The 115,343-nt window shown below is 38.4% G+C and carries 99 protein-coding genes (1 of these 99 running past the window's edge); 53 read left to right on the top strand and 46 right to left on the bottom strand.

What is annotated here, in order from left to right; translation table 11 throughout:
- Window positions 1-868 carry the 5' portion of a hypothetical protein gene (locus UXI14_RS04060; RefSeq protein ID WP_335964973.1) on the bottom strand. 710 nt of this gene lie to the left of the window's left edge, so only the first 868 of its 1,578 coding nucleotides appear in the window; the start codon lies at window positions 866-868; the stop codon falls past the left edge of the window.
- Window positions 869-995: 127 nt separating this feature from the next.
- Window positions 996-1,232, bottom strand: coding sequence for a hypothetical protein (locus UXI14_RS04055; protein ID WP_335964972.1), 237 nt, complete (start codon window positions 1,230-1,232; stop codon window positions 996-998).
- Between the two features lie 309 nt (window positions 1,233-1,541).
- On the opposite strand from UXI14_RS04055, the gene UXI14_RS04050 reads away from it, so the two are divergent.
- From UXI14_RS04050 to UXI14_RS04035, 4 genes are all read left to right on the top strand, one after another.
- Window positions 1,542-2,327 carry a DUF3050 domain-containing protein gene (locus tag UXI14_RS04050; protein ID WP_335965057.1) on the top strand — a complete coding sequence of 262 codons (786 nt, stop codon included), beginning with the start codon at window positions 1,542-1,544 and terminating at the stop codon, window positions 2,325-2,327.
- A gap of 98 nt (window positions 2,328-2,425) precedes the next feature.
- Window positions 2,426-3,322, top strand: a complete 897-nt coding sequence (locus UXI14_RS04045; protein ID WP_335964971.1) for a serine/threonine protein phosphatase — start codon at window positions 2,426-2,428, stop codon at window positions 3,320-3,322.
- Between the two features lie 2 nt (window positions 3,323-3,324).
- On the top strand, window positions 3,325-5,421 hold the full coding sequence (locus tag UXI14_RS04040; RefSeq protein WP_335964970.1) for a pyrroloquinoline quinone-dependent dehydrogenase: 2,097 nt from the start codon (window positions 3,325-3,327) through the stop codon (window positions 5,419-5,421).
- Window position 5,422: 1 nt separating this feature from the next.
- Window positions 5,423-6,127, top strand: coding sequence for an SGNH/GDSL hydrolase family protein (locus tag UXI14_RS04035; RefSeq protein WP_335964968.1), 705 nt, complete (start codon window positions 5,423-5,425; stop codon window positions 6,125-6,127).
- A 2-nt stretch (window positions 6,128-6,129) separates the two neighbouring features.
- Here the strand turns inward: UXI14_RS04035 and UXI14_RS04030 are convergent, their stop codons facing one another.
- From UXI14_RS04030 to trmB, 7 genes are all read right to left on the bottom strand, one after another.
- Window positions 6,130-6,459: a 2Fe-2S iron-sulfur cluster-binding protein gene (locus UXI14_RS04030; RefSeq protein WP_335964967.1), complete on the bottom strand. Its 330-nt coding sequence runs from the start codon at window positions 6,457-6,459 to the stop codon at window positions 6,130-6,132.
- Window positions 6,460-6,644: 185 nt separating this feature from the next.
- Complete coding sequence (locus UXI14_RS04025) at window positions 6,645-7,697, bottom strand: NAD(P)/FAD-dependent oxidoreductase (RefSeq protein ID WP_335964965.1); 1,053 nt, start codon at window positions 7,695-7,697, stop codon at window positions 6,645-6,647.
- Window positions 7,698-7,863: 166 nt separating this feature from the next.
- A complete protein-coding gene (locus UXI14_RS04020) occupies window positions 7,864-8,103 on the bottom strand; it encodes a NifU family protein (protein WP_277901176.1) in 240 nt (79 codons plus the stop codon).
- Between the two features lie 12 nt (window positions 8,104-8,115).
- Window positions 8,116-9,243, bottom strand: coding sequence for an Mrp/NBP35 family ATP-binding protein (locus tag UXI14_RS04015; protein WP_335964964.1), 1,128 nt, complete (start codon window positions 9,241-9,243; stop codon window positions 8,116-8,118).
- 225 nt (window positions 9,244-9,468) lie between these two features.
- Window positions 9,469-9,798: an MGMT family protein gene (locus UXI14_RS04010; protein WP_277901180.1), complete on the bottom strand. Its 330-nt coding sequence runs from the start codon at window positions 9,796-9,798 to the stop codon at window positions 9,469-9,471.
- Between the two features lie 90 nt (window positions 9,799-9,888).
- Window positions 9,889-10,533, bottom strand: coding sequence for a LysE family transporter (locus UXI14_RS04005; RefSeq protein ID WP_277901181.1), 645 nt, complete (start codon window positions 10,531-10,533; stop codon window positions 9,889-9,891).
- A complete protein-coding gene (trmB, locus tag UXI14_RS04000; RefSeq protein WP_335964962.1) occupies window positions 10,533-11,207 on the bottom strand; it encodes a tRNA (guanosine(46)-N7)-methyltransferase TrmB in 675 nt (224 codons plus the stop codon). The genes UXI14_RS04005 and trmB overlap by 1 nt, the downstream gene beginning before the upstream one ends.
- A gap of 70 nt (window positions 11,208-11,277) precedes the next feature.
- Between trmB and UXI14_RS03995 the strand changes: the two genes are divergently transcribed.
- Window positions 11,278-12,429, top strand: coding sequence for a glycosyltransferase (locus UXI14_RS03995; protein WP_335964961.1), 1,152 nt, complete (start codon window positions 11,278-11,280; stop codon window positions 12,427-12,429).
- On the opposite strand, the gene UXI14_RS03990 is transcribed toward UXI14_RS03995, so the two are convergent.
- Together UXI14_RS03990 and UXI14_RS03985 are read right to left on the bottom strand one after the other, a co-directional pair.
- Window positions 12,382-13,443: an ATP-binding protein gene (locus UXI14_RS03990; RefSeq protein WP_335964960.1), complete on the bottom strand. Its 1,062-nt coding sequence runs from the start codon at window positions 13,441-13,443 to the stop codon at window positions 12,382-12,384. The genes UXI14_RS03995 and UXI14_RS03990 overlap by 48 nt on opposite strands.
- Window positions 13,444-13,520: 77 nt before the next feature.
- Complete coding sequence (locus UXI14_RS03985; RefSeq protein WP_335964959.1) at window positions 13,521-14,207, bottom strand: response regulator transcription factor; 687 nt, start codon at window positions 14,205-14,207, stop codon at window positions 13,521-13,523.
- 272 nt (window positions 14,208-14,479) lie between these two features.
- On the opposite strand from UXI14_RS03985, the gene UXI14_RS03980 reads away from it, so the two are divergent.
- The 4 genes from UXI14_RS03980 (at window position 14,480) to UXI14_RS03965 (ending at window position 20,907) form a co-directional block, all read left to right on the top strand.
- On the top strand, window positions 14,480-17,266 hold the full coding sequence (locus UXI14_RS03980) for a TonB-dependent receptor (RefSeq protein WP_335964958.1): 2,787 nt from the start codon (window positions 14,480-14,482) through the stop codon (window positions 17,264-17,266).
- Between the two features lie 41 nt (window positions 17,267-17,307).
- Entirely contained in the window at window positions 17,308-19,266 is a 1,959-nt protein-coding gene (locus tag UXI14_RS03975; protein WP_335964957.1) for a hypothetical protein, read from the top strand.
- A 156-nt stretch (window positions 19,267-19,422) separates the two neighbouring features.
- The gene (locus UXI14_RS03970; RefSeq protein WP_335964956.1) at window positions 19,423-20,397 is read left to right on the top strand and encodes an acyl transferase; all 975 of its coding nucleotides are present in this window, start codon (window positions 19,423-19,425) and stop codon (window positions 20,395-20,397) included.
- Window positions 20,398-20,460: 63 nt separating this feature from the next.
- A complete protein-coding gene (locus UXI14_RS03965; protein WP_335964955.1) occupies window positions 20,461-20,907 on the top strand; it encodes a YHS domain-containing (seleno)protein in 447 nt (148 codons plus the stop codon).
- Between the two features lie 9 nt (window positions 20,908-20,916).
- Here UXI14_RS03965 and UXI14_RS03960 read toward each other — a convergent pair whose 3' ends face one another.
- On the bottom strand, window positions 20,917-21,777 hold the full coding sequence (locus tag UXI14_RS03960) for a hypothetical protein (protein ID WP_335964953.1): 861 nt from the start codon (window positions 21,775-21,777) through the stop codon (window positions 20,917-20,919).
- A 198-nt stretch (window positions 21,778-21,975) separates the two neighbouring features.
- On the opposite strand from UXI14_RS03960, the gene UXI14_RS03955 reads away from it, so the two are divergent.
- A complete protein-coding gene (locus UXI14_RS03955) occupies window positions 21,976-22,995 on the top strand; it encodes a LacI family DNA-binding transcriptional regulator (RefSeq protein ID WP_335965056.1) in 1,020 nt (339 codons plus the stop codon).
- Window positions 22,996-23,036: 41 nt separating this feature from the next.
- Here UXI14_RS03955 and UXI14_RS03950 read toward each other — a convergent pair whose 3' ends face one another.
- From UXI14_RS03950 to UXI14_RS03930, 5 genes are read right to left on the bottom strand one after another with little or no spacing between them, the layout of a single operon-like run.
- A complete protein-coding gene (locus UXI14_RS03950; RefSeq protein WP_335964952.1) occupies window positions 23,037-23,936 on the bottom strand; it encodes a GyrI-like domain-containing protein in 900 nt (299 codons plus the stop codon).
- 15 nt (window positions 23,937-23,951) lie between these two features.
- Entirely contained in the window at window positions 23,952-25,310 is a 1,359-nt protein-coding gene (locus UXI14_RS03945; protein WP_335964951.1) for a vanadium-dependent haloperoxidase, read from the bottom strand.
- 4 nt (window positions 25,311-25,314) lie between these two features.
- On the bottom strand, window positions 25,315-28,575 hold the full coding sequence (locus UXI14_RS03940; RefSeq protein WP_335964950.1) for a VCBS repeat-containing protein: 3,261 nt from the start codon (window positions 28,573-28,575) through the stop codon (window positions 25,315-25,317).
- Entirely contained in the window at window positions 28,568-31,921 is a 3,354-nt protein-coding gene (locus UXI14_RS03935) for an FG-GAP-like repeat-containing protein (protein WP_335964949.1), read from the bottom strand. Before UXI14_RS03935 ends, UXI14_RS03940 begins: the two co-directional genes overlap by 8 nt.
- Window positions 31,918-35,139 (bottom strand): VCBS repeat-containing protein, encoded by a 3,222-nt coding sequence (locus UXI14_RS03930; RefSeq protein WP_335964948.1) that lies wholly within the window; start codon window positions 35,137-35,139, stop codon window positions 31,918-31,920. The genes UXI14_RS03935 and UXI14_RS03930 overlap by 4 nt, the downstream gene beginning before the upstream one ends.
- Before the next feature lie 348 nt (window positions 35,140-35,487).
- Between UXI14_RS03930 and UXI14_RS03925 the strand changes: the two genes are divergently transcribed.
- Together UXI14_RS03925 and UXI14_RS03920 are read left to right on the top strand one after the other, a co-directional pair.
- Window positions 35,488-36,771 (top strand): HAMP domain-containing sensor histidine kinase, encoded by a 1,284-nt coding sequence (locus tag UXI14_RS03925; protein WP_335964947.1) that lies wholly within the window; start codon window positions 35,488-35,490, stop codon window positions 36,769-36,771.
- The gene (locus UXI14_RS03920) at window positions 36,768-37,454 is read left to right on the top strand and encodes a response regulator transcription factor (protein WP_335964946.1); all 687 of its coding nucleotides are present in this window, start codon (window positions 36,768-36,770) and stop codon (window positions 37,452-37,454) included. Before UXI14_RS03925 ends, UXI14_RS03920 begins: the two co-directional genes overlap by 4 nt.
- A 53-nt stretch (window positions 37,455-37,507) precedes the next feature.
- On the opposite strand, the gene UXI14_RS03915 is transcribed toward UXI14_RS03920, so the two are convergent.
- From UXI14_RS03915 to UXI14_RS03885, 7 genes are all read right to left on the bottom strand, one after another.
- Window positions 37,508-39,112, bottom strand: coding sequence for a RagB/SusD family nutrient uptake outer membrane protein (locus UXI14_RS03915; RefSeq protein ID WP_277901198.1), 1,605 nt, complete (start codon window positions 39,110-39,112; stop codon window positions 37,508-37,510).
- 11 nt (window positions 39,113-39,123) lie between these two features.
- Window positions 39,124-40,239: a TonB-dependent receptor gene (locus UXI14_RS03910; RefSeq protein WP_335964945.1), complete on the bottom strand. Its 1,116-nt coding sequence runs from the start codon at window positions 40,237-40,239 to the stop codon at window positions 39,124-39,126.
- Window positions 40,203-42,215, bottom strand: a complete 2,013-nt coding sequence (locus UXI14_RS03905) for a SusC/RagA family TonB-linked outer membrane protein (RefSeq protein ID WP_335964943.1) — start codon at window positions 42,213-42,215, stop codon at window positions 40,203-40,205. Before UXI14_RS03905 ends, UXI14_RS03910 begins: the two co-directional genes overlap by 37 nt.
- A 240-nt stretch (window positions 42,216-42,455) precedes the next feature.
- A complete protein-coding gene (locus tag UXI14_RS03900; protein WP_335964942.1) occupies window positions 42,456-43,892 on the bottom strand; it encodes an alpha-amylase in 1,437 nt (478 codons plus the stop codon).
- 214 nt (window positions 43,893-44,106) lie between these two features.
- Window positions 44,107-45,177: a SusE domain-containing protein gene (locus UXI14_RS03895; RefSeq protein ID WP_335964941.1), complete on the bottom strand. Its 1,071-nt coding sequence runs from the start codon at window positions 45,175-45,177 to the stop codon at window positions 44,107-44,109.
- 16 nt (window positions 45,178-45,193) lie between these two features.
- A complete protein-coding gene (locus tag UXI14_RS03890) occupies window positions 45,194-46,822 on the bottom strand; it encodes a RagB/SusD family nutrient uptake outer membrane protein (RefSeq protein WP_335964940.1) in 1,629 nt (542 codons plus the stop codon).
- Between the two features lie 11 nt (window positions 46,823-46,833).
- On the bottom strand, window positions 46,834-49,746 hold the full coding sequence (locus UXI14_RS03885) for a TonB-dependent receptor (protein ID WP_335964939.1): 2,913 nt from the start codon (window positions 49,744-49,746) through the stop codon (window positions 46,834-46,836).
- A gap of 299 nt (window positions 49,747-50,045) precedes the next feature.
- On the opposite strand from UXI14_RS03885, the gene UXI14_RS03880 reads away from it, so the two are divergent.
- The 8 genes from UXI14_RS03880 to UXI14_RS03845 all read left to right on the top strand — a co-directional run bounded on the left by UXI14_RS03880 (window position 50,046) and on the right by UXI14_RS03845 (window position 61,612).
- The gene (locus tag UXI14_RS03880) at window positions 50,046-51,068 is read left to right on the top strand and encodes a LacI family DNA-binding transcriptional regulator (RefSeq protein ID WP_277901204.1); all 1,023 of its coding nucleotides are present in this window, start codon (window positions 50,046-50,048) and stop codon (window positions 51,066-51,068) included.
- 208 nt (window positions 51,069-51,276) lie between these two features.
- The gene (locus UXI14_RS03875) at window positions 51,277-52,650 is read left to right on the top strand and encodes an MFS transporter (protein ID WP_277901205.1); all 1,374 of its coding nucleotides are present in this window, start codon (window positions 51,277-51,279) and stop codon (window positions 52,648-52,650) included.
- 10 nt (window positions 52,651-52,660) lie between these two features.
- Window positions 52,661-53,320 (top strand): beta-phosphoglucomutase, encoded by a 660-nt coding sequence (gene pgmB / locus UXI14_RS03870; RefSeq protein ID WP_335964937.1) that lies wholly within the window; start codon window positions 52,661-52,663, stop codon window positions 53,318-53,320.
- 1 nt (window position 53,321) lies between these two features.
- Window positions 53,322-55,616 carry a glycoside hydrolase family 65 protein gene (locus tag UXI14_RS03865; RefSeq protein ID WP_335964936.1) on the top strand — a complete coding sequence of 765 codons (2,295 nt, stop codon included), beginning with the start codon at window positions 53,322-53,324 and terminating at the stop codon, window positions 55,614-55,616.
- Between the two features lie 107 nt (window positions 55,617-55,723).
- The gene (locus tag UXI14_RS03860; protein WP_335964935.1) at window positions 55,724-57,568 is read left to right on the top strand and encodes a glycoside hydrolase family 13 protein; all 1,845 of its coding nucleotides are present in this window, start codon (window positions 55,724-55,726) and stop codon (window positions 57,566-57,568) included.
- Between the two features lie 76 nt (window positions 57,569-57,644).
- Window positions 57,645-59,444, top strand: a complete 1,800-nt coding sequence (locus UXI14_RS03855) for an alpha-amylase family protein (protein WP_335964934.1) — start codon at window positions 57,645-57,647, stop codon at window positions 59,442-59,444.
- Between the two features lie 174 nt (window positions 59,445-59,618).
- Window positions 59,619-60,311 (top strand): glycerophosphodiester phosphodiesterase family protein, encoded by a 693-nt coding sequence (locus UXI14_RS03850; protein WP_335964933.1) that lies wholly within the window; start codon window positions 59,619-59,621, stop codon window positions 60,309-60,311.
- Window positions 60,312-60,349: 38 nt separating this feature from the next.
- Window positions 60,350-61,612, top strand: a complete 1,263-nt coding sequence (locus UXI14_RS03845) for an NAD(P)/FAD-dependent oxidoreductase (protein WP_335964932.1) — start codon at window positions 60,350-60,352, stop codon at window positions 61,610-61,612.
- Between the two features lie 50 nt (window positions 61,613-61,662).
- On the opposite strand, the gene UXI14_RS03840 is transcribed toward UXI14_RS03845, so the two are convergent.
- Entirely contained in the window at window positions 61,663-62,136 is a 474-nt protein-coding gene (locus UXI14_RS03840; protein WP_335965055.1) for a TspO/MBR family protein, read from the bottom strand.
- A 148-nt stretch (window positions 62,137-62,284) separates the two neighbouring features.
- Between UXI14_RS03840 and UXI14_RS03835 the strand changes: the two genes are divergently transcribed.
- Genes UXI14_RS03835 through UXI14_RS03825 form a run of 3 tightly spaced genes read left to right on the top strand, consistent with a single transcriptional unit; the run spans window position 62,285 to window position 65,259 of the window.
- Window positions 62,285-63,367, top strand: a complete 1,083-nt coding sequence (locus UXI14_RS03835) for a diphosphomevalonate decarboxylase (protein ID WP_335964931.1) — start codon at window positions 62,285-62,287, stop codon at window positions 63,365-63,367.
- Window positions 63,368-63,398: 31 nt separating this feature from the next.
- Window positions 63,399-64,337 carry a mevalonate kinase gene (locus tag UXI14_RS03830; RefSeq protein ID WP_335964930.1) on the top strand — a complete coding sequence of 313 codons (939 nt, stop codon included), beginning with the start codon at window positions 63,399-63,401 and terminating at the stop codon, window positions 64,335-64,337.
- Window positions 64,338-64,350: 13 nt separating this feature from the next.
- A complete protein-coding gene (locus UXI14_RS03825) occupies window positions 64,351-65,259 on the top strand; it encodes a geranylgeranylglycerol-phosphate geranylgeranyltransferase (RefSeq protein WP_335965054.1) in 909 nt (302 codons plus the stop codon).
- A 43-nt stretch (window positions 65,260-65,302) separates the two neighbouring features.
- Here the strand turns inward: UXI14_RS03825 and UXI14_RS03820 are convergent, their stop codons facing one another.
- The 3 genes from UXI14_RS03820 to UXI14_RS03810 are packed head-to-tail and all read right to left on the bottom strand — an operon-like array spanning window position 65,303 to window position 72,879.
- Window positions 65,303-67,255, bottom strand: a complete 1,953-nt coding sequence (locus UXI14_RS03820) for an OmpA family protein (protein ID WP_335964929.1) — start codon at window positions 67,253-67,255, stop codon at window positions 65,303-65,305.
- Window positions 67,256-67,267: 12 nt separating this feature from the next.
- Window positions 67,268-68,194 (bottom strand): type IX secretion system membrane protein PorP/SprF, encoded by a 927-nt coding sequence (locus tag UXI14_RS03815; protein ID WP_335964928.1) that lies wholly within the window; start codon window positions 68,192-68,194, stop codon window positions 67,268-67,270.
- A gap of 53 nt (window positions 68,195-68,247) precedes the next feature.
- Entirely contained in the window at window positions 68,248-72,879 is a 4,632-nt protein-coding gene (locus UXI14_RS03810) for an Ig-like domain-containing protein (RefSeq protein ID WP_335964927.1), read from the bottom strand.
- 432 nt (window positions 72,880-73,311) lie between these two features.
- On the opposite strand from UXI14_RS03810, the gene UXI14_RS03805 reads away from it, so the two are divergent.
- Window positions 73,312-74,181: a pseudouridine synthase gene (locus UXI14_RS03805; protein WP_335964926.1), complete on the top strand. Its 870-nt coding sequence runs from the start codon at window positions 73,312-73,314 to the stop codon at window positions 74,179-74,181.
- On the opposite strand, the gene UXI14_RS03800 is transcribed toward UXI14_RS03805, so the two are convergent.
- From UXI14_RS03800 to UXI14_RS03780, 5 genes are all read right to left on the bottom strand, one after another.
- Window positions 74,167-75,528, bottom strand: coding sequence for a mannosyltransferase (locus UXI14_RS03800; protein WP_335964925.1), 1,362 nt, complete (start codon window positions 75,526-75,528; stop codon window positions 74,167-74,169). The two genes, UXI14_RS03805 and UXI14_RS03800, sit on opposite strands and share 15 nt — an antisense overlap.
- A 76-nt stretch (window positions 75,529-75,604) precedes the next feature.
- The gene (locus UXI14_RS03795; protein WP_335964924.1) at window positions 75,605-77,092 is read right to left on the bottom strand and encodes a cellulose synthase family protein; all 1,488 of its coding nucleotides are present in this window, start codon (window positions 77,090-77,092) and stop codon (window positions 75,605-75,607) included.
- Window positions 77,093-77,782 (bottom strand): glycosyltransferase family 2 protein, encoded by a 690-nt coding sequence (locus UXI14_RS03790; RefSeq protein WP_335964923.1) that lies wholly within the window; start codon window positions 77,780-77,782, stop codon window positions 77,093-77,095.
- Between the two features lie 79 nt (window positions 77,783-77,861).
- Window positions 77,862-79,460, bottom strand: a complete 1,599-nt coding sequence (locus tag UXI14_RS03785) for a 4Fe-4S dicluster domain-containing protein (protein WP_335964922.1) — start codon at window positions 79,458-79,460, stop codon at window positions 77,862-77,864.
- A 12-nt stretch (window positions 79,461-79,472) separates the two neighbouring features.
- Window positions 79,473-80,768 (bottom strand): FAD/NAD(P)-binding oxidoreductase, encoded by a 1,296-nt coding sequence (locus tag UXI14_RS03780; RefSeq protein ID WP_335964921.1) that lies wholly within the window; start codon window positions 80,766-80,768, stop codon window positions 79,473-79,475.
- Window positions 80,769-80,890: 122 nt separating this feature from the next.
- Between UXI14_RS03780 and UXI14_RS03775 the strand changes: the two genes are divergently transcribed.
- The gene (locus UXI14_RS03775) at window positions 80,891-81,907 is read left to right on the top strand and encodes a glycoside hydrolase (RefSeq protein WP_335964920.1); all 1,017 of its coding nucleotides are present in this window, start codon (window positions 80,891-80,893) and stop codon (window positions 81,905-81,907) included.
- Between the two features lie 4 nt (window positions 81,908-81,911).
- Here UXI14_RS03775 and UXI14_RS03770 read toward each other — a convergent pair whose 3' ends face one another.
- The 8 genes from UXI14_RS03770 to UXI14_RS03735 form a co-directional block, all read right to left on the bottom strand.
- Window positions 81,912-83,543 (bottom strand): sulfatase, encoded by a 1,632-nt coding sequence (locus UXI14_RS03770; protein WP_335964919.1) that lies wholly within the window; start codon window positions 83,541-83,543, stop codon window positions 81,912-81,914.
- Between the two features lie 108 nt (window positions 83,544-83,651).
- Window positions 83,652-84,194 carry an ATP-dependent Clp protease proteolytic subunit gene (locus UXI14_RS03765; RefSeq protein WP_335964918.1) on the bottom strand — a complete coding sequence of 181 codons (543 nt, stop codon included), beginning with the start codon at window positions 84,192-84,194 and terminating at the stop codon, window positions 83,652-83,654.
- 98 nt (window positions 84,195-84,292) lie between these two features.
- Complete coding sequence (locus UXI14_RS03760) at window positions 84,293-85,177, bottom strand: sterol desaturase family protein (RefSeq protein WP_335964917.1); 885 nt, start codon at window positions 85,175-85,177, stop codon at window positions 84,293-84,295.
- Between the two features lie 175 nt (window positions 85,178-85,352).
- Window positions 85,353-86,321, bottom strand: a complete 969-nt coding sequence (gene arsM / locus UXI14_RS03755) for an arsenosugar biosynthesis arsenite methyltransferase ArsM (RefSeq protein ID WP_335964916.1) — start codon at window positions 86,319-86,321, stop codon at window positions 85,353-85,355.
- Window positions 86,318-87,133, bottom strand: coding sequence for a purine-nucleoside phosphorylase (locus tag UXI14_RS03750; RefSeq protein WP_335964915.1), 816 nt, complete (start codon window positions 87,131-87,133; stop codon window positions 86,318-86,320). The genes arsM and UXI14_RS03750 overlap by 4 nt, the downstream gene beginning before the upstream one ends.
- 4 nt (window positions 87,134-87,137) lie before the next feature.
- Window positions 87,138-87,746, bottom strand: a complete 609-nt coding sequence (locus UXI14_RS03745; protein WP_335964914.1) for a TIGR04282 family arsenosugar biosynthesis glycosyltransferase — start codon at window positions 87,744-87,746, stop codon at window positions 87,138-87,140.
- A 16-nt stretch (window positions 87,747-87,762) separates the two neighbouring features.
- The gene (arsS, locus tag UXI14_RS03740) at window positions 87,763-88,818 is read right to left on the bottom strand and encodes an arsenosugar biosynthesis radical SAM (seleno)protein ArsS (protein ID WP_335964913.1); all 1,056 of its coding nucleotides are present in this window, start codon (window positions 88,816-88,818) and stop codon (window positions 87,763-87,765) included.
- 34 nt (window positions 88,819-88,852) lie between these two features.
- On the bottom strand, window positions 88,853-89,188 hold the full coding sequence (locus UXI14_RS03735) for an arsenosugar biosynthesis-associated peroxidase-like protein (RefSeq protein ID WP_277901230.1): 336 nt from the start codon (window positions 89,186-89,188) through the stop codon (window positions 88,853-88,855).
- Window positions 89,189-89,366: 178 nt separating this feature from the next.
- Between UXI14_RS03735 and UXI14_RS03730 the strand changes: the two genes are divergently transcribed.
- From UXI14_RS03730 to UXI14_RS03680, 11 genes are all read left to right on the top strand, one after another.
- The gene (locus UXI14_RS03730) at window positions 89,367-90,146 is read left to right on the top strand and encodes an HAD-IIA family hydrolase (RefSeq protein ID WP_277901231.1); all 780 of its coding nucleotides are present in this window, start codon (window positions 89,367-89,369) and stop codon (window positions 90,144-90,146) included.
- Between the two features lie 62 nt (window positions 90,147-90,208).
- Window positions 90,209-91,534: a sugar porter family MFS transporter gene (locus tag UXI14_RS03725; RefSeq protein WP_335964912.1), complete on the top strand. Its 1,326-nt coding sequence runs from the start codon at window positions 90,209-90,211 to the stop codon at window positions 91,532-91,534.
- A 134-nt stretch (window positions 91,535-91,668) separates the two neighbouring features.
- The gene (locus UXI14_RS03720; protein ID WP_335964911.1) at window positions 91,669-91,908 is read left to right on the top strand and encodes a MoaD/ThiS family protein; all 240 of its coding nucleotides are present in this window, start codon (window positions 91,669-91,671) and stop codon (window positions 91,906-91,908) included.
- Window positions 91,909-91,982: 74 nt separating this feature from the next.
- Window positions 91,983-92,966, top strand: coding sequence for a GTP 3',8-cyclase MoaA (moaA, locus tag UXI14_RS03715; RefSeq protein ID WP_335964910.1), 984 nt, complete (start codon window positions 91,983-91,985; stop codon window positions 92,964-92,966).
- Between the two features lie 104 nt (window positions 92,967-93,070).
- On the top strand, window positions 93,071-93,541 hold the full coding sequence (gene moaC / locus UXI14_RS03710; RefSeq protein WP_335964909.1) for a cyclic pyranopterin monophosphate synthase MoaC: 471 nt from the start codon (window positions 93,071-93,073) through the stop codon (window positions 93,539-93,541).
- A complete protein-coding gene (locus UXI14_RS03705) occupies window positions 93,516-94,121 on the top strand; it encodes an NTP transferase domain-containing protein (RefSeq protein ID WP_335964908.1) in 606 nt (201 codons plus the stop codon). The genes moaC and UXI14_RS03705 overlap by 26 nt, the downstream gene beginning before the upstream one ends.
- Complete coding sequence (locus UXI14_RS03700) at window positions 94,118-95,191, top strand: HesA/MoeB/ThiF family protein (RefSeq protein ID WP_335964907.1); 1,074 nt, start codon at window positions 94,118-94,120, stop codon at window positions 95,189-95,191. Before UXI14_RS03705 ends, UXI14_RS03700 begins: the two co-directional genes overlap by 4 nt.
- Complete coding sequence (locus UXI14_RS03695) at window positions 95,175-95,963, top strand: sulfite exporter TauE/SafE family protein (RefSeq protein WP_335964905.1); 789 nt, start codon at window positions 95,175-95,177, stop codon at window positions 95,961-95,963. The genes UXI14_RS03700 and UXI14_RS03695 overlap by 17 nt, the downstream gene beginning before the upstream one ends.
- A gap of 85 nt (window positions 95,964-96,048) precedes the next feature.
- Window positions 96,049-97,272 (top strand): molybdopterin molybdotransferase MoeA, encoded by a 1,224-nt coding sequence (locus UXI14_RS03690; RefSeq protein WP_335964904.1) that lies wholly within the window; start codon window positions 96,049-96,051, stop codon window positions 97,270-97,272.
- Window positions 97,273-97,284: 12 nt separating this feature from the next.
- The gene (locus UXI14_RS03685) at window positions 97,285-98,304 is read left to right on the top strand and encodes an XdhC family protein (protein ID WP_335964903.1); all 1,020 of its coding nucleotides are present in this window, start codon (window positions 97,285-97,287) and stop codon (window positions 98,302-98,304) included.
- 63 nt (window positions 98,305-98,367) lie between these two features.
- The gene (locus tag UXI14_RS03680; RefSeq protein WP_335964902.1) at window positions 98,368-98,967 is read left to right on the top strand and encodes a nucleotidyltransferase family protein; all 600 of its coding nucleotides are present in this window, start codon (window positions 98,368-98,370) and stop codon (window positions 98,965-98,967) included.
- Window positions 98,968-99,079: 112 nt separating this feature from the next.
- Here the strand turns inward: UXI14_RS03680 and UXI14_RS03675 are convergent, their stop codons facing one another.
- The gene (locus tag UXI14_RS03675; RefSeq protein WP_335964901.1) at window positions 99,080-99,514 is read right to left on the bottom strand and encodes a hypothetical protein; all 435 of its coding nucleotides are present in this window, start codon (window positions 99,512-99,514) and stop codon (window positions 99,080-99,082) included.
- Window positions 99,515-99,649: 135 nt separating this feature from the next.
- Here UXI14_RS03675 and UXI14_RS03670 point away from each other — a divergent pair, with 135 nt between their 5' ends.
- From UXI14_RS03670 to UXI14_RS03635, 8 genes are all read left to right on the top strand, one after another.
- Window positions 99,650-100,432: a phage integrase N-terminal SAM-like domain-containing protein gene (locus tag UXI14_RS03670; protein ID WP_335964900.1), complete on the top strand. Its 783-nt coding sequence runs from the start codon at window positions 99,650-99,652 to the stop codon at window positions 100,430-100,432.
- A complete protein-coding gene (locus UXI14_RS03665; protein ID WP_335964899.1) occupies window positions 100,338-100,712 on the top strand; it encodes a tyrosine-type recombinase/integrase in 375 nt (124 codons plus the stop codon). The genes UXI14_RS03670 and UXI14_RS03665 overlap by 95 nt, the downstream gene beginning before the upstream one ends.
- Before the next feature lie 202 nt (window positions 100,713-100,914).
- Complete coding sequence (locus UXI14_RS03660; protein WP_335964898.1) at window positions 100,915-101,823, top strand: J domain-containing protein; 909 nt, start codon at window positions 100,915-100,917, stop codon at window positions 101,821-101,823.
- Window positions 101,824-101,833: 10 nt separating this feature from the next.
- Window positions 101,834-102,124, top strand: a complete 291-nt coding sequence (locus tag UXI14_RS03655) for a chaperone modulator CbpM (RefSeq protein ID WP_335964897.1) — start codon at window positions 101,834-101,836, stop codon at window positions 102,122-102,124.
- Window positions 102,125-102,310: 186 nt separating this feature from the next.
- Window positions 102,311-103,111 carry a hypothetical protein gene (locus UXI14_RS03650; RefSeq protein WP_335964896.1) on the top strand — a complete coding sequence of 267 codons (801 nt, stop codon included), beginning with the start codon at window positions 102,311-102,313 and terminating at the stop codon, window positions 103,109-103,111.
- A gap of 44 nt (window positions 103,112-103,155) precedes the next feature.
- Window positions 103,156-103,788, top strand: coding sequence for a hypothetical protein (locus UXI14_RS03645; RefSeq protein ID WP_335964895.1), 633 nt, complete (start codon window positions 103,156-103,158; stop codon window positions 103,786-103,788).
- Between the two features lie 65 nt (window positions 103,789-103,853).
- Entirely contained in the window at window positions 103,854-104,897 is a 1,044-nt protein-coding gene (locus tag UXI14_RS03640) for a hypothetical protein (protein ID WP_335964894.1), read from the top strand.
- A 54-nt stretch (window positions 104,898-104,951) separates the two neighbouring features.
- On the top strand, window positions 104,952-105,599 hold the full coding sequence (locus tag UXI14_RS03635) for a hypothetical protein (protein ID WP_335964893.1): 648 nt from the start codon (window positions 104,952-104,954) through the stop codon (window positions 105,597-105,599).
- A 50-nt stretch (window positions 105,600-105,649) separates the two neighbouring features.
- On the opposite strand, the gene UXI14_RS03630 is transcribed toward UXI14_RS03635, so the two are convergent.
- Together UXI14_RS03630 and glpK are read right to left on the bottom strand one after the other, a co-directional pair.
- Window positions 105,650-106,381 (bottom strand): MIP/aquaporin family protein, encoded by a 732-nt coding sequence (locus UXI14_RS03630; protein ID WP_335964892.1) that lies wholly within the window; start codon window positions 106,379-106,381, stop codon window positions 105,650-105,652.
- A gap of 5 nt (window positions 106,382-106,386) precedes the next feature.
- Window positions 106,387-107,880: a glycerol kinase GlpK gene (glpK, locus tag UXI14_RS03625; protein WP_335964891.1), complete on the bottom strand. Its 1,494-nt coding sequence runs from the start codon at window positions 107,878-107,880 to the stop codon at window positions 106,387-106,389.
- Between the two features lie 320 nt (window positions 107,881-108,200).
- Between glpK and UXI14_RS03620 the strand changes: the two genes are divergently transcribed.
- The 5 genes from UXI14_RS03620 (at window position 108,201) to UXI14_RS03600 (ending at window position 111,227) form a co-directional block, all read left to right on the top strand.
- Entirely contained in the window at window positions 108,201-109,262 is a 1,062-nt protein-coding gene (locus tag UXI14_RS03620; RefSeq protein WP_335964890.1) for an HAD family hydrolase, read from the top strand.
- Window positions 109,263-109,291: 29 nt separating this feature from the next.
- Window positions 109,292-110,128, top strand: a complete 837-nt coding sequence (locus UXI14_RS03615; RefSeq protein WP_335964889.1) for a hypothetical protein — start codon at window positions 109,292-109,294, stop codon at window positions 110,126-110,128.
- Window positions 110,129-110,177: 49 nt separating this feature from the next.
- Window positions 110,178-110,489: a hypothetical protein gene (locus UXI14_RS03610; protein WP_335964888.1), complete on the top strand. Its 312-nt coding sequence runs from the start codon at window positions 110,178-110,180 to the stop codon at window positions 110,487-110,489.
- A 25-nt stretch (window positions 110,490-110,514) separates the two neighbouring features.
- Window positions 110,515-110,763 carry a hypothetical protein gene (locus UXI14_RS03605; protein WP_335964887.1) on the top strand — a complete coding sequence of 83 codons (249 nt, stop codon included), beginning with the start codon at window positions 110,515-110,517 and terminating at the stop codon, window positions 110,761-110,763.
- 71 nt (window positions 110,764-110,834) lie between these two features.
- A complete protein-coding gene (locus UXI14_RS03600) occupies window positions 110,835-111,227 on the top strand; it encodes a sulfatase-like hydrolase/transferase (RefSeq protein WP_335965053.1) in 393 nt (130 codons plus the stop codon).
- A gap of 134 nt (window positions 111,228-111,361) precedes the next feature.
- Here UXI14_RS03600 and UXI14_RS03595 read toward each other — a convergent pair whose 3' ends face one another.
- Both UXI14_RS03595 and UXI14_RS03590 read right to left on the bottom strand, forming a co-directional pair.
- The gene (locus UXI14_RS03595) at window positions 111,362-111,493 is read right to left on the bottom strand and encodes a hypothetical protein (RefSeq protein ID WP_335964886.1); all 132 of its coding nucleotides are present in this window, start codon (window positions 111,491-111,493) and stop codon (window positions 111,362-111,364) included.
- 36 nt (window positions 111,494-111,529) lie between these two features.
- Window positions 111,530-111,769, bottom strand: a complete 240-nt coding sequence (locus UXI14_RS03590; RefSeq protein WP_335964884.1) for a hypothetical protein — start codon at window positions 111,767-111,769, stop codon at window positions 111,530-111,532.
- A 206-nt stretch (window positions 111,770-111,975) separates the two neighbouring features.
- On the opposite strand from UXI14_RS03590, the gene UXI14_RS03585 reads away from it, so the two are divergent.
- The 4 genes from UXI14_RS03585 (at window position 111,976) to UXI14_RS03570 (ending at window position 115,013) form a co-directional block, all read left to right on the top strand.
- Window positions 111,976-112,569: a hypothetical protein gene (locus UXI14_RS03585; protein ID WP_335964883.1), complete on the top strand. Its 594-nt coding sequence runs from the start codon at window positions 111,976-111,978 to the stop codon at window positions 112,567-112,569.
- Complete coding sequence (locus tag UXI14_RS03580; RefSeq protein WP_335964882.1) at window positions 112,551-113,315, top strand: hypothetical protein; 765 nt, start codon at window positions 112,551-112,553, stop codon at window positions 113,313-113,315. The genes UXI14_RS03585 and UXI14_RS03580 overlap by 19 nt, the downstream gene beginning before the upstream one ends.
- 142 nt (window positions 113,316-113,457) lie before the next feature.
- A complete protein-coding gene (locus UXI14_RS03575; protein ID WP_335964881.1) occupies window positions 113,458-114,504 on the top strand; it encodes an XRE family transcriptional regulator in 1,047 nt (348 codons plus the stop codon).
- Window positions 114,501-115,013: a hypothetical protein gene (locus UXI14_RS03570; protein ID WP_335964880.1), complete on the top strand. Its 513-nt coding sequence runs from the start codon at window positions 114,501-114,503 to the stop codon at window positions 115,011-115,013. The genes UXI14_RS03575 and UXI14_RS03570 overlap by 4 nt, the downstream gene beginning before the upstream one ends.
- Window positions 115,014-115,343 lie beyond the last annotated feature (330 nt).

The following is a 115,343-nucleotide window of genomic DNA, read 5'->3' as shown; positions in this document are numbered from 1 at the left end:
TAATTCTGTTCTGCTTTGCCCTCAATATAGTTATTCCAATTAGCAACAAAATTAAAATAGTGCTCAAGGAGTACAGTAAAAGGTCCCTGTTCCTTTTTTCGCTTAGCTTGTTTTTAAGGGTAACGATTTCCAGTTCTTTTTTATGAAGATTGTAATCCCTGTCTGCAATAGCTATTTCGCCTTGGTGTTTGTATACCTCTTTGGTAATAGTGGCATCATGAATTTCTTCCAGAACCTTGTTGGCATTTGCATAATCTTGATTTTTCTTCAACCTTTTATAAAGTTTTTTGGCAATAAACTCCTTGTAGATATTATCTGTAGGTTCTATTGACGGGTTGTTTAAAAGAAAGGAAAGGGCTTCGTCTTCTTTATTTTTTTCCATTTTAAGCAACGTGGTCAATACTTTTTTAGAATAGTCCAACCGGATGTAAAAACTATCAAAAAGCCCTGTTGGGTTTACCTTTTCAAGCTCTTTTTGGGCGGTTTCAAAGTTATTTTCAAAATAGGCGATGTATCCTTTTCTTAAGTGATATAAAAAAGACCATGGATTTTCTTTTTGAAAAGTGTCCGGATATTTTGCAAGCATCTTGTCAAGATGGTTTTTTGCATCGATGAGGTGTTTTTTGTCCTGATCCCGCATGTACTCAAAAAGCGAAATTTCAATAAGGTTGCTGGGGATATACCTATTCAAGAATTCCTGAAATTCTTTAGTAGAATAAACCGAAGCAATGGAATATGCTTCATCTTGGGTTTCAATACATTTGTCAAATTGAAACGTTTGAAAATATGCCCGCGACAATGCAAGGTATGTGCTTGGGAGGTAGCCCAGGTCTTTATATTGATTTTTTCCCCACCAAGGTGTTGGCAATAATTATGACCGGGGTATAATTGTTCACTTCAATATAATTTGTGGCTATGAGCGCCTCTAATGTAAATAATTTGTAGTTGTTGCCCTCTGGAAATTTATGGGCATATTTTTTTAAGGAATCCCCCAGTCATTGTGTTTCGTTAAATTGACTATAATGATGGTTAAAATTATAGAGCATCAATATAAAATAGCTTTGCAGGCGGTCTCTTTCCTTTAACGTGGTAACGTTCTTTTTTAAAACTTCAAACAAAGAATCCTTTTCCCTATTAAATTCAGGCAATATCAAAGAAGTACTGGCAATAACATATGTAAGCTCATTTAGGTCGAAATTGGTATAATCAACCGGCTTAATAGAATCTGTCATTGCGGTATAAAATTCTTTACTAACGCCATACTGTGTATAACATAATTGTATAGTAAAGAAGAGAGAACTTAGTATTAAAAATTTCCTCAACATGTTTTTTATTAAAATTACTTAGGGGAAATAAAAGGGAAATGCTATGCTTTCTTGATATTAGAATATGAAGCTACAAAAATAAACTATAATACTAAAGATTTTGAAAAAAATTATAGTATCATGGCAACCATGCTTCATGCTGTTGAATACCAAAACGATAAAGCATGTAAAACTTGTTTCTCAAAGATTAATAAAATACTTTTGCCAAAAAATTCCATGATACAGTCTGTAAAGAATGCAATTAATGCAGAACGCCGTGCATTACTATCCCATGAACTATATGGTAAAATACAAACGCCACAAGAATTACAATTGTTCCTTAAGCACCATGTATTTGCAGTTTGGGACTTTATGTCCTTACTAAAAGCGCTCCAAAACTCATTAACATGCACAACACTGCCGTGGAAGCCTGTTGGAGCACCACAGACAAGATACCTTATTAACGAAATTGTATTGGGTGAAGAAACCGATGTAGACAAGCAGGGTAATTATAAAAGTCATTACGAAATGTACCTTGAAGCGATGGAGGCTTGCAATGCCCCAACGGATGAAATAGAAAGTTTTGTGAATTCCATAACCGGTATGGAAACAATTTTGCAGACAATTGACAAAGCCGACCTTAACGCTTCGATAAAAGAATTTTTAACTTTCACCTTCAAGCTCATCGCAGAAGGAAAGCCACATAAAATAGCCGCCGCGTTTACTTTTGGCAGGGAAGATTTAATACCTGAAATGTTTACGGCAATTTTAAAAAACATGCAAAAGGATTTCCCGGAACTTATGCTTGAAAAATTAATTTACTATTTCGATCGACATATAGAAGTAGATGGCGATACCCATGGTCCACTTGCCCATAAAATGATCGAAGAACTATGCGGAAACGATTCAGAAAAATGGAACGAGGTAACACAGGTCGCCAAAACAGCCTTGCTTAAACGAATTGTTCTTTGGGAAGGGATAGAAAAGGAAATTTCGCTCTTGCAAAAAAGTAGCGCCTATTAAATAGGGATAACGCTTTTTATTATGTAGAAAGTTTATTTCCTTTTGAGGGGCATGCCATTAAATGGTAAATATTGAAATTAAATATTTATTTTTAAGGCATGTCTACACACCAACGTTTTGATAAGGCTTTTAAAAACGCAAAGATTGTCGAGTTCGACGATACTTCAAAATATATACTTTTTAGCGATTGCCATCGGGGTGACAATAGTTTTGCCGATGATTTTGCAAACAATAGAAATACTTATTTTCATGCGCTAAAACAATACTACAACGAAGGCTTTACCTATTGTGAATTGGGCGATGGAAACGAATTGTGGGAAAACCTTCACTTTAACAGTCTTTTCGAATCGCATAAAAATGTTTTTTTATTGCTAAAACAGTTTCACGATGCCAATAGGCTGTACTTGCTTTATGGTAATCACGACATGGTTTATCAAGATAAAAAAACAATAAAAAAACATTACGATACTTGGTTGGACCCAAATTTAGGCGAAAAAGTGCCGTTCATGCCCGGATTGGAATACCACGAGGCAATTATCCTTCAGCATAAAAAAACAAAACAACAAATATTTTTGGCGCATGGGCACCAGGCCGATTGGCGTAACCATACCTTTTGGAGGTGGAACCGTTTTATGGTAAGGGTGTTGTGGAGGTCGTTACAGGTTGTTGGAATTTCAGACCCCACCAGCCCCGCAAAAAACAATACCGAACTTATAAAAATAGAACGCCGTACAAAAAAATGGATAGCCGACAGGGAGAATCAGTTTACCATTACCGGACATACGCACCGCCCAAGGTTTCCAGAACCAAAAGATATTGCCTATTTTAACGATGGCAGCTGTGTACACCCAAGAAGCATTACGGGAATTGAAATTCAAAATGGGGAAATAGCACTTATAAAATGGTATGTAGACACTACCGACGATGGCTTTTTGCAAATTGTAAGGGCCGTTTTGGAAGGTCCAAAAAAAATAATAGACTATAAAACAACCTAAAAATGAAGAAATTTTCCTTTTTGTTTATGTTGTTAATGTTCTTGTCGTGCGCCAAAGAAGAAAATGGACTATCAACATACAAATGGAACGATTATTTGGGAGGCCCCGATAGAAATCATTATACAGATCTATCTCAAATAACGCCCCAAAATGTAAACCGGCTAAAAATTGCATGGTCGCATAAATTGCGGGACAGCGGTCAGATGCAAATGAACCCGATAATTGAAAACGGCCTTGTTTATGGCGTTACAGCAAAAGTTCAGGCTTTTGCCTTGAATGCTGTAACCGGAGAAGAAGTCTGGAAGTTTGGCGACACGTTAAAAGCATGGCATAGCACCAGTCGCGGAGTGGCCTATTGGGAAGAAAAAAACGATAAGCGTATTTTGTATACCGTAGGCCCTTATCTATATGCCCTAAATGCCATTTCGGGAAATCCTATATCAACATTCGGGAAAAATGGCAGGGTAGACTTGCACCTTGGGCTACCCAAATCTGCACAGAAAAAATTTATAATATCCAATACACCGGGGACTGTTTTTAAGGATTTAATTATTATGCCGGTACGCCTATCGGAAGGGGCGGATGCGGCCCCGGGCGATATTCGGGCTTTTAATGTAAAAACAGGTGCTCTGGAATGGACATTCCATACCATTCCTTATCCAAATGAAGAAGGATATAATACATGGCAAAACAAAGAAGCCTATACAAACAAGATGGTTGGCGGCGCAAACAATTGGGCAGGAATGGCCGTAGATACAAAACAGGAAATTATTTACGTACCTACAGGTTCTGCGGCCCCCGATTTTTATGGCGGCAACAGGAAGGGGCAAAATTTATATGCCAATTGTTTATTGGCGCTCAATGCCAACACAGGAAAACTTTTATGGCATTATCAATTTACGCACCATGATATTTGGGACCGCGATTTGCCGGCGCCGCCCAATTTAATAGGAGTTAAACGCAATGGAAAGGTTGTTAAAGCCGTTGCCCAAGTAACCAAGCAAGGCTATGTGTTTGTTTTCAACAGAATTACCGGAAAACCTTTGTTCGATATAGATGAAGTGCCTGTTCCCGCTTCAACCTTAAATGGAGAAGAAGCATGGAAAACACAGCCCATCCCCAAGTTGCCCAAACCATTTGCAAGGCAGAGCAGCGATTTAACAGAAGCCGATATTAGTCCGTTTGCAACAAATAAGGAAGCTTTAAAAAAGCGGTTCAATACTTTTAACAAAGAAATATATGCCCCTCCGGGATTGAGCCCCGTTTTATTGTTGCCCGGTTATGATGGCGGTGCCGAATGGGGCGGGGCGGGAGCCGATGCTAAAAACGGAATTTTATATGTGAATGCAAACGAAATGCCTTGGATATTACAAATGGAAGAAGCACAAGAAATTTCTTCCGGAACTAGCATTGATGGCTCTGGTCTTTACAATATGTATTGTGCCACGTGTCATCAAAAAGATATGGGCGGATTGCCAGAAAGCGGGTATCCATCGTTGATAGGCCTTTCGGATAGGCTAACGGAAGAAAATGTGCTCGATTTGATAAATTCGGGAAAAGGAATGATGCCTGGATTTCCACAGCTATCCAAGGACGAGAGGAAGGCAATTTTAGCATATATTTATAAAGGGCAAAAGAAAGAAGTTGAGAATAATTACGTAAATTTAAAATATAAACCCCCATATAAATATACGGGTTATAACAAGTTTTTAGACAGCAACGGGTTACCGGCAATTGCCCCTCCGTGGGGAACATTGTCTGCCATTGATTTAAATTCGGGAAAGTACCTTTGGCAAGTACCATTGGGGGTTACAGAAAGTTTAGGCAATAAACGAACGGGCACCGAAAATTATGGGGGTCCCATTATTACCGAAAACGGACTTTTGTTTATTGCGGCTACTAAAGATAGATATTTTAGAGCTTTTAACAGAAATAATGGTAACTTGCTCTGGGAAACAAAACTTCCGGCGGCATCTTTTGCCACACCTTCAACGTATATAATTGAAGGAAAACAATATATTGTATTGGCTTGTGGAGGGGAAAAATTAGGGACCCCAAAAGGGAACCAGATAATTGCCTTTGCATTAGAAAATGAATAATATGAAGAAAATTATACTTTTTTTAGCAGTTATTATTTTTGTAGGATGTACAACACAAAAAAAAGTTGTACAAACAACAACTACAGCTACCCCAACGTTTAAATATTTGGCCTTGGGCGACAGTTATACCATAGGCGAAAGTGTATGCGAAAGCTGTAGTTTTCCTATTCAGTTGTTAGAAAAAATAGCAAATGAACAAAAGGAGAAGGTTGCCTTACAGATTATAGCTAAAACCGGTTGGACTACTTCAGATTTGATTAAAGGAATAAAGGACTCTTTGCCACAAGGCAACCAAGACTTGGTTACATTGTTAATTGGAGTGAACAATCAATACCAAGGGAAGGATTTTTCGTTGTACCAAGAAGATTTTCCGGCACTTTTAACCAAGGCCGTTCAATTGGCGGGGGGAGATACTAACCGTGTAATTATAATTTCAATACCCGATTATGCGTACACCCCTTATGGACAGAAAAAACCAGATCCCAAAAAAATATCAACCGAAATAGATCAATACAACGCTTTTGCAAAAAAAATAGCTGAAGCCAACGGGGTTTCGTTTGTAAACATTACCAACATCAGTAGGGAAGGGCTTAATAACCCAGCTTTAATTGCTTCAGATGGTTTGCACCCTTCAAAAGAATGTTACAGCAGTTTTGTTTCTCAAATATTGTTTGAGGTGAAAAAGAAAAATATATTGAGCAAATAAAATTATACTTCGGGGGCCAATTCAACTTCAAGTCCGTCAAGGTCTTCGGTCATTTGTATCTGGCAACCAAGGCGACTATTGTCTTTTACATTAAATGCTTCTGCAAGCATTAAATCTTCGTCATAGCTCATTTCGGGCAATACATGGTCTGATGATACATAACATTGGCAAGAAGCACACATGGCCATGCCGCCGCAAACACCAATGGTACCTTCGGGTGCCAGCTCGTACGAACGCACAATTTCCATAAGGTTCATGGCCATATCTGTAGGGGCCTGTACTTCGTGTACGTTACCTTCTCTATCTTTTATCTTAATGGTTATATCAGACATTCGTTAAAATTTTGAGCGACAAAAATAAATAAAAGTTTTCATCAGTCTACTAATTTAGTAGGGAATTGTTGTTAAAACTTATTTTGAGAAATAAAATTTTTGGTAATGGCATGTAAAATTAACAATCAGCATATAAGGGCTGTTTAAAATTTGGAATGCTTATACCTGATTTATGGAATAATGGCTTATTTAATAGATTTCACAACTGCTTTTTCTGCCTCTTTCCTGCTTCCGTCAAAACCGTCAACTCCACTTACGGTTGTGTACTTCATTACATATTTTTTATCAGGAAAAATACGTTTGTAGGCACTTTGGCACATTAAGGTAGCTTCATGGAACCCGCAAAGGATTAATTTTAACTTTCCGGGATATGTATTTACGTCGCCAATGGCATAAATTCCGGGAATATTGGTTTGGTAGTCCAAAGTATTATCTACTTTAATCGCATTTTTTTCAATTTCCAGTCCCCAATTGGCAATAGGGCCTAATTTTGGCGAAAGCCCAAATAAGGGGATAAAGTGATCCAGTTCCAGATTGAATTCTTCACCTTCTTGTTTTATGGTAATGCTTTCTAATTTTCCGTTGCCTTGGAGCGCAGTTACCTCGGCAGGTGTAATTAAGTTTATTTTGCCTGTTCTTTTTAGGACCTCTACTTTTTCTACCGAATCCAATGCCCCTCTAAATTCATTTCTTCTATGGATAAGTGTAACTTCATTGGCAACATCGGCCAGAAAAATACTCCAGTCCAGAGCAGAATCGCCACCACCGGCAATGGCTACTTTTTTGTTTCTGTACAACTCAGGGTCTCGAATAATGTATTCAATGCCATTATCTTCAAAATTGGTTATATTATCCAGCTGTGGTTTTCTGGGTTCAAAGCTCCCCAGGCCACCTGCAATGGCAACAACGGGCGCATGGTGTTTGGTACCCCTGTTGGTGGTAACAATAAAAGAACCGTCATTTTGTTTTTCAATGGTTTCGGCACGTTCGCCCAAAGTAAATCCTGGCTCGAAGGGTTCAATTTGCTTCATAAGGTTAGCTACGAGGTCGCCTGCCAATACTTCTGGATATGCTGGAATATCATAAATAGGCTTTTTGGGATATATTTCGGCACATTGTCCACCGGGTTGTGGAAGTGCATCAATAAGATGGCATTTTAATTTTAACAATCCGGCTTCGAAAACAGAAAAAAGTCCTGTTGGTCCGGCACCTATTATAAGAATATCTGTTTTAATCATTGAAAAATAATTTTTAAAAGAGTTTACTGCCTTTCTCTTTTTTTATAAAATATTATTTTGGGCAAGATTATTATCTTGTCCATTATTTACGGGCATTTATCAAGATTTTCCCCACGTCTTTTAAGTTGGGTGTTGGGGTGGTAAAAACCTGCTAAGTGCACCCTAATTAATCTATGTTGATAACCTGTTCTATTTGCGGGGCATACTTTTTAATGGTCATTTCCACACCACTTTTTAGTGTCATTTGGTTAACACTACAGCCAACACATGCTCCTTCAAGCTTTACTTTTACAAGTTTGTCGTTATCGATGGAAACAAGGCTTATGTTGCCACCGTCGCTTTCAAGAAAAGGCCTGATTTCTTCAAGCGCTTTCTCTACGTTTAATTTAACTTCTTCCGACGTCATTTTTTATAATTATTATTTTTTTACCGCTGCGCAACCCGCCATTGTTGTTATTTTAATGGCTTCGGTTGGAGGCAGGCTTTTGTTACGGTTTACTACCTCTTGTACTATGTTTTTGGTGAGCTCCTTAAAGGCACCTTCAAGTGGGGTATTGTCTTGTAGAGCTGCAGGACGCCCAACGTCTCCTGCTTCCCGAATGCTCTGCACCAATGGGATCTCGCCTAAAAAGGGCACTTTCAGGTCGTTAGACAGGTTTTTGGCCCCTTCCTTACCAAAGATATAATATTTGTTGTTTGGTAATTCTTCGGGCGTAAAATACGCCATATTTTCCACGATGCCCAACACGGGAACATTAATGCTCTCCTGTTGAAACATGGCAACTCCTTTTTTTGCATCGGCCAAGGCTACATTTTGCGGAGTGCTTACCACAACGGCACCGGTAATTGGGAGCGCTTGCATAATGCTTAGGTGAATATCTCCGGTTCCTGGTGGGAGGTCTAAAAGCAAAAAGTCCAGTTCGCCCCAAGCAGCGTCAAAAATCATTTGATTGAGTGCTTTGGAGGCCATGGGCCCTCTCCAGATTACCGCTTGGTTTGGTTGGGTAAAAAAACCGATTGAAAGTATTTTTACACCATAACTTTCAATAGGTTTCATTTTCGACTTTCCATTTACGTTGATGGCCAACGGTTTTTCGTTTTCCACATCAAACATAATCGGGGCCGAGGGACCGTATATATCTGCATCCAACAAACCTACATTAAAACCCATTTTGGCAAGGGTTACCGCCAAATTTGAGGTAACGGTAGATTTACCTACACCGCCTTTTCCCGATGCAACGGCAATAATATTTTTTATGCCCGGGATTGCTTTTCCTTTTATTTGAGGTTTTTCCGGTGCTTCAACTTTAATGTTCACTTTAACTTTTGCCTTTTGGTAAACTTTATCATGAACGGTCTTTAATATTTCAACCTCCGTTTTCTTTTTGGCTTGAAGGCTTGGGTTGCCAATGGTAATATCTACAACTACTTCATCTCCAAAGGTCATTACATTGGTAACGGCCCCACTTTCAATCATGTTCTTTCCTTCCCCAGGCACAGAAATCGTTTCGAGTGCCCGTAACACTTCTTTTTTATCTATTTTCATGTATTCTTCTTGTGCAATTCTTTTTTAAACTCATTCTAAATTACAAAGATACGTATTAAAAGTTAGAAGTTAAATAGATGTTGAATTATAGCGTTGAAAGTTTGTAAAGTTGAAAAATTATGGGGTGAAGGATGAATTGATTAAAGAGTTAAAGGAAGAAAAAGTTAAAGTTTTGCATTTTGATGTCTGTGATGCTGGATTTTCAAACCTTAAACACAAAAATACCTAAAGCTCTTTTGCCGGATCCCAAAAATAGTTTTCAAAATTTTGTATTTGATTGTCTTTTACTGGAATACCTTCGCTTTCCAACAATTGCTGCATTAAATTAGTGCCTTGGAAATGGTGTTTTCCGGTAAGGATTCCTTTTTGGTTAACAACCCTATGTGCAGGAACATCGGCTTTAAGGCCACTGCCGTTCATGGCCCAGCCTACCATACGCGCACTTCGGGCGGCACCCAGATATTTGGCAATGGCGCCATAGGAAGTTACTTTTCCGTAGGGGATTAACCGGGCAACATCGTATACGCGTTCAAAAAAGTTTTGGTTGTCTTTCATGGTTGGAATGCTGTAGGATTGTAAAGTTAAGTGAAAAAGAACCGAAAAATGAAAATTATTATAAGCTTCTTTATTGGGATATTAACCGGTTTACGCTTCCATATAAAACAACCTGATAAGGGTGATAATAAGCAACAAAGCCATTAAAGCACTGATGATATAATCGGAATAACGGGAAAAAGTATCGGTTCGGTCTTCCAGTTTATCAAAATAAAAAACATACATATAGAGCATGGCAAAGGTGCCCATACCGGCTGCTATTACAAAAACAAGAATGTCCCATAATTGAAATTTAATCCATCCGGAAACGTTCCAAGCGGCATTAAGGCCACAAAAATAGGCTATTGGCAATACATTTAGGGCAGCGATTAGCATCCCTTTTAAAAAAATATTAATCCTTTTGTTTTCAATATTTACCTGCCTTACTTTTTTCGTGCTTTTGTTTTTCTTGGCCATGATAAAAAAATAAATGGCAAAAAAGGCAAAGACAGCCAGTGCAATTTTAAGGAGGATGTCTATTACAAACGGGTTGTTGTATAGATATTTTGAGATAAGCACGCCAATATATGCCTGTAGCGACACAATAAGCGAGGCACCAATGGCAAATATTATTCCGTTGGTCTTTCCCCGTTGGGCACTTGTCTTTGCGGCCGTTATGTTTACAAGCCCAGGGAAGACAATGGCCATGAGCGATGCAGAAAAGGTAGCAAAGAAAAGAATGATTAAATGTGGCATCAATTAGGTTTAAACTTTATATAAGTAATAGGTTTTCCTACCTCAAGATACTGATTTTCGTAGAAAGTTTGTATAGAAGTTACTTCTTCTGGACTCCCTTCGTTTTTATATACGTTATGATTTGCATAAAGAACCTCGTATTTTAAGCCGTGGAGCAGGCCCAATGTATAACCGTGCATAAATTCGCTGTCGGTTTTTAAATGGACTATCCCATCTTTGGTTAGAATATGGTTATATCGTTTTAGAAAGTCAAAATTTGTGAGCCGGTGTTTGGTTCGCTTGTATTTTATTTGGGGGTCGGGAAAAGTAATCCAGATTTCATCAACTTCGTTTTCATTAAAAATATATTCAATAAGCTCTATTTGAGACCTTACAAAAGCAACGTTTGGGAGGTTTTCTTCAACGGCTGTTTTTGCGCCCCGCCAAAAACGAGCCCCTTTTATATCGATGCCTATAAAATTTTTGTTCGGATTTTTTTTGGCAAGAGCTACGGTATATTCGCCTTTTCCACAGCCCAATTCCAGTACAATGGGGTTGTCGTTATTAAAAAACGTTTCGTTCCATTTACCTTTTAATAAAAATTCTCCATAAACAAGATCCTCTCTTTTTGGTTGTATTACGTTTGGAAATGTCTCGTTCTCTTTGAAGCGTTTCAGTTTATTTTTACTCCCCACAACAATTATTTAATTAAAAGGCAAAATTAAGGAAATCTTTCTTAGTTGAAAATAGACTTCATTTGTAGTTATGATTAAAAGTCGACAACCCAAGGGCGAGCCAAATCGTAAAGGCATTTCAGGTAAGCAGGAATCAGCAATCCAGATAGATAACGAGATGTGTCCGGCAAGGAAAAAAATTCTCGTAGCCCCCTTAAACTGGGGTTTGGGGCATGCCACGCGGTGTATTCCTATAATAAAAAGTTTGCTTGAAAATAATTTTGAGCCCATAATCGCTTCGGACGGGGATGCATTGAACTTACTTAAAAAGGAATTTCCAGCCCTCACTTTTGTTGAAATGCCTTCGTATAAAATTAAATATTCTGAAAAGGCAAAATATTTTAAACTTAAAATGCTTTGGGATTCGCCCAAAATCCTAAAAGCAATGAAAAAGGAGCACCAACAAACAAAGCATTTGGTGAAAGCCTATAATTTATGTGGGATAATTTCGGATAACCGTTTAGGAGTATATTCAAAAAAAGTTCCTTGTGTTTTTATTACACATCAGTTAAACGTATTAACGGGCAATACCACGTGGGTTAGTTCTAAAGTGCATCAAAAAATAATTGACCGATTTAACCAGTGTTGGGTCCCCGATGTTGAAGGCGAGCCTAATTTAAGCGGAAAGCTTGGACATTTGCAATGTAAAAACGAAAAAATAAAATACATCGGGGCTTTAAGCCGACTTGAAAAAAAAGATACGGCAAAAAAATACCGTTTAATGGTAATTATCTCCGGGCCCGAGCCGCAGCGTACCCTGTTGGAAAAGCATTTACTTATTGAAACCGAGCGTTTTTCGGGAGCTGTTCTTTTTATAAAAGGAAAAATAGAAAAGGAACAGCAGGTAACCCAGCAAAAAAATACAACCATCTATAATTATATGAATTCTGCTCAATTGGAAAATGCCTTTAACGAAAGTGAACTGGTACTTTCCCGTTCTGGCTACACCACCGTTTTGGATTTGGCAAAACTGGGAAAAAAAGCATTTTTTATACCCACGCCCGGGCAATACGAGCAAGAATATCTGGCCGAAAGGCTTCAGCAAGAAAAGTTGGTTCCTTATTGCAATCAGGACGAGTTTGCAATAGAAATGCTGGAAAGAACAAAAAATTATAAAGGTTTAAGTGAAATAGCATCAAATTTCGACCTTAGCAGCCTTTTGGGTCTTTTCGAGGGTAAATGAAAACTCGGAGCCTACCCCGAAAACACTTTCTACATATATTTTTTCTTTGTGTGCCTCAATAATGTGCTTTACAATGGAGAGACCAAGTCCCGAGCCGCCTTCTTTTCGACTCCCGCTTTTGTCTACGCGGTAAAAGCGTTCGAACAGCCTAGGGATATTTTGTTTTTCTATGCCTTCGCCATTATCGGTAACCCTAACAATTACTTTGTTTTTAATAAGATTTTCAATGCTTATTTCGGTGGTTCCGCCTTCTTTGCCGTATTTTATAGAGTTTACAATTAAATTGGTAAGCACCTGCTGTATACGTTCCCTGTCGGCATGCACCAAGGTAGGTTCTTTATAATCTTGATCGAAAGTAAGGGTGATTTTCTTTTTATTGGCTTTCATCTCCATTAAATCAAACACCCCCTGTACCAGCTCTATAATGTCAAAATCTTCATAATCCAGATGAAGGTCGCCTGTTTCCAATTTGGTAATCATGTCCAGGTCGCGTACAATATAAATTAGGCGCTCTACGCCCTTACTTGCCCTGCTGAGGTATTTTTTTCTAATGGTTTTATCGTTCATGGCGCCATCCAGCAAGGTCAATATATAGCCCTGCACGGTAAAAAGAGGGGTTTTAAGCTCGTGCGAAACATTTCCCAAAAACTCTTTTCGGTAAACTTCGCGTACTTTCAAGGTCTCTATTTCCAGCTTTTTGTTATTGGCAAATTTTTCTATTTCTTCGGTTAAAGTACGCATATCGGTAGTTACTGGCTGATCTTGGAACGAAGTAGATTCCAATAGTGAAACGTCGTCATATATTTTTTTCACCCTTTTATAGATGAAGTTTTCAACACGGTATTGAATGATAAAAAATGAAAATGCAAAAATAGCGCCTATGAATATAAAGATGTAGAGCGGAGAATTCAATTCAAAATAAAAGAATACACACAGGGCAATGGTGGCACAAAGTGTAACCATGCCAGATGATCTAAGAGCAAATCGATACGATTTTTTTAGTTTGGTTTTCAATTGGCCTAATTTGAGCTGGTAAAATTACAATAATTCCAAGAACCAGCTTTGTAGCATATAAAATAGGAGAAAAGGGGTTAAAGTACAAATTTGTAACCTACACCTTTAACGGTCTTAAAGTGATCGTCCCCAATTTTTTCGCGTAATTTTCTAATATGTACATCAATGGTCCTGCCGCCAACAATAACTTCGTTGCCCCATACCTTATCCAAAATCTCGTCCCGTTTAAAAACCTTTCCGGGCCTGCTTGCCAAAAGCGATAACAGTTCGAATTCCTTTCTGGGCAGGATAATTTCGTTACCGGCCTGCACAATTTTGTATTCGTCGCGGTTAATGGTAATATTGCCAACCTTTACAATGCTTTCTACAGGTTCTTCCTCATCTTTCAAGCGTCTTAGCAAGGCTTTTACTTTACTAATAAGCACTTTGGGCTTAATGGGTTTTGTAATGTAGTCATCGGCGCCTGCATCAAACCCGGCAACTTGAGAATAGTCTTCGCCGCGTGCCGTTAAAAAAGTAATAATGGTTTCCTTGAGGTCGGGCGATTTTCTTATTTGCTCGCAGGTTTCAATTCCGTCCATTTCGGGCATCATTACATCGAGAATAATAAGGTGCGGTTTTTCTTTTTTTGCTTTGGCAATTGCTTCAATGCCATTTTTGGCAGTAGAAACATTGTATCCTTCCGAAGATAGATTGTAACCAACAATTTCCAATATATCCGGTTCGTCGTCTACTAACAGAATTTTGATTTCTCTCTTTTTCATTTTGAGATAAAGTTTGGTTTTTGTCTTTCTGCAAAGATGTTAAAATGTGCTTTTGTTTTGAAATTATGTAACACTAAGATTAATAATTAGTTATGCTTTTGTGTTTTTGCTTTCAAAGGTCAAAAGTAAAGATAATATTAAAAAATAAAAGCACTTAACATTCATTTAATATCATAACATAAATGTAACATATGTCTTACCCATGTTTAACATGTGGATAACTTCGCTTTTACAGATGGCTCGTTTATTTGCATCGGAATTAAAATCAAAAAATGAGACATTTATTTACAGTTTTATTACTGTTTGCCGGCGCGGTACTATATGCGCAGGAAACTACAGGTTCAGTTATCGGTGTAATTACCGATAAGGAAATGAATAATGATCCGTTGCCATTTGCCAATGTGCAAATAAAAGGATCTGCAAAAGGTACAACCACCGATATGGACGGGTTGTATGAAATAAGTGGCGTGGAGCCCGGAACATATACCATAGTAATAAGTTTTGTAGGGTACGAAACATTGGAAGTCCCAAATATTTCGGTGCAAGCCGGAAAAGTAACCGAATTGAATACAGCTTTAGGAGCAGGAAGTGTTAGTTTAGATGAAGTAGTGGTGACCACTACCGCCCGCAGAGATTCGGAGACAGCTTTGTTATTAGACCAGAAAAAAGCGATTGAGATAAAAGAAAGCATTGGAGCACAGCAATTAACAAAATTAGGCGTAACTGATGTTGCAACTGCAACCACTAAAATTTCGGGAGTGACAAGTAGTGAGGCATCTGGGGATGTATTTGTTCGTGGTCTAGGTGATAGGTATTTGTCGACAACCTTAAATGGGCTTCCAGTTCCTTCAGACGATATAGAGCGTAAAAATATTGATTTAAGCCTTTTCCCAACGCGAGTGATTCAAAATGTTAGTATTAGTAAGACATACGGAACTGAGAATTCAGCAGATCAAGCTTCTGGTAATATTAATATTACAACAAGAGAATTAGCAGGAGATCAAGAATTTAGTATTGGATTAAGAGGAGGTGTAAATACAAATGTAATGCAGGATGGGGTAAGAGATAATTTCAAGCTTTCCCCTAATACAGATGACATTACAATGGGGTTTTATAAACAAAGTATGCCTACAAGTCAAGCATTGACGCAACAAACATGGAATACGCAAAGTATAGAAAACCCTATTAATTATCGATATGCTGTTACAGCTGGAAAAAGAATAAATGAAAAAGTTTCGATATTCTTTACAGGATCACAATCTAGAAACTATGAATATAGAGAAGGTGTTTTTAGAGAGTATAGGTCAAATGCGGTTAGAGATACAATTACAGATGCAGTAAATTATTCTAAAAATATAAATACAACAGGCTTATTGAACTTAACGTACTATGTAAATGCCAATAACAAACTTAAATTTAATAGCCTTTTCATAAATAAACTTACAGATGAAGTGTATGAAGGAGGACGTAACGGTGAGGGTTCTATATATGAAGAAACGGATACCGATGAAGATCTTTCTCAATTTGTACGGGATCAAAATTTAAAGCAAACAAGGTTATGGATAAACCAATTGGCAGGGACTCATCAATTGTCAGAAAAACAACTGTTAGAGTGGGCAGCGGGTTACAATATGGTAGATGCTGATGAACCTAACAGGATTCGAAATGAAGTTAATTTTAAAGATGATTTTGTGCAATTTGGTAGAACAGGAGGGTTTCAACAACGCAAGTCTCTTCAAGAAATTGATGATCGTGAGATTAATGGATTGATAAAAGACCAAATAAAGTTTATTGATGAAGAAGAAAAATTATTCAATATAAACTTTGGTGCAAACTATAGAAACAAAAAGCGTGATTTTAAATCACAATTCTATGGATTGGAAGAGAGAACTACTAATACTCTCAATCCAACATCGATAGATGATTTATCTAGTTACCTGACACAAGAGAATGTTGATAATGGATCATTAAATGTAAATATATTACAAGAGGATATATATGATGGAACATTGCAATCAATATCTGGATTTGCCAATTTTAATGTAGGTATAAAAAACTTTAATGTTAATGTTGGTTTAAGATATGAGCATGATGATATCGATGTGAATTTTGATGTAGGTAATTACCCGGGAAGGATAGGGATCTCTGAAAAAACATATTCAAATTTATATCCAAGTTTGAATATGAAGTACAACTTCAATAATCAGCATGGAATACGATTTGCTACCAGTAGAACAATTACATTGCCAGAATTCAAAGAGATAGCTCCTTTTGAATATGTATCGCCTACCGGTCAGGTTACTAGAGGAAACCCTGATATTGAAGCATCAACCAATTATAACTATGACTTAAAATACGAATATTTTATAACACCAGCTCAGTTGATTTCTTTAGCAGGTTTTTATAAAACAATAGAGAATCCTATTAATAAAGTACAAGATAGAGGGTCCTCGGGAGTTTTTTCTTTTTTTAATTCAGCAGAAGAAGCTAAAGTATATGGATTAGAATTAGAAACAAGAGTAGATTTAATTAAATCTGCTGAAACAGATAAAGGATATGATTTGAATCTGAACCTGAATGCCACAAGAATGTGGCATGAACAGGATTTAAAAGAGATTTATGATGAAGATGGAAACTTTATCAGAACCTTTCGGTATAATGGAAAAACAGAAACTGGATTGCAAGGAGCATCTGATTGGATCTTTAATTCTTCGTTAAGTTTTGCCACAAAATCAGAAAATGAATTTAACGCTACGGTAACAGCAAATTATGCTTCAGATAAGATATTTGCCTTGGGAGCTGCTGAAGTACAAACTAATAGTGAGACTTATTATAATGATGAGATTATTGAAAAAGGGTTTGTTACTCTTGATGCTGTTTTAAGTAAAGATTTTGCTAAGCATTGGAATTTGAGGTTGATAGGTAGAAATTTATTAAACCCGACAATTGAAAGAACGCAAAAGGTAAAACCTGTAAATACTGGTATAGAAACTAATAAAGTAGTGCGCTCTTATACAAGAGGTACTACTCTAAGTCTAGGACTTAATTATAGCTTTTAATAAAGCACTTAAAATTAATTTAGAAACTCAATTTTATTATTATGAAGAAAACAATGATGAAAATTTCAGTATTATGTACTGTATTTTGTGCACTAATTATCGCTAGTTGCAGTAGTGATGACGATTCACCTGCACCAGGGCCAGAACCAACTCCTAATACTTTAGAGGGAGATTTAACCGAAGATTTAACATTAGATCCAACAGTTCAATATAAATTGACTGGAGAATATAGAGTTTTAGCTGGTGTTAAACTAACGATACCTGCAGGAACTCAAATTGTTGCAGAAAAAGGGCAAAATTATATTGCTGTATTGCAAGATGCAGAGATAGATATACAAGGAACAGCTTCTGAACCAGTTTTAATGACTTCGGAAGGAGGAAATCCTGGAGATTGGGGAGGATTAGTATTGTGTGGTAATGCCGAAACCACTGCTGGAGCAAATGCTCAAGCAGAAGTTGGAGGTCTTATTTATGGAGGAAATGATAATGCTGATAGTTCTGGGTCTATCAAATATTTAACTATCGCCGGGGCTGGTTTTCAAATAAATCCAGATTCACAATATAATGGATTAACATTATATGCTGTAGGTTCTGGAACTACTATTGAAAATGTAGCAGCTATTAATGGTTCAGACGATGGTGTTGAGTTTTTTGGAGGAACAGTTTCTGTTTCAAATTTCTATTCAGAAAATAATGAAGATGATTCAATTGACTGGACTGAAGGATGGAATGGTACAGTTACAAACGCTTATATATTGCATACTATCGAAGGATTCTCTACTGTAATTGAAGCTGATAAAGAAAATGGAAACCCAAAATTTGTTAATTTAACTGCCATTTCTGAAAAAGGAGGAACTGCTTTACAATTTAAGTTAGAGTCTGGAGCCACAATAGATGGACTATCTCTTTCTGGTTACGATACTTCGATAGATATGGTAGATAATGGGCCTTTAGCTAACGTAATAATAGATGGTGAGCCTGCGAATCCTGATTTAAACTATACTGTTGCACCAACTGTAGATATAGATATGTTCTCGTGGGTAAGTACAGAAATAGAATTAGATAATACATTATTGCAAGGAGTCATTACTGAAGAGGTAACATTAGACCCTTCTGTAGCATATACTTTAAATTCTTCTTATATTATAGCTGATGGAGGAAAACTAATTATTCCTGCTGGAACTAAAATTACTGTAAACGATAGACAAGCTGGTGAAGAAACCAAAGCTACTGATATATATATAGCAGTACTAAAGGGTGGTCAGATTGATATTCAAGGAACTCCTGACAATCCTGTAGTGATGGCTTCTCCTGAAGGGAATCCTGGAGATTGGGGCGGACTTACAATTTGTGGGAAGGCAACTACATCTGCTGGAGTTGATGTTACTGCTGAAGTAGGTGGATTTATCTATGGAGGAAATGATGACGCTGATAATTCAGGATCTATCAAAAACTTAGTTATTATTGGAACAGGAGCTCAAATAAACTCAGAATCTCAATATAATGGAGTTTCATTCTATTCAGTAGGTTCAGGAACTACAGTTGAGAATATTGCTGTTATTAATGGGGCAGATGATGGAGTTGAGTTCTTTGGAGGTACAGTTTCTGCAACAAATCTTTATCTTAAAGATAACGAAGATGATGCAGTTGACTGGACCGAGGAATGGAATGGTACAGTAGAAAATGTATATGTATCTCATGACATAGAAGGTTTCTCTACGGCTGTAGAAGCAGATAAAGTAAATGCCAATCCTAAATTGATAAACTTTACAGCAATTTCATCTACTGGTGGTACGGCATTACAATTCAAGTTACAGTCTGGAGCTACATTTACTAATGCTTATTTAAGTGGATATGAAACAAATGTTGATTTTCCTGATAGCGGATCGCCTTCAAATGTTATAGTAGACGAAACACCTTTAACGTCAGCTACAGATGATGTATTTAATGGCACTATGCTTGACATTACTACATGGACATGGATTGATGCAAGATTATAGAAAATTATAAGGCATGCGCCTTAAATAATTTAATATTATATATACAACCCCCGACATGCAGCAGCATCGTCGGGGGTTTTTGTTCTTTATAAAACTTTTACAATACAACGCCTCAAAATTTTTACTTCTATTATCTTTGCTTTGTATTGACAAAGAATGGACACACAGGCAATTTTTAATATAAAAAGCAAAACCGATTTTCATGAAACTGCTTTGCAAGTTTTTAAATATCAGTATCAAAACAATGCTGTATATCAAGACTTTTGCAACCATTTAAAGCGTACGCCCAACAATGTGTTTGCAGTGGAAGGAATCCCTTTTTTGCCCATTCAGTTTTTTAAATCGCATAGAATAGTTTGCAATGCCAATCCCGAAGAAATTATTTTTACCAGTAGCGGTACCACGGGAAGCACAACCAGTAAACATTTTGTAACCAGTGTAAAAATCTATGAAGAGAGCTTCAGAAAGGGTTTTTCTCATTTTTATAGAAATATTCGGGAATATACCATTTTGGCATTGTTGCCAGCCTATTTAGAGCGCAAAGGCTCATCGTTAATTTATATGGTTAATGATATGATTGAACAGTCCAATGCCTCCGAAAGCGGTTTTTATCTCAATAACCTTGACGAATTGGCGCAGCAATTATCAACATTGGACAAAATGGGCCGTAAGGTCTTGTTGATAGGTGTTTCTTTTGCGCTTCTCGATTTAATAGAAAAATATCAATTCAATTTAAAAAATACCATTGTCATGGAAACCGGCGGCATGAAAGGGCGTAGAAAAGAAATAATCCGTCAGGAACTTCACACGGTACTCTGCAAGGGTTTTGGGGTTGAAGAAATTCATTCAGAATATGGAATGACCGAACTTTTATCGCAAGGGTATTCAAATGGAAAAGGTATTTTTGAATGTCCGCCGTGGATGAAAATTTTGACACGAGATACAGAAGACCCATTAACCGTTTTAGACGAAGGAAAAACGGGAGGAATCAATGTTATAGACCTTGCAAACATCAATTCTTGTGCGTTTATAGCTACGCAGGACCTGGGAAGGGTAAAAGATAACAAATACGAAATAATTGGCCGTTTCGATAATTCGGACATTCGCGGATGTAATTTAATGGTATTGTAAAAATATTGCTATTTGTGTAATGTTGCGTGCACAAGTACAACTAAGCAGGAAATGAAATATATTATGAAAACACTTCCCGTCATACTTTTAATATTTACCATGACCGCTACTTTTGCGCAGTCCATAGATTACAATACCAAAAAAGGGGCCATTGCCGAAGGCTACGACGTAGTTTCTTATTTTGAAGGGAATCCCACCGAAGGTTCTGCCGATTTTAAAATAGATTACGACCATGTGCTTTTTAAGTTCAGTTCAGAAGAAAATCTAAAGCGTTTTCGGCAAGACCCCGAAAAATACATACCGCAATACGGCGGATATTGTGCATATGCCATTGCCAGCGGAAAGAAAGTAAGGATAAACCCCGAATCTTTCGTGATAAGGGACAAGAAATTATACCTTTTCTATAATGCGCATGGCACCAATACACTCGATTTATGGAACGAAGAAGGTGCCGAAAAACTTCAAAAAGAAGCAGATAAAAACTGGCAGAAGATTAAATTTAATAATTAGCAGGCCAATCTATAAGCGCAAACGGTAGATGTTCCCCCCGAGCTTTCCTGTCTTCTCGTCAGAAATATACAGGGTATCTTCGTTTATAAAACAAATACCTTCTTTTTGCGAGTCGTAACCAAGGTCTATACGCTTAACATCCCCGTTAAAAAAATCGTCTCCCGTAAAATTGCTCAGCAACCACACCTTATCATGGCTTAACAAAGCTATTTTCTTTTTGTCGGGACTTATGTCTGCCGCAGTAACCGTACATTTTCTGTCGTGCCCGCAGGTTTTAAAACTGGAAATAAATTGAGCCTCATGTCTTCCCGAAACAGCTGGAACACGATACAATAATGTAGTTCCGTCAAAAGGTTTGGCACGGTTCTTTGTAAAAATATAGAAGTTTCCGTTCCAGAAAAAAAAGGCTTCGGCATCAAAAAGACGATGCTTCTTTTTGGGTGGAAATTTTTTTTGTTCCGGGTAATAAAATTCAATTTTTTCTGCGGTGGCCTCATCTGCATTTATCATTTCAGGGTTAAAAACCTTGTAAATCCTTAAATCTTTTCGCTTATTGTCATTATTACCAAAATCCCCGATATATAAATTTCCGTCCCCGTCTTTTGCGAGCTCTTCCCAGTCTTTGTTTTTTGCGTTTTTTAGTTTAATTTCCCTAACAAGCGAGCCCTTATGATCAAAACCATAAATGTGGTCTTTGTTCCCCGAATCGCCAATGGCCCATATAAGGCCGTGGGGCGAGATAGTTTGTATGCCCGAGTTTTCTTTTAGTATATCGCCGGTATTGGCAATTACGGTAAGCTGGCCGTAATCTTGCTGGCATGATAAAAATAAAAAAGATAGCAGATAGGTATTAAAAAAATGCAATGTCATGGTAATATTGTTTATCCCCTGTCGGAAGTGTATTAATTATATAAAACGGGATGGACATAATGTGTCCTTCAATTAAATGCACAACACCGACAAATAAGGTTGATGGTGTTAAAATACGAGTTACTTGGCGAAATAAAAAGCAGAGTTTAATTGAAAAAGCTTAATTTTGATATCAGCTATAAAAAGAAGGACAAACCAATGAAGCAAAAAATAACGCTAAAAGAAATTTCTAGAAGATTTAATGTTTCCATATCTACGGTTTCAAAAGCATTAAAAGACAGTCCGGAAATAAGTGAGAAAACCAAGGAGATTATTCAGGCTTTTGCAAAAGAGCATAACTATAAGCCCAATAATATAGCATTAAGTCTAAAAAATCAAAAAACCAAAAACATAGGGATTATCCTTCCCGAAATAGTACATTATTTTTTCTCGTCGGTCATTACCGGGGTAGAACGCTTGGCCACCGAAAAAGGGTATAATGTAATTGTGTGTATTTCCAACGAATCTTTCGATAAAGAAGTCATCAATATGCAAATGCTTGCCAATGGAAGTATAGACGGCTTTATTATGTCGCTATCAAAGGATACCGAAAAGAAACAGGACTTTCACCACATCAACGAAGTAATAAACCAGGGAATGCCGGTGGTAATGATAGACCGCGTTACCGATAAGGTAAATTGCGATAAGGTAATTATAGACGATTTCCACGGTGCCTACAGTGCCGTTTCCTATTTAGTTGAAAGTGGCCGTAAAAACATAGCGTTGATAACCATGCCAGATTATATGAGTGTTGGTAAACTACGTACCGAAGGCTACAAAAAAGCATTAACCGATGCAGGTATACAGGTAGATGAAGACCTAATTGTAAAAGTTGAAGATTTTTACAGCGGTTTTGAACCTGTTGAAGAACTGCTAAAAAACCATAACGTCGATGCCGTTTTTGGCGTAACCGAATTTTTTGCGGTCTCAGCCATGAAAATTGCACAAAAAATGGGTAAAACAGCTCCTAAAGACATTTCGTTTGTCGGCTTTACAGATGGCATCATCTCCATAAGTAGCAGCCCTTCTTTAACCACGGTTAGCCAGCACGGTGAAGAAATAGGCGAGAAGGCAGCCGATTTATTGATAAAACGGCTGGAAGAAGAAGATTTCGAGCTAAGGCCATACGAGACCGAGATTATCAAATCCAGTCTGGTTAAACGGGAGTCTACCCAATAATGGCAATCTCTCTATAAATTAGAGACAAAAGTTCTTCCCGTTCAATCTTCAATAGGTATATATACATCTGTTTTCCATTTTAAGGCATCTCCACCAAGGTTTGGGTTGTTATTAAAGACCTCTATTACCTTATTGCTTACATTAATGGCGTGGTTATCGGCATAATTATAGAGGGCAAACCAAGCATGTTGCGTATACATATAATTGCCATGAAAAATGGCCAGCAATGCAGTGCTTTTATTTACTTCTCTTAAAAAAATAGCTTCTGATGGAACGGGTAGTTTTTCTATCCCCTTTACGGGAAAACAAAAATCCATGTCAATACTATCGGTAAGCTTGTTATATTCATTAATAACAACCATGGGGTTGCCATCTGGCTGTATATTGTTTTCAATGATATAATTGCTTAAATAATTATAATTACGCATCATCTGTCCAGCCTTTCCTTCGGGGGTGGTCTTGGCATTTACACAAACACATTGCTTGTTTGGCACGGTAGCGGTGCCTTCTATTTGTACTTTAAAAGTTGAAATGTTTAAGTCTAGCGTTTTTTTAAAATTGATTAATAGGTCTTTGGTCGTGGCCGTAAAATCGGTTTTAAAAAAAGGGGCCGTTATCCGGTTGCTTATACTCTTTCCGGGTTGTTTTATGCCAACATTTACTTCGGTAACAGAATCGTTAACACTATTAATGTCCCAATAAAGCACATAGTTTTTGCCTTTATAGCTTAGCTGCTGTGTAAGGGAAGTATACAAAGTGCTGTCTATGGTTTTTGTGGCAATGGCATCGTTTGTATTGTGCCAATTGGAAATGCTGTAAAGGATACTCCCCGCATTTGTTTTTTCCTTAAAAGTATAAATGTAATCTGCCTTTTTAACAAACAGGTACCAAACAAGACCTGCCAAAAGGAGCAGACCAATAACAAAAAGGATTCTTTTCATTTAATGTTTCCGGTTTTATTTATTTAGGGCAATTTTCTCATTGCTCATATCGCTTAACTTGTTTAATATATACCCGGCCATGTTCCTGCCTTGGTCAATGCCAACCTCAATGGCCGCCCTGTAATGAATACCGCCATACATCCTGCTCATTGCAGCTTCATCGGCCGCTTTATTAAAAGAAGGAAAAGATCTTATGGGAATGCCATATGGAGTTTCAGTATCATCGTCAAAAGAAAAATTATCCCCAAAAATTGAAGTCAGCGTTTTGGCCGCAGCACCAGAAACCACCGAATGTCCACTGGTATACTCGGGAAAAGGCGGTGTTTGTAAAATAGGTTTCCAGTTTTCGTCTATATACAAGTTGATAACTGTTTCCGGGCGTATTAAATTACTCCTGTATTTTTCGTCCCAACAACTTATAAATCCATCAAAAATGGCAATGGCTGTTTTGGTATAAGCAAATACCGTTTCGTTAAAGTTGGTTTTCGCTTTTCTACAGGCAATTTTTGTAATGCCTATCCAATGTGCCCCGGGGGTAATTTTTTTGGTGGCAAACATTAAATGGCCTTTGGTAACGGATACATATGGGTTACAGTCCCAAAACTGCGCAATGGCCACACCATCAGAAGTATCGCCTTCTTGGGTTATTCTATTTCCAACGTCATACACTTCTTTTGCTTCTTTAAAAAACTTGCTATCCTTATCCAAAGAAAATTCTGGCGGTGGAATAGGTTTAAATTGAGAAGCAGAATCTATAACCAAGGTCCTTATTTTGTCCCAGTGTGGCTCAATGCCGTCCATATATGCAGGGGGCGTGGGCTGCCACCTAGAGGGGTCGTCAGTATCGACCGTAAACTTGGGCATGGTGCGCGTTTGTTTGTAATTGTCTTTATCCATCCATGCTTTCATAAAAGAAACCACATCCATGGCATATTTTTTTGAAGTTTCAAACTCTGTTCCATTGACTTTTTTCCATGAGGTATACAAACTATCCTGATAACTGGAAATACGGTCTTCTGAAAAGATTAAAGATTTGCTTAGTTCTAAATGGGCAATCAATGCAGCTACCCGATAATTAACATGCTCGGTGTTTTGGGGTTTTGGAATGGATTTTAAACCATTGAGTTTTCCGGCAAGGGAATTGTAATTCGGATCGTCGAGCGCCATAATTTCGTATGCGGCAATGTCTGGATAGACAAAAATCCTGCTCACTACCACGGGCGAGAAAATATCGTGTATCATTACTTCAACAACTTTGTCTATTGCTTGATGCATGTTTTCTGAAGTAATTTCGATTGGTTTTTCTTCTTTGTTGCACGAAGCCAATATTACCAATGAAATGATGCATAGAAATGAAAGAAAAATACGTTTCATCTGTTTACTTTTTGTTGGTTTTTAATTTGTATAGTTCAGCTTTCTTATCGTTAACGGTAACCAATAAATAAGCCTCATTGTTTATGCTTAGTATGTTCAATGCCGTAACTGCTTTGCTAGATAGGTCCAGGCCTGCATGCAACGAAAGTTCTACGTGTTTATCGTTGTAAATAATGGCTCCCGGAAAGGCATCGAACCTGCCATGATATGGCTTTGTGCCGAAATAATTTCCTGCGGCAATAACTTCGTTTTCTCCATCGGCATTTACATCGGCAGTGGCAAAAGTTGTTATGGGGGAGAGTTGCAATTTATTTGTAAACGGACGGAAGGTAAAGTTTCCTTTATTGTTTTCCAGCCAACCCGATTGCAAGTTATGCACTTCTAAAAGGGTAGCGTTGTCCAGTAATCCTTTGTCGAATACTTCTTCCAGGCTCTTTCCCGCAAAATCTTTATAGGTGGTAAATTTTTTTCGCATTAAAGACACCAATTGTTCAGAGAGTTCGTCCATATTGGCTATTGTATAATACTTGCCATCTTTTTCAGCTGCAACAATGGTTTCGGTACGCTTGTTCTTGTCAAAATCAGCATAATACATTTTTAAAGGATATTCCTTACTGGCCTTGAACTTGGAATTGGTGCCCCAATTGCCCAATATGTAATCCATGTCGCCATCGTTGTCCATGTCAAATTCCGTAATGCCCTGCCATAAACCGTGGAGCTTTTCTTCCAAAGGGAATACCTCTTCAAAATTGTTTCCCATATTTTTATAAAACTTAGGGGGCATCCACTCGCCAACTACAATTAGGTCTTTTTTTCCATCTTCGTCAAAATCGCTCCAAATGGCATCGGTAACCATTCCCGCTTTTTGTAGGGAAGGATTTTCCATAACCGAAAAGCTGTTGCCTTCATTTATAAGAAGGAAAGAATTTGGAATGGCGCCAAAATCATAAGAAACCGCATTGCTGCCCAGAAAGATGTCCAAATCGCCATCGCCATCAAAATCAAAGGGTTTTGCCACTGAAACATTCTCAAATTGTTCCGGTAACACGCCTTTTATCATGGTGGAGTCTCTGCCAAGGTATAAAATGTTTTTCAGGGGCTCCATTTTAGCATAAAAATCGCCGCCGCCGGTACCAGTAAACAAATCGTTTTTTTTATCGCCGTTCAGGTCGGCAATAAAAGCAGTAACAACTTCGGTAACAGAATCGTTTTTAATAATATTGGGCGTATTTTTTACAAAACCACTATCGGTTTGCATATATATAGTTGCAGGTTTAAATTTAGAGCTTCCAAAGAAAATGTCTTCTTTTCCGTCTCCGTTAAGGTCGCCAACGGCCGTGCCCGGACCACGGTCTGAAATTTGGTACGGGATAAGTTTTTGTCTTAAAAAATCTATATAATTATCTTCTTCGTGTTTAAAATCAATGCCCAAATTGCCATCTGTTTTTGTAAAGAAAGACGGCTTGTCTGTAAGTAATTTGTTAAAGGCAAAATGTTGTTTGTTATTTTCAGGTGAAACCACTAAAGTTTGATTTTTGGTCACATTTTTAAGTGTTTGGTAGGTTTTGTCGGGCCAGACAACCCATAGCGAATCTATATTGTTTTTGTTGCTGTACCCAAAATGCACAATAGGCTCTGATGAAGCTTGAAAACCCCGTACGGTATACAGTTCCCGATATTGCATATGGCCATTTTGAAAAGAAAACACTTTTGTGCCAATGCCAAAACTATTGGGTTTTTTGTAGTTGAATTTTAGCTTTATGTAATTTCCGTTATCGTTTGTTTTATTGATATAAATCCCGGCAGGTTGATCAATGTTGTTGGTAATTATGTCGATGTCGCCATCGTTATCCAGGTCTCCCATGGCCGTGGCCCCAGAAATTAGTGTGTCTTTTACAATCCATTTTCCCGATTGGTCTTTAAACTGAAGGTCTTTTTGGCCTTCAAAAATAAAATTATGGTATGCTCCGGAAGGCATCAGGTTGATTGCTTTTTGATCGACCAATTTTGTGTTGTCCAGTTTTTTACGAATCTGCTCGTTTGAAGCAAATTTTATAAAATCAAGATCATTGGGCCTTTTTGGTATTCCATTGGAAATAAACAGGTCTTGCTTCCCATCTTCATTAAAATCGGCAAACAAGGCACTCCAGCTCCAATCGGTGGCCGCAATGCCGCTCATTAAAGCAGTTTCGGCATAATTTTCGCCTTCTTGATTTATTTGCAGCATGTTTCTGGTGTATTGATAATGGTAACCAAGTTTTTCGGTACGCATTTTAAGCATCTGTACATTTTCGTCCCCGGCAGAAGACTTTAATACCGTTTCGTCATCGGGGAGCATATCCAGGGAAAGGATGTCCGGAAAACCATCGTGGTTAATATCGGCCACGTCATTGCCCATGGAAAACCTACTTGTGTGGCCAAAATGCTTTTTAAGGCTTTCGGTAAAAGTTCCGTCGCCATTGTTCAGGTAATAATAATCGTCTTCATGAAAATCGTTTCCTACGTAAATATCGGGTAATCCATCTTGGTTAAAGTCGGATACCGCCAACCCCAATCCATAACCGTTAACACCGCCATAAATTCCGGCTTCTTCACTTACGTCGGTAAATGTACCATTGTCGTTTCTCATTAATTTATCGCCGGTGGCATAATTTCTTTTGTACCTTAAATCGGCCTTACCATACGATTCCTGCGTGTGCACGGCATGGTTAAGTAAGTAAAGGTCCAAATCTCCATCTTGGTCATAATCTAGAAATGCCGCCGAAGAACTGTAAGAGTCAAAATCGAGGCCATATTTTCGTGCACTTTCGGTAAAGGTTAAATCACCATTGTTAATATACAATTCGTTATGCCCCCTAAATCCGTTTATGCCAACAACTGCACATACATAAATATCGAGCAGGCCATCGCCATTCACGTCGCCCATTATGGCTCCTGTATTCCATGTGCTTTCCCCGCCGATTTTAGCAGATGTGGAAATGTCTTCAAACTTTAGGTTCCCTTTGTTGAGGTATAATTTGTTTTTTACTTGGTTACCAGAGAAAAACACATCGGGAAGCCCATCGTTATTAATGTCGCCAATGGCAACACCGCCGCCGTTGTAGAAATATAAATAATCAAGGATATTTAACTCTTTGGTGGGAGTAACTTGGTTTATAAAGTCAATGCCTGTGTTGTCGGGAGCAGGATTGCTAAATAAATCCCCTTCATTTTTACAAGAGACAACCAGTAATAAAGCCAATATGAAGACAGGAAATTTATTCATGGATTTCATTTACTTTAAAGATTTTTGGTTGCTGATTGTTAATACCGAGCAAAATGTAAGTTTTGCCAGAGGCATCTTGAAAACGTTTAATGTTTTTTACTTCGCCTTTTACAAACATGCCCGAGGTGTTGTAGTTTTGCCATTCAAAATCTCCTTGGCCATCGCCTAGAAGAACACTGCCATAATTAGCGTCCAAGCGGGAAAATTGCGGTTTAAACTCGTAATTATTACCGGCCATGATTAAATCTAGGTTGCCATCATTATTTATGTCATTGCAATAAATATCGCACACACACGAAAACTGCACTTGGCTTGGCAGTATTTTTATATCGTATTCGTCGTTTCCTTTATTAACGGCCACTATGGATTCTATGGTATTGACTTCTTTTACAATGGAATTGTTGAACACCTCTGTGGAAAAAAGTTCCTGAATGGATTTTTTTGAATATTCCGAAGCTTTTAGATTTTGCTTTTTTAAGGAAGACAATTGTTTGGTCAATTCTTTTTTCATGTGAATGGGCATATCCTTCCCGTTGATGGAACGCGTTACTATTTGTTCAATGGTACCGTTATTGTCGTAATCGTTGATAAACATTTTCATGGGTGCATCAGCAGAAGCTTTATAGGCAATATTGCTTCCTTGATTGCCCAATATTAAATCTAGATCCCCGTCATTATCAATATCGGCACTTTCAATGGCGTTCCACCAACCACTGTAATTGTCCAGTTGCGTGCTTTCAAGCGCAAGGCGCCTGCCAGAATTAAAGAGCACTTTTGGAGACATCCAGTCGCCAACAATTACAAGGTCTTTTATAGTATCGCCATCCATATCGACCCATTTGGCATCGGTTGCCATACCAACATTTTTTAGGTCGTAAGCCTTACTTTCGGTAACATCTTTAAAAGTACCATCGTCTTGATTTTCCAAGAGCAGGTGCTTTGGGTCTATGCCGTAAATTCCCGGGACACTGCGCGAGCCTATAAAAATGTCGGTATCGCCGTCGGCATCAAAATCGTAGGGTGCAATTACAGAAATATTATGAAGGGTTGCGGGAATATTTTGTTCGCTTTTAGCGAAGTTTCCCTTTCCGTCGTTAAAATAAACCCTTGCTTTATAATTTGTGGCATCGGCTTCTTCATTACCGCCCGTTCCTACCATTAAATCGAGGTCATCATCATTATCAATATCAAAGAAAACGGCATAGGTATCTTCTAAGTTTTTATCATTATCAAAAGCATTCTGGTCTATTTTATATAATTTACCATTTCCCTTGTTAATATATAATGCCCCCGACTGGTTTTTTGCCCCGCCGATATAAATATCTTCATTTCCATCATTGTCAATATCACCCACGGCAACCGCTGGGCCTTCTTGGGAAGTCATTTTACCAATAAGACCTTCATAATCAAAATCTACAAAATTGTCTTCTTTATGTGGGTTAAGCGCTTTTGTATTGACTTCTGTTAAAAGGGTTTGTTTTGGAGCATATTTTTTAGGATTGTATTTTTCGCTAGCATTGGCTTGTTTTAAGTTAATGACCTTATTAACGGCCAATTGAGTTAGTTTTTCTGTGGTGCCATTGGGCCAAATAATACGTAAGGAATCTATTTTTTGGGCCTTGCCAACTCCCAAGGTGGCGGTATAATCCATAGAAGATTGAAAACCCCGGTAAGGAATATGCTCATAAAGTATGGTTTTGTCCTGGATATACAATTTGGCGGAGGCACCAATGGCAAATATGTTAGAATTATCTCCTTTGAACCGTAATTTAATATAGTTGTTTTCTTTTAATTTATCGCTATTGTTTTTATATACAAATGCCTGCATGTTAACATTATTAACAACAATATCCAGATCTCCGTCATTATCCAGGTCTCCATAAGCAACACCGTTGGACATGCTGGGGGTATTAAAGCCCCATTCTTCTGTTTTATCTTTAAAAGTTAAGTCTTGGTTGTTTTTATAGGCATAGTTGGGAATTGGTTTTACAGGCATTTTGTCAATAATGGAATCAATGGCCTGTTTTTTCCCGGTAAGCGCCATTTTTTGTATAATTTCGTTCGCAAAAAAGTTTACAAAATCAATATCGGTTAGATCGTGGTTTATACCATTGGCCACATAGATGTCTCGGTAACCGTCATTATCCATATCGAATAAAACACCTCCCCAGCTCCAGTCTGTTTTGGCAATGCCGCTAAAATATGCTGTTTCAGAAAAAGATTCGTTTCCATTGTTTATTTGAAGCGTGTTCTGCATGAATTGTTGCGAGAAATCCTTTCTTTGTTTGAGCCTAAAAATATCATAGCCTTCAAATTCTGTTACGGTTTTAGTTCTCTGGTCTCCTTCGGGAAGCATGTCGGTAATAAAAATATCGGCAAGCCCATCATTGTTAATATCCGACATATCCACGCCCATGGAAGAAAGGCTTAAATGCGAAGTCCATTTTTGTATTTCTTCCCTAAAGGTTCCATCATGGTTGTTGATATAAAGGTAATCTCTTTCGTAAAAATCGTTCGAAACATAAATGTCTGGATAAGTATCTTGGTTAATATCACTTATCATAACACCTAGCCCAAAACCTATCAGGCTTCCGTAAATACCGGCTTTTTCACTTACGTCCACATATTTTCCATTGTCGTTTCTAAGGAGCATATCGCCAACACCCTTAAAAATATCCGGAACACCTTCCCAGTCCTGCGCCCTTACTTCCCGTTGTTCGGCATATCCCAAACTACTTACGGGGATATTACTGTTGTTTAAAATATAGGCATCTAAATCACCATCTTTGTCATAATCAAAAAATACGGCATGTGTTGTAAATCCACTTTTTGCCAAATTATAGGCATCGGCCTGTTCTGTAAAGGTTAGATCGCCGTTGTTAATATAGAGGTCGTTATCGTGGTTGTTCCCTTCCATGTTCCCGGCATTGGCCACATATATATCCAAGTAGCCATCGCTATTGATGTCGACCATGGTAACGCCTGTAGACCACGGTTTATTCCCGCCAACTCCTGCTTTATCGGTAATGTCTTCAAATTTAAAATTACCTTTGTTAATAAACAGTTTGTTTTTACCCATATTGGCAGTTAAGTATATATCGGGCAGGCTATCGTTATTAATATCGCCTATGGCAACCCCGCCGCCGTTATAGAAATTCCTATATTTAAAAATGTTGAAATTTTTTTGATTTTCAATTTCGTTTATAAAATCTATACCGCTTTCTTCATTGGGAACCAAGGAAAAAAGAGTCTCCTTTTTTTTAACGTTATCATTTTCTTGTTTCGGGTTTTTGTTACAAGAATAAATGATAGAAATCAGGCTTAATCCTAAAATTATTCTTTTCATGGTGCTGTTGCTTTAGTTAGAAAGATTGGTTTGCCATTGTTTATGGTAGCAATGTAATATGGTTTGTTGCCGATTGTTATTTTTTTAATACTCCTTGCGGGGCCCGAAACATTAAACTGCTGCGGTTGTTGCACTTTAAAAAATCCATGGGGATCATTTAATAATATTAAACCATGTAAAGCATCGAGTCTTCCTAGTTGGGTACTTATTTCGTAGTTGTTCCCAATCAAAATAACATCTTCAAAACCATCATTGTTAAAATCGTCGTTTAATATATCGAACACGCAAGAGGTTTGGGCCATAAATGGCAGTTTTGTTGCCAGGAATGTGGCGTTTCCTTTATTTTCAAAATACATGGAAGCCAATTCGAATACCTTTTTCTTAGGGGTATTCTTTATTTTTTCCTGCGGAAGCAACTCAGAAAACCGTGCATTTGCAAAATCGGTATACGAAAGAAACTTCTTGTTTAGCATGGGCATTTGCTTTACAAGTTCGTCTTTTGATGAAAAAGTGGTTTCTTCTCCCTGATAGAAATAAGTTACAACGGGGTCGGTCTTTCCATTATCGTCAAAATCATTAATGTAGAGCGTAACAGGGTTTTTCTTTGATGCTTTTAAACGGGTGTTGAGCCCCCAGTTTCCTGCCATTATATCAATATCCCCATCATTGTCAAAATCGGATGCTATTACACTATTCCACCAGCCATTGGTATTTTCTAAGTTGTTTTCTTGAAACCTAAGCCTTTTTCCGTCGTTTATAAATATAGAAATGGGCATCCAATATCCGGCAACAATTGCATCGGGTAGATCATCGTAGTTTAAGTCTGTCCATTCAATATCCTGAACATTTCCAAGGGTTTCAAAATCGGGTGCGAATGTAGGTGTAATGTCTTTAAAAACACCTTTTCCGTTATTCTGAAAAATATATTGTTTTGAAGTCTCTCCAAAAGTCCGCGGCTTTCCGTTGGAGGCAATGCATATATCTAAATCCCCATCATTGTCAAGATCAACAGCTTTTACCATGGAGGCATTTATGAATGTATTTTTAAATTGTAGCGTATCTTTTTCAAAAACACCATTGTTATTAAAATAGAGTAGTGGTTCTAGCGGCGTGCCAGATGCAAATTCATTTCCACCATTTACAACTAAAAGGTCTAGGTTGCCGTCGTTGTTGGCATCAAAAAAAATATTGTCAATAGCTTCACTTTTGGCATCTTTTGCAAATAAATCTGGTTGAATTTCTGTAAAAGAACCATTTTCTTGCTGTGTAAAAAGGGCAGAAGCCTGCATCTTTGCCCCGCCAATAAATATGTCGTCCAAGCCATCGTTATTAATGTCACCAATGGCCGTTTTTGGACCTTGATTGGTATTAGCAAAAGGAACTAATGGGTCGCGGTTAAACTCTATTGATGTTTGATCTTTGTGTTTAAAATTTAACGAACGTTTGCTGTTCTTAACGAAAATGTCAGGGCTTTTGCTTTCTTGGTAATAATTGCCTTTGGCATTTTTATAATCGAGTATTATGGACGAGTTGAGGGCAAGATTGGTTTTTTTTTCAAATTTTCCATCGTTCCATACTACAACCAACGAATCTATGTTGTGTTTTCCCAGCCCGATTAGCATTTCTGGCGCAGTAGCCGACATAAACCCTCTGGATGTGTAGTTTTCATTTACAATAGTTAGCGAATCTGCGTAGACTTTAACCTTGCTTCCAATACCGTTTAGGTTTTTGTCATTTCCTTTAAATTTAATTTTTATAAAATTATGGGCCAACATCTCCATTGAGTTGTTTTGTAGCAGGAAAGCATTTTCATTGACATTGTTTACTGCTAAATCTAAATCCCCGTCATTGTCAAGATCGGCATATACACTACCGTTACTATATGATGGAATGGGGTCGTTCCAATCCTTGGTGGCATTGGTAAAGGTTTGATTTCGGTTATTTTTAAAAAAATAATTGGCTACGTGTTTTTTGGGGATCTCATTGATGAATTCCATATCTTCTTCGGTCATTCCCTTTCCAAGGCGTTTTTGAATTTTTTCGTTTGCAATGAAACTAATAAAATCCATATCGTTGGTAGCCCCCAAAATACCATTTGTTATATATACATCTTTATAACCGTCGTTGTCCAAATCGGCTATTAAAGGAGACCAGGACCATTCGGTAGCTGCCAGGCCGCTTGAAAAGGCTGTTTCGGTAAAACGGTTGTTGCCATTGTTAAAATGAAGCGCATTTTGCATAAACTGGGGCGCATATCCGTTTTTTAAATAGTTGCTGTATATTTGGTAGTTGTATTCAGACCCCGATGTTTTATAGCCTTTAAGGTCTTCTGGAAGCATATCTACCGAAACAATATCTGTTAAACCATCGTTATTCACGTCGGCAATATCATTCCCCATTGAAAAGTGCGTGGTATGCCCGAGTTTTGTTTCATCCGAAGCAATTATTTCTTTATATGTACCGTCTTTTTGATTAATGTACAAATAGTCATTCTCGAAAAAATCGTTTCCCACATAAATATCAGGATACCCGTCGTTGTTAATATCAGAAATGGCCACGCCGAGCCCATAACCAATACTTCCTTGATAAATACCTGTTTTTTTAGAAACATCTTGATAGGTCCCATTATCATTTCGGAACAATTTATCGCCATATAGACTATCTATGGCATTTCTCTTTTTACCGTTTCCATACATTCTATTGGGATGTACCGAATGATTGAGCAAATACATATCCAGGTCGCCGTCTAAATCATAATCAAAAAAGGTAGCTTGCGTTGCATAACTTGAAATATCAAGATTGTAAATATGCGATAGTTCCTTAAAGGTGGGAATTCCATTTCTGTTATTCCCTTGGTTAACATAAAGGAGGTTGTGTTTTTTTTGTTTGGAGAGCTCACTTACCCGGCAAATGTAAATATCAAGCCAGCCATCATTATTAATATCTACTGTGGTAACGCCAGTTGTCCAGTTGTCAGGATTTTTTATTCCGGCCCTATCGGTAATGTCTTCAAATTTAAATCCGGTTTTATTTAGAAAAAGTTTGTCTTCTGTTTGGTTCGAAGTAAAATAGAGGTCGACCCATCCATCATTGTTAAAATCACCAGCAGCAATACCGGCACCGTTGTAATAATATAAATAATTAAGAATATTTAGGTTGGGGGAGTTGGTTAGTTTGTTTTTAAATTCAATGCCGGTTTTACTTGCTGGAACAGCCATGAAAAGCTTCTTTTCCTTGGAGCAGGAAAATAGCATCGCTATTATAAGAAAACATATAATTCTTACGGCCATTATTTTTTATTATACTTTTTAATCCCACCACCTTTTGGATTTTATATTTCACTTTTCATAAGCATTTATATAAAAAAGCTAACCCATAAGTTAGCTTTTTTATACTTTTAATTGTAATGAAGAATTTTTAAAACTATTTTGAACACTGCTAATATAATACCTACTTGTTTAGGTTTTAATTAACGATAAGCGAAAAGGATTAATAAAAGGTTAATTTTATTAATAAAAGGATAACAAGTGTTTGGAAAGCTAATTTTTTAGTTAATTAGAAGCAATATGCTAAACTATAAAAAAGGATATATCATTATTTTTATCGTCTCGGTGATAGGTTTGGCCTTTATACAATATCAGTACTTAAAAGTGGGACTAAACTTGGCCAAGGTACAGTTCAATACAAAAATTGGACAATCCATACAAACTATTAAATCGGATTTAAGCACGCAAAACGAGCTTACTTTTTTAATGCAACAGGCCATTACAAAAGATACTTCTCATTTTAAATTAAGTATAGATAGCTTGCAAGACGCTTCGAGTCATTTTTTAAATGATTTTTTGGTGGACCGTTTGTTGCAACGGGGAATTAAAACATCTTTCCAATACAGGCTGTACAAAAACGACAGTACGGTGTATTTAACATCGCCCATCTATAACTTGGCCAATAGGGAAGGCCTTAAGTTTCCCATTGTGCTCAATGGATATTTGCCAGATAGTATTGGCCAACGATTAATCTTGGAATTACAATTTGAAGACGTAAACAGTTATTTTCTATCTCAATTAAACGGGTTGACCATACCGAGCTTAATATTTATAATAGCCATTATTTTAGTGGTTATTTGGGTATTGCGTTCCATGTACTGGCAACGAAATGTAATTACAACCACAAACGAGTTTATTAATAACTTAACACATGAGCTTAAAACCCCGGTGTTTTCCATAGGCTTGGCGGCCAAACTGCTTGAAGACAAGGTCACACAAGAAACCGCACCAATTATAACCATTGTTAGGGAACAAAACGAAAAGCTTAAAAGTCATATTGAAAAAGTGCTTGATCTGGCCGGTATAGAGAACAAAAAGGGAGTTATAAAGCTTAAACTTCAGGATTTTTATCCTACACTGGAGCATTTGGCCATGTCCTTCTCCAGATTATCTTCCATAGAGGGTATACAATTTAAGTATGAATTGCAGGACGGCCCTTATACCATTTATTGCGAACCGAGCCATCTTGAAAATGTGGTCAATAATTTACTGGATAATGCCAAAAAATATTCAGAGGACAACCCAACAATCAATCTAAAGGCGCATGTTGCAGGCGGTTATTTGTATATTGCGGTAACCGATAAGGGAATAGGGATAGACGAAACCAATTTAAAACACGTTTTTAAAAAATATCACAGGGTTTCATCCGGCGACATACAAAAAGTGCGGGGATATGGTTTAGGGCTGAGCTATGTAAAAGAAATTGTAAAACTGCACAAAGGAAAAGTTTTATTAGAAAGTACAATTGGTAAAGGAACAACCGTTACCATTAAATTACCAATGCAAAAAAAGAAAAATAAATGAGAAAGCTATTATTGGTGGAAGACGATAGTTCGTTAGGGTATTTGTTGACCGAATATTTAAAGATGAAGGATTTTCAAATAGTATGGGCAACCAACGGTATTGAGGCTTTGGAAATACTAAAAAAAGAAGTCTTTGATCTCATAATACTGGATGTTATGATGCCTGAAATGGATGGTTTTACCTTGGCGGAAAAAATCCGTGACCTCTATTCGTCCATACCATTCATGTTTTTATCTGCCCGGTCCCTTAAAATAGACGTGCTCAAAGGGTTTTCGCTTGGAGCGGTCGATTATTTGAAAAAACCGATAGACGAAGAAGAATTGGTGGTTAGGGTAGAAGCTTTGTTAAACAGGTTAAATATTGGCACAAACACCTCCCTACAGGAAGAAATAATATTGGGAGGATATCTTTTTAACCCTGCTACCCAAGAATTAAAATATAAAGACGAAATAATTTCGTTAACATCAAGGGAAAGCGAACTGCTGTTGTTTTTATGGAGAAGAAAAAACGAATTGTCGCTTCATAAGGACATATTAACAAGTATCTGGGGCGAGAACGATTATTTTAACCGCAAAAGTTTAAACGTATTTATATCGCACCTGCGGAAGTATTTAAGCAAAGATCCAAGGATAGTAATTGAAAATGTACACAACAAAGGTTTTTTGTTGAAAGTAAAAAAATAAAGATGCCCGCAATTGCGGGCATCTTACATGTTCAAAATAGTACAAAACACGCGTTAGTATCCTTCGTTCTGTATTAAATTAGGATTTGTAATAATGGCAGTTTCCGGAATTGGGAACAATACCCTAAATTCTTCGGTATTGTCTTTAAATTCCCATGTATCGGTAAATGTACCAAACCGGATCTGGTCGTTACGCCTCCAATATTCTCCATAAAGTTCCCTTCCGCGTTCGTCCAGTAAATCTTGCTCTGTTAAAGAACCAAGGGGAGTAGCGCCCCTAATAGTCCTTAACTCATTTACCAAGGTAAGGGCATCTTCACCAGAAGAGCCACCGCGCATGATAGCTTCTGCCTTCATTAAATGAGCGTCGGCATACCTATATAATACCATATGTGTGGCAAAAGAACCGTTTACGGGGCTGTACTTAAGAACCCTGATTCCTGTTCTTTCATTGTTGCCCAGTAAGCCGGGAAGTTCTTTGGAATAAACAAGGTCATTTCCTTGCCTGTCTTTTAGTTTCTCTCCGTTGGGGCCATATTGTTGCCCTATTAAGAAGCCAAAACCAATATTAGAGCCATCTTTTATTCCATCTTCATCAATGTCATCGTCTGGCAGATTGTCCTCATCATCACCATCTGGCTGATCGGACGGAACACCTGCCAATGGAACGTAACCCCTTCTTTCTTCTTGTCCCGATCCGGGCGTGTTTATATTTGGGTCTCCTTCAAATAGGTCGTAGAATTCGGCCAAAGTTGTAAAGCCGTTCCACCCTCCACCGGTATTATCGGGTGCACCTTGGTTGTAATGAAGTCCGTTCCATATACGGGAACCTATATCAGAAGTTGTAAAAAAGATGGTTTCGGTGTCTGTATCATTGGTAAATAATTCAAAATAGCCTTCTTGAAGAGCAAACCCGTCTGCCTGAATATCATCTACCAATTCAACTACTTGGGTCATATCGGCTGGATTTGGACTTTCTGCCCCCGTATAGATATGCTTGTTTAGATATAGCTTGGCAAGCAAATAGCGGGCAGATGCCTTGGATGCTTTTATTAATCCTTCGCCAGGGCCTGTACTTGGCAGATCAGAAATTGCTTCGGTTAAATCCTTAACAGCAAACTCATAGGCTTCGGTCCTTGTCATTACCGAAGGGTTTACATCTGGCCCATCTTGTGGCGACCTAAAAGGAACTTGACCGAATAGATCCATTAACCAAAACATGCTATAAGCTCTAATAAATTTTGCTTCGGCCGCTTGTTGGGGCGTGGGCTCGCTCAATGGGTCAATAATGGTTGTAGCATTATATACATTTGAATTTAATGCATTCCATGTGTTTTTGATAAGATTATGTGTTGTGCTCCAAGTATGGCCGTGCAATGACCTCCATACTCCATTATCGCCCCAGTCGGTACCTCTAGTGGGGACTAAGAATTCATCTGACGACACTTCGATAATTCCATACATGTCTTCCTGTGTCTGAACTTGACCTCTTACAGAATTGTACAGGTTTTCTAAGCTTTCTGTTGCATCCACTCCTGTAAATTCGCCCGACAGATTTGGAAAACGAGAGTCAGTTTCTTCAATTTCCAAATCGGTACAGCCGGAAATTCCGAGAAGAAGAGCAATGATTAATAAATTATATATTTTTGATGTTTTCATTTGTCAATTTTTTAAAAAGTTGCATTAATTCCAAACGTAATCGTTCTCGGTCTTGGAAAACTTGTGTAATCTATCCCCAAAGAAGGAATGTCGTTTAAAGGTTTTGGAGTGTTTACTTCTGGGTCTAAACCAGTATAATCTGTAATTACAAATAGATTTTGTCCAGTTACGTTAAACCTTAAAGCATCGAGAAACCAACCTTCTCTTATCGGGAAGTTATAGCCAATGGATGCATTTTGCAATCTTACAAAATCTCCTTTCTCCAAGAACCTTGTGGAAACGTCGGGTGCATTGGCGGGCGATTCACCATTTGTCAATACATTTTGGGTAACATTTTTACCACTGCCTATAATACCTGCGGTAAAGAAGGCATTGGCATTGTTATTATAAATATACTGCCCAAATTGCCCCGTAAAGAATGCATTGAAATCCCAGTTTTTGTACGATAAGCTGGTAGAAAGCCCAGAAGTTACTTTTGGTAAGGCACTTTTATCAACAAATTCCTGTATGTCCCCATTTGGGTATACGGAAATACCATTTTCATCATATCCTCCAAATTTTCTTAGGTAGTAAGAAAACAAAGGATATCCTCCAGTTAATAATTGCGCATAGGCTCCGGTTAATCCGTTACCATTAATGGCACCAGTTTGGATTTGCCCATCAAAGTTCTTAACCATATTATCGTTGTATGCAATATTAAATCCTAGGTTCCAGTTTAAGTTATCTGCTTGGATTAAGTCGTAATTAATTGCAAATTCAATACCCTTATTAATAACATCGGCATCCACATTGCCAAAATAAAAGGGTTGAGGCGAGGGTTGGGCAGCTTCCTGTTTTAACAATAGGTCTTTGGTTGTTTTATGGTAAAGGTCAATACTACCGTTTAAACGTTCGTTCATAAACCCAAAATCAATCCCTATGTTTGCTTGTGCGGTTTCTTCCCATTTAAGCGTACTGTCGGGAAATGCAACCAATCCAAGTGTTGGAGGGTTAACATCTCCACCATTGCTAATACCAATACCGCCAAAACGTTGTCTATAGGTAAAATTTCCATATCCTAAACCATCCTGATTACCGGTAATACCATATCCTAAACGAAGTTTAAGCGTGGAAAAGGTTTCTCCCACAAAAAATCTTCTTGATCGAGCCTCCATGCAAAAGCTCCGGAAGGAAAATAACCATATCTATTATCGGGTCCAAATCTAGAAGATCCATCGGCTCGTAGTGTAAAAGTGAAAATATACTTTTCCATGAGCGTGTAATTAACCCTTCCAAAATAAGATTGTAACTCATCGGTATAATCATAGGTATCGGCCGCCACCGCAGTTAAGGGTACACCCGAAGGAGCGGATAGAGCTTCGTTTCCTGATATTTCTGGGAATAAACGGTTAACAAAAAGCCCGTCTGCATCATATCCATATTGTTGATACGATCCTGTAATTGAGTTTTCTATGATATTTCTGGACATTTCCAGTTCGTCGAACATTTCGTCCATGTTCCTTGATGAGTATCCAAAGCCTTGGACAGTTCTCCCGGCTGTTTTAAAACTTTGATAAGAATATCCAACCAAAACTTCCAACTTAGAATTGCTAAAATCCTTTGTATAGTTAAGGGTGGCATCGAATAATTCGTTTTTATTGTAATTATTGGCAAAGAAGCCTTTACCATTTACCGGTGCCCCATTACTTAATCCAGTAATATTACCGGACAATGCCTGGTTTTTTTCTGCGGAAGACTCGTCGTACCCTAAATTGATTTTAGCTTTTAAACCTTCAATGATTTCATACTCTGCCGAAATATTTGCCAGATACCTGTTTGTATTGGTCATGTCTTTAAAATATTCCAAAGCCTGTGAAGGAATTATATCATTACCTGTTGAAAAAGTCGGGTCTGTAGGCCATGTTGGATTGGCAAAATACGTAGCACCCAATAAATCTCCGGTAGAACCTGCTGTATTTGTAATCATTGGAGCATCGTCATTCACTCTGGAAATTGTACCGTTAAAATCAATTTTTAGCTTATCGTCTAAAAAGCGTTGAGAAAGGTTTACCCTTCCTGTAATTCTTTCTTGAGCCGAGTTTCTTATGATTCCGTTTTGATCGCTATAGCTAAATGAAGCCCTAACAAAACCAGAACCGTAATTATTGGAATATGCCAGGTTTTGATCTGTAGAAAAAGCAGTTCTCATTAAATAATCCTGCCAATCTGTATCTGCTCCAAAATCCAAGGCGCTTCTATCGCCCCCATATTGATCTATTGCATCAAGGTATTGTTCCCTGTCTAGTAAGTCGAATGTTTTTGCGGCTACAGAAACACTGGTATTTGAAGAAAACTCAAACTTTCCGCCCTGGCCTGCTTTTCCGCTTTTGGTAGTAATTAAAATAACCCCATTGGCGGCACGGGAACCATAAATAGCCGTTGCAGAGGCATCTTTTAAAACGGTCATGCTCTCAATGTCGTTCGGGTTTAGGAAATTCAATGGGTTTTTTGCCGAACTTGTACCAGCTCCTAGATCGGCTCCATCGGCAGCAGTATTATTTCCGGCTAGGGGAACTCCATCTACTACAAATAAAGGGTTGTTGTTTGAGCGGACAGAAGCGGTACCTCTAATCCTAACTTGAACACCTGCTCCTGGTTCGCCACTGGTTTGGGTAATCTGTACTCCGGCAGTTTTACCTTGAATGAGTTGTTCGGGAGAAGCAATAACGCCTTGGTTAAAATCTTCCGACCCAACAACGGCAACAGCTCCGGTAGCATCTTCTTTGGTCGTGGTACCATATCCAATTACTATTACCTCGTCCAGTGCCTGTGCATCTTCTGTTAAGGTTGCATTAATGGTAGATTGCCCGTTTACCGGGATTTCCTTACTGGAAAAACCTACATAACTGAATACCAAAACAGCACCCGATGCAACATTGTCCAAGGTGTAATTTCCGTCAAAATCTGTTTGCGTTCCATTTGATGTTCCTTTTACCAGAACATTGGCCCCAGGAAGTGGGCCGGTTGCGTCAGAGACTGTTCCACTTACAGTCTGGGCTTTAGCCATGCTGAAACACAGAAATGCTCCAACAAGGACTAAGCCTTTCAGAAAATTGTTCTTCATACAATTAAATTTTAAAGTTCAAATAGTTAGCTTCATTTAACAAGGTATGTAGCCGTTTTCTTTGTGTAAGGTGGTTTATTACTGTTTAAAACGACTGTATTTTAATGTTAAATAGTTTTAAAATTATGTGAATATATGAAAATATTACAAGTTATATGATAGAAATATAAAAAAAATAGCTAAAATTTTAACGCAACAATAATTGTTGTTTTTACTTTTAAATGATGCGCGTATTGCCTATTATTTTGTTGGGGTAACAGACCAAATAGTATAACTATTTGCAGGTACTTCAATATAAGCTTCTCCATTTGTATCTGAAAGGGGTGTAGCCATTGAATTTAGGCTATAATCCATTAAATAACTGTTGTTCCAGTTGGTTTTTATCAATCGTTTTTTAATGTTTTCAGAAGTGTTGATGTATAAAATTAATCCGGGGTTTTCGGCATTGCCTTTTCTTTTCATAATATATTCATCGTTATCTACATACAAGATTTCTGTTTCACCTGAAGCTAAACTATTATGGATTTTAATTAGCTGTTTCAGTTGTTCTTTAAAATCTTCGTTTTCATAATCAGTATAAAAAATAGTTGGATATCCCGGGTGCGTCAATATATAGGCATAGGCTTTTAGCTTGTTTTCTGGGGAAATATTGTTGTCTTCGTTGGTATCTTTCTCTGTATCATGATTTGCAGTAAAAGTTACTGCTTTGTCTGGGTGTGTTTGCCAAAGCATTTCTTTTTCAAGGTATGTCAAGTCGTTATACCTGTCCAGGGCTTCATCAAGTTTGTAGAAAGTTGAGAAATCAAAAACGCCACTATCGGTTTCGTTTATGTAGTTTGCCAATACTTCTGGGTTTCCGTCCCAAAGCTCGCTTACGGAGAAACCTCCTACTTCGTCAAGCCACATTTTTACTACCCATGGTTCGTAGCCCAAGACATAATCAAAGCGCCAGCCATCAAACCCCATTACGTTTTTATAGTATTTGGCTACCGAATTATCGTTTTTCCATAACCAGTTTTGTACATATTCTTGATGATGGTCTAAATTTTGTTCGGGATAAAACAAGCTCCCATCATCATAATTGCTAGTGCTGTTTGGATAGAAGTTTTCATAATTTCTATTGAACATTCCCGATGCATTCCCATGTGTTTCATCGAAAAGGGTAAAAGTATTTTTATCGCGGTAGGGGTTGTATTCTTCGCCTCCTCCTGAATTATGGTTGATAACGATATCGGCAATTACTTCCAGGTCGTTGTTATGTGCTTTGGTAATTAAATTCTCCAATTCTTCACGGCTTCCAAAACGGGTTTTTACGGTACCGTGTTGCTCAAATTCGCCAAAGTCAAAATAGTCGGAAGGATCGTACCCCATGGAATAGCCGCCAGATTGCCCTTTTGTAGCTACAGGAAGCCATAATCTGTTAATTCCCGAAGCGCTCCAGTCATCGACTTTTTCAGAAAGTATGTTCCACCATTCACCTCTGGGTTCTACGTCCCAATAAAAAGCTTGCATCATTACCCGGCTTCCATTGTCGATACTGGAAAGATCCAAAGGAACCAGTTCAATATTGGTTGGGGTTTCGTCGGGTTCGGGGGTCGTGACTTGGTCGTCGTCGTTAGTGCATGCACACATCCATAAAGCAAAAAGGGGAAGTATAAAAGAAATTTTAGTTTTCATCTGTATAAAATTTTTAAGACATTCGGCAATTCGCAAAAATTTTATTCATGTCGGTTGGTAAATTTCTGCATGAAAAAATTTATGCTCATTTCATAATTGAAGAATTTATTTTTAATGGAAATTTATGTATGTCAAAAACGGAAGATATATGCATTTACATCTTCCGCTTTCTACTAACTATACATACAAAAGATTTTGCGTACTGTTTGTAAAATTACAATGCTTCCAAGCTGTATTCCAGCGTGTCGAAATTCACTGTAATATTATAATTTCCGGCTGTTACAGGAATGTTGTCTCCTCCATTATCTATGGTTCCATCGGTTCCGTTGTCGCCAAAATTTACACCCCAGTCATTGTTTAAGCGAAATTTAATTTCACCATCGGTAAGCGTGGTTGTTGCATTCCAGGTATTTGTTGCGGCATCAAACGTTAAAGGTGCATCCGGGCCATCCCATCCGTTTGGAGTTGCGTCGCCCACTAACCCCCATGAATATGGCTCTAATGAATATGTAAGTTCGTTTGTGTTAAATGCTATTTTATAGGAGCCTGCCGTAACTTTAATATTGTCCCCTGCATCCTCTAAAGTGCCATCGGCTCCGGTATCTCCATAATTGCTGGCCCAATCGTTGTTCTCTCTAAATTTAATTTCGCCATCTGTCAAGTTAACATATGCCACAATAACATCTGGGTCGTCTGTTTTAATAAAAGGTGCATCTGGGCCGTCCCATCCATTTGGGGCGGCATCGCCCACAACCCCCCATGTGGTTAAAAGGTCATTGGTATTATCGTTATCGTTGGCTTCAACCAAAACTACATTAATAGGTACTGCTTCTGAAAGTTGTTCTACCGTGTTGGCAGCATCGTCGCCTACATAGGCCCTTACACGAAAATAGAGTGTTCCGGTGTTGGGCGCTTCTGTTTCGGGATCATTGTCCAGCCCGGCATCAGTAGCCAAATCCAACATGTTTTTTACGGTAACGCCATAATTGGTTTCTGTTATATCGTTGGCAAGTGCATCAATACTTTCAAAGCTTTCTGTGATTGCTGCTTGCAATTCGTATTTTATCGGGGTAGGGGCATCAAAATCTACCGCATTCCAAATAAAGCGTTCAGCTAGATTGTCACCATTTTCCGCATTTAGTGAATAGGCATCCAAAAAAGTATTTTCAAAAGCTATTCCGTCCGGATCGGGTTTGGCAATAAAGGTAAAGTCATCGTCGCTGGAACAAGCATAAAAGCTTATTGATGCTACGATTATAACGAAAAGGTATGTTGTTTTTTTCATTTTTCTTGATGTTTTGTTAGTAACCAGGATTTTGAGTTAGATTGGTATTTATGGAAATAATATTTGCAGGTAACGGAAACAGGTTTCTGTATGAATCTACAGCGGCCCCATTCTTTACGCCTCCTTTAAAAGGCCATACGTAGCTTGCGGTTGTAAACAAATTGTAACGAATTAAATCTGTTCTTCTTTGTCCTTCCCAATAGAGTTCACGTGCTCTTTCATTCAGTACAAAGTTTAATGTTAAATCGCCAGAAGCAATGTTGCCATTTGTATTTCCATAGGCACGTGTTCTTAATTGATTGATATAACTTACGGCTGTATTTACATTGCCACCAGAACCGCCTCTAAGAACTGCTTCGGCATAATTAAGATAGATTTCTGCCAAACGGATTAACGGAAGGTCGGTATCTACAAAATCGCCTCCGGCATCGCTTCCTGGATTTCCTTCAGAAGTAACATTTTTAAACTTGGTAATTGCATAACCATCGGTAAATGTATTGGCAATGGTATTAATCTCATAACTCTGACCATCGGTATAAAATAGGGCCCTTGTGTCTTCCCATGCTGTAGGGAAGCCATCGTCGTTAAAAGTTGTAGCGGCATCATCAAATTTTTCAACCAAAGCACTGGTGGTACGGTTACCGCCCCAGCCACCATTAACTCCAAAGAGTGAAGGGTCCATATCGCCACCAATGGCAGCGTGTACTAAAAAAGTAGTTCCTCCGTATGTACGCGATTGATTTCCGTCAAAATTAATGGCGAAGATAAATTCGTTTTGGGCTCCATTAGCATTGTTGTCTGCTAGAAAAAGTTCGTCGTAGGCCGAACCATTTCCATTGGCATCATTGGTGTTGATGCTGTAAGATGAAACAATTGCTTTTTCTGAATAGGTAACCGCTTCGGTATATTTGTTTTCTCCTGTCCAGACTTCTGCATTTAGGTATAATTTAGAAAGTAATGCCCAAGCTGCAACACGGTCTACGCGGCCATATTCGTTAGCCTGACTTTCTTTAAGCAGGTCTTGGATTTCAAGTAATTCTGATTCTACATACTGAAAAATTTCAGTCCGGTTGCTTTGTTCCGGGAGCTCTGTAGAAACAAGTGTTACCAAAGGAACGTTTCCATATAAATCAATTAAGTTATAATAAGCAAAGGCTCTTAAAAAACGTGCTTCCGCAATAAAGTATTGCACTTCGGTATCTTCGGCCAAGCTTTCGGCATTTTCAATAAATGAATTGCAAAAAGATACTTCTTGTGCCAAGCGGTAATACATAGCCGCAGTAAAGTCATTGCTGGAATCCCAATTCATTTCATGTAAATTAGGAAGTCCGGGATCTCCCCAACCTACCACAGCATTGTCGGTAGTTAACTCGTTGAGGTTGAATAGCATTCTTGAATATTGCGAGGTCCCTTCGTCAATTCCCGTAATATCGGCTTGTCCAGCAGGACCTTCTTGTCCTGTAAGTGCTAAACTGGCATACAATTTTGCGAGGGCTCCTTTAGCTTCATCGGCATTGGCAAACACATTTTGCTCTGTAAAGCTATCGGGATCTATTGTTGGATCTTGGTTGAGGTCATCATGACAGCCGCTAAAAAGAGCGCTTGTTATAGCTAAAAAGGTTAGTATTTTATATGTCTTTTTCATCGTGTCTTAATTTAAAAATTTAGGTTTACTCCAAATACAAACGATCGTGGCCTCGGGTAGAAATTGTTGTCAATCCCCCCGTTTATTTCAGGGTCTAAACCATTGTAATCTGTAACAATGAGTACGTTTTGAGCCGACCCATAAAACCTAAGATTGGTGTTCTCTATAAAGTCACGAAGCGTATAACCTAATGTGATATTATCTATTTTGAAAAAAGAGGCATTTTGCACATAATAATCGCTTTCTAGGTTAACTTCGGTCAATGCTTTAAAACCTGTGTTGTAATAATCGGTATGCAGGTTGGTAAGAATACTGTTTTCGGTAGCCCTACGCTCATAACTTTTGCTGGATGCCATGTTGTTGTATACATAGTTTCCTAAATTGGCCCGTGTTACTACTGCCAAGTCCCAGTTTTTGTAATTCAAATTGGTATTTAAGCCCATAATTACATCGGCGTAGGGGTTTTTGTATAAATAACGGTCGTCGTTATTAATTTGGTTATCCCCGTTTCTGTCTACAACAGCACCTTCAATTGGTCTTCCGTTTTCATCATAAACTTGCTTGTAGACCCAAAAACTATAAGGAGCATATCCTTCTTTGTGAAGTTGAATCCTGTTTCCTGTTCCTCCATTGATTTCTCCAACTTCTACTTGATCGGGAAGGTTGGTAAGCTCGTTATCGTTAAAAGAAATATTGTAGCCGATGCTCCAGTTAAAATTGTCGGTTTGTACTGGAATTGCATTTAATTCAAACTCAATTCCTTTATTTACCATATCTCCAATATTTTTTTGAATGGAGTTGGAAAAGTTAGTAAAAGGGTCTACCGTAACATTACTGATCAGGTTTTCGGTTTTTTTGATGTATGCATTGACAGAACCAGATATTCTTCTGTTTAAAATGCCGTAATCTATACCTGCATTGAGCGTGTTGCCAACTTCCCATCTTAAATTTTCGTTATAGGCCTCCGGTCGAAAGGTTTGATAAAAGCTATTGCCGAATTGATAATTGGCATTCGATTGACTTTGCGTATATCGGGTTAGGTATAAATAATCAGAAAGACCGGATACATTTCCAATTTCCCCGTAACCAATTCTCAGCTTCAACTCGTTTATAACTTCAGAACCTTCAAGAAACTGTTCGTTGTTGATGTTCCACGCAAACGCAAACGAAGGAAAATAACCCCAACGGTCATTTGGATTTAGTTTAGAAGAGGCATCTGCCCTTAATGTGGCTGTAAACAAATAACGGCTGTCGAAATTATAATTTAACCTCCCAAAATAGGAAAGTAAAACGCTTTTGTTTTTATTAATTGTAGTAGGAGGGATGCCATCTTCTTCTTTTTCACTGTCATAATTATTATCGTCTTCTTCAAAGCTTTGGTATGAATACCCAACTACTGCATTTAAGCTATTTTTGTCATTAAAATCTTTAACGTAGGTTGCATAAGCATCAAAGAGCTTATTGGTTGCAATGTTTCTGTAGTTGGAAAAAGATCCATTCCAGTCAGATTGCGAAGAAGGCATCTGGTCGGAAACAATGGTTCTTCCATGGCTGTTGGATTTATCGATACCAACATTAATAGTTGCTGTAATATCTGGGAAAAAGTGAAGCTTGTAGTCTACTTTTGCATTCCCGATAAAACGCCTTACTTCAGCGGTATCATCTTTTAAGTTTACAAGTGCCACGGGATTTGTAGGCGCTAAATTATTTTGTACACCATCTGTGTTAAGCCAGGTAAAATAACCACCAAAGGGAGAATTTGGATCGTAAATAGCCTGTGTGGGATCGAAATCTACCGAAGCCCCAATAGCATCTCTGTTGGCAAATGCGTTTTCGGTATATGAGCCGCGACCGTTTAATTCTATTTTTAAATGGTCGTCCAGAAAACTCGGGCGGAGATTTACAGAACCGGTGGTCCTGGAAAAATTATCACCTTTTAAAACCCCATCTTGATTGGTATACCCTACCGATGCACGTATAGGCATAAAACCGGCAATGTTCCCGGTGGTGCTAAAATTGTGGTCAAACCCAAATGCTTGCCCGTAAATTTCATCTTGCCAATTGGTGTTGCTATTTCCTAATCGGTTTATGGCATTTTCATCGCCTATGTCATTAATGAGCGTCCTGAATTGATTGGCTTTCATTACAGCTACATAAGATGTTGGATCGTACAAGGTAGTCGAACCTGAATAACTAAATTTAAACTCGTTTCCTTTACCTTTCTTGGTGGTAATCATAATAACACCATTGGCAGCACGCGATCCATAAATGGCGGTTGCCGATGCGTCTTTTAAGACCGTCATGCTTTCTATGTCGTTCGGGTTGATAAAATTGAGCGGATTTCTGGAACCACCCACACCATCGCCATCGGCTAATGGAATACCGTCAACAACATATAACGGGGAGCTGCTTAAAGATAATGAACCTTGTCCGCGAATAACAATGTTTTGTCCTTCTCCGGGGGCACCGCCGCCCGAACTTATGGAAACACCGGCAACCTTTCCTTGAATTAATTGTTGCGGAGATAAAACAGGGCCTTGGTTAAAGTCTTTAGACGATACCAAATCGACCGCGCCGGTTACATCTTTTTTACGTACAGCCCCATAACCAATAACTACTACTTCTTCAAGTTGTTGTGTGTCTTCGGTTAAAGAGACATTTAGGGTGCTTCCACTAACGGTTGCCTCGCTGGTTGTAAACCCTATGTAAGAAAACTGAAGAATGGTCCCATCTTCAGCTTCCATTTGAAAGTTCCCGTCAAAATCGGTCGTTGTTCCCTTGGTACTTCCTTTTATAAGTACATTAACACCCGGGATGGGTGTTCCTGTAGCCGCTTCGGTGACCGTTCCGCTTACCGATTGTTGTGCAAATGCACCCAATGGAACCAGGAAAGCCAGCAGCGTGAATTTCTGAATTAGCTTCATAGATTGTTAGATGATGATTTAATTAACAGTTAGCTTTATTTTTACTTCTCAATGTAAAACTGCTGTAAATTTTGGGTAAAGAAAACGTTTGAGCAAATCTCGAAACCTGCGAAATCGATGTAGTGTTTACAACTTTTTATTTTTTAACAGTTTGGCCCATAAACGAGCCTTAATTTTCTATTTTGTAATAAAAGCAGGTCTTTTTTAAGAATTTTTCATTTTTGACCGTATAAAATATACTTGCAACAAACCTATTTTAGTGCGTACTTTTGTTGAATTGCAACCTTAAGCTCTATTCTATGAAAAAGAAAATAACAATGAAAGAAATAGCCAGGGAATTGGATGTTTCCATTTCCACGGTTTCCAAAGCCTTGAATAACAGTTCAGAAATCAGTCAGGATACCATAGATAAAGTTCAGGCCTTTGCAAAACTATATAACTACAAGCCTAATAATATTGCATTAAGTCTCAAGAACAAAAAAACCAAGAACATTGCAGTTATTATTCCGGAGATTGTGCATCATTTCTTTACAATGATTATAAGTGGAATAGAGCATAAGGCAAATGAATTGGGCTATAATGTAATTGTCTGCCTTTCAAACGAATCTTTTGCCAAAGAAGTCATCAATATGGAAACCATGGCAAATGGGAGCATAGACGGGTTTTTATTGTCATTATCAAAAGAAACTTTGTTGAAAAAAGATTTTCATCATTTACGGGAAGTCATTAATCAAGGAATGCCTTTGGTGATGTTCGATAGGATTTCTGATGAAATTTATTGTGATAAAGTTATTATTGACGATGCAAGAGCCTCCTATAATACTGTAAAGCACCTGGTATATTCCGGTTGTAACCGAATTGCCTTGCTAACAACACCCGATTATGTTTCTGTAGGGAAATTGCGTACTTCGGGTTATATCAATGCTTTAATGGACGAAGGGATAGAAATTGATGAAAAACTTATTGTTAAAATTGATAAAATAGAAGAACTTGAAGAAAAAGTGAAGGTACTTTTTGATACACAAACTTTTGATGCTGTTTTTGGAGTGAACGAATTGTATGCCGTGGTGGCCATGCGCGAGGCGCACAATAGAGGGTTTAAAATTCCGCAACAAATGAGTTTTGTAGGATTTAGCGATGGTATCTTGTCAAAATATGCCTATCCAACTTTAACCACAGTGGTACAACATGGTTACGAAATGGGGCAGAAAGCTGCAAAAATGCTTATCGACCGCCTCGAAAATGAAGATGATGACGGTAGCTATAAAACAGATGTTATTAAAACCTCAATTCTTCAAAGGGAATCTACCAAACCTATTTAACCAACAATTCAATAAGTACAAACGAAAAATTTTCGCAATATCTTTTCGTAAAGAATTTTACCTGGGCAATAGATGTTAAATAACTGCTTGGTAATAAAAAAATTGTATCTTCGCCAACATCAAAACTTATTTTTACTTCTCAATAAACTATATTTAAGTTTTGATAAGTCATAGCGCTTATCGTATTATAAATTAATACATTACGATAATGAAAAAGCGTATTTTAGGTTTCTGGGAAATATGGAACATGAGTTTCGGCTTTCTCGGGATACAATTTGGGTTTGCACTCCAAGGCGGGTTTATGTCGCGTATATTCCAAACACTAGGCGCCGACAAAGATAGCTTGCCTTTGTTATGGATTGCGGCTCCACTTACAGGATTGATCGTTCAGCCCATAATAGGTTATTTTAGTGATAAAACCTGGCATTCCAAGTTAGGAAGACGCCGGCCTTATTTTCTTTTTGGGGCTATATTGAGTTCTCTGGCCTTATTTTTTGTCCCGTACTCATCTGCTTTATGGATGGCAGCTGGCTTTTTATGGGTTTTAGATGCTTCCATAAACATTAGTATGGAGCCTTTCAGGGCTTTAGTTGCCGATAAATTGCATGAATCGCAACGATCGTATGGGTTTGTAGTGCAGGCACTTATTATTGGTGTTGGAACATTGGTAGCTAGCAATTTGCCGTGGTTGGTCAATATTTTGGGAGTAAGTAACGAAGCGGCACCGGGAGTAGTGCCCATGTCGGTAAAAATAGCCTTTGGCATTGGGGCCGTAGTTTTTATAACCAGTATTTTATATACCATTTTTACTACTGATGAATACCCGCCCGAAGACATGGAGGCTTTTAAAGAAATGAAAGTTGCAAGCAGAGGGCGATTTGTGCAAGATATTTTTGAAAATATTGGAAAAATGCCTAAAACAATGGTAAAACTGGGCGTGGTCCAGTTTTTTAGCTGGTTTGCCTTTTTTACTATGTGGAGCATGGCCATGCCTGCATTGACCGAACATGTATATCAAGCACCGGCACCTGTGGAAAAAGCATTTAACTTGGAAAATATAGAACAGCAAAATGCTTTTAATGTGGCCAATAAAAAATACCAAGATGCATCAGACAAAGTAGGATCTGCAATGGGCATATATGGACTTTCGTCCATGGCTTTTGCTTTGGTTCTTGCTTTTTTCGCTTCAAAAAAACGCGTTAACAGGAAGAACACCCATATGTTTTCACTTATAATAGGCGGTATTGGGTTTATATCCATGTATTTTGCTACCAATTTATGGCACCTTTACGGGAGCTTTTTGTTGGTGGGAATAGCATGGGGAAGTATTTTATCAATGCCTTATGCCATGCTTTCCAGCGCTATCGATGCCAAAAAAATGGGCGTTTATATGGGGCTCTTTAATATGTTTATAGTATTGCCGCAAATTCTTGCAGCTTTAGGTGGAATTAATTATATGTATAAACTATTGGGCGATGCTACCATAAACGCTATGATGATAGCCGGTTTTTGTTTAATTCTGGCCGGTTTGGCAAACCTTCTTATAACAAATAAAAAAGCAATTGCTTACACTTTAGATTAATAAAAAATAAATGAAAAAAGAAAAAGGATTTATATTCGATTTGGACGGCGTAATTGTAGACACTGCTAAATTTCATTTTTTAGCATGGAAAAAAGCAGCGGCCGAATTTAACTTCGAGCTTACACCCGAGCTCAACGAAAAGTTGAAAGGCGTAAGCAGGATAGATTCATTAAATAAAATACTTAAATGGGCAAACGCATCGGTTACCAATGAAAAATTTGCCGAACTAAGTTCAGATAAAAATGAAGATTACCTGTCGTATGTGCAAAATATGACAAAAAAAGATATCCTTCCCGGTGTTTACAATATTCTTAGTAACTTGAAAGAGGGTAATTACCCAATGGCCTTGGGTTCTGCCAGTAAAAATGCCTCCACAATCCTGGAAAAAGTAGGCTTGCTGGATATGTTCGACAGTATTGTGGACGGAAATAGCGTAAAAAAAGCAAAACCAGATCCAGAGGTGTTTTTAATTGCCGCCAAAAACCTAAAAATCCCCCCGAAGAAATGCATTGTCTTTGAAGATTCCGAAGCCGGGATAACGGCTGCAAACAATGTCGGAATGATTTCCGTAGGAATTGGCAACAAGAAGCATTTGGGACATGCAGATTATGTGTTTGACAATTTTAATGAAATAACATTTGATTTTTTAAAACAACTTCAACCAAAATAAAATGAATCAGGATTATATAGTGCCAAACGAATGGTCCTTAATTGAAGAAGGATTTCAGGCCGAAAAAGTAAAATCTTCCGAAAGTTTGTTCAGCATGGGGAACGGCGCCATGGGGCAACGCGCAAACTTTGAAGAACAATATTCGGGCGCCACTTTCCAGGGAAGTTACATTGCCGGGGTGTACTATCCCGATAAAACCAAAGTGGGTTGGTGGAAAAATGGCTATCCGGAATATTTTGCAAAAGTATTGAATGCTCCCAACTGGATTGGAATTAATATTGAAATTGAAGGCGAGCCGCTCGATTTATACACTTGCAAGTCGGTTAAAGATTTCCGGAGGGAATTGAACATGAAAGAAGGCTGGCACAAGCGGAGCTTCAATGCCATTTTGCCCAACGATATAGAAATTGAAGTAACTGCAACCCGGTTTTTAAGCTTATATCTCGATGAGGTCGGCGCCATAAAGTACAACGTTACTCCTATTAACAAAAATGCCGAGATTACTTTTATTCCCTATGTGGATGGTGGGATTACAAATGAAGACACAAACTGGGACGATGCTTTTTGGGACGTTTATGATGCCGATACCGAAGGAAATTTTGGATATGTAGTTTCTAAAACCAATAAAACAGAATTTCATGTATGCACGGGAATGGTAAGTGAAATTTTTCTGGACGAAAAACAACAGCAACCAACCCCCGAAATCAATAAGGAATTGTTGAAAACCAGTTTTGGTTATAAGGTAACTGCACAAAAGGGGCAAACAGCATCTATTGAAAAAATGGGCGGTTATGTAACTTCTTTAAACCATCAAAAGGTTAATTTAATCGAAGCTTCCATGAAGGTCCTGCAAAAAGCTTCGGGTCTTGGTTTTGAGGCCCTACTTCAAAAACAAAAAGAAGCTTGGACTGCCATTTGGCAAATGGCCGATATCACCATTGAAGGCGATGTAAAGGCGCAGCAGGGAATCCGGTTTAATATTTTTCACCTTAACCAGACCTATTCGGGAAAAGATGCCCGGTTAAATATTGGTCCGAAAGGCTTTACCGGAGAAAAATACGGCGGAAGTACATATTGGGACACCGAGGCATATTGCATTCCCTTTTACATGGCCACAAAAGACGATAAAGTTGCCCGGAATTTGTTGGCATATCGGTACAACCAACTGGAAAAGGCCATGGAAAATGCCGAAAAGCTTGGTTTTAAAAACGGTGCCGCTTTGTACCCAATGGTAACCATGAACGGCGAAGAATGCCATAACGAATGGGAAATTACCTTTGAAGAAATACACCGTAACGGAGCCATGGTATATGCCATTCATAATTATACACGTTATACGGGCGATTATGGTTATATTCTTGAGATGGGGCTTGAGGTCATGATTGCGATAGCACGTTTCTGGTATCAACGGGCTAATTTTTCATCGGCAAAAAATAAATATGTTATTTTAGGGGTTACCGGTCCCAACGAATACGAAAACAATGTCAATAATAACTGGTATACCAATTACATAGCAAAATGGTGCCTGGAATATGCTGCTGAAAATATTGAAAAGGTAAAAACCGACTTTGAAAAAGATTACAATAGAATTATAGATAAAACACAATTAGCTGCCAAAGAAGTAGCGCAGTGGCTCGATGTTGCCACAAACATGTATTTTCCGTATAGCGAAGACCACCAAGTTTTTTTGCAACAGGACGGTTTTTTGGACAAAGAGTTGATTACCGTTGAAAACTTACCAAAAGACCAACGCCCGATAAACCAAAAATGGTCATGGGACCGTATTTTACGTTCGCCCTATATAAAACAAGCCGATACACTGCAAGGGTTTTACTTTTTTGAAGACCGTTTCAGCAAGGAAGAATTAAAACGCCACTTCGATTTTTACGAACCCTTTACCGTTCATGAATCGTCGCTTTCGCCATGCGTTCACAGTATTCAGGCAGCCGTTTTGGACAGGATGGAACAGGCATACACATTCTATTTGCGGACCTCCCGCCTGGATTTAGACGATTATAATAAGGAAGTGCACGAAGGGCTTCATATTACTTCCATGGCCGGAACATGGATGAGCATTGTTGAAGGTTTTGGCGGTATGCGCTTAAGAGAAGGAAAACTTACTTTCCAACCGAGAATTCCTAAACAATGGAAAGGTTTTTCTTTTAAGGTGAATTTTAGGGGGCAGATCGTTAAAATAAATGTAACTCAAAACGGAACAGCTTTTACAACAGACGGAAAAAACGACTTGACAATTTTGTTGAACGGGAAAGAAACACTGATAAAAGCAAACCAATAAAGCATCTTTTTAAATAGATAATAAAATCCCTTTAAATAAATTGTGGAGACAACAATTCGCAACTAACAAAGGGATTTTATTTGGACGTAAAAATAAATCAATCTATAATGAAAAATAAATATTCACCCCTCTTTATAATACTATTGATGTTTGCGTATGCAAATCTACAAGCACAAATAGAACGAGTGGAACCGCCGTTTTGGTGGAGCGGAATGCAAAAAAGCGAACTTCAATTGATGATTTATGGCGAAAACATAGCCTCTTTTCAACCAAAAACAGATGGAATTGCTATTTTGGAAGTAAAGAAAACAGAAAATACAAATTACCTGTTTATAACCATTGACACCAAAAATGAAGTTGCTCAAAAATTTAATATTGATTTCGAGAAAAACGGAAAAGTTGCTTTTTCTGAGGAATACGAATTAAAAGAACGCAAACAAAATTCGGCACAACGAAAAGGTTTCGATTCATCGGATATGATTTATTTATTGATGCCCGATCGTTTTGCCAATGGAAACACTAAAAACGATAGCCAACCTAATGTAGTTGAAAAAGCAGACAGAACCAAGCAAGGTGGTCGGCATGGAGGCGATATTGAAGGAATTATTAAGCATTTAGATTATATAGAATCGCTTGGCGCCACAGCCATTTGGAGCACGCCGCTTTGTGAGGATAACGATACGGTTTATTCATATCATACGTATGCGCAGAGTGATGTGTATAAAATAGATCCGCGTTATGGCACCAATGAAGATTATAAAAAATTGGCTTCCGAATTGCACCAACGAAACATGAAACTCATCATGGATTATGTGGTGAATCACTGGGGTGCAACACATTGGATGATGGACGATTTGCCCACATACGATTGGATCCATCAATTCCCCGGTTATGCGCAAACAAATTACCGCATGAGCACGCAAATGGATCCGAATGCTTCAGAAATCGACGCAAAAATGTGCATGGATGGATGGTTTGTAAAATCGATGCCCGATTTGAATCAAAGCAATCCTCTTGCACTCAATTACCTAATTCAAAATGCTATTTGGTGGATCGAATATGCCGATTTAGACGGTTTTCGTGTAGACACTTATTCTTACAACGATAAAAAAGGCATTGCAACATGGACCAAAGCCGTAATGGACGAATACCCGAATTTTAATATTGTGGGAGAAATTTGGTTGCACGACCAGGCCCAAATAGCCTATTGGCAAAAAGACAGTAAAATTGGCGCTATTCAAAATTACAATACCTATTTGCCGAGCGTTATGGATTTTACCTTGCACGATGCGGTATCGTCTGCTTTTCATGTTGAAAATCCTTCTTGGGATAAAGGGATGATTCAAGTGTATGAAAACTTTGTGAACGATTTTTTATATCCCGACATAAACAACATATTGGTGTTTGCCGAAAACCATGACACGGGAAGGGTTAATGAAATTTACAACGATATTCAGGATTATAAATTGATAATGACATTATTGGCAACCGTACGTGGCATTCCCCAATTGTATTACGGGTCCGAAATAGGGATGAAAGGCAATAAAGGTAAAGGCGATGGTGATATTAGGAGGGATTTTCCAGGTGGTTGGAAAGAAGATGCCCAAAATGCATTTGTAGCTTCAGATAGAACCGGATTACAAAATGAATATTTTAATTTCACTTCAAAAATATTCAATTGGCGAAAAAAGGCAACTGCTATTCATAACGGAAAAACCACGCAATACCTTCCGCAGGACAATGTGTATGTGTATTTTAGGTATAACGACAATCAAAAAGTAATGGTCGTTATCAATAATAGTAAGGAAAATACAACACTGGATTTAAATAGGTTTAAAGAGAACCTAAAAGAAGCAAAAACCGGAAAAGAGATTATTGGCGGGGAAGAAATTTCTTTGGAAAAGCCTTTAAATATTGTTGGAAAAACAAGTTACATTATTGAAGTTCTATAAAATGATAATGCTGAAAAACATTTTTATTCCATGTGTGTTCTTATCTTTATTCATGGCGTGTAACCCCAATAGTAAAATGGACAATTTAAAGGAAGAAAAGCAAACCAATTCAAAAAAAGTAGTATATCAGGTATTTACCAGGCTATTCGGGAATACCAAAACTACCAATAAACCTTGGGGGACCATTGAAGAAAACGGAGTTGGTAAATTTGTAGATTTTACCGATAAGGCTTTGCATGAAATTAAAGATTTAGGGGTTACGCATATTTGGTATACAGGTGTGCCGCACCATGCTTTGGTGAACGATTATACCCAATACGGAATTTCCAACGACGATCCCGAAGTGGTAAAAGGACGTGCCGGCTCGCCATATGCGGTTAAGGATTATTACAACGTAAATCCCGATTTGGCTGTGAATCCGGCACATCGTTTGGATGAATTTAAACAATTAGTGGAGCGTACACATAAGGCGGGCTTAAAAGTAATTATCGATATTGTGCCCAATCATGTTGCCAGAAAATACAAAAGCATTTCGGCTCCAAATGGGGTAGAAGGTTTTGGGGTTCTTGATGACACTTCGGTTACTTATAAAAAAGACAATAATTTTTACTACAACCCGAATGAAGCCTTTAAGTTACCGGAATGGAAAGACGGATACCTTCCTTTAGGGGGTGAAAAAAATGCTTTAATTGATGGTAAGTTTGACGAAAACCCTGCAAAATGGACAGGAAACGGGGCAAGGGCCTCACAACCCGACCAAAACGATTGGTACGAAACCGTAAAGGTGAATTACGGAATTTCTCCAGACGGACAAAAGGATTTCGACACGCTTCCCAACAATTTTGATGAAGCCGATTATAAATTGCATTATGAATTTTGGCAAGACAAGGATGTTCCCGATTCTTGGAAAAAATTTAAAGATATTGCCTTGTACTGGCTGGATGTTGGTGTGGATGGTTTTCGTTACGATATGGCCGAAATGGTTCCGGTGGAATTTTGGAGCTATATGAATTCAGCTATAAAAACAAAAAATCCAGATGCTTTTTTAATGGCAGAGGTGTACAGTCCCGATTTGTATCGTGCATACATCCGTAAAGGAAAAATGGACTATTTGTACGATAAAGTAGATATGTACGATTCCATCAAGCATATTATGAAAGGTTACGGTTGGACAGACCATATTCCGGTAGTACGAAATAAGTTTGAAGATATAGAGCCGCATATGCTGTATTTTCTGGAAAATCATGACGAACAGCGTATTGCAAGTCCGCAATTTGTAGGAAAAGCCGAAATAGCCAAACCTGCCATGACGGTTTTGACCACCATAGGAACGTCACCAATAATGATTTATTTTGGGCAGGAAGTGGGCGAGCCCGGAGCCGAAGATGCCGGATTTGGCAAACCTAGTCGGACTTCAATTTTCGACTATATTGGCGTGCCGCATCACCAAAGGTGGATGAACAACGGGAAGTTTGATGGCGGCCAATTATCCAAAGACGAAAAAGCATTGCGGGATTTTTATAAGCGACTGCTCAATATTGCCATTCATAATGAAGCCATTATGGGGGAAAGCAGGGAAATTCATTATTACAATAAAGAACATACAAACAATTATAACCACCGGGTATTTTCATTTGTCCGCTATACAGCCAATGAAAAATTGATTGTAGTTTCAAATTTTGATGAAGAAACATCTTATGAGTTTGCGCTTAAAATTCCGAAGGAAATTATTCGGGAATGGAAACTTAATAAGAAAAATTACATTTTGACCGACTTGTTATATGGCGAAAAGAACAACTTATCGTTAAGAAACGATGAAGGCTCCATAAAAATAAGGATTAATCCGTTGCAATCGTTTATTTTTGAAGTTTTATAGAGTCTGAAGTTGGAAAGTTGTATAAACGCATATGTGCTTTTTAATTCCCGAAAATATCGGGCTGGAAAAGTCGAAACGAGTTCCTAATAGATAAAAAGTCAAAACCAAATACAAATGATAAAAAAAATAAGCGTATTCTCCGTATTTTTAGTGCTTCTACAAAGTTGTGCGGAAATGAAAAAAGAACCCATTGCAATTGGTCATCGTGGCGCCAGGGGGCATGTAATAGAAAACAGCCTGCCATCCATTAAAAAAGGAATGGATTTGGGTGCAGACGCCATAGAAATCGATGTTTTTAAAATAGCAGACGGCTCGATTGTGGTTTTTCACGACGATACGATCGATAGGCTTACCAAAGCAAGCGGACCTATTGAAAAATACACAAAACCGGAACTGGACACGCTTTCATTGGAAGGTAATGTTAAAATTCCAACGCTAGCAGAAGTCCTGGACTTGATGGATAAAAAAGCCATGCTTAATATCGAGTTGAAAGGAGCCGGAACTGCCGGGCCCGTATACAAAATTGTTCAGCAATACATCCAAGAAAACGGGTGGACTTTAAACGATTTTATCATTTCCAGTTTTAAATGGGACGAATTGGAGAAAATGCGCGGTTTGGACGCTCAAATTCCAATAGGCATATTAACCAGTAAGGACATACAAGAGGCCATTGCCGAAGGAGAAAAGTTAAAAGCTGTAGCCATTCACCCCAATTACAAAAGCCTAAATGCAGAAAATGTAAAGAAAATGCATGCCAAAAACTTTAAAATATACCCATGGACGGTAAATGATTCTGTTGATATTCAACAAATGAAAAATTTTAATGTTGATGGAATTATAACCGATTATCCAGAGCGGGTGCGGTAACTCAATCGTCATTTTAAATTAAAACCTACCTTTGCCACATGGTTTTTGATGCAATTATAGTTGGCGGGGGTGCTGCCGGATTTTTTACGGCCATACAAATAGCTACGCTTCGTCCTGAACTAAAAGTGCTTATCCTTGAGCGAGGAAAAGAGGTGCTTACCAAAGTGAAAATTTCAGGAGGCGGGCGGTGCAATGTAACGCATGCCGAATTTGTGCCAAACGAATTGGTAAAAGCATATCCAAGAGGAGAGAAAGAATTAAAAGGGCCTTTCCATGCTTTTTGCAGTGGAGATATGGTTGCCTTTTTTGAAGAAAGAGGCGTTCCGTTGAAAATCGAAGAAGACGGACGGATGTTTCCCGAAAGCGACAGCTCGCAATCTATAATTGATTGTTTTTTAAATGAAACCGAACATTTAGGGGTGAAAATAAACACCAATTGCAGCGTAAAAAGCATAACAAAAACCGAACAAAAAGGGGCATCGTGGCAATTGGAAACCCAACAAGGAGATTTTTACTGTAATTACTTAGCCATTGCCACCGGCAGCAACCCGAAAATGTGGAATCAATTAAAAATGCTCGGCCATACCATTGTTTCGCCGGTACCATCGCTTTTTACGTTTAACATTAAAGACAAACGGATAAACGGGCTCATGGGCGTTGCTTCACATGCGGAAGTGAAGTTGTTTGATAAAAATCATACGTCCATTAAATTGGAAGATGGAAAAAAAGCAATGGCAAGTGGGCCTTTGCTTATTACGCATTGGGGAATGAGCGGCCCGGCGATATTAAAGCTGTCGGCATGGGGCGCACGGGAACTTCATCAATTAAACTATCAATTTGTTGTACAGGTAAATTGGCTTCCGCAGTATGATGAAGAAGAAATTTTATTGGTTATCGAGCAAGCCAAAACTTCCGAAGCAAAAAAAATAGTGTTCAATACGCGTCCGTTCGATTTGCCAAAACGGCTTTGGTTTAGGCTTTTAGAGGCCTCAGGAATACATCAGCAACAAAAATGGGCAGAAGTAGGTAAACAAGCCATTCGAAAATTAATACAGGAACTTACGGCGGCAAAATTTTTGGTAAACGGGAAAAGCACTTTTAAGGAAGAATTTGTAACGGCCGGCGGGGTTGATTTAAAGGAAATAAACTTTAGGACTTACGAAAGTAAAGTTTACAAAAACCTTTTCCTGGCCGGTGAAGTTTTAAATATCGATGCGGTAACGGGCGGTTATAATTTTCAAAACGCATGGACCGGAGGTTATATGGTAGCGCAGGCAATTGCTGAAAATACATCTATTTAACCGATTTTAATAATCCAACAAATCTAACCAAGTCTAACAATCTAAAAAATCTAATTTAACTGCCAGATACTAAAATTAAGCACTGTTGCAAAACAAACCCAAAGCAAATAAGGAACAAGTAGGTAAGCGGCCGTTTTGTTTACTACTTTAAACCATTTAATGGTAAGGGCAATAAGCACCAGTAAGGTTAAAATAACCAATAATGCCCAAAATGGTTTATGGAAACCAAAAAAAACAATGCTCCACATTGCATTGAAAATAAGCTGAAACCCAAAGTGGTACAAAGCCGTTTTTACCCATTTATGGTAAAACCCGCGTGCCCAAACTATTCCGGCGGCTATGCCCATTAAAATATAAAGGAGGGTCCATGCCGGGGCAAAAACCCAATTGGGAGGGTTAAAAGGCGGTTTGTTGAGGGTTACATACCAATCTCCAACCGAGCTTTGTGTAACAAACCCCGATAAAAAACCTACCGTTAAACATATAGCAACAGCAATGAGTATCCGGGAAATTTTTTTTGACATCATATGGCTAGCTTTATAACCTAAAAATAGTAATTTATTTAACATGTCAATACAAAGGCCATAAAAGGAGCCTAAGTTGCAAACACTTCATCCTAAAATACATCCATACTTGTAAGTTTGGTTTATATTTGCGTAAATTTTTTGATTAATGACCGTAGAAGCATTTATTTCCAGCCCATATCAACAAAAACCGGCAAAAGGTAGCCACACATGGAAATCGCCAAGCAATATCGCCTTGGTTAAATATTGGGGAAAAACAGCGCCTCAAATCCCGGCCAACCCTTCCATAAGCTTTACTTTAAACAATTGCCACACCATAACCACATTAACGTATACCAAGCAAACAACTGTAAATGCCGATTTTAGTTTTGATATTTTTTTGGATGGTGAATTAAAACCTGATTTTGCCCCGAAAATCGAAATTTTTTTGAAGCGCATAGAAATATACATACCCTTTTTAAAAGAATATCATTTTAAAATAGAAACGTCCAACTCTTTTCCGCACAGTAGTGGGATTGCTTCTTCAGCAAGTGGAATGGGCGCTTTGGCGTTGTGCTTAATGAGCATGGAAAGAGAATTTGTTGCCAATATGGACGACGGGTTTTTCTTGAAAAAGGCATCTTTTTTGGCCCGTTTGGGTTCGGGTAGCGCATGCAGAAGTATAGAAGGGCCAATAGTGACCTGGGGTACCCATAAAGAAATTAAAAACAGCTCTGATTTTTATGGAATTCCCTATACAGAAGAAGTAAATGATGTTTTTAAAAATTATCAGGATACAATTTTATTGGTAGATGTCGGGGAAAAGTGGGTAAGCAGTACGGTTGGTCACAACTTAATGAATAATCATCCCTTTGCTGAAGAACGATTTGTACAGGCAAATAGTAATTTATCAAAATTAAGCCCCATTTTTAAAAGTGGCAATTTAGAAGAATTTATTGAAGTGGTAGAAAGTGAAGCATTGACACTTCATGCAATGATGATGACCTCCATGCCTTATTTTATTTTGATGAAGCCAAACACATTAAAAATTATAGAAAAGGTATGGGAATACAGAAAAGAAACGGGAAGCCATTTGTGCTTTACGCTCGACGCAGGCGCCAATGTACATTTGTTGTATCCTGAAGCTGAAAAAGAAACAGTTTTGCAGTTTATTAAAAATGAACTCGTTGCATATTGTAAAAAGGGGAAGTATATTTGCGACCAAATTGGTTTTGGAGCTAGAAAATTGTAAATTAGATAACAAAACGCGACTAAGTATAAATATGAAAGGACCACTGTTTTATTCAAAGATTCTACTTTTTGGTGAATATGGAATCATAAAAGACTCCAAGGGATTATCCATTCCTTACAATTTTTATAACGGGGCACTTAAAGTAAGCAAGGAATTGGACGATGATGCAAAAAAGTCCAATAAAAGCTTGCAACGGTTTTCTGTTTATTTAGAAGAATTGCAAAGCAAAAATCCCGACTTGGCCACCTTTGATATTGAAAAACTCAATGAGGACATTGCCAGCGGAATGTATTTCGATAGCAGTATACCGCAAGGATATGGAGTTGGAAGCAGTGGTGCCTTGGTAGCAGCAATATACGATAAGTATGCTTTTGATAAAATTACGGTTCTTGAAAACCTAACAAGAGATAAACTCTTAAAGCTAAAAGCCATTTTTGGAGAAATGGAATCTTTTTTCCATGGAAAATCTTCGGGTTTAGATCCTTTAAACAGCTATTTAAGCATTCCCATCCTTATTAATTCCAAAGACAATATAGAACCTACCGGAATACCTTCGCAGGCTACCAACGGAAAAGGAGCTGTTTTTTTGCTCGATAGCGGAATGACCGGCGAAACGGCACCGATGATACAGATCTTCATGGAAAGCATGAAACAGGAAGGCTTTAGAAACATGCTGAAAAACCAATTTATAAAACATACCGATGCCTGTGTTGAAGACTTCTTGAAAGGAGATGTAAAGTCATTATTCGGAAACTTAAAGCAATTGTCTAATACGGTATTCAATAATTTTAAACCTATGATTCCTGCACAGTTTCATAAACTATGGAAACAAGGTATAGACACCAACGATTACTATTTAAAATTATGTGGATCCGGTGGTGGCGGTTATATACTAGGGTTTACCCAAGATATTGAGAAGGCAAAAAAAGCACTGCAAGGATACAAGTTGGAAGTGGTTTACAACTTTTAAATACATCCATATGATAATTAACCGAAAGCAAAAGCTTTTACTTCTTAAGTTGTTAAGCCTTTTTTCGGTGGTACGGGGTTACAATATCTGGGTTATTGTATTGGCTCAATACTTGGCTTCTATCTATATTCTGGCACCCGAAATTCCCGTGCGCCATATTCTTTTCGACCCTTATTTGTTTGCCATTGTTTCGGCTTCGGCCATAGCCATTGCTTCGGGGTACATTATCAATAGTTTTTACGATGCAGAAAAGGACCTTATTAACCGTCCTACAAAAACCATGTTGGACAAATTGGTAAGTCAGCGTTTTAAATTAACTACTTATTTTGTGCTTAACTTTTTATCGGTCATATTTGCCAGCTATGTATCTTTTCGGGCAGTAGTATTTTTTTCACTTTATATTTTTGGTATATGGTTTTATTCTCACAAACTTAAAAAAGTGCCTTTTGTGGGCAACTTTGTATCGGCTACCTTGGCCATTACGCCTTTTTTTGCGGTTTTTTTGTATTATAAAAATGTGCAGCCGGTTATTTTTGTACATGCCCTCTTTTTGTTTTTAATAATTTTAATACGGGAAATGGTAAAAGACCTGGAGAACATGAAAGGAGATATGGCACAAAACTATAAAACCATTCCTGTGGTTTATGGGGAGCGTACATCTAAAATAGTCATCTCGCTGTTAAGTTTTTTAACCTTGATACCATCTTATTTATTGGTAACAAGCTTTGAGGTAGGTTATATGTACCTCTTTTTTTATGCCTGTATGTTGCTAATGTTGGTTTTTATAGTTTTTTTATGGAAGTCTTCTTCCAAGGTACATTATTTATTGCTTCATAATATATTGAAATTCATTATTGTATCGGGGGTTTTTAGTATTTTGTTGATTGATGTAGATTTGGTACTGAATAGGATTTATAATTAGAATAAGCCTTTAACGATGAAGTTAAAGGCTTATTCTGGAGAATTTAAAAGCCTGTTAATTGCTCTTTCTGATCCTCTATAATGATAAAGTTCGATCTGCGGTTAATTGCATGCTCGGCTTCTGTGCAACTTACCCCGTTGGAACATTTATTAAGCAGCTTGCTTTCCCCAAAACCTCTGGCCCCTTCAATCCTGTTTGCATCAATGCCATTGGCAATTAAGTACCGCTTGGTGTTTTCGGCCCTTGCGTTTGATAATTTATGGTTATAATCATCAGACCCTCTACTGTCCGTATGCGATTCGATCATGATATTTATGCTTGGAAACTCGTTCATTACATACAATACTTTTTCCAATGCCAATTCTGCTTTTGGCGTTATGTCGGCCTTGTCGTATTCAAAAAAAATAGGGTCTACGTCAATTTTGGTCATATTTCCTTCTTTAACGGTCAAACTTTCCAACGATGTAAGGTATACGTCATTGTCTTCTAGTTTTTTTCCCGGTTCGTCGGTAGTCTTTGCATACAATGTTTCTGAAGTATACCTAGCTTTGGAAAAAATAAGCTCGTGCTCTTTTTTAAAAGGGAGTTTAACTTCATAATAACCATCTTCATCACTCTCTATTTGAGTATAAAGCGTATCGCTTAAAATATCGTTTACAACTACACTTGCATTTGCAATGGGTTCTTGGGTTGTTTTGTCGTATACATAACCCGAAAAGGTTTGGTATTGCATGGGTTCTTTCTTTTTAAAGAAGTAGATATCGTCATCACCTTTCCCCAAACTTCTGTTGGATGCAAAATAACCGGTTCTGTCTTCGGGGTTGTAAATAAGGCTAAAATCGTCCATGTTGCTATTTAATGCAGGCCCCATGTTTAAAGGAATGGCATAAGCTGTTTTAGACTCTATTTTACTGGCAAAAACATCCAGTCCCCCGAGTCCGTAATGGGCATCAGACGAAAAGTATAAAACACTGTCGGTAGCAAAAGGGAACATTTCCCTTCCGGCCGTATTTATCGTCGCACCCAAATTTACAGGTTTGTTTGTTTTCCCGTCATCAAATATTTCTGCAACATAAATATCAGAAGCACCATATCCTCCGGGCATATCCGAGGCAAAATAGAGGTATTTTCCATCGGCGGAAATGGCCGGGTGCCCGCAGGAATAATCTGTGCTGTTAAAAGATAGCGATTCTACATTGGTAATTTGGTCGCCTTTTACGTACCCCCGCAAAATTTCAAAATTGGAAACCCCACCCTTATTGACTTTAAGTTTGTTCTTTTTTGTATAATTTTGAGTAAAGTAAACAAACCTTCCATCTTTGCTAAAGCACAATGTAGCATCATGGAAACCAGAAGTGGCATTCGACCCAAATTTTTCCGGATTGTTAAGTTCTCCATTTGCTTTGTTCCTTTCGGCAATATAAATATCCAAATAGGGTTGCTTGTTCCACATATAGATTTTTTCTTTTGAAATGGAGGTATCCCTTGCCGACGAGAAAATTAAATAGTCTCCATAATAAACAGGGGCAAAGTCCGATTTTGAAGTATTAATGTCAAGATTGTCAATTTTATACAAAGAGTCACTCTCCTTAATATTGTCAAGGTGCCTTTTTTGTGTGGTAACCATTTCTATTCTATTGTAATCATCAGCATAAAAATCGTTGATCAATTTGTTTGCTTTTTCATAATCCCTGCTTGCTTTGGCACTTTGTGCATATTTTATAAAAGTGCTTTCCTTCATTTTTTTATGGTTGAGATGATATAATTCGTCATACCATTTGTATGCATTTTGGTAGTCGCATACATTAAAATAGCAATTGGCTAATTTTTCAATTGTAGCATCTTCCATGCTGTTGGTATTGGCAATGGATTTCTTGTATAGCTCGGCCGCTTCTTCAAAATGATAATCGGCATACAACTGGTCTGCTTTCCATGTATTTTTCTGCCCAAACAGGTTTACATGTACTAAAATTATAAGTATTAGAAATTTTTTCATAATAGTAAAGTTTTAGAAAAATCTAGGAGATTTTGCTCTTTTGTTAAGGTTAGGTAAAGTATATCGTAGCATGATTTCATGAGACCCATCGTTGTATTTGGTGAGCTCTGTTGTAGAATAGTCAAAGGCATAACCGGCAAAGAAACTTCGCGATATTTGAAAACCGAGCAGTACGCTTAGCGCATCGTTAAACCTATAAGATGTGCCCACGGTAAATTTTTCCTGTATCAACGCATTCAAGGAAAGATCCACGGTAACGGGAGCTCCTTCGGTGTATTTCAATAGGGTGGAAGGCTTTAGTTTAAAGGCCGGGGTAATATCAAACACATAACCTCCAATTAAATAAAATTCGGTAGTTTTATCTATTACCAGTTCGTCGTCGTCGTTGTAACTTTTGGTCTTTATAAAATTGGGTGCAGAAACCCCAACATACCAATTATTGCTGTACAAGTAAGTGCCGGCACCAATAATGGGCGTTACATTGTTTACGTTATTGTTTAAAATAGGATCGGGCTGATCTGCATATTCGCCTTCAGACCAATCTACATTTAAAATATCTATTCCCGCATTGATACCAAACGACAAGTGCATGTTGTACGTTATTGGAATGCTGTACGAAAAAACACCGTTAATGTCCAAATCGTTTGATGGGCCAATATTGTCGTTTATAACAGTAAGTCCCAAGCCAATGCGCTCCCCAGACCTTCCGGCCACGGTTAGCGATTGTGTGGTTGGGGCCCCATCGATGCCCACCCATTGAGACCTGTGTATAAGTCCAGCTTCTATCCTGTAATCAGAAACATAACCAGAATTGAGGGTCAATGTATTGTACATATATTGTGTAAATTGTGGCTGTTGCTGCGCGGTGGCCAGATAGCATGTAAACAATGTTATTGCAATGAGAACAACATTTTTTATATATGAGTTTGAAATTTTCATGAAACTATATTTTTATTGAAGTTTTTTTTAGATGAATGAGTTATGGTCCTGGTTTATTTGGCAATGTATAGCCAACCCGATTTGTCTTCTCCCAGCTCATCAATTTTAAGTGAATAGAAATAGGCTCCCGCCGGAAGCTCTTTGCCCCTGTTTACTGCTCCATTTACATTGGCAATCCCAGTCCAGTCGTTTTGGTATCCTATGGTTTCGTAGACTTTGTTTCCATACCTGTTGAAAACCCTTAATTCACTGTTTGGGTAACGTTCAATGCATTCTATCCTAAAATAGTCGTTGTACCCATCGTTATTTGGTGTGAATTCATTAAAAACGGTTAAACAACTTAGCTCCAAGGTAACTTCTGATGAATTGTTATTTGCATCTCCATCTTCTGGAGTCGATGTTTCTATTGAAGCAATATTGGCATGTATGCCAGTTGGGTTTACTTGAGCCCTAAGCGATAGCGTGGCAGTTTCGTTTGCATTGAGCGCATCTATTGTCCAACGGCCATTGGCAGGTTGGTAATAACCTATTGAAGCAGTATGTTGCTGATAGGTAAAACCACTGGCAAGCACTTCGTTTACAATGGTATTGCTAAATTGTGTTTCTCCGTTATTAACAACGCTAATTGTAAACGTTACAATCTCACCTACTAACGGATTTAAATTATCGACCGTTTTTATAATACTGATGTCGGATGCCGGAATATCCTCGATGGTTAACTCATCAGTAGTAGTATCGGTAGCAGTGCCTCCAGTACTATTGGTAACCGTTGCAATTACGTCATAGGTGCCTTCGGGTATTTCATTCCCTTCGGGAACCGTTAATTCCCAAGTATCATCTCCATTATCGGTTAAGTTTCCATCACCTTCGGTATAGGTTTCCCCGTTTAATTCAACCGTTAATTCATCAGAAGAATCTGCGGTTCCCGTAATAATTGGTGTTGGATCGTTGGTGGTAACAGGGTTAACTACAGGGGTAGTGGGGTCTGGATCGGTTCCGACTTCAATAATGCTAAGTTCGTCGGTAGTATTGTCGGTAACAGATTCGCCGGTAATATTTGTAAGTACGGCCACGACATCGTAGACACCAGGGCTCAACGAATCCATTTCTGGAATGGTCAGGGTCCAGGTATTGTCGTGGTTATCCTGCAAGTACCTTCCGCCTTCTGCATAATTAACCCCGTTTACAATAATCATTAAATTATCGGCAGTGTTGGCTGTTCCGGTAATTGTAGGAGTTTTGTCTTCGGTTACCAGCGGATTTACAGTTGGTATGCCCGGTGTCGAGGTATCAATGGTAAGTTCGTTAAGTGTCGTGTCGTTGTTTGTATTTCCAAAATCATCTGTTACCGTTGCAACAACATCATAAAACCCATCGGGCAACGGATGATTGTCTGGAATAGTTAAACTCCATGTGTCATCACCATTATCGGTTAGATTCCCATCGCCTTCCGTGTATACAATTTCGTTTACTTCAACAGTTAAATTATCAACAGAATTTGCTGTTCCTGTAACCGTTGGTGTATTATCAGATGTTGCCAAAGTATCAACGGTAGGAGTATCAGGAAGACTGGAGTCTATGGTAAGCTCGTCAGTGGTATTATCGTTAGAAGTATTCCCAGCTTGATCGGTAGCAGTGGCCATAACATCGTAAACCCCATCGGGAAGCTCGTTTGCATCGGGTATTTGAAGAACCCATGTATCATCACCATTATCGGTTAGGTTCCCATCTCCTTCCGTATATGTAATACCATTTACTGTTACGGTTAATTCATCTTCCGAAGAAGCGGTTCCAGTAATCTCCGGAGTTGTGTCGTTTGTTACAAGTTGATCTACCGTAGGGAGTTGAGGCACCGTGGTGTCTATTGTCAACTCGTTTACCGTGGCATCGTTGGCGCTTAATGCCCCTTGCGTTGCAACTGCGTTAATATCATAAATCCCGTCGGTAAGCTCGTTTGCATCGGGTATTTGAAGGGTCCATGTATCATCGCCATTATCGGTTAGGTTCCCATCGCCTTCTGTATAAGTTATTCCGTCTAATTCAACGGTAAGGTCGTCTGTAGAATTCGCCGTTCCGGTAATTTCGGGTGTATTATCATTAGTGGTGAGGAAATCTACCGTTGGATTGTCTGGTGCTAAAGAATTAATGGTCAGTTCATCGGTCGTGGTGTCATTGGCTGTATTTCCCGCATTGTCTGTAGCAGTGGCCATAACATCATAAACCCCATCGGGGATCACGTTTGTATCTGGAACCACCAATGTCCATGTGTCATCCCCATTATCGGTTAGGTTCCCATCGCCTTCTGTATAGGTTACCCCGTTTACGGCAACCGTTAATTCATCTTCTGAAGAAGCGGTTCCGGAAATAGTTGGAGTATTACTATTGGTGGTTAATGGATTAACCGTTGGGATCTCGGGATTTGTTAAATCAATCGCAAGTTCATCTGTGGTTGTATCGTTGGCCGTGTTTCCAGCATCATCAGTTGCTGTAACTGCCACATCGTACACACCTTCGGGGAGCTCATTTCCTGTTGGAATGGTCAAACTCCACGTATCATCACCGTTGTCGGTTAAATTTCCATCGCCTTCGGTATAACTTACCCCATTTACAGAAATAAAAAGGTTGTCGGCAGAGGTTGCCGTTCCTGTAATTGTTGGTGTTGTATCGTTAGTGGTTTGTGGGTCAACCGTGGGAACAACAGGAGCCGATGTATCTATTGAGTAACTTTCGGTAGCACTTGCATTACTAGTACAAGCACCATTACTAGTTTCCACAATGGCATTAACTGTTAAACCGGGATCTGCTATTAGGTCACTACCTTCTACCTCGATGCTATAGGTTAAGTCGTTGGCAATTGTGCCCGCATATGGAATTTGGTTAATCACCAATGTTACCATGTCTCCAGCTTGAGCATCGCCCCCAACACTTCCCGTAATAATTACGGTCCCTTGAGACTCATTTATGTTGATGATGTCATCGGCTGTAATGTTTGGATCTATGGTGATGCTAGGCGTTAATGAATTTGCAATAACATCAACCGTAGCCATGGCCAAATCTCCGGCAGCATTGTCGCAACCTGTAATTGTATCGGTAATACTTACATAATAATCTATGGGCGTATCTGTGGGCATTAAATTATTTACCGTTAAAACACCTTCTTGATCTACATTATAGGTAACACCGTCATTAGTTAGCCCATCTGTAATGGGCGAAGTTTTATCGGCATCAAAAAACCAAGAGAAAGTACCGGTTATGCTGCTTGACGGAACGAGGATGACATTGCTTGATTCGCAAACAGGGTCTTCATTTCCAGTAACCGTAATGTCTGATGCCGTTGGCCTTGCCGATGTTTCAACTTCAGCAGCAACTCTGGCAGATTCTTGTGTACAGCCTGGTCTGGCCACTGCAACGTAAAAAGTAGTATTTTCTGTAATTTCGGGAGTAGTAAAACTTTCCCCTGATGCAGTTATGGCCAAAGGGGTGCCACCTGTGGAAGCCGAATACCACCTTAATTCTTGATCGCTAGGATTTGAAGTAGCAACAAGGCTGGCGGTATTTCCAGAGCAGACTATATTTTGACTTGCATCTATATCTATTACCGGTAATGCGGGTGTTCTGGTTATTCCGTATAAATCCAGGTTTTGTGCAATCTCTACATTTAATAACGAAGTATATCTAACAGTAATCCTATCAACAGGTTGCCCAAATGAAAATGGAATGGTAGTGGGCAATCCATTATTGGCATTTATTTGTATAAGCGTTAATAAATCTACGTTGAGCAAAGAAGAAAAAGGTATGGTTTGCACGACCTCTCCATTATTGCTGGCAATAATAGTAATATTGTTTAAGGCACCTACTGCCAACAAAGCCGGCATAATGCCCATTTTAAGGTTAAAGTTATCGGTTGCGTTGGAACTTCCTTCAAAATAAGCAGATTGTTGAATTGAAGCGGCAACACTTAAAAGTCCCAAGTTTAACTCTGAATAAGAATTTGGGTCGTCGTCGATAAAATGGTGCGGGTTTTCCACACCTGCGCCGCCAAGGTTTATTAAGTCCAATGTAATCCCTTCTCCGTTGAATGAAGTAAAAGTTGGGATTCCACATTCGTTTGAGCTGGTAACATAATATGCCCCGTATACGCCAAGCCTTTTTGTGTTTCCAAGTCCAATTAAAGAACCCAGCCTACTGGTCAGCCGTATGCGGTCGTAATTTTCATTAGGGGTAACGGCAACATAATAATCTTCGTTTTTATCTACCACAATACGCAACCTGTTCTGGGAAAAATCGTCATCTATTTGAGAACGTCCCGTAATAATGGGGTTGTCTTCTCCATTTAATACAGATACGGTAAATTCCTGATTTCCTATGAGCACAGTCCCCAAAACCTCCGAAAGGACATCGCCAAGATCCCCGCCTAAAAGGGCCGGCAGTAAATTGGCTTCGGTGTCAATTTTAATATAGGTTGTGGTATTGGCAGGAACTGCAGAAGGATATTGAAGTTCTATATGCCCCGAATAGGCACCAATCCCAATAGCTATTCCGGAACTGGCCCTTACATTGGCTTTGGTAGACAGATCGCCATCGTTTGCATTGTTGGGATCGTCGGTCTGGTTAACACTACTTATGGTAGTGGTAAATACTTTGTTTTGTGCATAAGCGCCCACATTTAGTAATAGTGTCGCCATAAACATGCATTTTAAAATAATAGAAATAGTAGAGTTTCTCATAAGTATTCGTTTTATAAGGTTTAGAATAGGCCTGAGGGGAATACTTTATGGTTTTGGGGGACAAGGGTAGTTTTGGAGAAAAATAAAATTGTAAATAGTCCTTAGAAGTGAAAGAATACTTCTTAGTTTTTAGATATAAGCGAATGATCTCTACTATATTCATCAACTTAAATCTACAGTATATACGAAGTTTAATTTTGAATGGTTTTGTTAAAATAGCGTTAAAATATCGATTAAAATGTGTATTTTACCGACAAAGTGTTTTATTTCGTTAGGAAATGTTATAAAAAAACAGGTATGAGTTATATTCTTATCAATCTGTTAAATTAATTAGAAGCTGATTTTAAGCAAATTGAATACTATTACCATATCTTTGCAAAAAAAGAGATAATGAGCAGACAAGATAGGTCTAAAAAAGGAAAAAGCCACGGCAGGCAAGGTGGAGGAAGCAAGAAGTTTTCGGGCAGACAAGGCGGACATGTAAAAAAACAAAGCCAGGCTAGGGGAAACGCACCTGTTAAAAACACCCATTCAAATAAAAAAAGCCAATTGGCACCAAACGAGGTTAGGCTTAATAAATATATTGCCAATAGCGGGATTTGCTCCAGGCGGGATGCCGATATATATATTGCTTCGGGAAATGTAACCGTAAACGGTGAAGTAATAATTGAAATGGGCTATAAGGTAAAGCTTACCGACGAGGTGAAGTTTGATGGCCGTGCCATTAAACCCGAAAAAAAGGAGTATGTACTTTTGAACAAGCCAAAAGGATTTATTGCATCAAATGACCGGAACTTGAAAAAGAACGCTTCGGAATTGATAGTCCATGCTTCAAAAAGTAGACTTAGTCCGGTTGTAAAATTTGACAGGACCACCACGGGATTACTTTTATATACCAATGATGATGAATTGGCCCAGAAACTTTCAAGCATAAATAATGTCCGTAAAATATACCATGTTGTATTGGACAAAAATTTTAAAAATGACGATTTAATTCAAGTAAGGCAAGGATTGGTTGTTGATGGTGCAACGGTAAAGGTTGAAGATATTTCCCCGATTGAAGGAGGTAACAAAAATGAAGTAGGAATAAAAATATACAGTGGTATAAACAATATAGTAAAGAAGATTTTTGCAAACTTAGGTTACGAAATAGTAAAAATGGATTGTGTTTCTTATGCCGGGCTTACCAAAAAAGATATTTCCAGAGGAAATTGGAGGCACCTTACAAAGCAGGAAATAATTAACTTACAAATGCTTTAAAATGGGTTTTCCCAAATATACTTCTTTAAGGAAACAGCCGTATAAAATACAGTATTCCACAGCAATTAACCATAAATTTTCTTGATAATTGGCATTTGCATATGCCTGATAACTTAAAATTACCACCAAGCTCCATACTATCGGGAATTTGTATGTGGTAAAAATGCACAATAACACGGGGGTTGCAATATACCAAGGATGCACGGTTGTACTCATGCTATAATAAAAAGAAATTGCCATCAACAGGGAAACCATAAATGTTTTTAATTGATGGTTTTTTCTTATAAACGCCAAGCCAAGTATAAAAAGGAAAACTATAAATGCCATTCTTGTGCCTGCGGTTTCAATAATGTTATAGCCCTTCATATAAAAACCAATTTCGCGCACCAAATAATAAAAACTGGCATTAAACTCAAATTTATTAAACCACAGCCCAATGGTTTCAACGTAACGGGACATTAATTCCGAAGAAACAAAAGGGATAAAAGTAGCCAAAAAGGTTATAAAAACCACAGCATAGAACAACAGGAGCCTTGAAATATTTTTAGCATTAAAGTTGTTTTCTGATTTGAACCAACGGATAAAAAAAGGTAAAAACACCAGCGGAAGTAATTTAACCGAAATGGATACGCCCATAAAAAGTGCCCCGGCAACCCATTTTTTCTGAATAATGAAATATAGTGCAACGACGAAAAAGAAAAGCATAATACCTTCAAAATGAAGATTTCCGGTAAGTTCTATAATGATGAACGGATTTAAAAAGTACCAAAATATTTGATGCTTGGGAAAGTTTAGGTGCGTTAATATTTTCTTGCCGAAATACAAAATACCAATATCTGCAAGGATAATGCATATTCTAATAAAAATAATGCTTCCCAAGATATTTGTCTTACCAAAAAAATTACCAAGAAAGAAAAACAACTGGTTCACGGGCGGGTAATTGCTATAATGCCCGGCACTTAAGTTCCCCATGCCCTGAAGCAATTCCCGGTAATCGCCCGCGTTAAAATTGCCATCCTGCATGAGCTGCAATGGGGTATGGATAAATGGGTTAATCCCATCTGCAATAAGTTTTCCGTCCCAAAGAAACCTGTAAAAATCTTGCGAAAGATTGGGAACGGCAACAATAAAAACAATTCGGGAGAGCATGCCAAAAACCAGTAAGAAATTAAAATTTCCTTTTTCAAACTGTATTGTTTTGTAATAAAAATAGAAAAGGGCAACATATATCCCCATAAGTTTCACCGTGTCGGTACGTTCCAGATCGTATGCAAAACTTGTGTAAAAGAGCAAGGACGATAAGACAAATAATAGGGGATATTTATGTGTTTTCCAATATGGAATCATGCCTAAAATGTATGGTTAGTTGTTTGGTTAAATGCTTCAGGTTTGCCATAAGTTATATTGTCTCCCAATAATTACTTCATTTACAATTCGGCCTTATGGATTGAAAAAATACAAAACTAAAGCCAAAAAATACCATTAAATGAAACGGAAAGAAGCTAAAATCTTTTAAAATAAATGCATAGATAAGTCCGAATAAAAAATACAGCATCAAAAATGCTTCAAAAAATAAATTTTTAGAAATAGATTTAGATACATATTTATTGCCCTGCCAACGGTCTTTAATGCTCATTACATTAAACTTGGGAGTCCGTATAAATTCACTTTTCTTGCCACGATAACCTTCTAAAACCGCCATACTGTTATGAAGCGTAAAACCTAGAACAATGGTAAAGAAACGGATAAAATCTACCGTATAATTGGCAATGTTCATGTTTTTACCGGCATGTATGTATTTATAAGGAAACCAATAACAAATATACAGGATAAGTGTACTGGCAATAAAAACCCACGTAAAGTTAACAACCCAAGGCGGTACAATGTTTTGTTGCTGGATAAACCATATGGGAATGCTTAAAACCGCTACTAAAAGGGCACATAAAAACATGGAGCTGTTAAGCAAGTGTGCAACCCCGTGCAATTTAGTTTTAATGGGGATGTTTCTTGAATTTATAACGTTGCCAATGTTTTTCCTAAAATTCTCTGCCCCGCCTTTGTTCCACCGAAACTGTTGTGTTCTGGCAGCGCTAATTATTACCGGAAGCTCTGCTGGGGTTTCTACATCTTCTAGATATAAAAATTTCCAGTTTTTAAGCTGAGCCCGATAACTAAGGTCAAGATCTTCGGTAAGCGTATCGCTTTGCCAATTACCGGCATCTATGATACAGTTTTTTCGCCAAATCCCGGCCGTGCCATTAAAATTTATAAAATGGTTCTTGGCACTTCGCCCCACTTGCTCAATGGTAAAATGTGCGTCCAGCGCAAAGGCCTGTATTTTGGTAAGCAGGGAATAATTTCGGTTAATGTGCCCCCATTTGGTTTGTACCACGCCAATTTCTGGGTTTTTAAAATAAGGGACTGTTTTTTTTAACCAATCTGCCTTCGGAAGAAAATCGGCGTCAAAAATGGCTATAAAGTCTCCTTTGGCAATGGCAAGCCCTTCTTTTAGGGCACCGGCCTTAAACCCAATCCTGTTGGCTCGGGTAATGTGTTTTATGTCGAGCCCACGGTGACGGAGCTCTTTTATTTTTTTTGAAGTTTTTTCAATGGATTCATCGGTAGAATCGTCCAAAACCTGTATTTCGAGTTTTTCCGCAGGATATTCTATTTTACTGATGTTCTCCAGCAAACGCTCTACCACATAGGCTTCATTGTATATGGGAAGCTGTACGGTAACATTAGGGACTTGTTTTGCATCAGAAAAATCGAACTTGGGCATATTTTTTTTCTGCCTTCGGAATTTTAGATAATTCAGCAGTAAATTTAATTGCATTATGCTATAAAACAGTATAAGCAAAAGTGCAATTATGTATATGGTCAATATAATATATGATGCAATTTCAATCATTTACTTTAAACTGTATTTAAAAATCCATCCTAATATTTTTACTCCTGCCATAACAGTTCCTTTTATAGTTCCAGATACTTTAGATACCCCAATTCTGGCTTTATATTTTACAGGAACTTCGGTATATGTAAAGTTCTTTTTTAAAGCTTTTAACTGCATTTCCACCGTCCAACCATAAGTTTTGTCCTGCATTTCCAGAGCGAGCAATTTATGGTATTTAATAGCCCTGAAAGGGCCTAGATCGGTATACTGGGCATTAAAAAAAAGCTTCATTAAAAAGGTAGCCAACCAATTGCCGAACACCTGTTGGGGCGTCATGGCGTTTTTGGCCCTGGATTTTTTTACCCGGGCACCAATAACCAAATCTATATCGTCTTCAATAATAGGAGCAACTACTTTGGTTAGTTCTTCGGGATAATCGGCGTAATCGCCATCCAGAAAAACAATAATATCGGGTGTTTTATCCTTTTTGGCAATATATTCCATTCCTCTTAAACAGGCATATCCGTAACCTTTTCTGTTTTCTTTTAAAACGGTAGCCCCTGCCTTTTTTGCTATGTTTTCGGTATTGTCGGTCGAGTTATTGTTAACAACAATAATTTCTTCAACCACGTTGGGAATTTCTTTTATAACCTGCGTAATTGACGCTTCTTCGTTATAGGCGGGGATAATTACTTTAATAGTATTCATTAAAATCATCTTAACAGTCGGGCAAAGGTACTGTCATAATATATTAGTCGCAAAAAGGAGCCGTTTATTTCTTTCTGTATTATTTATTTTGTTTGATGAGGTCCAACAAATCAACATCGTTGCCAAGCAACACGGCATCATTGTTAATTCGCCCTTTTTGAGTGCCATTTTCCAGTTTTAAAACCCCACGTGGGCAAACAGCCGAACAAATACCGCATCCCACGCATGAAGCACGAACAATGTTTTGTCCTTTTTGGGCATAGGCCCTTACGTCAATGCCCATTTCGCAATATGTAGAACAATTCCCGCAGGAAATGCATTGCCCACCGTTGGTGGTGATTCTAAATTTGGAAAACAAGCGTTGTTGCAACCCTAAAATAGCGGCCATTGGGCAGCCAAAACGGCACCAGACCCGATTCCCAAAAATAGGATAAAACCCTGTACCGATAACTCCTGAAAAAATAGAGCCGATTAAAAAGGCATAAGTACTCCTTAAAGTTTCTGGGTTGAAAATAAAAACGCTGTTTCCAAATACATAATGAATGCCAACCAAGCCTATTATAATGGTTAAATATCCAATGGCGCCGTATTGTGCATCTTTTTTAAGGTCTTCCCGTTTAAAAAACCATACCAATGCAAATAGAGCGCCTAGAAACACGGCAACACTTATCAGGAAAATATCTTTGTTTAGCCAGTATTTGTCGGCATCATAGCTTAAATAACTGTGTATTACGGCAGTTGTCATTAAAACCGAGAAAACCAATACGCTATGCACCACCCAACGTTCCACTTTCCAGGCAAAAAGGCTTTTGTCTGACAATTGCCTGAACGAATCTCCCGAAGTTTCGGCAAGTCCGCCACAACCGCAAACCCATGAGCAGTACCATCTTTTTCCGTAGAAATAAGTAAGTATGGGCGTAATGATAAGGATGGAAACAATGCCAAGTACAAGCAGTGCCATCCCGATATCGCCGGAAGTTATAAAACCATCAATTCTATATTGGTCGAAATTATAATAATTAAGCGGCCAAATATTCTTTAAGTCGTAATAAGGAATATTGTATGCTTCATCGTTATTTAAGCGTGCCATTAATTCGGGGATGATAAACGCAAATGCCAATTGAAAAAACATGACGCTGATGGTCCTGATAATTTCGTATCGATTGTGTCTGTATTTCCAGATAAATTTAATTCCGAAGGCAAAAATAGAAGTGGTATAAAGTGTTCCGTATACAAACCATTGACTGGCCGGGTTCCCGCTTAAAAGCTTACTTAGCGGATCAAAAAGTGCAATCAAGCCTGTATTGGCGCCGTTGTTGTTTAGTCCTAAAAACTGAGGGAAAAAATATAAAATGATGTAAAATCCGGTAAGGGAAATCCCCAAAACCCATGCGAGAAACCCCCGTGAGGAAACCGATTTAAACCAAACGCCGTCATTTTTAATTCCGGCCGATTTATGAGCATAGGCCCCATAAGAAAACAATATAATTCCTAGTGTGATTGAAGTTAACGAAATGGTTAACCAAATGGATTTGTCTGGAAAATTAATATTGAAGATGGCAAGCAATAAAACCATTAAGCCAGACATGCCCATTAATACCGAAATTTTTTGAACAACAGACAAAGAAACAGGCGGTTCTCCTGCTAAAGACATGTTGCGTTGTATTGTATTACTCATAATAAAGACGATTTAGGCAAGTTGTAATTGGTTCTTAAAATGTAATTGAATGTCTGAATAGTATGTATGGTAAAATTCAGGGTCGAAATGCGCCTTTTTTAAATTTTTAACGACAAAATCTATTTCTTTTTCTTGATGAATCCATTTGTTTAAAACTTCATGCCTCATTCTAATGCCAAATGTATTGATTCCAAGAACGGCGCGCGTGTTTTTATGGTAGGCAATATTGATGCATATATTCCCATCAGGATGTTCCCAATAAAATTGTTTTTCGTATGCTTTTGGTTTTGCCCAGACCCAGCCATAGGTTTGGTATTCAATATCCAAAAATTTGGCAGAATTAAACCAAATGCCTGGCCGGTATGCCATTTTGTTGCCACAAATGGTTTGTGCAACCACTTCGCCCATCATACGCCCGGTGTACCAAACTGCTTCAATGGGTTTGCGTAAACCACTGGGTTCCATTTGTTCGGCACAATCACCAATGGCATATATGTTTGGGATATTTGTCTCTAGGTATTTGTTTACTTTAACGCCTTTGCCTGTTTCAATATCACTGTCTTTTAAAAAAGCTACCGATGGCGATACACCTGCCGTTAGTCCTACAAAATCACAGCTTATTTCTTCTCCTTTTGAGGTGATAATGCTTTTTACACGTCCGTTTTCATTTGCTGAAATTTCTTTTAATTCGGTTTCCAGCTGCACATTTATATGATGCTTTCTCATATGGCCTGTAACCAAATCGGCTTCTCCTTTTGGTAGTACGTTTCCCCAAAATGCATGTTCCCTTACTAGAAAAGTTACGGGAATTTTTCTGGTAAGCAGCATTTCGGCAAGCTCAATTCCTATTAATCCGCCGCCAACAATAACAGCATGTTTACATAGTTTATTATTGGGCGCATTTTCTTCCAGAAGCTCCAAGTCCTGTTTAGAATACAATCCCTGAACCCCTTTAAGGTCTTGCCCCGGCCAACCAAATTTGTTGGGCTTGGAACCCGAAGCAATAATTAAATCGTCGTAGTTTAATGATGTTCCGTCTTGAAACAACAATTTTTTTTCTTGAGCAAGTACTTTGGTCACATACCCTTGTTTGAGGGCTATCCGGTTTTTTTCCCAAAACCAATTTTCATAAGGTTGCGTATGCTCAAACTTCATGTGCCCCATGTAAACATACATCAAAGCAGTTCTAGAAAAGAAATATTTAGATTCTGCCGATATAACAGTGATTTTATAATCGCTTAGCTTTCTAATGTGCCGTGCAGCAGTAATTCCGGCAATACCATTTCCAATAATTGCTATGTGTTTCATTCTTGGTTGTATGTAAAATATACGTCGTAATGCAAGATAAGAACTTATGCACGGATTCTAATTTAGAAGCATTTTAAATTGATTTATTCTTAATTTAACAAGGTTTATTGTTGAAAATGAATATGATAAAAAGGTTAAAATTTCTTTTGATAAGTGCCGTTCTACTGATTATGGGGTGTAAAACAGATGTGGTTCCTATTGAAAAGAAGATTCATGGTATAAGCTTGGTGGCTTCAAAAGATTCATTATTGCTGCCGGAAGCATTGAAAATAAAAAATATACATGCCAATTATGTGTCGCTAATGCCGTTTGCTTTTTTAAAAAATATAAATCATCCAGAAATAGTATATAACAATGACAAACAATGGTTTGGAGAAACATCGGCAGGAATAAAACAACATAAAGAACTTTTAGATTCCTTGCATATCAAGGTGTTGTTGAAACCACAGCTTTGGGTGTGGAAAGGACAGTTTACCGGCCATATAAAAATGGATGGTGAAGCACAATGGATAGCACTGGAAGAACAATACCGAAATTATATTTTACACTTTGCCAAACTTGCCGAGCTGCTTCATATAGATGTTTTTTGTATAGGTACCGAGCTGCATGAGTTTGTGATAAACCGGCCTGAATTTTTTAAAAAACTGATACAGCAGATAAGAAACCTATACCATGGTAAGCTAACCTATGCCGAAAATTGGGATGTATACCAAGAAGTACCTTTTTGGGGAGAACTCGATTATATTGGTATTGATGCTTACTTTCCCGTATCCAATGAAAAAACACCTTCGTTGAAAACTTTAAAAGAAGGATGGAAGCCTTATAAACAAGCAATGGAAGAGTTTGCAGCCGATATCCAAAAACCAATCATTTTTACAGAATACGGCTATCGAAGCATTGATTTTGCGGGAAAAGAACCTTGGAACCATGAACCGTCTAATTTGCCCGCCAACTACCAAGCACAAAACAACTGTTTGATGGCACTTTATCAAACCATATGGAACGAGCCTTGGTTTGCCGGGGGATTTCTTTGGAAATGGTTTCCCAAAGGGGCAGCACACGTAAGCAATCAAAACCGGTTTACCATACAAAATAAGCCGGCGCAAGAATTGGTGAAAAATAGTATGGTGCCCAAATAACGCATTAAAACTCTTTTCGTCCTTCCAAATACTTTTTAATATATAAAGAATCCAGAGCAGTACTGTCTTTATACTTTCTTCGTAGCACTGTTAGTTTTTCTTTTAGTTCTTTAACAACATCTTGATAATCGGGGCTGTTGTATACATTGTTCAATTCATGCGGGTCGTTCAATCTGTCGTACAATTCCCATTCATCTACATCATAATAAAAATGAATAAGTTTATATTTCTTGGTTACAATTCCGTAATGGCGTTTTACCATATGCACCGCCGGGTATTCGTAATAATGATAATAAGCAGCATCACGGGACCAACCGGAACCATTGCCGTTTAAAATTGGCAGCATGCTTTCGCCCTGCATATCATTGGGTATTTGTATACCGGCAATATCAAGGAAAGTAGGGGCAAAGTCTAAATTTTGCACCATATCATCATTTTGGCTTCCTGGTTTTACAACGCCCGGCCAGCGTACCATTAATGGGGTTTTAAAAGATTCTTCATAAATAAAACGCTTGTCGAACCAACCGTGTTCACCCAGGTAAAAACCTTGGTCGGAGGTATACACCACAATGGTATTTTCTGCCAGTCCTGTTTCATCTAAATAATCGAGTACCCTGCCCACATTGTCATCAACCGAAGCAATGGTGCCCAGATAATCCTGCATGTATCGCTGATATTTCCACTTCATTTTTTCTTCGTCGGTCATTTTTGGCCAATGTTCTTCAAAGTCTTTGTTGATGCTGTCTATTATGGGGTCGTATAAAGCTTTTTGTTCGGCGTTCATACGGTTATATGGATAGGTAAACCCTCCGGGAATAGGTTCCATTTCGGGCGTAACTTTTCCCATTCTTTCCAAGGTTTCCGGTCTTATTTTGCTATCGTGCCCATAGCGCATGTGGTAAAGAATGTTCATCTCTGCGGTCTTAGCGGCCGTTCCTCTGTTTTTATAATCGTCGAACAAAGTTTCGGGTTCGGGGAAGGTTTTTTGGGTATATTCTTTAAATTTCTCTGGGCTGGGCCACCAAGGGCGGTGTGGTGCCTTGTGGAGGTACATCAACATAAAAGGTTTGTTTTTGTCGCGTTCTTTGTCCAGCCAGCTCAGCGTAAAATCGGTAATAATATCGGTAACATAACCGATAACGGTGGTGTCTCCTTCTTTTGTTATAAATTTTGGGTTGATGTAGTTTCCCTGCCCGGGAAGTATTTTAAATTCGTCTATCCCCTTTGGGTTGTTTCCAAAATGTAGTTTCCCGAACATGGCCGTTTGATAACCTGCTTTTTGGAACAACTGCGGAAAAGTAACGTTGGTAGTATCAAACGGGAAGTAATTATCTACTTTTCCATTGATGTGGCTATGCTTTCCAGTAAGAATAACGGCTCTGGAAGGAGCGCAAATAGAATTGGTAACCGATGCATTGGTAAACAATACTCCTTCTTTAGCTATGCGGTCTATATTGGGCGTCTCTATCAGCTTGTTGGAATAAGCGCTAATGGCTTGATACGCATGGTCGTCTGCCATAATAAAAATAATGTTGGGGCGTTGACTGTCCTGTGCGGTATCTTGTTTGGTGGCTTCATCCTTACAGGCAATTACTGTCAATAAGCAAAGCAAAGGAAAGATGTTTTTTAAACGCATGATATGGTTTTGGTGTTTTTGGCAGTGGAAGATAGTTAAAAAGCTACTTGAAACAAAAAATGCCAACATCTAGTTGGCATTTTAATATATTAAATAAGGTCTAGCAAACTATTTTACAATTCCGTCTACAATTCCGTATTCAACCGATTCGTCGGCATCCATCCAGTAATCACGGTTAAAATCTTTCATTATTTTATCAAAAGGTTGCCCGCAATTGTCGGCAAGAATCTGTGCGCCGATCTCTTTGGTTTTAATAATCTCCTTTGCTTGTATTTCAATGTTAGATGCTTGCCCTTGCGCCCCTCCGCTTGGTTGATGGATCATTACACGGGCATACGGATATACAAACCGCTTTCCTTTCTCTCCGGCAGATAGCAGAATAGAGCCCATTGAAGCTGCTAAGCCTGTGCAAATGGTAGAAACCGGACTCTTAATCGACTTCATGGTGTCGTGAATGGCAAAACCAGAGGTTACATACCCACCCGGACTATTGATAATGAGTTTAATTTCTTTGTCACTCAAAGCATCAAGGTACAGTAGTCTATCGATAACGTGTTTAGCCGATTTATCATCTACTTGTCCCCATAAAAATACTTTACGTTCTTCTAGAAGCGTAGCGTCTATTTTATCCTGAATTTTATTTGTTGCCATGTTTTTCTTTTTTCCTTTTCAAAGGTACTTATATTTTTATATAAAATGAATGCGTTAAAAAGTAAAAGGGTAAAGGTTTATATAATTTTAAAAGAAAATCAACTTTCTTTTTTCTCATTTAATGGATATATTTCCTGTTGAATAAAATTTTTAGGAAAAGTTTCATCTCCATAAAAGCCAAGCTCAATATCCCTACCATCAAAAGGAATGTAATTGGTTTTAAAAATATAATCCCAAATGCTGAGCGTAATCCCGAAATTTACCCCATAATTGTTTGGGATTTTTTTGCTATGATGCCAGATATGCATTTTTGGATTGTTGAAGATATATTTAAACGGACCATAATCCCAACCAATATTAGCATGGTTTAAGTGCCCGATGGTAATATTGAAAAAATGGACAATGGCCACGGCCTCTATATTAAAACCTCCAATAATGGCAATTGGAACGTATAGGATGGATTTGTATACCACGGGTTCCATCCAATGGTAACGGAAGTGAGCGGCAAAGCCCATTTCTTTTACCGAATGATGCGTTTTGTGAAAATTCCACAAAAAGGGCACCCGGTGCAAAAGTATATGCGTGCCCCATTGCACAAAATCGGCAACAATAAAGAAGATAAACAAACTCAACCACCAAGGAAGTATGGACATATCTACAAGCTGGAAGCTTTGAACCGATAAGCCTGCCGTGCCCAACAAATCATTAAAAAACATTTCGGCAGTGTTGGACAGGGCAATAAGCGCAATAAGGTTTAACAAAAAGAAATTAAAGAACAAATAGAAAGTGTCGAGCCAAAAATCTTTTCGAAATATCTTTTGGTTTTTCCGCCACGGAAATAAAATTTCCAACCCCCATACCGCAAACGAAATTAGCAGAAGACCGTAAAAGTAATTCTCCCAATGGAAACTGGTGATTTCGGAGACGAGGTAATTAAAATATCCCGAATAGGAGTTTTTTATGATTTCTAAATATTTGTCCATATGTTACTTGAACAAGTTGTTATGTTAAAGCTCCAAATATATACAAATGTCATGCTGAGCTTGTCGAAGCATCTTTTTAGATAATAGAATTGCTCTTCGACAGCCCGCCTGAACTTTCGGGCAAGGCTCAGGATGACACTTAAGAATGATTGTATTTGAGATATGGTATATTCAATTAACAACATCCGCCACCATCGTAATGCCATGTAGATGCTGAAATGTATATGTCATCTCTTCCTAAATGTTTCAAAGCATGGGCTGTTTTGTCGCACACGGCCAATGGCTGATTTTGAAGCAGCACATGTCCTTTTTTATCATCAAAATAATCGTCTTCACCAAAATAAATGGCGCTCTTTCCGGTAAAAATGCAAGGTCCGTCCTTGGGCATGGGGTCTTTAATGGCTGCCACTTCAATCGATTCAATAAAAATCAGTTCTTCTGTATGGTAATGTTTGGGGTCAAGGATCCGGTAAGGTTTTCTCGCACGGATTTCGATGGTTCCAAATCCTACATCGGTAAGCATTTTTACATAATCGGCAATTGGCAAACTTCCGCTAAGGCATAAAGCACGTAACTTATCGTCGTTTCTCAATGTATCGTTCATGGGTTGCTCGCAAATGGGGTCGCTCATAACCAAACGCCCGTGAGGCTTTAAAACACGATACATTTCTGCAATGGCTTTCTTTAGCTCGGCTTCCTTAAAAATATTGAACAGGCAATTTTGAGCAGCTACATCAATGCTGTTGCCTTCAACCGGAAGGTGGAGCGCATCTCCTTTTTTAAGGGCTACAAAATTACTTTTAAACCAATTGTTTTGTGCTTCGGCTTCTTTAAAATTTTTACGGGAAGCTTCCAGCATTTCATCAACCACATCAATACCAATAACGCCACTTTCCTGACGCGAGAAATAGGCAAACTGCAAGAGTTCCATGCCGCCGCCAACACCAACATAAAGAATTTTAGGATTGTTGACCAGGTCTCTGGGATGTACCGTGCTGCCACAGCCATAATTCATTTCTTGCATGATTTTCGGGATTTTTAGCCCCGGGAGCTCCCAAACGGGATTGGTGGTACAGCACAGACCTACATCTGGGGTAAGTGCGGCATCTCTGTATACATTTTTTGTGGTTTCTAAATAACTCATAACGATTTGATCAATTCTCTAAAAAGTGTAATCATTTTTGGCTCTGCTTCGCCTGCAATCCTAATAATTTCTTCAATATTTACAGGTTCAAGGTTATCGGGGTCGCCTTCATCGGTAATTACGGAAATTGCAGCAATGGGAAGGCGTAAATGGTTGGCAACAATAACTTCGGGAACGGTGCTCATTCCAACGGCATCGGCACCGATAATTTTTAAATAACGGTATTCTGCCTTGGTTTCCAGTTGCGGTCCCACAACCGATGCATACACTCCTTTTTTAAGTGAAATGTTTTCTTTTTTAGCGGTTTCAATTAGCGTATTGCACATTTCAAGATCGTAAGGCTGGCTCATATCCACAAAGCGGTCGCCAAACCGTGCTACGTCTTTAAAGGCCAATGGAGAACCCCCTTGTAAATTAATATGATCTTCAATAAGCATCAAGTCGCCCTTTTTTAAATCTAAATTAATAGACCCGGCTGCATTTGATATTAAAAGCTTTTTAACTCCCAGAGCGTGCATGGCACGAATAGGATAGGTAATATCTATAAAATCGTAGCCTTCGTACAAATGAAAACGTCCCTGCATAACCACTACTTTTTTGCCTTCTAGTTCTCCATAAATAAGTTTGCCGCTATGAAACTCTACTGTAGCTAATGGAAAAAAAGGAATATGGTTGTAGTGCGCCGTTATTGGGTCTTTAATTTCATCCACCAGTTTCCCGAGCCCCGTGCCAAGTACAATACCTATTTCCGGATTATCGAAGCCTTTTGAAATTAAATATTCGGTGGTTTCCTGTAATTGCTTTTGCGTCATAATCTTAATTGTTTATAAATTCTTGGAATGCGGGATGTTCCTTGATATCGTTGTATTCATCGATATCGTTGAGTTCTTCCAGCAAAGCTACGTCAACTGTTTTTAAATCTTCTAAAGTATCTCTTAAAACCGAATTTGTCCCCCATTTTTTATGCTGAAACAGCTCGGCATGCATTTTTTTTAACCCCAAAAGATAATAGCCGCCGTCTTGAGCCGGGCCAATAACTGCGTTGTGTGTGTTTAGCTTTTGAAAAGCTTCTTCAATGTGGCTTGGGGTAATGTCGAACATATCGCTGCCAATAATGACTGCGTTTTTGTATCCCTCGCTAAAATTTTCTTTAAAGGCCTGCATCATCCGTTCGCCCAGGTCATTTCCTCTTTGAATTTTTTTACTGAAATATGCTGGGCTCCAAATGGCATCCTCAACAATATCCTCAGAATAATAAACTACTCTGTCGGCTTTGACCTTGGCAGTAACTTCTGCTGTTTTTTTTAGTAACAAAGTATAAATTTCCAAAGCTTTTTTGTTGCCTACTGTTTTGGCCAATCGCGTTTTTACTTTTCCCAGTTGTGGGTTTCGGGTAAAAATAATGAGAATGTTTTTCTCTTTCATTTAAATGTACTTGGTTTTAGGCAACTGTTCCCTGGCAACTGCTTCCGGCTCCTGCGGTACAGCCATAACAATGTTGAGAAATAACGATGTCGCGGTTGTTCAGTAACGCTTCGTTGTATTTGCTAATATGCTGCACTTTGCTGTTTACTTTAAGGTCGAGCATTTGGTTAAAATCGCAATCGTACAGCCAGCCGTCCCAACTTACAGAAATGGTATTGGTACACATTACATTGGCAACTGCCGAAGGATTGAAAGCTTCAACTAAAGAATACATGTAATCTTCATAATTATCAGAAGCGATTAAATATTCCAAAAACCTCGAAATGGGCAAATTGGTAATGGCGAACAAGTTGTGAAAATGTATACCGAACTCATCTAACAAAGCCTTTTTAAAGTCTTTTTCCATAGATGCTTGATCGGTGGGCAAAAAAGCACCCGCTGGGTTGTAAACCAAATCCAGTTTTAAATCGCTGTCGGGCATGCCATAACCAGCGGAATTTAACCTTTTTAAAGCCTCAATGGATTTGTTAAAAACGCCTTCGCCACGTTGTTTATCGGTTTTTCCTTTGGTCCAATGCGGCATGGACGAAACTACATGAACATTATGTTTTTTAAAGAATTCGGGTAAATCATGGTATTTTTTATTGGCCTCGATAATGGTAAGGTTGCTACGCACAATAAAGTCTTTTATACCAACTTTGGAAGCTTCCTCGACAAACCAACGGAAATTGGGGTTCATTTCGGGAGCACCGCCGGTAAGGTCGAGCGTGTGCGCTTTGGTGGTTTTTATAACATCTAGGCATTGCTGCATGGTTTCTTTGGTCATGATTTCCTTACGGTCCGGGCCTGCATCTACATGGCAATGCGAACATACCTGATTGCACATATAACCCACGTTAATTTGAAGGACTTCCAATTGCTTTGGCCGTAACGCGGGCAACCCTGCCTTTTTAACCTTTTGCTTAAATGTGGGCAATTCTCCATTGGCAAAAATACCATTAGATAATATTTCGAGTTGTTTTTCGGTTTTTGCGAGTTCGTTTGCTCGTTTATGTAGCGACTGTGTCGACATGCTTTAATTTTTTAAAATAGGAAGCCGGTATTTTTTACATTGATAATTTTTCGTATTTGTTCATCATTTGTACGCCATGTACCAACGTAGCCCCACTTTCTATGGCGGCCCCGGCATGCACGGCCTCCATCATTTCTTCTTTGGTAATACCGCGTTGCAGGCCATCTTTGGTATATGCATCAATGCAATAAGGGCATTTTACCACATGTGCCACGGCCAAAGCAATTAACGATTTTTCCCTGGCAGTCAAGGCGCCTTCTTCAAAAACTTTTCCGTAGTAATCAAAAAACTTATTTCCAAGTTCTTCGCTCCATTCGGTAATCTTTGTAAATTTTTTTAAATCGGAAGGATTATAATATGTTTTTTCCATAGTTTGAACGGTGTTAATAGTAATATGATAATTATGTTTTTTTATTGGACGTTTTAATTTGATTTTCTTACACAAGAAAATTATATGTCGTAATTTAGTTTCATAGGTCAACAACTCCGAAACATTTGATGCCGAAGCTTGTTGAGTAAAGGTATAAGAAATAAAAAAGATATAATAGATGAAGAAAGGATTTTTAATCGACATGGATGGCGTAATTTATGGAAACGACACGCTAATTCCCGGAGCAGATACGTTTATTAAAACTTTGCAAAAAGAAAAAATCCCCTTTTTGTTTATGACTAACAACAGTCAGCGTACGCCCTTGGATGCAGTCAATAAAGTTGCCCGCATGGGAATTAAAATTAAAGAGGAAAATGTGTATACCAGTGCTATGGCCACGGCATATTTCCTGTCGTTTATGAATCCTAACGGAACGGCATACGTGTTGGGCGAAGGTGGATTGATTACCAGTTTACACCAGCACGGCTATACCATGGTAAACCAAAATCCCGATTTTGTAGTGGTAGGCGAAGGGCGCAATTTTACATTGGAAATGGTAAACAATGCAGTAGATATGATCTTGTCTGGAGCTAAATTTATTGCAACCAACCTGGATCCGTCCCCAATGAAAAAAGGATGGGTGAACTTGGGGATTAAAGCCATTGTGACCATGATTGAAGAAGCAACCGGAAAAAAAGCCTTTTCGGTAGGAAAGCCAAGTCCGGTAATGATGCGCTCTGCACGAAAATATTTAGGCTTGGAAGCCCGGGAAACCATTATTATTGGAGATACCATGGATACCGATATTCTTGGCGGTGTGCAATTGGGGTATACCACCATTTTAACCCTTTCCGGGGTTTCTAAAAAAGAAGATCTAAACAATTATGCGTTCAAGCCGGATATGATTATCAATTCGGTTGCCGATCTCGATCTTGAAAAAGCCTTGCAGCTACAATAAAATTTCTATCTTTAGCGCTAATCAACCAAAAATGGAACATTCCGTTTAAATTAGAAGCACCTATGAACAAAGTTTTGCAATGGGCCATCATCATTTCGCTTGGTGGCTTTTTGTTTGGATTCGATACCGCAGTAATCTCAGGAGCCGAACAAGCCATACAACAGGTATGGGAATTAAACGATTTAAAGCATGGGTTTGCCATTGCGGTAGCCTTGTATGGAACCCTGGTCGGGGCAATATTCGGGGGGATCCCTTCAGATAAAATAGGGAGGAGGAATACATTGCATTGGATTGCGGTTTTGTTTTTAATATCGGCAATTGGTTCGGCTTTGGCACCCGAAGTATATTCGTTTATCGTTTTTAGGTTTTTAGGCGGTATTGCCGTTGGTGCATCTTCGGTAACAGCGCCCATTTATATTTCAGAAATTTCGCAGGCCAAGAACCGTGGTAAATTGGTGGCTTCGTTTCAGCTTAATTTAGTATTGGGTATTTTAATGGCCTATGTTTCAAATTACATCATTAGTTTGCTTAATTTGGAAAGCTCATGGCGTTGGATGCTCGGTGTCGAGGCTATTCCGGCATTGGTATTTGCTATTTTAATAAAAAAATTGCCACGCAGCCCACGTTGGGTATTGGCAAAACACGGTGCTGAGGAAGAAGCTTTTAATACGTTGCAGACAATTAATGCCGAAAATTGCCATGAAGAATTATCAGCAATTAAAAAATCATTGAAAGACGATACAGAAACTGCTTCTGCCAAAAGTTTCTTCTCTAAAAAATATAGTTTTGTGATGTTGCTGGCATTCCTATTTGCCTTTTTCAATCAATTATCCGGAATCAATTCGGTTATTTATTATGCACCGCGAATTTTCAAGGATGCAGGCCTGGGAGCCGAATCGTCTTTATTTTCAACGGTTGGTGTCGGAATTGTAAATTTGATTTTTACGTTGGTTGGAATGTACTTAATTGATAGGAGCGGGCGAAAAAAACTCATGTACATAGGCTCGGTAGGTTATATAGTTTCCCTGTTTTTTATTGGAAGGGCATTCGATTTGGAAAATACCGAAGGAGCTATCGTTCCCATACTTTCTTTTCTTTTTATCGCTTCGCACGCCATTGGGCAAGGTGCTGTTATTTGGGTGTTTATTTCAGAGATTTTCCCCAATAAGGTCCGCGCCTACGGAATGTCGCTAGGAAGTTCAACACACTGGGTTTTTGCCGCTTTAATCACTAATTTCTTCCCTTACTTTACAGAAAAGGTGGGGCCGGCGGTTATATTTTACTTTTTTGCCGGGATGATGGTGCTGCAATTGCTTTTTGTTATCTTTTTAATGCCAGAAACCAAAGGGAAATCGTTGGAGGAATTATCAGATAATTTATTGAAGTAAAAATGTAAACTTCATAAAAAATAAAACAACATTTTAAAATAATACAATAGGAATGTTAAATAAGGTTTAATAGATTTTTAATTCCTTCGTTTTTAATTAACTTATGCTGATAAAACAAGAAAGCAGAAAGAAACATGCAAGTATTATTGTTTGGTATAACGAAAGAAATTATTGGTGAGGAGGTATTAAAAATTCCTTCGGATGCCGTAATTGAGAATGTAAGCGAGTTAAAATCGTTTTTAATGAAGAAGTATCCAGCGCTTGCTAATTTATCTTCCTTGGCCATTGCGGTAAACAGTCATTATGCCGAAGACGGAGCCTTGGTTACCATAGACGATGAGGTTGCCTTAATCCCGCCCGTAAGCGGGGGATAAAACAACGTTTGAAAATGGAAAGCTTTTAAAAATTGAATTTGTAGAATAGAAAACCTGAAACCTGAAACAAAAAAATGCTTATAGACAACCATAACAGGGTAATAAATTATCTGCGATTGGCAATTACCGATCGTTGTAACCTGCGTTGTAACTATTGCATGCCGGCAGAGGGGATTGATTTTGCCAAGCGGGACAATATATTTACCATGGACGAACTGTGCCGGTTAAGCAGTATTATGGTTTCACAAGGCATTACCAAAATCCGGTTAACTGGTGGAGAACCTTTTGTTCGCAAGGACATTATGGTGCTTTTTCGGCATTTGGCAAACTTAGAAGATTTGGAAGAAATTTCGGTCACCACCAATGCCACATTGATTGGCCCGTACATAAAAGAGTTAAAATCTTTGGGAATTAAAGACATCAATGTGAGTTTGGATGCCATCCGAAAGGAAACTTTTGAACGGATTACCCGACGGAAACAATATGATGTTGTTTATGAAAACCTGATAAAATTAATTGAAGAAGATTTTAATGTCCGCATTAATTGCATTGTTTTGGAAGGGCAAAACGAAGAAGAAATCCTTCCGCTTATTGCATTGACCAAATATTACAATGTATCTGTTCGGTTTTTGGAGGAAATGCCGTTCAATGGGGGTTCAAAGCAATTTAGTTCCATTCAATGGGATTATAAAACGATTTACCGCTACCTTGAACAACACTTTGACGAAATAAAAAAATTGGAATCGCCATCAACATCGACTTCCATGAATTATAAAATAGAAGGTTACAAAGGTACATTTGGGTTAATCCCTTCATTTTCTCGTACTTTTTGCGGTAGTTGCAACCGCTTGCGTATTTCGGCCATTGGCGATGTTATTACCTGTTTGTACGGAAAGCCCAGAATGAACATCCGCGATATTTTACGCGGGGAAAATTCTGAAGAAAAAATAAAGGAACATATCTTGGCAGCCATAGGAAGCAGATCTAAAACCGGATTTGAAGAACAACAAAAATACAATGGGGTATTCAATAATTCCATGACTTCCATTGGAGGATAATATATTTTGAAAGTTGTAAGGTTATAAAGTTAAAAGTTTGAAGGTTTTCAACCTTGCAGGAAACCAAAAACCAACGAACAACAATCAACAACCAACGAACAGCAATGAACAAACTATCACATATAAACAAACACGGCGAAGCCACAATGGTAGACGTTTCTGGGAAAGATAAAACCGAGCGTATTGCAACGGCTTCGGGTCTGGTTGTTTTTCCTCAGGATGTTTTTAATCAACTGGAAGAGGCTCAATTTTCAAACAAAAAAGGAAGCATCATACAAACTGCGGTTATCGCGGGAATTCAAGCGGTAAAAAAAACAGCAGACCTTATTCCGCTTTGTCATCAATTATCATTATCCAAAATCAATATTGATATTCAGCCTATAGAAAACACTTTGAGAATAATATGCACGGTAAAATGCAACGAGCGTACCGGAGTGGAAATGGAAGCATTAACGGGAGTTTCGGTCAGTGCCTTGACCATTTACGATATGTGCAAAGCATTGTCGCACGACATTAAAATTACCAATATTCAATTGGAAAAAAAGTCTGGTGGAAAAAGTGACTTCAACCGGTAAGTTATACGGATTGGTCCTTGCCGGCGGGAAAAGCACCCGAATGGGAAAAGACAAAGGATTGCTTAATTATCACGGAAAACCGCAAAGGGAATATCTTTATAATTTATTAAAAGTGCGCTGCAACAAGGTTTTCATGAGCGTAAGAAAGGAGCAGGCACAGGGATTTAGCCATGAAATAAATCTTATTGTGGACAAAAACCTATATCCGGGACCTTTTAACGGCTTGTTGAGTGCTCACCATTTGGACAAAAATGCTGCTTGGCTGGTTTTGGCATGCGATCTTCCTTTAATTGATGAAAAAGCAATAAAACAGCTTGTTTTATCACGAAATGCTACTAAATATGCAACCGCTTTTAAGTCTTCTAAACAATCATTTCCCGAACCTCTATGCGCTATCTGGGAGGCCGATGGATTAAAAAGAGCTGAAAACTATTTAGAAGAAGGAAAATTGGCTTCTCCAGTAAATTTCTTGCTGAATAATGATGTGGAAATTGTGAAACCAGTGCAAGAAGATGTACTTTTAAATGCAAATTCAGAAGAAGATTATCTGGAAATCATCAATAAACTGAAAAAAAATTGAAGGAAAATAGATACATACGGCAAACCATCTTAAAAAGTTTTGGAGAAGAAGCGCAAGAAAAGCTGAAACAATCCGCAGTTTTGGTTGTGGGTGCCGGCGGTCTCGGAATTCCGGTTTTGCAGTATCTCAATGCCATGGGCGTAGGTACTTTGGGAATTGTGGAAAACGATATTGTCGACCTTTCCAATCTTCAACGGCAAGTACTTTATGCAGAAGCCGATGTGGGCTTGCCCAAACTAGAGGTTGCAACAAAAAAACTGAAAGCCCAAAATATAGAAACCCAAATAAACGCATACCCCACATACCTAAGCAACAAAAATGCATTGGAAATTATAAAGGATTATGATGTTGTGGTAGATGCAACCGATAATTTCCCTACGCGCTATTTAATTAACGATGCTTGTGTAATGCTAGAAAAACCCTTTGTTTATGGAGCATTGCACGAATTTGAAGGGCAAGTGAGCGTTTTTAATTACCGGGGCGGGCCTACATACCGCTGTTTGTTCCCTACCATGCCCGGAAAGGGAGAAATGCCCAATTGTAACGAAAATGGGGTTTTGGGCATAATTCCCGGAATTATAGGAAACCTTCAGGCATTGGAAACCGTAAAAATTATAACGGGTATTGGAAGACCGCTTTCAGGAAAATTATTGATTTTTAACGGTCTTCAGCAACAATACCAGCAAATTATGTTCAAGGCGGTAAAAGAAAACCTGCACCGTACCCAGTTGGAAACCAATTATGAAGAAGTTTTATGCGAAATGGATGATTTAATTTCGGTCAACGAGCTTCAAAATATGTTAAACAGCAATGCGGAGCTTCAAATTATAGATGTTCGTACTTCAGAAGAATTTAAAAACTTCAATATAGATTCTTCCTATAATATTCCGTTGCAGGAATTGAGCAGGCGAAAGCATGAAATAGATACTTCAAAAGAAGTGGTTCTGGTATGCCAATCTGGTATTCGAAGCGCAAAAGCCTCTAAATATTTAAAAGAACAGTTCAATAGAAATTTCCGTGAACTTGAAGGCGGGATTAATAAATATTTAAAAAATGCAATTAACATTTGATTCGTTACTTATTCTTTCGCTCAGTTTTTTTATCATAGCCGTGCTATATTCTTCGGTTGGTTTTGGCGGCGGAAGCAGTTACCTGGCATTACTTACCCTATTTTTTGCAAGCTTTTTTGTTATTCGTTCCATTGCCTTGGTATGTAATTTAATGGTGGTGTCGGGAAGCACGATTTTGTATTATAAAAAGGGGCATTTCGACATAAAAAAGTTTATTCCCTTTGTGGTAGCCAGTATTCCATTGGCTTATTTAGGGGCATCTTTTAGGTTGAAAGAATATGTTTTTTTCATTATTTTAGGAATAGCATTAATGATTTCGGCCATATTGTTGGCCACACAAAGTTTAAAGGAAAAAAAACGCAAAACACGGCTTACGGCCAAGAAGTATCCCATTTGGGTAACCTATGCACTGGGGGCCGGAATAGGGTTTTTGTCAGGCTTGGTAGGCATTGGTGGCGGAATTTTCCTAGCACCGATACTTAACCATATGCGATGGGATTTTTCAATTAAAATTGCAGCTTTGGCCAGCTTTTTTATTTTGGTGAATTCCATTTCGGGCATTGCAGGGCTCGTAACCAACCAGATGTTTATTTTTCCTTGGAAAGAAGGTTTAATATTGTTGGCGGTCGTATTTATTGGTGGGCAAATAGGAATTAGGATTAGTTTGAACAAATTAAGCGGAAGAGGCATTAAATTGCTGACCGCTGTTTTGGTGTTTATTGTAGGATTGCGCGTATTGTTGAATAACGGATTGGGATTGATAAACATATAAGTGCAGGTACGCGTGGCGGTCCGACTGTTTTTACAAATAAACCTCTTGCATGGTTTTAAAATCGTGTAGGTATAAAATGAAGAGAATGGATAAAAATAAAAACAGCATGATTTCTTTTAAAGAGGCTTATAAAAAAGTTTTAGAGCAAAAAGAGTTCTACGGAACCGAAAAAGTGCTGTTTACCAGTAGCTTGGGCCGTATTTTGGCAGAAGATATTCTGGCCGACAGGGATTTTCCTGCATTTAACAGGGCTACAAAAGACGGAATAGCAATACATTATTCGGCAATCGAACAGCAACGCAATGCATTTCCCATTGAAGGAATCGTGGCTGCCGGAACCCAGCAAGTCAAACTGAAAGATGTATCGCATTGCTTGGAGATTATGACGGGCGCCGTACTTCCCGAAAACACCGATACCGTCGTGATGTATGAAGACATACATATTGGAAACGGAACGGCAACACTTCAAAAAGAAGTAAAAAAAGGTCAGAATATACATTGGCAAGGCAGCGATACAACCAAAGGAACCGTGGTGATAAAAAAAAATACCCAAATAACGGCAGCCGAAATAGGCATTTTGGCCGCTGTGGGAAAGGTGGAGGTGTTGGTGAAAAAACTTCCCAAAGTTACGTTGATATCAACCGGAAACGAATTGGTTGCGGTTCATGAAACACCGTTGCCGCACCAAATACGGGAATCCAACATGCTTTCGTTGCATGCCCTTTTGGAAGCCGATAAAATTACACCCCAACACGTCCATTTAAAAGATGATAAAGAAGCGATTACAAATAGCTTGCGGGAATTGCTACATAGCAATGATGTACTTATTTTAAGCGGGGGTGTATCCAAAGGAAAGTACGATTATATTCCGGAAGCCTTTGAAGCATTGAAGGTAGAAAAGGTATTTCACCGGGTAAAACAACGTCCCGGGAAACCCTTTTGGTTTGGGGTGCATCCAAAAACAAAGACTGTTATTTTTTCTTTCCCGGGGAATCCAGTGTCTACCTTTGCCAATTACCATGTGTATTTTAAGGCATGGCTTGCGGCTTGCATGGAATTGTCAAAAAAAGCGATGAAAGTTGTTTTGGGCGAAGCGGTTTCCAATGAGGTTCCGTTAACCGTTTTTAAAAATGTAAAGTTGAATGATGAAAATGGGAAGAAAGTAGCTTTTTTAGTCACAGCAAATGGTTCGGGGGACTTAATGAGCTTGGCAGAAACCGACGGATTTATTCAGTTGCCACCGCAGGAAATGTTTGAAAAGGGAACGGTTGTTAGGTTTGTACCAACTCGAAATGAGTTCTATAAATAAAATAGCGCAATTATGATGCACGAGCTACAACATATCGTTACGTTTTATAAAAAAGCAAAAACCAAAGGCGATCGTTGTGTACTGGCTACCGTTGTTGCCTTGGAAGGTTCTTCTTACCGAAAGCCCGGCGTACGGATGCTAATACATGAAAATGGAACCATGATAGGAGCCGTAAGCGGCGGATGCGTAGAAAAAGAAGTGCAAAGGCAAAGTTTATCGGTTTTTAACGATGATATTCCAAAGTTAATAACATATGATGGGCGTTACCGATTAGGGTGCGAAGGGATTTTGTATATTTTAATTGAACCTTTTGATGTTTCCAATGAATTTTTGAGTGCTTTTGATGAAGCTATAAACAAACGTGAAGCACTGCACTTGCATTCTTTTTTTGAAGCAAAGGACGGAGCGGATGCCCGATACGGCACTTTGGTGACTTTCCCGGGTGATGCCGTTTTTCCCTTTAACCAAAAACTTTCAAGGGTTGCACCAGCTTCGCTCGATGTTTTTGCACAAATATTAAAGCCATCGTTAAAATTACTTGTTATCGGAGCCGAGCACGATGCTGTTCAATTATGTGCAATGGCATCGTCATGCGGGTGGGAAATAACCATTGTAGCTCCCGAAACCGACCCGAAAACATTGGAAAACTTCCCCGGGGCCAAAGCTATTGTCAATACAAGGCCCGAAATATTCGATCCTGCCATAATAGACAATCAGACGGCGGTAGTATTAATGACACACAGCTACTCCAAAGATTTACAGTATTTATTAAAATTAACCAATGAAAAGCATAGGTATTTAGGGATTTTAGGTCCGTTAAGAAGAAGGGAAAAGTTGTTTAACGAACTTACCGAACACCAACCGGACATAGATCTCGATTTTTTTGAATCGGTTCACGGACCGGCGGGGGTTAATATAGGTGCAGAAACACCACAGGAAATAGCTGTTTCCATAATTGCCGAGATATTATCGGTTTTTAGGGAACAAAAAGTAATTCCGTTAAAAGACAAAAAAGGACGTATACATACATGATTAACAAATAGCGACAAGGAACTAAGGATACGACACGAACACTAAACAACAAACAGACCAAGAATGAAACCAAAAATAGCCATAATAATCCTTGCAGCAGGGGCTTCCAACAGGATGGGGGTTCCAAAACAATTATTGCCATGGGGAGACAGAACGTTGTTGGAGCATAGCATATGTATTGCAACTCCAATTTTTGAAGATGTATTTGTGGTGTTGGGCGCAAATGCCGAATTAATTGAGCAGCAAACAACCTTGAACGTCCCTATTTTAAAGCATGTAAACTGGAAAAATGGTTTGGGAAGTTCCATCGCTTTTGCGGTAAAAGAATTAAAACATCATCATTTTGACGGGATTTTGTTTGTTTTGGGCGATCAACCTTTCGTTACGGGCAGGTATTTAAAAACACTTCAACATACATTTCAGCAGGAAAGTCAAAGTATTATTGCTTCTCAATTCAGGAAAAAACTTGGTGTGCCGGCAATTTTTCCGCAGAAATATTTTAATTTATTGGAAGAATTAAACGCAGATGAAGGTGCTAAGCAGATTATAAAGGAAAACGAGGACAACGTTATTGCCATTCCCGCGGGAGACTTTGTAATGGATATCGATACAAAACAAGATTACAAGAAGGCACATAAATTGTTTTTCGGGGTGGGAGGCTAAATAACATGAGTTTTGATATAAGTTTAAATTTTAGAGATTAATTTTCTAACATCTAACAATTTAAACACAAGTCCCGAAGGGTTTTGCAATGGTTGCCATTGGCTGTAGTTTTTCATTCTTTTTCACAAGTTTCTTTTTCAAGAATAACTTTATATCTATTCATGTCTGACTCTCCAACTGTAATAAAAGACAATATTGATAATCCGTTTTTGTCTTTCATTCCGTCAGTCATTAGTACATTCTTATTAGTTGTTTTAGAGCCAATACATTTTTTTAATATTTCTAATCCTTTTTCCTTTTCACTTTCCGATGGTTCAAATGGCTTAAACTTTTCTCCAGCAATTATGATGGTCGAATTATCCAACTCTTTTTTTATCGGTTGGAAAGAAGGTAATTCAGGTATTAAATGATTAATGGGAAGCATTAAATATCTGTTGTCAGTTTTTTTAGTTTCAACTATAAAGTTAGATTCTTTCCGATTGTTTGATATAAATATCTGAAGTTTGTCTTTGATTAATTTACAACTATCGAGTTCGGTTTTTTCCAAATCGAATCCTTTGTTTGTAAGTTCAAGTCTTAACCTTTTTGCACTAGCAACTAGTCCATTTTTTAGCGTATTTTTAATTTTCAGTATTCATTATTTTATATATCATATTCGTATATTTACTAAATAAAAAATACAATGGAGATTCGTCTATATCAATACCAATTTGGATGTCATAGGGAAAAACCGGTTATTTTTGTCAAGTTCCCGTTTGACCTTAAGCTTAAAGATGCCTTGAGAAAACAATTCCCTTCGGCCAAGTGGAGCAACACCAATAAAGCATGGTACTTGCCCGATTTACCATCGGTAAGGACAGTTTTGGGCCTTCCGCAAAATAACATAGAGCAAAAAAAGGGGTTGCAGATCCATCCTGTTAATCGGGAGGCCTATGCAAAAATGAGAAACCAGTTAGAGCTCAAGGCATATAGCCCCAATACCATCCGGATGTATTTGAGCGAATTTGCACATCTGTTAAAACTCTTGAATGATTATCCGGTAAAAAGGCTTACATCCCAACGTTTAAAAGATTATTTTCTGTATTGTTTAAAACAGGAAAAAATGCGCGAACGAAAAATGAACGGTAAAATAAATGCCATTAAATTTTACTTTGAACAAGTATTGCACCAGCCCAAAATGTTTTTTGACATTCCGCGCCCCAAAAAACCGTTAACATTACCCAAAACACTAAATAAAAGTGAGATAAAACTCCTTTTTAAACAGGTAAAAAACCCAAAACACCTACTCATTCTAAAACTTTGTTACAGTATGGGGCTCCGGGTAAGCGAAGTTGTCCAAATTGGAAGACATAGATATTCGCGATCGTTATGTGCTTATAGCTTCTGCCAAAGGGAAGAAAGATCGCTATGTTCCGTTACCCGAGTCGGTTTTAGGGCTGTTCAATCAATACCGGAAAATATATAAGCCTGAAAAGTTTTTGTTTGAAGGCCAATATGGTGGGGCATACTCGAAAAGTAGTGTGCAGCATGTTTTTAGAAAAGCAATGAAAGCTGCCGGCATTAGAAAAAAAATAGGCATACATGGGCTACGTCATAGCTACGCTTCCCATTTATTGGAAAGTGGTGCAGACATCCGGTTTATCCAGGAATTACTGGGGCATAATTCTATCAAGACCACTCAAATTTATACACATGTGGCACATAGTTCATTAAAATCGGCGCAAAGCCCCCTCGATTTTCTGTAGAATAAAAGATACCGACTTTACTGCATGCTACAGATAAAAGGTAGCCAAAATTAAATGTTTTAAAAGAAATTTTAGGCGAAAAGTAGTTTTACTTTTGGTTGGTTTCTTTAAATATAAACCGACTCATGTTTAATATAAAATACGTATTTTTAATAAGTGGAATTTGTAAAATTTGGTTGAAAAATATAGCTAAACGTTAAATATGGAATTTATTGATTACTACAAAGTACTCGACCTCGATAAAAGCGCTTCTACAGCCGATATAAAAAAAGCCTATAGAAAGTTAGCCAGAAAATACCACCCGGACTTAAACCCGAACAACAAAGAGGCCGAAATAAAATTTAAACAGCTTAATGAAGCCAATGAAGTATTGAGCGATCCCGAAAAACGAAAAAAATACGATCAATATGGAAAGGATTGGCAACATGCCGAAGAATTTGAAAAAGCCAAGCAACAACAACAATATAGCGGACGCCAACAATATTCCTCGGGCGATCCATTTACGTATTCAGGAGGCGCATCAGAAGAAGACTTTTCAGATTTTTTCGAATCGATGTTCGGGAGCAGGGGTTTTGGCAGGCAACAGCGGCAAACCAAGTTCCGCGGACAGGATTTTAACGCCGAGTTTCATTTGGACCTCCGAAGTGCATACGCCACACATAAGCAAACACTTACCGTAAACGGAAAAAATATCAGGATTACCATTCCGGCAGGTATAGAAAACGGCCAGACCATAAAAATTAAAGGACATGGCGCACCGGGTGTAAACGGTGGCCCACATGGCGACCTCTACATAACTTTTTCCATAGCAAACAATACAGCCTTTAAACGGGAAGGCGCCAATTTGTACAAAACCGAAACCATAAACTTAACAACCGCCGTACTTGGCGGAGAGATTACCACCGAAACCTTTGATGGCAAGGTAAAGTTAAAAGTGGCCCCGGGAACCCAAAACGGACAGCAGGTAAAATTAAAGGGAAAAGGATTTCCAGTTTATAAAAAGGAAGGCGCTTATGGCAATTTGTACATTTCTTATCAAATACAAATGCCAACCAAGCTTACCGATGAACAAAAAGAACTGTTTGAAAAATTAAAAAAAGCAAATCTTTAAAATCATAACGATGGCATCAAAATATATCATATCAATATCCGAGTTTTGTAACAATTATGGTGTAGACGAAGTTTTTGTAATGCATTTTACCGAAGCAAAGTTAATTCATCTAAAAAAAGAAGGAGAAAAACAGTTTATACAAGAAGACGAATTGCCAAAACTGGAAAAAATGGTAAGGTTGTATCATGATTTGGGGATAAATCTAGAAGGTTTGGAAACCATAGCTCACCTTTTGGACCGAGTTGATGAAATGAACAAGGAACTACAATCCCTTAAAAATAGGTTACGGCTATATGAATAGTAATCTGCCAAAAACCATCACTTTTATTTCCCCATTTAAAAAACAACCATAACCTAAATGTTGTATATTTGTTTTAACAAGAACATTTATTCTTCCCCTTTCCTATAAAAAACGGCAGGTTTGCCCATACAGGCAACTGTACGTGCTTAATGAAATTTATAGATAACCAATCAATTTAGTTTTACTATGAAAAAATTAAATCTATCACTATTGGTGGTATTATTTTTTTCCATGGGAATGGGTTTTGCACAAGACGCAGACAAACAGGCAAGTGCTGCACAGGCCAACAACCCCTTGGCAAATATGACGGCACTTAACTTTCAAAATTATTATGTCCCAAAATTATCCAACGCCCCAGACGAGGCTTATATGAATACAAGTTGGGTTAGATTTGCCAAACCCTTTGCAGGAGGTAAATTTTTATTGCGGGTATCTTCGGCATTAAGTACCATTGCAATGCCAAATATGGCCACGGGAGTTGTTAATTCAACTAGTGGTCTGGGAGACACCAACGCATTTGTTTCATATAGTTTTGTGTCCAATGCAACAACTACGGTCGGGGCTGGGCCTATGGTAACGGCACCCACCGCCACCGATGAAGTACTGGGCACCGGGAAATGGCAAGGTGGTTTTGCCATCGTGGCCTTTATTGCAAAATCTCCTGTTTTTCAATTTGGAGGACTCGTAACATGGCAGGCTTCTTTTGCCGGACAAAGTGATAGGCAAGATACCAATGGCGCGGCAATTCAACCTTTTTATTTCTGGCAACTTGGTAAAGGCACTTATTTAAGGGGTGCACCCATATGGTATTTCGATTTTAAAAGTAATGCTTATAGCGTGCCAATAGGCTTAGGTATCGGGAAAGTGGTTAATGTTGGTAAAACAATGGTAAACTGCTTTGTTGAACCGCAATATTCTATGCTTACAAGTGGTACACAGCCACAGTTTCAGTTATTTGCTGGTATAAATTTACAGTTTATGGAGTAAATGCAGGACTTGAAAGATTACATTACAAGTTAAACAAGCTTTTCATGAAAATATTTAACAGGTCTACAAATGCAGTTATTATAGGTGGGGTGTTTTTTTTAACGCCATTGCTTATTTTAATAATATTAATTAGTCATGCCCTTAAACTGTTATTTCCTATTGGGAGAAAATTGGTAGACCTGCTTTCCATACATTCGCTGTTTGGCGCGGCAACTGTAACTATAATTACCGTTTTTATTTTGCTGTTAATATGCTACATAAGCGGGTTTTTGGTACAAAAAGGCTTGGTGAACGATTGGGGGCAGAAAATGGAAGATAAACTGTTTTTACTTTTCCCCAGCATGCAAATGTTAAAATACCGTTTGTTAGGTGATAAACCAAAGGCAAAACATAAAAGAAGCGAAAACTGGAAAGCAATATTGCTACAAGAAGAATTGTATTACCGCGTTGCGTTTATTACAGGAACCAAAGATAATTATTACAGCATATTTATTCCCGATGCCCCAAAATTGGATGCCGGGGAAGTAAGGTTTTTTTTAATTAAAAATTGCAGGTATATCCCTATTTCCATGAAGGAAGCCATGAAAGCGCTCAACAGTTTTGGTAGAGATGCCAACTTTGGTGGGGAACTATTGGAAAAGCCTGATAAAACAATCGAAAAAAATCTAGTTAGATAGTATAACCTTAGTTTAAAACAGTATTAGCGATATACAAAAAACACCATATATTGAAAATAAACCGAATGAAAGTCCCAAAATCAACAAAAACTTTAAACAACATTCTAATTATATGTGTCCTTTTTCTGTCACACGGCCTTTTAGCTCAGGATGTAGCCATTAAAAAGAAGGACCAAGCACATATAGACAGTTTAAAAAGCACACCATACCCTTATTTTTTGCCTATTTATGGAGACCGCGTTCAAAAATTGGGGCACGATTTGCCATTGCCTTTTGGTATTATGGTAAATTATGTGGGTCAGGAAACAAGGTTGGACATCACCAATATGCAACTTAGCTTTGACGGTAGCGAGTTTGTCCCCATGGAGTTCATTCAGTTTGATACGGTAAAAAACACGGCGCATGTGGTAAACGTTAGGGCAGATGCATGGATATTTCCATTTTGGAACGTATATGCACTTTATGCGCGGACCCAAAGCATTAATAATATTGAGCTGATATCTCCTTTTGAATTTGAAATCCCTACAGAACCAACGGCAGATACTTATGGAATGGGAACCGTATTGGCTTACGGATCTGGAAATTATTTTGCTGTGGCAAACTTCAATGCAGCCTGGTCGCATATAAGTTCGTTAAACGAGCCCGTTTTTGGTACTATAACCTCATTCAGGGTTGGGCGCAGTTTTGGCTTCAGGAAGCGTTATCATAATATCAATTTAAGCATTGGGTTACAGCATCAATATTTGGCAAGGAATTCAACGGGTTCATTACCCTTAAAAGATGTTTTTTCGAGGTTCGACCAAGCAAAACTTCAGGAAATCAAAGACGAAATAGGCGATGCTGCTCATAATTGGTACGACGACTTACGGCCTTCGCAAAAAATTATAGTTGATAAATTGGTGACCGAAATAGATAATTGGCTGACAGGAAGGACGCCAGGCGATGCCGAATTGGGCTATCGTTTTGACAAAGAACCGCTGGGAAGTGTTTCCCTTCAATTGGGGGTGCAATACAATCATGGTAAAAGTTGGTGGTACCGAATGGAAACCGGTGTAGGACGCGGGCGGGTCCAAATCTTGCTATCGGCTAATTACCGATTCGGACTTTAAGGGAATAATTAAGAATTGAAATACAGATAAAATTGAATATTAAATCAAGACGCTATGAAAAAAATATGTTTTATTATGGTGTTTCTGTTAGGTACAGGAGCCATCTTTGCACAAGATTTTAATGTGACAGTTTACGGAAGTTATGTTTTCGATGATAGCTTCGACTCGTATTACGATTACAATGCATATTACAACGGGAAAATTAAAGGAGGTTTGCAATGGGGGATAGGTGGTGAATACAAACCAAGCCCTTATATGGGGGTAGAGTTAACATACTTCCGCCAAGATACCGATTCGCCTACCACCTACCAAACGCTTTATTCCAATGGGGTGCAAAGAACTAACTTCGATTTGGGCATTAATTATTTAATGTTGGGCGGGAATAGATATTTTAGCAGTCTTAATGCGCCTTTTCAGGGTTTTGGAGGGTTAATGGCTGGAGTTATGTTTGCCAATTTGCATAATCCGGACCTCGATAGGGATTCTGATGTTACTAAATTTAGCTGGGGCGCAAAACTCGGAGGTATTTATTGGATGAGCGATTATGTGGGGATAAAGCTTCAAGCACAATTATTATCGGCTGTACAAGCTGCCGGGGGCGGGTTTTATTTTAGTGCATATGGTCCGCAAACGGGCGTGACTACCTATTCGACCATTTACCAATTTAGTTTGGGCGGCGGACTCGTTTTTAGTTTGAATTAAAATTGAAATTAATATAACTGAAAAAGCTGCTTTGTGCAGCTTTTTTCATTTTATTTCAGAAGTAAAAAAAGAATTGCTGCTAAAACAGCTCCTATAATTGGGCCCACAATGGGAATCCATGCATAATGCCAATTGCTTGATCCTTTTCGGTCAACGGGAATAATAAAATGGACAATTCGTGGCCCTAAATCACGAGCCGGATTTATGGCATAACCTGTTGTGCCGCCAAGCGATAAGCCAATAACCCATACCAAAAAAGCAACGGGAACGGCACCTAAAGAACCCATGCCGATTGGAGTTTGGGCATGATCCCCCATAGTGGGGTCGGTGAAATAGAAAATAGCAAAAATCAACACAAAAGTTCCAATAACTTCACTTAACATATTAGAAAATGTATTTTGGATGGCCGGGGAAGTACAAAAAGTTGCAAGCTTGGTTGCCGGGTCTTCGGTTTCGTCATAATGGTTTTTATACATAAGCCATACGGTAAAACTTCCCAGTATGGCGCCAATAAGCTGGGCTGTAATATAAACGGGAACCAGGGCCCAAGAAAACTTTCCGGCAACGGCTAGCCCAATTGTTACGGCTGGGTTTAAGTGTGCGCCGCTGTATGGGGCGGCAATGACAACGCCTATAAAAACGGCCAAGGCCCAACCCGTGGTAATAACGATCCATCCGGATCCATGGCCTTTTGTTTTGTTTAAAATAACATTGGCTACCACTCCATTTCCTAGGAGGATAAGCATAAAAGTTCCTATAATTTCTGCTGTAAATACCGACATATTTATTAAGATTGTTTAGACCAAGCATTCGTGGCACGAAATGCCTTTTGCCATTCTATGAGTTGCTCTTCAATTTTTTTATTTAACTGCGGAAGGTATTGTTTGTCTACGGTCCACTTTTGTTTAATTTCTTCCATGTTCTTCCAATAGCCTACCCCTAGGCCGGCCAAGTATGCGGCCCCAAGTGCAGTTACTTCGGTGGTGCCGGGTTTTACTATTTTGGTATTTAATATATCCGATTGGAATTGCATTAAAAAATTATTGGTCGTAGCACCACCATCTACCCGAAGTTCTCTAATGGAAATTTCTGCATCGGCTTCCATGGCCTTGAGTACGTCGTATGTTTGAAAAGCTATACTTTCCAGAGAAGCCCTCACGATGTGGTTTAGATTTGTGCCCCGGGTAATGCCTACCATTGTTCCCCTTGCATGCTGGTTCCAATAAGGTGCTCCCAAACCAGTAAATGCAGGAACAAAATAAACGCCATCTGTGCTATCGACACTCGTTGCCATTTTTTCTGATTGTGAAGCCGATTTAAGAATACCCAGTCCGTCACGGAGCCATTGCACAACAGCTCCCGCAATAAAAATACTTCCTTCAAGTGCATAATTAATTTGGCCCTCAATTTTCCAGGCAATGGTAGTAACGAGCCTGTTTTTGGATACAATGGGCTTTTCGCCAATGTTCATCAGCATAAAACATCCGGTGCCATAGGTGTTTTTTACCATACCGGGTTTGGTGCACATTTGTCCAAACAAAGCTGCATGTTGGTCGCCGGCAATGCCACTAATGGGGATTTTCTTTGCAAATAAGGCCCCCGATGTTTCTGTAATGTTTCCACTGGAATCGCATACGTCGGGCAACATAGATTTTGGAATATCAAAGAGTTCCAATAATTCGTCGTCCCAATTCAACGTATGGATGTTGTATAAAAGCGTTCTGGAAGCGTTGGTAACGTCGGTAATATGTTTTTCGCCATTGGTAAGGTTCCAAACCAACCAAGAGTCTACAGTGCCAAAAATAAGGTCGTTTTTATTTGCCATCGCTTTGGCTCCTTCAACATGGTCTAATATCCATTTTACCTTCGTGGCCACAAAATAGGCATCTATAACCAGACCTGTTTTTTTTCTTATGATATCTTCCCAACCTTCTTCTATAAGTTGATCACAATAACCGGAAGTTCTTCTGTCCTGCCAAACAATGGCATTGTAAATAGGTTCGCCCGTTTTTTTGTTCCAGACAATAGTGGTTTCACGTTGGTTGGTAATTCCAATTGCCGCAATTTCATTGCTAGTAATTTTAGCTTTAGACACAGCTTCGGCGGCAACAGCAATTTGAGAGGACCAAATTTCATCCGGATGGTGCTCTACCCAACCCGGTTTTGGGAAGATTTGGGTGAATTCTTTTTGTGCAGTTGCTTTTGAGTTTCCTTTTTCATCAAAAACAATGGCACGGGAGCTAGTGGTCCCTTGGTCGAACGCTAAAATATATTGTGACATTGGCGGTGTTTTAATTTAAGTTTTGGCATTAGCGCTTGTCAATTTCGTAAAAAAATATCATTTAAATAACGATTCGAAAAAAATATGTTTACAAATTCAACGACTTTGTGTTGGGATTACAATTTTAATAGTATCTTTAATAAGTGTAAACAAGTAAATTACAAACAAATAGATGCTTTAACTTTTATTTTTTTGTAAATGATAAATTCCCCCCTCCTGCGAGATTCCCCTCAAGCTTCAATAAAAAGCAATGCTTCTTTATGTAAATTTTAATGAAAGTATTGAAAGATTGTAAAATATATTTTTCAAATAAAAGAGCTATGAAAATTGAAATTAAACCACTAAAAGTTTATTTGTTGGGGCTTATGGTAGTGCTTAGCACCCTATTGTCATGTCAATCCAAAACAGAAACTAAAACAGACACAGAAACAATACCTGTTTCTAAACCTATTGCGGCGGCCGATCCCTTGCCGTCCTGGAATAACGGGAAAACAAAAAAAGCCATTATGGATTATGTAGAAGAAATAACCAATGAGAATAGCGAGCGTTTTATCCCCAAGGCAGACCGAATTGCCACTTTTGATAACGATGGTACTTTATGGTCTGAAAAGCCCATTTATTTCCAGTTCTTTTTTGCCATCGACCGGGTAAAGGCCATGGCGGCCGACCATCCGGAATGGAAGAACAAGCAACCTTTTAAGGCAGTTCTGGAAAACGACATGCCAACATTGATGGAACAAGGCGAAAAAGGGCTCCTGGAAATAGTTATGGCAACACATGCAGGGGTGTCTACCGATGAGTTCGAGGCAATAGTGAAAGACTGGATTGCTACGGCGCAACATCCTGAAAAAAAGAAACCTTATACCGATCTGGTATACCAACCAATGCTGGAACTTTTAAACTATTTAAGGATGAACGATTTTAAAACCTTTATAGTTTCTGGCGGCGGAATTGAATTTATGCGCCCATGGGCAGAAGGGGTATATGGTATTCCTAAAAATCAGGTAATAGGGAGCAGTGTAAAAACAGAGTACGATTACAATGATGGTAGCCCGGTAATCAAACGATTGCCCGCTATAGATTTGGTAGACGACAAGGAAGGAAAACCCGTAGGGATAAACAGGTACATAGGCCGTAAACCGGTGTTTGCAGCTGGGAATTCCGATGGCGATCTGCAAATGTTAAGATGGACTGATGCTAATAAATACAAAAGCTTCAAATTGTATGTGCACCACACCGATTCCATAAGAGAATGGTCTTATGATAGAAAATCGCCCGTCGGGACATTCGATAAGGCACTTGACGAAGCTAACGAAAAAGGGTGGACCATAGCCAGCATGAAAGACGACTGGAAAGTTATATATCCTTATGAGGTTAAATAACCCAAACCATATATTAACATCTTCGGCCAATGTACATAGCTATTAAAACATACATTACTTGCATCTTGCTAATTATGGTATCACCGTTCATGTTTTCGCAGGAAGACAGTAATGAACAAGAAGTTACAGGGAATCAAGATGGTAAAACTTCTGTAGAACTATCACAACAGGTAATTAACCCGACCACTTTGGCATGGCAACTTCAGTTGGAAGAGTTTGTGATTTTTGATACCGAAAATACCGATGGGATAGCACAAAACTTTAGATTAAGGGGAATAATCCCATTAGAAAAAGGGGCTCTTGTTCCACTGCCCCAGCTTATTAGGGTTATTGCTTTTTTGAATACCGCTCCCAATGGAGTTACTGGTCTGGGCGATATTACTTTAAACCAATTCTTTATTCTTATGAAAGAGCAATGGGGGCAATTTGGTGCGGGGTGGAATTTAACTGTTCCAACTGCTACCGCACCCGAACTGGGCTCTTCTCAATTACAGATTGGCCCGGCATTTACTGTTACTTTTACCGATTTAGGGAACTGGCAAATGTATTGGATTTGGGAAAATTTCTTTTCCATAAGTAAAAACGATGAATTTGGTTCTAACAACTTTGCCGTTTTACAACCCAATATTTTCTATACGTGGCCTAATGGGGTATATGCAGGGATGGAGCCCGAATGGCAAATAGATTACCAGACCGGGAAGGTTGCCATTCCTATGAATTTTAGAGTCGGGTACATCTGGTCTGGAAAATTAAAATACAACGCCTATATCGAGCCTGAAATTATGGCTTACCGATCAGATGATTATACAAGGAACCTCACCAATTGGGGGATTCGGCTCGGTTTTAGATGGTATATCCCTATGTGAAAATTTATTGTAAACTTAAGAATGTATCCAACTATAAAATTATATAATTATGAAAAGAACACTGAAAAGTGGTTTTGTTTCCTGTCTTGTGCTTTTATGTTTAGCTTTATGTACATATAGTTGCAAACAGTCTGATTCTGATGCTCAAGATATAGGACAATCATCATCTGCAACAGACGATGGTTTTAAAGGTAAAATAGAATTGGACATTCGGGATTCAAAATCCGATTGGGCTGCTTACATACCTAAATCTGCTCCTAAGGGTGCTACCAATATTTTATTTGTATTGTACGACGATACCGGGCTGGGAGCTTGGTTGCCTATGGAGGGCGTATTAATATGCCAACACTGGATAGGTTAGCTGCATATGGATTAACCTATACGTAATGGCATACCACAGTTTTGTGTTCGCCTACACGCTCTACTTTCTTACCGGTAGAAATCATCATTTAAACAGGATGGCATCTATTACCGAAACAGTTGATGGTTACCCGCGGTCCAATGGGCATGTGCCGGATGATTGTGCTCCTTTTACACAGATACTAAGAGACAATGGTTGGAGTACTTTTTGGATTGGTAAAAACCACAATGTTCCCGAGCAAGATATAGCTCCGGGAGGAAGTCGTTCAGAATGACCTACACAAAACGGTTTTGATCGTTTTTATGGTTTTCTTGGAGGTGAAACCAACAACTGATATCCCGCTTGGTGGAAGACAATCATTTTATAGACCAACCTTATTCACCAGAAGAAGGTTATCACATGTCTAAAGACTTAGCCGATCAAGCTATTAAAATGTTACGTGACAAAAATGCTACCAATCCATCAAAACCGTTCTACATGTGGTTTAACCCAGGGGTAAACCATGCACCGCACCATTCTCCGGCTGCATATACTGCTAAATATAAAGGAAAGTTTGACGATGGTTATGATGCTTACCGCCATTGGGTGGATAGGGCGGGTAAAGTGATCCACTTGCAGCGGATTTCACCCGCCACGAGTGGTATACTATCCCCGTTTTTTGCACTTTTTTGGAAGGATTATCATTTTTATCACTGCACTCATAACGAAACAGTTTTGTCCGTTCCAGAACTTCCCTGACGAATTCCTCAGTATCCAGAATTGGGATGGTCATCATCCGGCTGAACAGGTTGGAGATGGTGTAAAATTCGTTGTCCAGAAATTTTTGGAAAAGCAATTCTAACTTCGGCATGATCAGTTGTATACTGTTCCTGCTATGTTTTACGGAAAAGGCAATATGTGACTGTGCTACGTGCAGGCAGGCCGTTGGCACATATTTTTCTAAAGAAACCAAAATGTCCTGAAGTCTTTTCACTGCCATCGTAGGAATTGATGAACCGCAGCATCGGTAGTATCTGATCCTCCCTATGATTTACCGTAAACTAGGAATTATCTTCAATGATAAAATCCATACTGAAGGACCGATCAGACCTGTTGATGGTCTGACGGTGATAGTCCAAACGGGAGTCAATGAGCATCTGCTCGGCCTTTTTGAAGAAAAGTTCATTAGGAATATGGCTATAGCTTTTTGACACTATGTTGACAATCTTACCATTAGAGATAATGGCATTTTCTAATCCTCTTCGGAGTTCCATGGAGGTGAGTTCTCTTAAAGGTTTCATTTCTGTAGGTATGCAAATATTTTGCGGGTTTAACTTTCGGTAATATTGTATGAATATATAACTATGTATTGCTTATTCCTTTGGAAGTACTGCTAAGCGAACTTAACCCATTTCTGTCCCTTTATTGTGCCTATTCTTGGATATAATTATCAATAATGTCTTATATTTCTAATTATGATTTCAAATAGCTTATAATATTGGATTAAATGGAAATACAAGATATACCGGAACTATATAATAGTCCCTATTTAATGAATAACCCAAATGAGAAGATTATTATCCATAGTGGGGCTTTTGTTTTAAAGAACGCAGAAAAGAATATTGAGGATATTTCTGTTATTGGTACAATTGTACTTACTTGGTTTCCTGGAATAAACGTCATACTCGAAGGAGAGGTTAAGGTAAATCATCCTTTTGAGGTTTTTCAATGGATAACGGAGGATAATTACTATAACGTAATCATAGATGAAGATAACATAGGAAATTGCTTTATTACCAATCATGGTAATGCAAGAACAGTAGAAGACGAAACAATAGTTGATATCAAAGCTGTGTTTAGTTCTTCGGTTGTTTTGGGAAACATATCGGAAAGAGTGAATGAGATTCGTTTTAGCCTACCTAATATCAAAAGATTTCCGGGAGATGTAGTTCGACATGGAACAAGAACATATAGTAATCGTATTAGTTTAAGTTACGATGGAATAGAAATTAATATTGATTTGTCAGCAGATTATAAGGAGTTATATGACAAGCTGAAAAATGAAGGAGGATATATATATTTTTGGCAAGCGGCATTTTAAAAAGCGACAAGCCGATTAAAGAAGAGAAAGCTAAGGACATTTTATTTTGTCTTAGTAGGTTCCTGACATTTCTAAATGGGAGAAGGTTATCGTCTTTTTGCAGGCAAGGTTATTTGGGTGGAGAAATTCAATGGACTGATTTTTCGAATTATCATGTTGATATTCATAAAAACAGTCCTTCTGTTGTGCCTGTATATGATTTTATAAACTTTAATGATTTATGGGAAGGTTTTCGAAAGCTGTGGATACAGGATCAAGATTTTATAAGGACATCAGTTCATTGGTTTGTAGAAGCAAATAATAATTCAATATTCATTGAAGGGGCTATAATTTTGTCGCAAACAAATTTGGAATTGCTATTTAACTGGCTGATCGTAGAAAGCAGAAAGATTATTTTGGGTAGGGATGGTGAAAATATGAGTGCAGCTAATAAGATTAGAGTGCTATTGTCACAAATAAATCTTTCGGCTGAAGTACCAGAGGAATGTGTGGAACTTTTAGGATATTTAAGTAGAAATAACAATTTTCAGGAAGGGGATGGTCCGGAAATAATAACTTTTATTCGAAACGCTATTGTACATTCTCAAAAGAAAAAGCGAGTTAAATTAGAAGAAATTGATAGGCTGGTAAGACATGAGACTTTACGGCTTAGTTTGTGGTATATTGAACGTGTACTATTGCATATTCTGGATTATAAAGGCAAGTATTATAACAGGATTTCGAGAAAAGTAGAAATGATAGCTTAGATTTATAAGTGGTTGATGACCCTAATACATAAGCTTTAAATGGGGGCATTGTTTTTTTTAACTTCACCGGTGAGAATGGCGTGTCTATTGCTTTTTAGTTTACAAATTTGTATATTTGCATTGTTTTGTAAACCTTGTCACTATGAAAGAACTATTTGCCAAACGATTAAAAAGTGCCCGTATTCTTGCTGCAATTTCGCAGGATGAGCTCGTTGCCCGTATTGAGGGGATGGTGTCCAAAAATGCCATTTCGAAATATGAGCGCGGGGAAATGATGCCTAATGGCAAGGTATTGATCGTTTTGGCGAAGGCCTTGGGAGTTAAACCGGATTACTTCTTCCGGGAGTTCAATGTTGAGATTGAACAGATAGAATTCAGGAAAAAAAGTAAACTCGGTGTAAAAAGGGTAAATGCCATCCGGGAAAAGGTAGTCGACATTGTGGAGCGATACCTAGAGTTGGAGCAGTTTCTCAGCATAAAATCGGAATTTCGAAACCCGATAGCCCATTTGGTGATTAAGAACCAGGATGATATTGAAAACGCAGTCAATTTATTGCTAAAAAAATGGAAATTGGGTCTTAATGCTCTGCCTAATGTTATAGAACTGTTAGAGGATAAAGAAATAAAGGTCATCGAGATTGACGCTCCGGAAGCCTTTGATGGATTTTCGGGTTGGGCTGATCGTAAATTCCCGGTTATTGTATTAAATCAGAACTTTAGTATTGAACGGAAACGTTTAACTGCACTTCACGAACTGGGTCATTTATTGCTCAATTTTTCAGATCAATTGGAGCACAAGGAGGTTGAACGAAAGTGTTTTCAATTTGCTGCTGCCATGTTGATTCCGGAAGAGACTTTTAAAATTGAACTTGGGGGGAAACGTACCCATATCTCCCTCCCTGAGTTAGTTTCGATTAAAGAGACCTATGGTATTTCCATTCAGGCTATCATGGCCCGGGCTAAGGATTTGGGTGTTATTTCGGAGCACCTGTTCATTAATTTCAGGAAATGGATCTCTAGGAATAAGACCGAAGCAGGGCTTGGTAGTTATATCGGAAAGGAGAATTCAAACAGGTTTAAACAGTTGTTATACCGTGCGGCTTCCGAGGAGGTAATTTCACTAAGTAAAGCCGCCAATTTATCCAATCAGAAATTGGCAGCATTTCGTAAAGAATTTGTTGCCATATGAGAATTGTTGTCAACGATGCCAATATTTTAATTGACCTGGTGGATTTGGGACTCCTACCTCATTTCTTTGCATTGGAATTTGAGTTTTTAACGACATCTTTGGTTTTGGATGAATTGTTTGACGAACAACAGGAAGCACTTTTGCCTTATATAGATGGTGATGTTTTAGAGGTACATGATATGGAAGCCGATGATCTTATAGCGATCACTATAATACAACAGGGTAAACCCAAGCTATCACAGCAGGATTGTTCTGCTTTTTACCAAGCACAAAAGAATGAGGGGACGTTGCTTACCAGCGACAATGCCTTAAGAAAGTTTGCTAAAGAAAAGGCGGTAGAGGTTCATGGTCACTTATGGGTCTTTGATTGTATGGTAGCGGCAGAGACCATATCTCCGGAACGGGCGTCGGAGAAATTGAAAGAATTATGTGAAGTCATAAACCCTAAGCTTAACCTGCCCAAAAAGGAATGCGATAGGCGATTTCAAGAGTGGGGTGAGGATATGTAATCTTTATCAGGATTCAAAACAATCTCAACTGATTTTTCTTCAAATTATCTATCTTTTTTTGTTGAAGGTAGTTCTTCCATTTTTGAGACTGGCCTTCTATATTCAAGGGATGGATAACATACTGTTTGGGGGACATTCCATTTAATTTTCCTTCAAACAACAGATGGAGCGATAGCCGGTTTCAATATTAGAGAGGGGGTGCTGTCCGTACCGAAGGATGTGATACCCGGCCGAGGCAAAATAGTTTTCGAGTTTACCTTCCGAAAAACTATTGTATCAAGTTTTTATACGTTTTACGTAAGAATAAAACAGGAGGTAAATCTAATTATA

The sequence above is a fragment of the Galbibacter sp. PAP.153 genome, from assembly GCF_037029175.1.
In the GTDB taxonomy this organism is placed as follows: Bacteria; Bacteroidota; Bacteroidia; order Flavobacteriales; family Flavobacteriaceae; genus Galbibacter; species Galbibacter pacificus.
Note: the sequence above shows the minus strand (reverse complement) of the source record. Positions and strands in the feature narration are given on the sequence as shown.

What these genes read in the sequence shown, in the direction of transcription:
- UXI14_RS04055 (WP_335964972.1), bottom strand. Translation starts at nt 1,232, where the DNA reads ATGACAGATTCTATTAAGCCGGTTGATTATACCAATTTCGACCTAAAT.
- UXI14_RS04050 (WP_335965057.1), top strand. Translation starts at nt 1,542, where the DNA reads ATGATACAGTCTGTAAAGAATGCAATTAATGCAGAACGCCGTGCATTA.
- UXI14_RS04045 (WP_335964971.1), top strand. Translation starts at nt 2,426, where the DNA reads ATGTCTACACACCAACGTTTTGATAAGGCTTTTAAAAACGCAAAGATT.
- UXI14_RS04040 (WP_335964970.1), top strand. Translation starts at nt 3,325, where the DNA reads ATGAAGAAATTTTCCTTTTTGTTTATGTTGTTAATGTTCTTGTCGTGC.
- UXI14_RS04035 (WP_335964968.1), top strand. Translation starts at nt 5,423, where the DNA reads ATGAAGAAAATTATACTTTTTTTAGCAGTTATTATTTTTGTAGGATGT.
- UXI14_RS04030 (WP_335964967.1), bottom strand. Translation starts at nt 6,459, where the DNA reads ATGTCTGATATAACCATTAAGATAAAAGATAGAGAAGGTAACGTACAC.
- UXI14_RS04025 (WP_335964965.1), bottom strand. Translation starts at nt 7,697, where the DNA reads ATGATTAAAACAGATATTCTTATAATAGGTGCCGGACCAACAGGACTT.
- UXI14_RS04020 (WP_277901176.1), bottom strand. Translation starts at nt 8,103, where the DNA reads ATGACGTCGGAAGAAGTTAAATTAAACGTAGAGAAAGCGCTTGAAGAA.
- UXI14_RS04015 (WP_335964964.1), bottom strand. Translation starts at nt 9,243, where the DNA reads ATGAAAATAGATAAAAAAGAAGTGTTACGGGCACTCGAAACGATTTCT.
- UXI14_RS04010 (WP_277901180.1), bottom strand. Translation starts at nt 9,798, where the DNA reads ATGAAAGACAACCAAAACTTTTTTGAACGCGTATACGATGTTGCCCGG.
- UXI14_RS04005 (WP_277901181.1), bottom strand. Translation starts at nt 10,533, where the DNA reads ATGCCACATTTAATCATTCTTTTCTTTGCTACCTTTTCTGCATCGCTC.
- UXI14_RS03995 (WP_335964961.1), top strand. Translation starts at nt 11,278, where the DNA reads ATGATTAAAAGTCGACAACCCAAGGGCGAGCCAAATCGTAAAGGCATT.
- UXI14_RS03985 (WP_335964959.1), bottom strand. Translation starts at nt 14,207, where the DNA reads ATGAAAAAGAGAGAAATCAAAATTCTGTTAGTAGACGACGAACCGGAT.
- UXI14_RS03980 (WP_335964958.1), top strand. Translation starts at nt 14,480, where the DNA reads ATGAGACATTTATTTACAGTTTTATTACTGTTTGCCGGCGCGGTACTA.
- UXI14_RS03975 (WP_335964957.1), top strand. Translation starts at nt 17,308, where the DNA reads ATGAAGAAAACAATGATGAAAATTTCAGTATTATGTACTGTATTTTGT.
- UXI14_RS03970 (WP_335964956.1), top strand. Translation starts at nt 19,423, where the DNA reads ATGGACACACAGGCAATTTTTAATATAAAAAGCAAAACCGATTTTCAT.
- UXI14_RS03965 (WP_335964955.1), top strand. Translation starts at nt 20,461, where the DNA reads ATGAAAACACTTCCCGTCATACTTTTAATATTTACCATGACCGCTACT.
- UXI14_RS03960 (WP_335964953.1), bottom strand. Translation starts at nt 21,777, where the DNA reads ATGACATTGCATTTTTTTAATACCTATCTGCTATCTTTTTTATTTTTA.
- UXI14_RS03955 (WP_335965056.1), top strand. Translation starts at nt 21,976, where the DNA reads ATGAAGCAAAAAATAACGCTAAAAGAAATTTCTAGAAGATTTAATGTT.
- UXI14_RS03950 (WP_335964952.1), bottom strand. Translation starts at nt 23,936, where the DNA reads ATGAAAAGAATCCTTTTTGTTATTGGTCTGCTCCTTTTGGCAGGTCTT.
- UXI14_RS03945 (WP_335964951.1), bottom strand. Translation starts at nt 25,310, where the DNA reads ATGAAACGTATTTTTCTTTCATTTCTATGCATCATTTCATTGGTAATA.
- UXI14_RS03940 (WP_335964950.1), bottom strand. Translation starts at nt 28,575, where the DNA reads ATGAATAAATTTCCTGTCTTCATATTGGCTTTATTACTGGTTGTCTCT.
- UXI14_RS03935 (WP_335964949.1), bottom strand. Translation starts at nt 31,921, where the DNA reads ATGAAAAGAATAATTTTAGGATTAAGCCTGATTTCTATCATTTATTCT.
- UXI14_RS03930 (WP_335964948.1), bottom strand. Translation starts at nt 35,139, where the DNA reads ATGGCTGTTCCAGCAAGTAAAACCGGCATTGAATTTAAAAACAAACTA.
- UXI14_RS03925 (WP_335964947.1), top strand. Translation starts at nt 35,488, where the DNA reads ATGCTAAACTATAAAAAAGGATATATCATTATTTTTATCGTCTCGGTG.
- UXI14_RS03920 (WP_335964946.1), top strand. Translation starts at nt 36,768, where the DNA reads ATGAGAAAGCTATTATTGGTGGAAGACGATAGTTCGTTAGGGTATTTG.
- UXI14_RS03915 (WP_277901198.1), bottom strand. Translation starts at nt 39,112, where the DNA reads ATGAAAACATCAAAAATATATAATTTATTAATCATTGCTCTTCTTCTC.
- UXI14_RS03905 (WP_335964943.1), bottom strand. Translation starts at nt 42,215, where the DNA reads ATGAAGAACAATTTTCTGAAAGGCTTAGTCCTTGTTGGAGCATTTCTG.
- UXI14_RS03900 (WP_335964942.1), bottom strand. Translation starts at nt 43,892, where the DNA reads ATGAAAACTAAAATTTCTTTTATACTTCCCCTTTTTGCTTTATGGATG.
- UXI14_RS03895 (WP_335964941.1), bottom strand. Translation starts at nt 45,177, where the DNA reads ATGAAAAAAACAACATACCTTTTCGTTATAATCGTAGCATCAATAAGC.
- UXI14_RS03890 (WP_335964940.1), bottom strand. Translation starts at nt 46,822, where the DNA reads ATGAAAAAGACATATAAAATACTAACCTTTTTAGCTATAACAAGCGCT.
- UXI14_RS03885 (WP_335964939.1), bottom strand. Translation starts at nt 49,746, where the DNA reads ATGAAGCTAATTCAGAAATTCACGCTGCTGGCTTTCCTGGTTCCATTG.
- UXI14_RS03880 (WP_277901204.1), top strand. Translation starts at nt 50,046, where the DNA reads ATGAAAAAGAAAATAACAATGAAAGAAATAGCCAGGGAATTGGATGTT.
- UXI14_RS03875 (WP_277901205.1), top strand. Translation starts at nt 51,277, where the DNA reads ATGAAAAAGCGTATTTTAGGTTTCTGGGAAATATGGAACATGAGTTTC.
- pgmB (WP_335964937.1), top strand. Translation starts at nt 52,661, where the DNA reads ATGAAAAAAGAAAAAGGATTTATATTCGATTTGGACGGCGTAATTGTA.
- UXI14_RS03865 (WP_335964936.1), top strand. Translation starts at nt 53,322, where the DNA reads ATGAATCAGGATTATATAGTGCCAAACGAATGGTCCTTAATTGAAGAA.
- UXI14_RS03860 (WP_335964935.1), top strand. Translation starts at nt 55,724, where the DNA reads ATGAAAAATAAATATTCACCCCTCTTTATAATACTATTGATGTTTGCG.
- UXI14_RS03855 (WP_335964934.1), top strand. Translation starts at nt 57,645, where the DNA reads ATGGACAATTTAAAGGAAGAAAAGCAAACCAATTCAAAAAAAGTAGTA.
- UXI14_RS03850 (WP_335964933.1), top strand. Translation starts at nt 59,619, where the DNA reads ATGAAAAAAGAACCCATTGCAATTGGTCATCGTGGCGCCAGGGGGCAT.
- UXI14_RS03845 (WP_335964932.1), top strand. Translation starts at nt 60,350, where the DNA reads ATGGTTTTTGATGCAATTATAGTTGGCGGGGGTGCTGCCGGATTTTTT.
- UXI14_RS03840 (WP_335965055.1), bottom strand. Translation starts at nt 62,136, where the DNA reads ATGTCAAAAAAAATTTCCCGGATACTCATTGCTGTTGCTATATGTTTA.
- UXI14_RS03835 (WP_335964931.1), top strand. Translation starts at nt 62,285, where the DNA reads ATGACCGTAGAAGCATTTATTTCCAGCCCATATCAACAAAAACCGGCA.
- UXI14_RS03830 (WP_335964930.1), top strand. Translation starts at nt 63,399, where the DNA reads ATGAAAGGACCACTGTTTTATTCAAAGATTCTACTTTTTGGTGAATAT.
- UXI14_RS03820 (WP_335964929.1), bottom strand. Translation starts at nt 67,255, where the DNA reads ATGAAAAAATTTCTAATACTTATAATTTTAGTACATGTAAACCTGTTT.
- UXI14_RS03815 (WP_335964928.1), bottom strand. Translation starts at nt 68,194, where the DNA reads ATGAAAATTTCAAACTCATATATAAAAAATGTTGTTCTCATTGCAATA.
- UXI14_RS03810 (WP_335964927.1), bottom strand. Translation starts at nt 72,879, where the DNA reads ATGGCGACACTATTACTAAATGTGGGCGCTTATGCACAAAACAAAGTA.
- UXI14_RS03805 (WP_335964926.1), top strand. Translation starts at nt 73,312, where the DNA reads ATGAGCAGACAAGATAGGTCTAAAAAAGGAAAAAGCCACGGCAGGCAA.
- UXI14_RS03800 (WP_335964925.1), bottom strand. Translation starts at nt 75,528, where the DNA reads ATGATTCCATATTGGAAAACACATAAATATCCCCTATTATTTGTCTTA.
- UXI14_RS03795 (WP_335964924.1), bottom strand. Translation starts at nt 77,092, where the DNA reads ATGATTGAAATTGCATCATATATTATATTGACCATATACATAATTGCA.
- UXI14_RS03790 (WP_335964923.1), bottom strand. Translation starts at nt 77,782, where the DNA reads ATGAATACTATTAAAGTAATTATCCCCGCCTATAACGAAGAAGCGTCA.
- UXI14_RS03785 (WP_335964922.1), bottom strand. Translation starts at nt 79,460, where the DNA reads ATGAGTAATACAATACAACGCAACATGTCTTTAGCAGGAGAACCGCCT.
- UXI14_RS03780 (WP_335964921.1), bottom strand. Translation starts at nt 80,768, where the DNA reads ATGAAACACATAGCAATTATTGGAAATGGTATTGCCGGAATTACTGCT.
- UXI14_RS03775 (WP_335964920.1), top strand. Translation starts at nt 80,891, where the DNA reads ATGATAAAAAGGTTAAAATTTCTTTTGATAAGTGCCGTTCTACTGATT.
- UXI14_RS03770 (WP_335964919.1), bottom strand. Translation starts at nt 83,543, where the DNA reads ATGCGTTTAAAAAACATCTTTCCTTTGCTTTGCTTATTGACAGTAATT.
- UXI14_RS03765 (WP_335964918.1), bottom strand. Translation starts at nt 84,194, where the DNA reads ATGGCAACAAATAAAATTCAGGATAAAATAGACGCTACGCTTCTAGAA.
- UXI14_RS03760 (WP_335964917.1), bottom strand. Translation starts at nt 85,177, where the DNA reads ATGGACAAATATTTAGAAATCATAAAAAACTCCTATTCGGGATATTTT.
- arsM (WP_335964916.1), bottom strand. Translation starts at nt 86,321, where the DNA reads ATGAGTTATTTAGAAACCACAAAAAATGTATACAGAGATGCCGCACTT.
- UXI14_RS03750 (WP_335964915.1), bottom strand. Translation starts at nt 87,133, where the DNA reads ATGACGCAAAAGCAATTACAGGAAACCACCGAATATTTAATTTCAAAA.
- UXI14_RS03745 (WP_335964914.1), bottom strand. Translation starts at nt 87,746, where the DNA reads ATGAAAGAGAAAAACATTCTCATTATTTTTACCCGAAACCCACAACTG.
- arsS (WP_335964913.1), bottom strand. Translation starts at nt 88,818, where the DNA reads ATGTCGACACAGTCGCTACATAAACGAGCAAACGAACTCGCAAAAACC.
- UXI14_RS03735 (WP_277901230.1), bottom strand. Translation starts at nt 89,188, where the DNA reads ATGGAAAAAACATATTATAATCCTTCCGATTTAAAAAAATTTACAAAG.
- UXI14_RS03730 (WP_277901231.1), top strand. Translation starts at nt 89,367, where the DNA reads ATGAAGAAAGGATTTTTAATCGACATGGATGGCGTAATTTATGGAAAC.
- UXI14_RS03725 (WP_335964912.1), top strand. Translation starts at nt 90,209, where the DNA reads ATGAACAAAGTTTTGCAATGGGCCATCATCATTTCGCTTGGTGGCTTT.
- UXI14_RS03720 (WP_335964911.1), top strand. Translation starts at nt 91,669, where the DNA reads ATGCAAGTATTATTGTTTGGTATAACGAAAGAAATTATTGGTGAGGAG.
- moaA (WP_335964910.1), top strand. Translation starts at nt 91,983, where the DNA reads ATGCTTATAGACAACCATAACAGGGTAATAAATTATCTGCGATTGGCA.
- moaC (WP_335964909.1), top strand. Translation starts at nt 93,071, where the DNA reads ATGAACAAACTATCACATATAAACAAACACGGCGAAGCCACAATGGTA.
- UXI14_RS03695 (WP_335964905.1), top strand. Translation starts at nt 95,175, where the DNA reads ATGCAATTAACATTTGATTCGTTACTTATTCTTTCGCTCAGTTTTTTT.
- UXI14_RS03690 (WP_335964904.1), top strand. Translation starts at nt 96,049, where the DNA reads ATGGATAAAAATAAAAACAGCATGATTTCTTTTAAAGAGGCTTATAAA.
- UXI14_RS03685 (WP_335964903.1), top strand. Translation starts at nt 97,285, where the DNA reads ATGATGCACGAGCTACAACATATCGTTACGTTTTATAAAAAAGCAAAA.
- UXI14_RS03680 (WP_335964902.1), top strand. Translation starts at nt 98,368, where the DNA reads ATGAAACCAAAAATAGCCATAATAATCCTTGCAGCAGGGGCTTCCAAC.
- UXI14_RS03670 (WP_335964900.1), top strand. Translation starts at nt 99,650, where the DNA reads ATGGAGATTCGTCTATATCAATACCAATTTGGATGTCATAGGGAAAAA.
- UXI14_RS03660 (WP_335964898.1), top strand. Translation starts at nt 100,915, where the DNA reads ATGGAATTTATTGATTACTACAAAGTACTCGACCTCGATAAAAGCGCT.
- UXI14_RS03655 (WP_335964897.1), top strand. Translation starts at nt 101,834, where the DNA reads ATGGCATCAAAATATATCATATCAATATCCGAGTTTTGTAACAATTAT.
- UXI14_RS03650 (WP_335964896.1), top strand. Translation starts at nt 102,311, where the DNA reads ATGAAAAAATTAAATCTATCACTATTGGTGGTATTATTTTTTTCCATG.
- UXI14_RS03645 (WP_335964895.1), top strand. Translation starts at nt 103,156, where the DNA reads ATGAAAATATTTAACAGGTCTACAAATGCAGTTATTATAGGTGGGGTG.
- UXI14_RS03640 (WP_335964894.1), top strand. Translation starts at nt 103,854, where the DNA reads ATGAAAGTCCCAAAATCAACAAAAACTTTAAACAACATTCTAATTATA.
- UXI14_RS03635 (WP_335964893.1), top strand. Translation starts at nt 104,952, where the DNA reads ATGAAAAAAATATGTTTTATTATGGTGTTTCTGTTAGGTACAGGAGCC.
- UXI14_RS03630 (WP_335964892.1), bottom strand. Translation starts at nt 106,381, where the DNA reads ATGTCGGTATTTACAGCAGAAATTATAGGAACTTTTATGCTTATCCTC.
- glpK (WP_335964891.1), bottom strand. Translation starts at nt 107,880, where the DNA reads ATGTCACAATATATTTTAGCGTTCGACCAAGGGACCACTAGCTCCCGT.
- UXI14_RS03620 (WP_335964890.1), top strand. Translation starts at nt 108,201, where the DNA reads ATGAAAATTGAAATTAAACCACTAAAAGTTTATTTGTTGGGGCTTATG.
- UXI14_RS03615 (WP_335964889.1), top strand. Translation starts at nt 109,292, where the DNA reads ATGTACATAGCTATTAAAACATACATTACTTGCATCTTGCTAATTATG.
- UXI14_RS03610 (WP_335964888.1), top strand. Translation starts at nt 110,178, where the DNA reads ATGAAAAGAACACTGAAAAGTGGTTTTGTTTCCTGTCTTGTGCTTTTA.
- UXI14_RS03605 (WP_335964887.1), top strand. Translation starts at nt 110,515, where the DNA reads ATGGCATACCACAGTTTTGTGTTCGCCTACACGCTCTACTTTCTTACC.
- UXI14_RS03595 (WP_335964886.1), bottom strand. Translation starts at nt 111,493, where the DNA reads ATGCTGCGGTTCATCAATTCCTACGATGGCAGTGAAAAGACTTCAGGA.
- UXI14_RS03590 (WP_335964884.1), bottom strand. Translation starts at nt 111,769, where the DNA reads ATGAAACCTTTAAGAGAACTCACCTCCATGGAACTCCGAAGAGGATTA.
- UXI14_RS03585 (WP_335964883.1), top strand. Translation starts at nt 111,976, where the DNA reads ATGGAAATACAAGATATACCGGAACTATATAATAGTCCCTATTTAATG.
- UXI14_RS03575 (WP_335964881.1), top strand. Translation starts at nt 113,458, where the DNA reads ATGAAAGAACTATTTGCCAAACGATTAAAAAGTGCCCGTATTCTTGCT.
- UXI14_RS03570 (WP_335964880.1), top strand. Translation starts at nt 114,501, where the DNA reads ATGAGAATTGTTGTCAACGATGCCAATATTTTAATTGACCTGGTGGAT.